Raw genomic sequence first — 115,343 nt, forward strand, 5'->3', positions numbered from 1 at the left:
ATCCACAGCCAATCAAACTCCCCGTCGTCACTAAATTCGACAGGAAAAACCTCTTCCACGACAAAATCTGCAGGCTGCGCTTTTAACACCCCACTAACCCGCGGGGCGCCCAAGGCGCGCGGCCAATCAGTTAACATCGTTATGCTCCAGCAATACCACCGCGTCCACTGCGATACCCTCACTGCGGCCGACAAAACCGAGTTTTTCCGTGGTAGTCGCTTTCACACTAATCTGGTTTACATCAACAGCGATGAGCTTCGCGATCGATTCACGCATCAAAAGAATATAATCGGCGAGGCGAGGAGTCTGCGCGGCGATTGTGATGTCTGCATTCGCCAGTTGATAGCCCGCAACGCGAATCAACTGATAGCAATGCGCAAGTAATTTGCCACTGTCAGCCCCTTTATAGCGAGGGTCTGTATCGGGAAAATGCTTACCAATATCGCCCAGTGCCAGCGCACCTAACAAGGCATCGCATAGCGCATGTAGCGCAACATCGCCATCAGAATGCGCTATTAAACAGTACGAGCAAGGTATCCAAACACCACAAAGGTGTATCCCCTCGCCCTCACCAAGGCAGTGAACATCGTAACCGTGGCCAATACGCATTTTAGACATTTACGCCTCCCGCCAAAAAAAACGCTGCCATCGTCAGGTCATCAGGGTAAGTAATCTTAATGTTACGATGACTGCCTTCGACTAATAGCGGTCGCCCGCCAATATACTCCATCGCTGACGCCTCATCAGTTACTGGCAAGCCGCGCTCCCGACAGTGAATTAAGGCATCCCGCAGCGCGCCATAGCGAAATAATTGCGGCGTTAATGCCCGCCAAAGGTCGTTGCGGTCTACAGTAGCCACCGCCTCGCCTTGGCTGCTAGCGCGCTTCACGGTATCGACCACCCGCGCGGCCAAAAGCCCACCCACAGGATGCTCTCGAGCACGGAGAAGTAATGCTTGAATATCTTGATCGCTTAGGCAGGGTCGAGCGGCATCGTGCACGAGTACCCAATCCTGGTCAGCAGCTGCAGACAAGCCAGCAAGAGCCAATTCAACAGACTCCGAACGTTCGGCGCCGCCGACAATTTGCATTACTTTGGCGTTATTCGCACACGGAAGGCCGCTAAAAATTTTGTCATCGACGTGTAATGCAACAACCACACCGCTAAGTTCGTCGCAGCGCAACAACGCAGCAATACTGTGTTCAATAACGGTTTTTCCGGCCAGAGACATATATTGTTTGGGAAGTTGAGCGCCGAAACGGCTGCCCAGTCCCGCTGCAGGCACAACTGCCCAAAGCCGCGAAGCAGCTGCCTTTTGCTCAACCATAGTGCCGCTGTCTTGTGAGTATCAAGTTATTATTATATTCCAGCTATTCTTCAACAATGAGATAAAACGTCTCATTGCTTTTAATAAGGCCCATATCGTTGCGGGCGCGTTCTTCTATGCTGTCGAGGTCATTCTTCAAACTGCGCACTTCACCGTAAAGTCGCTCATTGCGCAGGTTCAAATTCTCATTAACCTTTTTCTGCTGGACGATATCACGCCGTAGGCTGGTAATTTGCTCCCAGCTTCCCGTGCCGGTCCACAATCTAAATTGCAGACCAACCAAGATGACCAGCAGTAATAAAAGCAATCGCCGGCGCGTCATGGTGCTGCCTTCTCACTTATACCCATACCAATCCATATGTCCACGGCGTCAAATCGAAGGGCAACTTACGCTGCCCCGCGTAGATCAAGCACGAAATTCGTCGCGACCACGGTAAACCGCGCCCAATTCAGCTTCTATGCGCAACAAGCGATTGTATTTCGCGACACGGTCGGAACGACATAGCGAACCGGTTTTAATTTGACCGGCAGAAGTCGCCACGGCCAAATCGGCAATAGTGGTATCTTCAGTTTCACCTGAACGATGTGAAATAACGGCAGTATAGCCAGCGTCTTTAGCCATTTTAATCGCGTCTAAAGTTTCGCTCAGCGACCCAATCTGATTGAATTTAATCAGAATAGAGTTAGCAATCTTATTGTCGATACCACGCTTCAATATTTTAGTGTTGGTTACAAATAAATCGTCACCAACCAACTGAACACGATCGCCAACTTTACGTGTTAATGTCGCCCAACCATCCCAATCACTTTCGTCCATGCCATCTTCAATGGAGATAATCGGGTATTTCTGGCTCAGCTCGTCTAAGTAGCTCGCGAAGCCTTCGGCATCGAATTCTTTACCTTCGCCGCTCAATACATACTTGCCGTTTTTGTAAAACTCAGAAGACGCGCAATCCAGTGCCAAGGTAATATCTTTACCCAGTTCGTAACCGGCATTGGCAACAGCTTCAGCGATCGCCTCTAGAGCCGCTTCATTCGACGGTAGATTCGGAGCAAAACCGCCCTCGTCACCAACTGAAGTGCTTAAACCACGAGCGACTAGCACTTTTTTCAGAGAGTGGAAAATCTCTGCACCCTGACGCAGGGCTTCAGCAAAAGTTGGCGCACCAACAGGCTGAATCATGAATTCTTGAATATCGACATTATTGTCAGCGTGCTCGCCACCATTGATGATATTCATCATTGGTACCGGCATAGAGTACTGACCTTCCGTGCCATTTATTTGCGCAATTCGCTGATATAATGGAATGCCCTTCTCAATTGCCACTGCTTTGGCCGCAGCCAGCGATACTGCCAAAATAGCATTAGCGCCTAGGTTGGATTTAGTTTCAGTGCCGTCAGCGGCGATCATCGCATTGTCTATCGCGCGTTGGTCTTCAGCGTCCATACCTAATAGTAAATCGCGAATCGTGGTATTAATATTCGCAACAGCTTTCAAGACGCCCTTACCTAAATAACGGTTTGCGTCGCCATCACGTAATTCGAGGGCTTCACGAGATCCGGTCGATGCGCCAGAGGGCGCACAAGCGCTGCCGACTGCGCCTGATGCCAGTACTACATCCGCTTCAACGGTAGGGTTACCGCGAGAATCTAGGATTTCATACGCCTTAATGTCGACAATCTCTGTCATCTGAGTCTTCTCCATGTCAGTGTTGCTATAGTGAATAGATCTATTGAATATCGAGTACAGGCAGGGACTTCACAACGTCATCCACTGCCTTCATGTGTTCTAAAAAGCCCTTGAGAGCCGATAATGGCAAGGCACTCGGGCCATCGCATTTAGCTTGATCGGGGTTAGGATGTGCTTCAAGGAATAGTCCAGCGATCCCAAGTGCCATGCCTGAGCGCCCGAGCTCAGCAACTTGATTGCGACGTCCGCCAGATGCCGCGCCCATCGGATCACGACATTGCAGCGCGTGGGTGACATCAAAAATCAGCGGCGCACCGCCACTGACATCCCGCATAATTTTAAACCCAAGCATATCTACGACAAGATTGTCGTAGCCAAAGTTACTGCCACGCTCGCACAATATAATTTTATCGTTACCGCATTCCGCAAATTTTTCGACTATGTTTTTCATTTGCCCAGGGCTTAAAAACTGCGGCTTTTTAATATTAATAACCGCATCGGTTGCCGCCATTGCCGCGACCAAGTCTGTTTGTCTGGCCAAAAATGCCGGCAACTGAATAACATCACAGACTTCTGCCACTGGACCTGCCTGATGAATTTCATGAACATCAGTAATTACAGGAATATTAAATGTCTGCTTAATTTCCTGGAAAATCCGCAGCCCCTCTTCCATACCCGGACCGCGGTAGGAGTGAACAGAGGATCGATTGGCCTTATCGAACGACGCTTTAAAAACGTAGGGAATGCCCAGTTCAGCACAGACAGTCACGTATTTTTCAGCAACTGCCATGGCCATATCGCGAGATTCGAGAACATTCATGCCGCCGAATAGTACAAAGGGCTTATCGTTCGCGACATCAATGCCAGCGACGTTCACTACTTTATCTTTCATTTACGTTTCCCTAAATCCTAAGTCTGTCTAAGCCACACTGCAGCAGCGCAGTAGCTACTAAGCTTTACTGTGGGCATACGCCGCGTTAACAAAACCACTAAACAAAGGATGACCGTCGCGCGGTGTAGAAGTAAATTCGGGGTGGAATTGACAAGCGATAAACCAAGGGTGATCAGGTATCTCGACGACCTCTACTAAGCTCTTGTCGGCTGACCAGCCACCCACTTTCAGGCCATGCGCCTGCATGTTCTCCACGTATTTATTGTTTACTTCATAGCGATGACGGTGACGCTCAGTAATCAGCTCGCTACCGTAAACAGCATTTACCGCAGAACCTTCAACAAGGTGGCACTGTTGCGCGCCTAAACGCATGCTGCCGCCGAGGTCGGTATCTTCATTGCGCTGTTCAACGCCGCCTTCTGCCGTTACCCACTCAGTGATTAGACCAATTACGGGATCGCTGCATTTCTCATCGAATTCGGTGCTATTGGCGCCGCTAATACCCAGCACATTGCGGGCAAACTCAATAACGGCAACCTGCATACCTAGGCAGATGCCAAGGTAAGGAATTTTGTTTTCTCTTGCGTACTGTACGGTGAGAATTTTACCTTCCACCCCACGGTTACCGAAGCCACCAGGAACCAGAATACCGTCAACGCCATCGAGTACACCTAAGCCATCTTTCTCGATCGTTTCTGAATCTATATAGCGCACAGCAACCTTGGTGCGACTGTGAATGCCTGCATGTTTCAGCGCTTCGTTGAGCGACTTATAGGCATCAAGAAGCTCCATGTACTTACCAACCATGGCGATTGTCACGGTCTGGTCTTGATGCAAGTCGCCCTCAATAACGGTATCCCACTCTGTTAGGTCCGCTGGCGGGCAATCCAAACCAAAGCGTTCAACAACAAGCTCGTCTAGGCCTTCGGCCGCCAATAATGAGGGAATCCGGTAAATGGAATCAACATCGCGCAATGGAATAACCGCTCGGGATTCGACATTGGTAAACAAAGCGATTTTATGGCGGCTGCTTTGGTCTATCTCATGATCTGAGCGACAAAGCAGAATATCTGGCTGTAATCCGATAGAGCGCAGCTCTTTCACCGAGTGCTGAGTCGGCTTAGTCTTGGTTTCGCCAGCAGTCGCGATATACGGTACTAAAGTAAGGTGCATAAGCATTGACCGCTTGGCACCCAATTCAACCTTTAACTGCCGCGCAGCTTCAAAGAACGGCAGACCTTCAATGTCACCAACCGTGCCACCAATTTCGACAATCGCGATATCAGCATCACCAGCGCCGGCTAATACCCGGCGCTTAATTTCATCAGTAATATGGGGAATAACCTGGACCGTACCGCCGAGGTAGTCACCCCGACGCTCTTTGCGCAAAACTGTCTCATACACGCGCCCAGCGGTAAAATTATTACCTTTGGCCATTTTGGCGCGTACAAACCGCTCGTAATGACCTAGATCGAGGTCAGTTTCAGCGCCGTCTTCGGTAACAAATACCTCGCCATGCTGAAATGGACTCATGGTACCCGGATCCACATTAATATAGGGATCCAGTTTCAACATGGTCACTTTGAGGCCACGGGCCTCTAGAATAGCGCCCAGCGAAGCTGAAGCGATGCCTTTACCGAGAGACGAAACAACACCGCCGGTGACGAATATAAAACGCGCCATGTCATGCCTTTTTGATAGTGCGATAAGATATAGGGCTGGAAAAAGCGGTGCTTCTTTGCCCCTTGAGATGGGACGTCAGTCTAACAGGAAGGACATAACGAAACAATGAAATTAGGCCTCCGTAGGGCGCCGACTCTCTGTTATAATGCGCCTCCAATTGCTTGCACATTCAAGGCCTTAGTACTATGCAACCCATGCTGAATATCGCATTGCGCGCCGCCCGCAAGGCGGGAGACCTCATATCACGCGCCTCAGAACAACTCGATCGAGTCCAAATTGAGTCCAAGGGCGAAAACGATTTTGTCACCGAAATCGACCGCAAGGCTGAGCAGGAAATAATTTACCACCTGCAAAAAGCCTATCCCGAACACGGGTTTCTGGGCGAAGAGTCCGGCACCTCTGGCAATCCCGACAGCGATTACCAGTGGATTATCGACCCCATCGACGGCACGACCAACTTTGTGCGCGGTATCCCCCACTTCGCGATCTCTATTGCCTGTGTATTCCAAGGTCAAATTGAACACGCAGTGATTCTTGACCCTATTCGACGCGAAGAATTCACCGCTAGCCGTGGTCGTGGCGCCCAATTAAATGGCCGTCGCGTTCGGGTTACCATGAACCCAAGCTTGGAAGGCGCCCTGATCGGTACCGGCATTCCCTTCAAAGCCCACAACGCTCAGCATTTACCCGCTTATATGGCCAGCCTTGAAGGCGTAGCCGCTGAAACTGCGGGCATTCGCCGCGCCGGTGCAGCCTCCCTCGATCTTGCCTACGTCGCAGCCGGACGCCTCGACGGCTTCTGGGAAATCGGTTTAAGTAAATGGGATATTGCTGCAGGTATTCTGCTTGTACGCGAAGCCGGCGGCTTAGTCAGTGATTTTAGTGGCGGTGGTAATTACTTTGAAAGTGGCAATATTGTCGCTGCCAACCCTAAGTGCTTAAAAGGCTTGCTGCAGGCAGTGCGCCCGCATTTAGAGAAATTGCGATAGGGATTAGTCGGACGTCTGGACTCGGGTGTCTGACGTAAGATCAAAAGCATAGACACGATGTGTCTGTTGTAAAAAAAGCGCATCAAATGCGCTTTTTTTACGTCTGACCCCAGACGCCCGACTGCCTTCTCTTCCGACGTCAGACCCCAGACGTCGGGCTCAACTTAAGGCAAATCATCTACCTCTGCCCCTTCCTTCTCCTGCACAATCAAATCATCCTGACTGATATTCATACTTACCAACATACTCGCCACAATGTAAATTGACGAATAGGTGCCCACGCCTATACCGACGAGTAATGCGAGAGCGAAGCTGTGTATCATTTCGCCGCCAACTACCGCCAAGGCGATCAATACCAATAATGTTGTACCCGAAGTCACCAACGTACGATCGAGGGTTTCAGTAAGCGAGATGTTAATAACTTCAACGGCATCATGCTTGCGTAATTTACGCAGGTTTTCACGAATCCGGTCAGCAACAACGATAGAGTCATTCAAGGAGTAACCGATAACCGCAAGAACGGCCGCCAATACTGTGAGATCGAAATCCCAGCCGACCAACGCAAACACACCTAAGGTTATGATGACATCATGACCCAAAGCCGCTACCGCACCCAGTGAAAACTTAATTTGGAAGCGCATCGCAACATAGATCAGCACCACGACCAACGCCAACAATACGGCTAAGCCGCCCTGCTCCCGAAGCTCCTCACCCACTTGCGGGCCCACAAATTCAATGCGGCGCAAATCTATTTCACCGCTAGTTCCGGCTTTCAGCACTTTCAAAACCGCTTCGCCCAAGGTCGGACTCATACCTTGAGGAAGGCGTACTAACACATCCGTATCGGAGCCAAAATTCACCACCACCGCATTATCGTAGCCAGCAACTTTAAGCTGATCCCGCACTTTGGGTAAGGCGACGGGCTCTTCGTAAATCACCTCGATTAAGGTGCCGCCGGTAAAATCCAAGCCAAAATTCAGCCCTTTAAAGGCAAGTAAACCAACAGAAACCAAAACAAGGCCGATAGAAAGCATGGAGGCAAGCTTTCGCAAGCCCATAAAATCAATAATTTTCGTGTTCTCAGACATATGTTTCCCCTAGATCGCCAGCTTAGTGACGCGACGACCGCCGTAAAGCATATTCACAATAGCTCGTGTACCCATGATCGCAGTAAACATGGAGGTAATGATCCCCAGCGACAAGGTCACCGCGAAGCCACGCACTGGACCAGTACCGACCGCATATAAAATCACCGCCACCAACAAAGTGGTTATATTCGAGTCCATGATAGTGACGAAAGCGCGACCATAGCCCGCCTCAATCGCATGCTGCACCGACATACCCGCCTTTATCTCCTCTCTAATTCGGGAGAAAATCAGCACATTGGCATCAACAGCCATACCGACGGTTAAAACGATACCCGCAATACCGGGTAAGGTGAGCGTTGCACCGAGCATGGACATGCAAGCGGTAAGCAACACAATATTAAAGCCCAGCGCGGCGACGGCGATAATGCCAAATACCCGGTAGTAAACCACCATAAATACGGCGACCATCCCTAGGCCAATTTTCACTGCATTAAAACCTTGGGCAATATTTTCTGCACCCAAGGAGGGCCCAACCGTGCGCTCTTCAACAAAGTCGATCGGCGCCGCCAATGCGCCTGCGCGCAACAGCAAAGACAATTCTGCGGCCTCACCTGGCGCATCTAAACCGGTAATCCGGAATTGCACACCCAAGGCATCTTTGATGGTAGCTAGACTAATAATTTTCTTTTCATCATAAGGCACCTTGACGATCTGCTCCGTTCCGTCAGCCCCCATTTCATAGTGAGTCCGACTCTTCCGTTCAATAAACAAAACGCCTAAACGACGATTGATGTTGTGGCGAGTCATTCTATGCATCAATGTACCGCCCTCGCTATCAAGGGTAATACTCACCTGAGGCATACCATTTTGGTCAAAACTGGCTTGGGCATTCGCCACTCGCTCACCAGTAATAACAACATCACGCTCTAACCACGCGCTCGGTTCACCCTGCCCCGGATTACGAAATTCAAACTGCTCCCGGTCTGAGCTTGGCGCGTCGTAACGGGCTTCTAATCTGAAATCAAGATTCGCGGTTTTACCCAAAATACGCTTGGCTTCCGCAGTATCTTGGATACCAGGCAATTCAACCACAATGCGATTGCGCCCTTGGCGCTGCACCAACGGCTCAGACACACCGAGTTCATTCACGCGATTGCGCAGGGTCGTTAAGTTTTGGCCTACCGCGTAATCTTCAATTTCCTTACGCTTGGCTTCACTAATTAAGGCACTAACGTAAAACGCACTGTCACCCGCTGGTGAATCCACGCGCTGCCCCGTCAGCTCAGTAAATTCTTTTCGAATAATACTCAATGCGGAATCTCGCAATTCCTCAGAGGTAAATTTACCGGTAATTACACCATCATCGCCCAAGCTAACAAAACCACGCACGCCCTCTTCACGCAGCTTCTTCTTTATGCCCGAGTTGTAATGTTCAAGACGAGTAGCAATCGCAGAATCAGTATCGACTTCTAGCAAGAAATGCACGCCACCACTCAGGTCTAAACCAAGCTTCATGGCCTGCGCACCGAGGTTACTCAACCATTCAGGCGTATTTGACGCCAAATTCAGCGCAACAATAAAGCCATCACCCAAACTCCGCTGCACCACGCGCTGGGCGCGAAGCTGAACTTCTGTGTCATACAAACGGATCAATCCACTTTTGCCTGACTCATTGGCCTTTTCGCCAAAATGCTCGATACCACTGGCACTCAAGGCAGCTGACAAACGCTCCATCTGCGCCTGATCTATAACAACACCACTACTTTCCCCAGAAATCTGCAGTGCAGGATCTGCCCTATAAAGATTGGGGATCGCATAAAGCAACCCTAAGCCTAGAACCGCCACAATCAGCAGGTTTTTCCAGAGCGGATATTTATTCAACATTGTAATTCCACCAAAACCGCCTGTTACGACGGTGTCCGTTTAACACTGGGCGACACACCCCTAACATCCCAAACCAAAACACCTAGAAAAAAGCCGGTAAAAACCGGCCTTCTTGTCATTCAGCTTAACCAAGCCATACCCGAGCATTACGGAATAAGCGCATCCAGCCGCTGTCTTCCACCGAGTTATCTGCTATCCACGAGTTCTGCACCGTCCGGAAAACCCGCTCAGGGTGCGGCATCAGAATCGTTACCCGACCATCTGCACTGCAAGCCCCGGCAATCCCCGCCGGAGAACCATTCGGATTAGCCGGATATTGCTCGGTCACCGACAGATGATTATCGATATATTGCAGGGCAACTTTACCAGACTGCTGTAAATTACCAAGCTGCTCGGAATTCACAAACTCCGCCCGCCCTTCACCATGAGCAATCGCCACCGGCAAATGCGATCCCGCCATACCCGCCAGTAATATGGAGGGTGATTCTGGAATTTCAAGCTGTGCAACACGCGCCTCGAACTGTTCTGAGCGATTGCGCACAAAACGCGGCCAAAATTCAGCCCCGGGAATCAGCGAATGCAAATTCGACATCATCTGACAGCCGTTACACACACCTAGCGCAAAAGTATCACCGCGCTGAAAATACGCGGCAAATTCATCTCTAGCACGGGCATTAAACAATATTGTTTTTGCCCAACCTTCGCCGGCACCAAGTACATCACCGTAGGAGAACCCACCGCAGGCAGCTAAGCCTTTGAAATCAGCAAGACTAACGCGACCACTGAGAATATCGCTCATATGTACATCAACCGCGCTAAACCCGGCGCGGTCAAACGCTGCTGCCATTTCCATTTGGCCGTTCACACCCTGCTCACGCAAGATTGCAACACGTGGCCGCACACCCGTTTTAATAAATGGCGCAGCAATATCTTGCTGCGCATCAAAACTAAGCCTGCTACTTAAACCTGGATCAGCATCAACAAGAGAATCAAATTCCTGTTGCGCGCATTCCGAATTATCACGTAACGCTTGTATGCGGTAGCTAAGCTCCTGCCATTTACGATGCAGCTCTAAGCGCTGACCACGTATAACCTCGCTGCCAGAAAAGCGAATCTGCACGTCATTGCCGGCTACCGCATTACCGATATTTTGAACAAGATCACTCAGTCCATGCTCAGCAAATATCGCCATTACCTCGTTAAGATCACTCACCTTAACCTGCACTACCGCTCCGGCCTCCTCAGCAAACAGGGCGCCATTAACCGTACCGACGGATCCAAGATCAATATCTAAACCGCAGTGGCCAGCGAAAGCCATTTCCAACAAGGTAATAGCCGTACCGCCATCAGAACGATCGTGGTAAGCAATAATTTTTTCATCTTCTAGTAATTGCTGGATAGCGTTAAAAAACCCAGACAGTAGCTTCGGATCATCTATATCCGGCGCGGTATTGCCAATTTGCTGGTACACCTGTGCTAGACAAGAAGCGCCAAGGCGCTGCTTACCGGCGCCAAGATCAACAAGCAATAATGCGGTATCACCTAGGTCGGTACGCAATTGCGGAGTGACTGTTTTGCGCACATCGTTAACCGGACTAAACGCCGTAATGATTAAGGACATGGGCGCCGTAATTGATTTGTCGGCTTCGGCATCACGCCAAGTAGTGCGCATTGACATCGAATCTTTGCCAACCGGGATAGTGATACCCAGCGCTGGACAAAACTCCATGCCGACTGCCTTCACCGTATCAAATAACACTTCATCTTCACCGCCGTAACCGGCTGCACACATCCAGTTGGCCGAAAGTTTAATGTCTGAAAGTTTTTCAATCCGCGTGGCCGAGATATTGGTAATCGCCTCGGCTACCGCCATGCGCCCGGATGCCGGACCGTTTATTAATGCCAAAGGCGTACGCTCTCCCATGGCCATTGCTTCACCCGCGTAGGAGTCGTAACTCACGGTGGTTACTGCACAATCTGCCACGGGGACCTGCCAAGGGCCGACCATTTGGTCCCGATGCACTTGGCCCGTAATCGAGCGGTCACCAATCGTAATCAAAAAGCTTTTGCTCGCGATTGTCGGTAAGGCAAGCAAGCGATCTAAGGCCTCAGCAACGTTAATCGTTGCAGGATCAAAACTCGGCAAACTCAACTTTTGACGATTAAACTCCCGGCTCATCTTCGGCGGTTTGCCAAACAGAATCGACATTGGCAAATCAACGGGATTATTGTCGAAATGAGTATCACCTAGACGCAAGCGTTTATCGCTCGTTGACTCGCCAACAACCGCATAAGCTGCGCGCTCCCGCGCACAAATTTCTTCAAACACCGGCAGATCTTTTGGTGCAATCGCCATAACGTAACGTTCTTGCGACTCATTACACCAAATTTCCAGCGGCGACATGCCCGGCTCGTCGTTCGGCACTTTACGCAGTTCAAAGTCACCGCCGCAACCACCGTCCTTCACTAATTCAGGGAAGGCGTTCGACAAACCGCCAGCGCCAACATCGTGTATGAAGGCAATCGGATTGCTTTCGCCCATGGCCCAACAGCGGTCAATCACTTCCTGGCAACGACGTTCCATCTCTGGGTTCTGACGCTGCACCGAGGCAAAATCAAGATCTTCGGTCGACGCACCGCTGCTCATTGATGACGCCGCGCCACCGCCCAAGCCGATTAACATCGCTGGGCCGCCCAGCGCGATCAATTTGTAACCGGCTGGGAATTCAGTTTTCAGCACATGCTCTGCTTTAACATTGCCGTAACCGCCCGCAATCATTATTGGCTTGTGGTATCCGCGACGCTCTTCACCATTGGCACCGAGGGCGTTTTCTTCAAAACTGCGGAAGTAACCGCAGAGATTTGGACGACCAAATTCATTGTTAAAGGCCGCACCGCCAATTGGGCCTTCTAACATAATATCCAAGGCCGAAACGATCCGTCCCGGCTTGCCGTAGTCCGCTTCCCAAGGCTGCTCGTAACCAGGAACGCGCAAATTAGATACGCTGAAACCAGAAAGTCCAACCTTAGGCTTAGAGCCACGACCTACTGCACCCTCGTCACGAATCTCGCCACCAGAACCGGTACCCGCACCGGAAAATGGTGAAATCGCCGTTGGATGATTATGGGTTTCCACCTTCATTAGTAAGTGGATATCTTCCTCGTGGTATTTGTATTCCGCGCTGCCTGGCTCCGGGTAAAAACGGCCAGCACGATGCCCTTTCACTACCGCCGCATTGTCTGAGTAGGCACTCAACACGTCTTCGCCGCCGAGCTTGTAGGTGTTTTTAATCATGCCAAACAAAGAGTGGGATTGCGCTTCACCATCAATGGTCCAATCGGCATTGAAGATCTTATGGCGGCAATGTTCCGAGTTCGCCTGCGCGAACATCATTAATTCAACATCGCTAGGATTGCGCCCCAATTGCAGGAAGCTTTCAAGCAGGTAGTCGATCTCATCTTCAGCCAAGGCGAGACCCAACTCACTATTCGCGGCAACTAAAGCGTTGCGCCCGCCACTAAGTACGTCGACTGCCTCTAAAGGTTTGGGCGCCTGGCGACTAAACAAAACTTGCGCTTCGTCTGGGCCGCTCAAAACCGACTCAACCATTCGGTCGTGAATTGCTGCCAGCAAGATTTCGCGCTCTGCATCCTGAAGTGGTGCAGATAGGTCTACGCGATATAAGACACCCCGCTCAACACGACTAATCATATCAAGACCGCAGTTGCGGGCGATATCACTGGCCTTACTAGACCAAGGCGAAATAGTTCCGGGCCGCGGGACCACAAAGAAACTTAGGCCGTCCCCCTCTACAAATGCGGCGCGTGGCCCATACTGTAAGAGTTGGCTTAGTACCGCGGTGCGCTCGCTATCCAGCGCCACGGCGGTATCGACCAAGTGAATATATTGAGCACTAAGTCCGCGCAGGCTGGAAATTTCACCTGACAAACTGGCCACTAATTTAGCTATACGAAAATCTGAAAGCGCCGGAGCACCTGGAATAATGAGCATTCGGGGCGACAACCTTGATCGAATGGATTGAAGCCGGCCATTGTAAAGGAAATACGCGCAAAATTTTATCCCAAATACTCTTTATGGTGTGATCAATCGCTAAGCGATACAATTGCCCCCCAGTTTAACGGAGCAGCACACTTGCTAGATTGCCCCAAACCACGACAATTTCTGCTGCGCGCCCTGCTGTCGATGCTATTTGTCGGCCTTTTCACTCACTGCAGCGAGAGTAGTGACAAGCTCCAACAAATTCGTAAAGACGGTGTATTACGTGTATTAACTCGCAATGGCGCCACCACGTATTACGAAAGCCAAGGCGCACCCGCAGGCTTTGAATACCAATTAGCCCAAGCTTTTGCCGAACACCTAGGCGTCGAGCTAGAAATGATTCCCGTGGTCGGGCTGGACGAAGTATTTGATGGATTGGTGAATGGTAGCGCGGATATTGCCGCAGCCGGTCTCAGCATTACCACCGAACGCCAAGAATCACTTATTTTTGGCCCCAGCTACCTGAGTATCAAACAGTTTTTTATCTACAACCGCGATTTGAACGAGCCGATAAAAACACCAGAAGCCTTAGTCGGCAAACAAATTAGGGTTTTAGGCAACACTGCACACGTCAACTTACTTAATGAGTTAAAAGAGTCTCTTCCGGCGCTAAGCTGGGCTGAAAGCCGAGATTTAGAAACGATTGATCTCCTTGAGCAACTCGCCGACGGTCAAATCGATGCCACTATTATCAATTCAAATGAGTTTTATGCAAACCGCGCGTTTTACCCAAGTTTTCGCATCGGTTTTAGTGCCGGCAAACCTCGCAAGCTGGCTTGGGCGATCCAAGCCACACCCGGCAACGCAGGCCTAACCAAAGCCATTGCCGACTTTTTTAAAATCATAACGGACAACGGTAAACTCGCCCGGCTGATCGAACGCCACTTCACGTTTAATGAACGCCGCACTTTCGTCAACACTCACACTTTCTTACAACTCAAGGATGAGCGCCTCCCTGAAGTAAAAGGCATGATTGAACAAGTGGCGATTGAATACGATCTGGACTGGCGGCTGCTTGCCGCTATTAGCTACCAGGAGTCCCACTGGGATGCTCACGCCCGATCCCCAACCGGGGTTAGAGGCATGATGATGCTCACCCGAGCCACTGCCGAAGAACTGGGTGTGGATGATCGGCTCGATCCAATGCAAAGTCTAAGAGGCGGCGCGCGCTACTACAAAAAAATGCTAAGCCGACTACCCAGCGGGATAGAACCCGCTGACCGCAGCTGGTTCGCCTTGGCAGCATATAATATTGGTTTAGGTCACGTTGAAGATGGGCGCGTTATTACGGAGAAAAATGGCGGCAATCCGAATTTATGGAATGATGTCCGCGAAAACCTGCCCCTACTACGGCAACGAAAATGGTTTAAGCCAACTCGCTACGGCTACGCCAGAGGAGACGAAGCCGTGCGCTATGTTCGCAATATTCGCGACTATTATTCCCTACTCACCTGGGATGAATTAAACCGCTACCGAGTACCACCGCCGCGTATAGCGGCGGACTATCTGCCGGCGGAATTTAACCGCGGTTTCGACGCCATGTAGCGAACGGCCTACGCCGAACGCAACACCCTGCAATCAACTTATCGTTTAACCATAGGAATGAGCTGGGCTGCAGGTTTGTAGCCAGGAATCAAACTACCATTTTCAAGAACTATCGCTGGCGTACCGGTCACGCCCATTGCCGCGCCAAGTTCATATTGCGCCGCGATTGGATTGTCACACTTCTTCGGGGCAACCGTTGACCCAGTTTTCAGGGCATTCATTGCCGCCGTGCGGTCATCAGCGCACCAAGCAGAAACCATTTTATCGAAGGTAGGCGTTCCCAAACCCGCTCTTGGGTAGGCTAAATAGCGCACTTCAATGCCGGCTGCATTTAACTGTGGAACTTCTTGATGCAGTTTCTGGCAATAACCGCAATCGACATCGGTAAACACATAAATAGCCCCCTTAGTTTCGCCCTTGGGACTAAATATGATCATATCTTCGCGCCTTACTTCGCTTAACCATTCTTTACGCTGTGGCGCTAACTTCTTTTCAGCAACACTTTCAATCCCGGCTGCGCTTATTTCAAACATATCGCCGACTATAAAGTATTTACCATTGGCACTGGCATAAACGACCGGACCGTTTTGCATGGTTACCAAATAAAGCCCCGGTAACTCTTCGCTGGGCACTACTTTGCTAATGACGATATCAGGCCGCGTTGCCTTAAAAGACGCTTTGATCGCCGCTTCCGCCGCCTTATCAACCACAACACTGCCAGCCTGTGCAGACACCACTGGTAGCATTAACCCAGCAACTACAACTGCGAGCAAGGTTCGAGCAGTAATGTACTTCCTTAAGATATTCAAATAACTTCTCCAAATAATAATGCAATACTTTCCAGCTAATACCTAGGAAACCTCTTTAGGCAACAAGTTCAGCTATATTAGTTAATCGGTACTTCATTTAACCGCGCGGATGATGCGCACTGTGCAAGGTTTTCATCCGCTCCCTCGCCACATGAGTATAAATCTGCGTTGTACTCAAATCACTGTGACCTAGCAATAATTGCACCACGCGCAAGTCAGCGCCATGATTTATTAAATGCGTTGCAAACGCATGACGCAATGTATGCGGAGAAATCTCGCTACCAAGCCCAGCATTCAAGGCATGATATTTAACCCGATGCCAGAAGGTTTGCCTAGTCATCATTTGCCCGCGCCGACTGGGGAAAACAACGTCTGGCGCACTGCCAACTGCAAGTAAACTCGGGCGACCTGCGCTCATAAAGCGCTGAATCCAAAGGCTAGCCTCCTCCCCAATAGGCACCAGACGCTCCTTATCACCCTTACCAACAACCCTTACCAGCCCCTGAGACAAGCTGAGCTGAACAAACTTTAAGCCAACCAATTCCGTAATTCGTAGGCCAGATGCATAGAGCAATTCCAACATAGCCTTGTCTCGTAATTCTAGGGGATCGTCAATATTAGGCGCTGCCAGCAACGCCTCAACATCCTGCTCACTCAAGGATTTTGGCAGGGGTCGCCCTAATTTCGGCGAATCAATATCTAGGGTTGGATCTACTGCTAGCCGATGTTCTCGGCACTGCAGGCGATAAAAACCGCGCAGACAAGACAGCATTCGCGCCGCACTGCGCGCAGACAATTTTCCGGCCTGCTGGGCACCGAGATAAGATAAGACATCAGACTTAGCAACGGACAACAAGCATAAGCCGCGCGGCTCAAGCCAATCACTAAAGGCTTGCAGATCCTGCCGGTAGGCTGAAATAGTATTTGCACTCAGGCCTTTTTCAAGCCACAAACTGTCAGCATAGGCCTCGATAATGCGCGTATTTTGTCCTGCCGAATCCATGCCTCAGACAACCTCGTATTGACCGCAACAAAATCAGAAGCTCTCTACTATCCTAAAACAAAAAAGGCAGCCAATGGCTGCCTTTTTACATAACAAAAGAAAAAATTAAGCTTTAGCGCCCAACTTCTCTTTGATACGTGCTGCACGACCGCTCAATTCACGCAAGTAGTACAATTTTGCTTGACGTACATCACCACGACGCTTGACTTGTATGCTTTCAATCAGCGGGCTGTAAGTCTGGAAGGTACGCTCTACACCAACACCGTGGGAGATTTTACGTACAGTGAAAGCCGAGTTCAGGGCACGGTTACGGACGCCAATTACAACGCCTTCGAAAGCCTGAAGACGCTCACGAGCACCTTCCTTTACTTTCACTTGGACAACAACGGTGTCACCGGGGCTGAAGTCTGGCAGCTCTTTGGTTGACTGCTCTGCTTCCAGTGCGGCAATAATTTTGTTGGTGCTCATGGCATGCTCCTAAATTCAAAGGTTTGTAGCTTCGCAGCTAGATGTCAATTAATCGTCAAGCTCGCGGATAAATTCCGCCAGCAGTTTATTTTGTTCGTCGCTCAGCTCTACCTGTTCGAGTAAATCCCTGCGCCGCAACCATGTCCGACCCAGTGACTGCTTTAGCCGCCAGCGTCGTATCGCTTCATGATTACCACTTAACAACACCCCTGGCACTGCCATTCCTCGGAAGTGCTCAGGCCGCGTGTAGTGCGGACAATCCAGCAAACCTTCGGCAAAGGAATCTTGCTCTGCCGACAGATGATGCCCCAACACACCAGGTAATAAGCGGCTTAAACCATCAATCATTACCATGGCAGCCAGTTCACCACCGCTTAATACATAATCGCCAATCGACCACTCTTCGTCGATTTCACTGTCAATCAGGCGTTCATCGACACCCTCATAACGCCCCGCTAACAATACTAGCGAAGGCTTTGCCGCCAACTCAGCTAATCCAGCCTGCGTTAACTGCCGCCCCTGAGGTGACAAATAAATCACCGTCGCCCCTGGTGCCACCGACGCCTTTGCGACGGCAATTGCCTGCTGCAGCGGCTCGGTCTTCATCACCATACCAGGACCACCGCCATATGGCCGATCATCCACTGTTTGGTGACGATCAGTGGTGAAATCTCGAGGATTACAACACTGTATGCTCAACAAACCGTTTTGAACTGCTCGCCCAGTAACGCCGTAATCGCGCACTGCGGCAAACATCTCGGGAAACAGGCTAACCACCGATATTTCCACGACACTGTCCCCTATGGCCCAGCCCCGTTTGGCCCAGCACCTTTGCCCTGTTTAACTAGAACTCAGGATCCCAGTCCACCAACATCACCTTGGCATCAAGGTCGATATCCTTTACAAACTGCCCTGGCACATAAGGAATCAATCGCTCCTTATCGTCGATGCTACCCGCGCACTTTCTTACCACAAGCACATCATTGGCACCTGTTTCGAGGAGATGATCCACCTCACCCAATAAACAGCTACCGCCAGCGGGCAACAATGTATTGACCTTAAGGCCAATCAACTGGTGCCAATAATAATCATCACCTTCCAACACAGGTAAGGCGTCATCAGCTACAGCTAGCTCTAAACCGCAATACGCCGCAGCGGTATCGCGATCATCTACGCCAACCAAATGCCCAACGATGCCTTTGCCATGCGGCCGGCATTCATCAAACTCAGCGCGCTGCCACTTCCCAGACTTGCAAAAGTAAACATCACTGTAGCCAAAAAAATTACTTAACGGATCGGTGAAAGAATGTATCTTCACCCATCCTTTTACCCCGTAAACCGCCGTAATCTTAGCGATTATCACCCGGCCTTGCGGGGCAAGCGCTGACATTTAAGCTGCAGCAGGTGCGTCTTTCAGCAACTTTGCAACGCGGTCAGACAATTGCGCGCCTTTAGACACCCAATGTTCAACGCGCGCATTGTCAACACGTAAACGCTCTTCATTACCACGGGCAACCGGGTTGAAGAAGCCAACGCGTTCAATAAAGCGACCGTCGCGTGAAGTGCGGCTGTCAGTAACTGTCAGATGATAAAATGGGCGTTTTTTAGAACCACCACGTGCCAAACGAATAATGACCATTCTTGTTCCATTTCCTAGCATTTGGGCAGGCAAATAACGCCTGCTTATCGAAAAATTCGAAGCATTTACTGGCCGAAGCCATAAAGGCGCGGAATTATAAGGGAATTAAGTGATATATGAAACACTTAGCGCAGTTTTTCTTCTATACAGAGCGGGTCGCAAAACCTCAACACGAAGCAAGCAATGCCAAGCTTCCCACTCATTTAATAAAATTTATTTAAATCAGCATCTTGCATAAACTTCTTAATGCATTATAAATGCACGACGGTGCGTTACGCTGGCCGTACGTAGCGACCAAGAACAGCACTTACACTTTACATTCCAGGAAAACGACCGCCCCCGGGAGGCATCATTCCGCCCATACCACGCATCATATTGGTCATCCCGCCCTTCTGGCCCATCTTTTTCATCATTTTCGCCATCTGCTTGTGCTGCTTGAGCAAACGATTCAAATCCTGAATTTCAGTGCCAGACCCCATGGTGATACGGCGCTTACGAGAACCATTAAGCAAATCAGGGTTACGGCGTTCAGCCGGCGTCATCGAGTTGATAATGACTTCCATCTTGGTGAACATTTTAGTATCAATCTGACTCTGGGCCATTTGCGCCATATTACCCATTCCAGGCAACTTATCGAGCAAACCCTTCATGCCACCCATGTTTTGCATTTGTTGCAACTGGTCACGCAGATCTTCGAGATCGAACTTTTTACCCTTTTTAAGCTTTTTGGCCAGCTTTTCAGCTTTATCCTTATCAAGCTTTGATTCCGCCTCATCGATTAGCGACAGAATATCGCCCATGCCAAGGATCCGTGAGGCAATACGATCTGGGTAGAAAGGATCAAGGGCATCTGTTTTTTCACCAACACCCATAAACTTAATCGGTTTGCCGGTAATATGACGTACCGACAGTGCTGCACCACCGCGACTATCAGCGTCAGCCTTGGTCAAAATTACACCCGTTAGGGGCAATGCCTCACCAAAAGCTTTGGCGGTATTCGCCGCATCTTGACCAGTCATGGCGTCAACCACAAATAAGGTTTCAACCGGTTTGATCGCAGCATGCAAATCTTTGATTTCGGTCATCATATCCGTGTCGATATGAAGGCGACCGGCGGTATCCACAATCAGCACATCGTAAAAGCGTAATTTTGCTTCCGCAATTGCCGCTTGCGCAATCGCAACGGGCTTTTGCTCAATATTACTCGGGAAGAACCCCGCGCCAACGTCCGCAGCAAGGGTTTCCAACTGCTTAATTGCCGCCGGCCGGTAGATATCAGCACTAACCACCAACACTTTCTTTTTATGCTTTTCTTGCAAAAACTTAGCGAGCTTAGCGACCGAGGTGGTTTTACCCGCACCCTGCAGGCCAGCCATCAAAATTACCGCGGGCGGCTGCGTTGCCAAATTTAGGGCTTCATTTTTAAGCCCCATAATCTGCTCCAGCTCTTGCTGGACGATTTTAATGAACATCTGGCCGGGACTCAGGCTTTTACTTACCTCCTGCCCCACAGCGCGACTGCGCACCGCTTCTACAAAATCTTTTACTACCGGCAGAGCGACGTCGGCCTCCAGCAAAGCCATACGCACATCGCGCATGGCCTCACTGATGTTGTCTTCTGTCAAACGCGCCTGACCAGTAACATGACGTAAGGTCTGCGATAAACGTTCCGTTAAACTCTCAAACATGCTTGAACTCTCTTATATCTCTTTAATTCTGCAGAAGGTTTCAGGGAAAACGTGGTTCAAGTCGACAATCTTGCGTGAACCCGCTTACAATCCTACCCACATGTGCACTTCCTGCTTACACGATAGCGCAGCAGTATAACCGAGTCTCAAGATAGACCCAACGCTCCGTGCACACATCAACAACATATTGGCCATACTGAACCTATGAATGCATACAGTAGCATCGCAGCGATTACACTCTATTTTATTGCCGCGAGCACCCAGTACCGCTTAATTAACTCGCCGCTCAGCTATCGGAGCTTAGTGCCTGGCCTGCTGGCCACGCTATGCCATGCCGTCGCCGCATTTACGGCCATATCAACACCAGCGGGCATGGACCTCGGTGTTATCCAGGTATTATCGCTCATCACTTGGCTAATTTGCGTTATCACCCTCAGCGCCAGCTTGCGCAGACCGCTGCACAACTTACTCATTGCGCTGTACCCACTTGCAGCCATCAGCGTGGCAGCAGAATTGCTCATACCCGGTAAACAGCAATTTCTTCAGCACCAAAGCCCCGGCATGTTAAGCCACATTTTGCTGTCGATTCTTGCCTACAGCATGATTACCATTGCAGCGCTACAGGCCATTGTCCTTGCCCTGCAAAACAGCATGCTCAGAGATCACCGCGTTAAAGGCCTGCCCAGCATCTTGCCGCCGTTGCAAACAATGGAAGCCATGCTGTTTGAGCTTATTTGGGCCGGCTTTATCTTACTTACCCTAGCAATAGTAACGGGCGGCCTTTACGTAGGCGATATTCTTGCCCAGCACTTGCTACATAAAACCGTGTTTACAGTATTGTCGTGGATTATGTTGGCGATATTACTCTGGGGTCGTGCGGCACTGGGCTGGCGCGGAAAAATCGCTATACGCTGGACGCTTTGGGCCTTCGCCTTCCTGATATTGGCCTACCTAGGTACTAAGTTCGCACTCTCACTTGTTACTCATTAGCAGGTAAATCAATATTTGCCTTGTCGTGCCCAACATTTTTCTTCAAGATTGGCACTCATTTCATATTAAGGGGTTCAGGGCTTTTTGAACGAGGCACCGCTGGGTCTTCTCTTTGGCATATTAGCTGCTCTAATTATTCTCTCCGGGTTTTTCTCGGGCTCTGAAACCGGCATGATGTCCCTCAACAGATATCGCCTACGTCATCGCGCGAAATCTGGTCATCGCGGCGCTAGACGCGCATCGAAACTTCTTGAAGAGCCCGACAGCCTGATCAGTACTATTTTGATCGGCAACAATTTGGTCAACAACCTGGCCGCCGCTATTGCGACTATACTTGCCATTCGTATGTACGGCGACAACGCGGTGGTTCCCGCCTCTATTCTGCTGACCTTGGTATTTTTAATATTTGCCGAGATCATCCCCAAGACTATAGCAGCCTACAAATCTGAAACAGTGGCCTACACCGTCAGTCATGTTCTATTGCCGTTAAAGTCGCTGCTATTCCCAGTTATCTGGCTAGTCAGCCATGTAACCCATTTTGTACTTCGCCTAACCCGCATTGAAAAAAATGACGGTTCTGAGCATATCGGGCTAGAGGAATTGCGCACCATCGTCGGGGAAGCCGGACACCTGATTCCCAAGCACCACAAAGGGATGCTGATGAACATCCTCGACCTAGAACAGATCACGGTCGACGACATTATGATTCCGCGCAACGAGGTATTTGGCATTGACATAGATGCCAACACCGACACGATCATCCGTAAATTGCGCGACGCCGAATTCACCCGCATCCCGGTCTATCAGAATGATATCGACAATATCGTCGGCCTTCTCCACCAGCGGGATATCATCAACAGTGTTGACGAACAAGGCCGCGTGCAACGCGACGCGTTGTTGCAGGCGATACGCGACCCCTATTTCATCCCCGAAGGCACGCCGTTAAATACTCAGCTGTTTAATTTTCAGAAACAGAAACGCCGCCTCGGCATTGTTGTTGACGAATACGGCGTAATGCAGGGTATTGTGACCTTAGAAGACTTACTAGAAGAAATTGTCGGGGAGTTTACATCCAATCTCAGCACTGATACCGAAGACATTGTGCATCAGCCTGACGGCAGCTACTTAGTCGATGGTACAACGACCATCCGCGATATAAATAAGAGCATGAAATGGGAGTTGCCGACCGACGGCCCCAAAACCCTCAATGGGCTATTACTTGAACAGCTTGAATCATTCCCCGAGGCATCTGTTGGTGTATCGATCGGTCGCTACCGATTTGAAATAATCGAGATTAAAGGCAATCTTATTCAGTCGGTACGGGCCTACACCAAAACTAAGGCGCGCCGCTAGCGCGCCACCCCCTACAAGCCGTATTTGTCTTTGCAACGCCGACTGGCAAGGAAGATCACTTCGCGCTTAGCCATATTGCTTAATTCTGACCAATCGCCAATCTCTTGCAGGCTCCGATAGCACCCAGTACAAATATCATATTCATCCAATGCGCACACCGATATGCACGGCGACGCAACCGGCTTTTCTTTAATCTCCACACTCATTCTGTTGGCATCACCTGCGGACGCAAACCAGCAATAAACCGCTGACCGTTTTCCACATAATGCGCAGCAGAAAGCGCCAAAGCCGCCTGCTCTTCCGCACTAAGCATACGCTTAATCTTTGCTGGCGCGCCCATCACCAATGCACCGTCGGGAATATCCATGCCCTCGGTAACCAGCGAGTTAGCACCAATCAAACAGCCCTTGCCGATCTTGGCGCCGTTAAGCACCACAGAGTTAATACCAATCAAACTGCCATCACCAATAGTACAACCATGCAGCATGACTTTATGGCCAACAGTGACGTCTTTGCCGATACGCATTGGAATACCGACATCGGTATGCAATACAGAAGCGTCTTGAATATTGCTGCGCGCACCGATCACGATTTCGTCGCTATCGCCCCGAATGACGACATTGAACCAAACGCTGACTTGGTCACCCAAGGTCACAGCACCAATCACCGTGGCATTGTCGGCAACAAAGTGCTTGCTACCCTCAAGCGTGACGCGACGGCCACCCAGTTCATACAACATAAGAATTCCTCAAATATGGCCAACACAGAAACGAGCTGATGGGATTAAGCATGCCACAAATCCATTTCATATTTGCACTAACGGCACAAATTCAAAGGAGGGTTCTTCATAGGGGTGCGCCGCCAATAACGCTTCTTTTGCCGAAACCGCGCGATCAGTCGGGCAAAGCAACTCAACCCGGTATTCCGCAAGTAACTCAAGCTTGCCATGCTCCCCCACAAACGGTGAACTACCAGACAACGGCCGAAACTGCCCTTGGCCCAGCACCTGCCAGCAGCAATGCTCATAATCGCCCTGTCGCCCGCCCCCCGCGGCAAACACCGCACTCTTAACCGCATCAAGATGAGTAGCCGGCACAAAAAACACCAGCTTAAGAAACTGACTCGTCATCGGGTTTAGCCCCTCGCGTATTTGATACAGCCTGCTCCGCCGGATCGGGACGCACTTCTTGGCTGGCGTAGTAGTCCGCCGCAAATTGCGCCAAACGCCCCTCCTCAATCGCCAAACGAATCGCGGCCATATGATTTTGGTAATAACGTAAATTATGAATAGTATTTAACTGCGCGCCGAGTATCTCTTTACACTTGTCTAAATGGTGTAAATAGGCGCGACTGAAATTCTGACAGGTATAGCAATCGCAGTTAGCATCCAGTGGCGCTGTACTGGTTTTATGCGCTGCATTGCGAATTTTTATTACACCGGTTGAGGTAAACAAATGACCGTTGCGAGCGTTGCGCGTGGGCATAACGCAATCGAACATATCGACGCCACGCATCACCGCTTCAAGGATGTCAGAGGGCTTGCCAACACCCATTAAATAACGGGGTTTGTCGGTGGGCAAATGATCGGCAAGGGAATCCAATACTTTCAGCATTTCATCCTTGGGCTCACCAACCGACAGCCCACCGATGGCATAGCCGTCAAAACCGACCTCAGCCAAACCCGCCAATGATTCCCGGCGAAGCTCTGGATACATGCCCCCCTGAATGATACCGAACAAGGCCGCATCATTGCCTGAATGTGCCGCCTTACTGCGCGCCCCCCAACGCAGGGACAATTCCATGGAACTACGCGCCTCTGCCTCCGTCGCTGGATAGGGAGTACATTCATCAAAGATCATCACAATATCGGAACCCAGATCACGCTGAATCTGCATTGAGGTTTCCGGATCGAGGTAAACACTGCTGCCATCTACAGGCGATTTAAAGGATACCCCTGCCTCCGTGATTTTCCGCAGCTTACCCAAACTCCACACTTGAAAACCGCCGGAATCAGTAAGTATTGGCCCGCTCCAACCAATAAAGTCATGCAGACTACCGTGGGCTTTTACAACCTCAGTGCCGGGCCGCAAACTTAAATGAAAGGTATTGCCCAGAATAATTTCCGCGCCAATTTCATGGATATCCCGAGGCAACATACCTTTGACCGTGCCATAGGTACCGACCGGCATAAATGCTGGAGTTTCGACCTTGCCCCGAGGAAAATCTAAACTCCCGCGCCGCGCCATACCATTGGTGGTCTTAAGCGCAAACTTCATACGACATTCGCTCATACAGTATTCTCTGTTGTCTCAGTAGTTGCCTCGGCAACGTTCGCAGGAAACACCAACATGGCATCGCCGTAACTAAAAAAGCGGTATTGTTCCGCCACCGCTTCGCGATAAGCACTAAGCACTGCGGCCTGACCGGCAAATGCGCTAACCAACATAATTAAGGTCGATTCCGGTAAATGAAAATTGGTTACCATCATATCGACGCTTCGAAATTGATAGCCAGGGTAAATAAAAATGCGGCTATCACCGGCAAAGGCGGCAATTTCACCAGATTGCGACGCGGACTCAAGGCTGCGTACGCTCGTGGTCCCAACCGCCACCACGCGGCCGCCCCGCTTGCGCGTTGCGCGCACTTGGTCGACCACTGCTTCTGGCACCTCGATGTATTCCGCGTGCATTTGATGATCGCGAATATCATCAGCGCGCACTGGCTGAAACGTGCCCGCCCCCACATGCAGCGTCACAAAAGCCAGCTCCACACCTTTATCCACACACTGCTGAATTAGCTCATCGGTAAAATGTAGGCCCGCAGTTGGTGCTGCCACCGCGCCATCACGGCTGGCATAAACCGTTTGGTAGCGTTCCCGATCCTCTGCGGCGTCTTCTCTTTCTATATAGGGCGGGAGCGGCATATGCCCTATACGCGACAACACGGTCAGTACTGGCTCAACAAATTTCAATTCAAACAATGCATCGTGCCGGCCGAGCACAGTTACCGCCTCAGAACCTGGTGCATCGGTGTTGCTTGCCGCAAGCAGGAGCTTTGCACCCGGCTTTGGCGATTTACTCGAGCGCACATGCGCTAACACCCGATATTCATCGATAATACGCTCGACAAGAATCTCGATTCGACCGCCGCTTTCTTTACACGCAAATAGCCGCGCCGGAATCACCCGAGTGTTATTGAAAACCAATAAGTCGCCGGCGCGCAGATAATCAGGCAGCGCTTTAAACTGACGATGTTCGCAATCTTGCTGAGGATTCAAGACCAGCAAGCGACTAGCGTCGCGCTCTGGCATCGGATAATAGGCGATGAGGCTTTCGGGAAGCTCAAAATGGAAATCGCTGCGCCGCATAATGTCTGCTTTCGTTTGGAAGGGCGCAAGATTAGCGGAAATTGCCAAAAGACTCCACCGAGGCGTACAAATCTGCTCTTAGCAAACTTAATTTGCATATATATTAAGAAAACTGTCATGGTCGATTGACCCCAGAGAAAAGCTTGCTATAATCGCGCCCCAATCACATGCCAGTGTGGTGAAATTGGTAGACACGCTAGATTCAAAATCTGGTTCCCTCGGGAGTGGCGGTTCGAGTCCGCCCACTGGTACCAAAATACGCTGCTAAATCAATTGATTGCAGCTTGCCGAAAACGTCGATTTTCGGCACATAAAAAAACCGCCTACTTTGGGCGGTTTTTTTATTCCCCCACCCCAGCCATAGACCCCACATAATTCGCTAAACCAGCGGTCAATTGTGCTCTGTCAATTACGGACAAACCGAGCAGACAAACCCTTTTCAATTGCGCAGTATCCAACGCTGCCATTGGTCACCCCGCTCCGGTTCGGGTGCAGCCAATTATCGCAATCTACGTTACAGTGCTGTAACATCGGGCATTAGCGAAAATTGCTGTCTTAAACGGAGTCTTGCAATGCACCAATTACCTTACGCGCTGGTCGCGGCGATGATCATTAGCTCTCTTGCCGCCTGCGGTGGGAGCTCATCAAGCCGCAGCAACACTGTCACCCCACCTACACCATTGTGCAGCGATGGCCTAGACAACGATCACGACAATTTAATAGACAGCGCCGACCCTGGCTGTACTGATGAGCAAGATAATGACGAAACCGACCCACCCTTAGACCCCCGCCTAACTCGCTATCAAATGAGCAATGCCTGCTGGGTAATTAAAGCTGGAGGTAATGGGAAATACTTGGTAGCCGACGGTGGCAATTACAGCGCTACCGCGACAGATAGTGACACAGCGGAAGCCTTTTATCTCAAACCGACGGCGCTCGGCAGCTATATGTTCTACAACAGCAGCCGCCAATTGTTAGCAACCGGCACAGCCCCTTCGCTCAGTAATTTACCTAGCGCTAGCGCCAACGAAAGTGCAGAGTGGCGTGTGCTCGCTAGCGGGGACACCACTAGCTACCCCGAAACGCCCGCCTATCATGTTGAGCCAACTGCTGAGCAAGTTGCGAACTGGCATAGTTTTGTTGACCCCGCTATTAAAGCTGACACATTCACCATTAGTGCCGCTGCAGCGGAACTTAATTTAGCGATCGACGACAGTGGTAACTTACAAACCGTTACCCCGGGCAGTGCGGACAACAATGAAGCCTTTAGCTTTGAAGTCGGAGCCAATTGCGCGACCTTCCCAGAGGCTCAGAGCAATTTCAGTGGCCAGCCGTTTAAAGGTACCCAGCCCGACGGCACCGTGCTCGGCCATGCCGATGTCCACGTTCACATTAGCGCAACTGAATTTTTAGGCGGCGCTCATTGGGGCAAACCGTTCCACAAATTTGGCGTAGAGCAAGCCCTTGGCAATTGTGCGGCAGACCACGGTAGCGACGGCCGCCTCGACGTGGTTGGCGGTTTATTTAATATGGATCCAAGTGGGCACGCCACTGACGGCTGGCCTACGTTTACCGATTGGCCACAACGCGACAATTTGATCCACGAAGCGATTTATTGGAAATGGTTGGAGCGTGCATGGGCAGGCGGCTTGCGCGTTATTGTTAACGATTTAGTCGACAATGAAACCCTGTGTGAATTGCAGCGAAATATTTCTGGCGACCTCACTCAAGACTGTAATTCAATGAACAATGCCGGCCGCCAAGCCGGCACCATGTACGCCATGGAAAATTATATCGACGCGCAATACGGCGGACCCGGCAAAGGCTTCTTCCAAATTGTCCACGATTCTGACGAAGCCCGCGCGGTAATTGAAGACGGCAAAATCGCAGTGGTATTGGGGATAGAAATATCGAATCTATTCGACTGTAAAGTGAAATACAATCCGCTTCGCCAGCAACGCCCGTTTGAAGAAGACGGCAGCGGCTTTACCGAAAACAGCTATGATTGCACCACCGAAGAAGGCAAGCCGAACTCGATAGCAACGCAGATGGAGCGTGTTCACGACTGGGGCGTCCGCCAAATTATCTCGATTCACGAATTTGATAACGCCTTTGGCGGCAACGGTATTTTTGACGGCTTGATATTGAATGTCGGCAATCGCGAAAACAGCGGCGGCATTCCGTCTGGCGATATCGCCAGTATCACAAGCTTATTGAGCGGCCAGCCGAACGCCGAACAATTCACTGCGGTTCTTAGCAACCTGCCAACGACCGAGCTTCCCGTCGGCGAATGGTGGACGACTTACGACTGCCCTGAAGAAGACAAAAGCCCAGGCTTTAGTGGCTATCTTTGGGGTAGTACTGGCGGTAGCACGCAAAGCTTCCTCCCTCAGCCGGCGTGCATACCACTCGGTCAAGATGGCCGGTCAGGCGGTATCACGCCCTGCTACCCTGCTGAAACCCGGCAGTGTAATGCGCGCTGGATGACACCCGCGGGTTTGTATATGTACGGTAAGATGATGGAGATGGGCTTTATCTTTGATTGGGATCACATGGAAATGGGCATGAAAACCCAGGCCCTAGAACTCGCCGAAGCGCAAAACCCGGTTTATCCCTTTGTGTCTACCCACGGCACGTTTGGCGGCACCACCATCGACCAAGCAACACGCCTCATCGCCAACGGCGGCATACTTTACCCAAGCAATGGCTCCAGTACGGGCTTTCGCAACAACATGGACGAAACAGTAGGGATATATGCCAATGCAATGGCTAAACGCGCGACTGAAGGCAAAGCCTCGCTGTTGTTTGGCTTTGGCTACGGCACCGACACGAATGGTCTGTCAGCGCAGTCAGGCCCCCGCAATAACCCTGAAAACCCAATTCAATACCCCTTCACTTTATTCAGCGGCGCGCCCTTCAATACGATGACTGAATTCGAAAACATTCAAGCGATCAGTTTTGAGCAGCCAAACAGCACTGACGCCGATGGGAATGTGACGCGTACCTGGCATGAAGATCTCGACGGTAACGCCCACTACGGAATGCTCAGTGATTTCGTGAAAGAAATCGTTCTCGACAGCCCTAACGCTGCCAGCCAAGTGCGTCACCTGTTCAACTCCGCCGAAGTGTTTTTACAAACATGGAAGCGCACCGAACTGGCTAGTGCTGCGATTCAAGCTACCGGCCTAAAGAGCCCAGCAGCGACTGCGCCGGCAATATTGCGCCCTGCACCACCAATTGGTGACTTCGCGCCATAACGTCGGCGTTTTAAGCGTTGATAAAAAGCCCGCACTTGCTGCGGGCTTTTTTATGTCCCGCATTTCAGTTCACAGCTAGCTGCCTACCGGCTGCGACAATATCCATAAGCCACTCACCGTGAACATAAGCATTAGTAACAACAATGGCAGCTGACTCAACACCGCATTACGCTGCGTCGTCAACGTACGCAGCGCAACGACATGAGAAAAATAGACGCTGGCAATATGGCCAGCAATAATTAAACCGAGTTGAATATGCCAAGTGGAATTTGTATCGGGAATAAATACCCGATGCAACCAGTCGGCTGTGCCAAACCAATTACTGCCCCAGCCGAAGGGGTCCGACGCCAAGCTCACAATCTTAATGCCTTGGGTTTGAACCAAGGTGTAGTAATGAGCAATATGATAAACCAAAGCGATCGGCAACAAGGTATACGTAAACTTTAGCAAAATCTCTTTGAGCGTTAGCGCCGATTGCGTAAGCAATTTGCCAACAGCAATAAACCCCGCGAACACCAGAAAATACAAAAACGGTGACAAGATCAAACAAATACTTTGCCAGTAACCGTAATACCGCGACATCGACGCGTATGCGACGAAGGGATTGGGATCCGTCCAGTATTGTAAAAAACCATGATAAAAATCCAACCAAAATAATTTCTTCCAGACCACAGTCTCATGTAAACCGTCAAAGGCCGTTGACGACAACATAAATAACACAAAAACGAGTAGGCTTACTTGGCGCGGTGGCTCAGTCAGCACCCCGCTAAAAGGTACTCGTAAGCGTAAATGACCACCCTCCCCGCAAGATTCGCGAGGTTTGTAATCAATCGGCGCCATTATTGCGATCAATCTAAAGAACACGCTAAAAAACTCAACGTACTTAAACCAATATTTACGACCGAATAGCCCTACGCCTAAGACATTTATTGCCGTATATACAACTAATAGGTTCGCCAATCTACGCGGCCCACTCTGGGAAAATAATTCGAGCCAAATAAATGCTATATACAGTGCCAGTGCCGGCCAATAGGCCAAGATACGAGGGTAGCGAATACAGCCGTGAATATAGCGGGGAAATATTCGCGCAATGACATCGGCGATGAGCTTCCAGGGGTTAATAGCGGCAAAAAGATCTCCAAAGAAAAGGGTCCCGTAGCTAAAGCCTAATAGAAAAACAATCCAAAAAAAGGTCATGTTAAAGTTGCCGTAAGGGCTACTAGCGCCCCAAAACCCGGTGGCAATACATAATAGCAACGCGCCAAGACTTAGCGCCTTCAACAGACCCAGTAACTTAAAGCGCTTCGCCAGACGAACCAGGGCGATATGGTGTATCTCACGCCCAGTCGTCCCGGGCGACGCTAAGCGCACCTGGTCAACATAAATCAAGACCACAAAGGACGCGATCAAGGCTGCAACCGCAGCCCAAGCATAGAGCCAAAATGGCAGTGGTAAGGTATACACAATACCAAAGGAATGAGCACTACAGGGCGTCGCGGCCGCAATCAAAAACAAGCCTAGAACTGTGGCCACATATCGTGATTGCATTTTGCCAAATCCACTTAAAATACCATTAAAGATCATATAGATATGAAATACACTTAATTCATCGAGGAATGCTAAACCGTTATAGTCGGGTAAAGCTAGGCTCTATGCGGCTTAACCGTTATCGCCCAGCGAGAGAACGCCGATTATTACAAATTGCTAACCCCCTGAGCTTTCCAATCGCTTTAAGGACTATTACACTCAGCCGCTCAATAAATCACCTATGAGCCCATTCGTCGATGTCGGTAAGCGAACCCCAGCGCCAACAACTACAGCGAATCATTGAACAGCTCAGTGTTAGCTTAGAAGCCAGCCAATCCCTGGGCGGCAGCGACAGTGAGCTTGCCGATATCGAGTTAACACTGCGCCAGCTGAATGAAAAGATGGCTAAGCTCAGCAATCGTAAAATGTTACCCTTTTACGAACCGGACTATGGCAATGATTTTCGCAAAATTCTGCCCCGCAGCCCGCTGAGCGGCTATTTTAATCCGATCGCCCCTCAGCTTAAAATCTACAGCAAAGACAAAATAATGTATGCCGAGGGGGTATTTGGCCTTATCCATCAAGGGCCACCAAACTGTGTACATGGCGGCATAATAAGCGGCGTTTACGATCAAGTACTGGCCTACTGCGGCATTGCCAACGGCACCCCGGGTTTTACTGCAGAGTTACAGGTTAGCTATTTAAAACCGACTCCGTTATTCAAGACTCTTCGCTTTCGCTGCCAAATAAGTAAAGCCGAGGACCGGCAGATTCACATTATCGGCGAGTGCCATTGCGGCGAAGAACGCCTGAGCTCCGCAGAAGGTCTTTTTATTCATTATGAAAACGCCGCAAACACCAGTTTATTAAAAGGACAGCTACCCTAATGACAAACTATCATCTACGGCCACTAACACTGGCTCTCTGCCTAATCCCGGGCACAAGCTTTGCTGACGAAGCAAAAAGCGACGCTAAACCGGAAGTAGTCTCTGTTACCGCAAACCGCATTGAAAAACAGTTAAAGGAACAAAGTCTCGCCATTAGTATTATCGACAAAGAAGCGATTGATAATCTCGGCCACACGCACATTAGTGAACTTCTGAGCCAAACCCCGGGGGTATGGATCAGTCGCGGCAATGGCCAGGAACACCTCACCGCGATACGCTCAGCGGTTCTCACTGGCACAGGCAGTTGTGGCGCGTTCTACTTTGCTGAAGACGGTATTCCCTTGCGCGCCCCCGGTTTCTGTAATGTCAACGGTTTATTCGACGTCAATGCCGAACAGGCAGAGCGTATCGAGGTCATTCGCGGGCCAGGCACTGCCGTTCACGGTTCCAATGCCCTAAATGGGGTAATTAACGTGATCTCCGCAGCCCCCGCTTCTGAGCCCGAAACACACGTATCAGTGGAAGGTGGCCCAAATAATTACGGCCGAATTAAAGTTAGCCACAGCGACACAGTGGGCAAGCACGGCTACCGCCTAAGTGCCCAAGGCAACCACGACGGTGGTTACAAAGATGATTCCGGTTTTGACCAGCAAAAATTTAATTTCCGCCATGACTACCATGGCGATACCTGGAACATTCAATCACTGCTGTCTGCCAGTAACCTCAATCAGGAAACCGCCGGCTACTTAATCGGTAAAGATGCCTACAAAGACAGCGGCCGTAAACGCGAAAATCCCAACCCCGAGGCCTATCGCAACAGTAAAAGTCTACGTTACTACAGCCGCTTTGAACGCGAGGGCGACAAAGACTCCCGCTTTGTCGTGACCCCTTATGCGCGTTTTACTGAAATGGCGTTTCTCCAACACTTCTTGCCGGGCACCCCTCTTGAAGAGAACGGTGAACGCAGTGTGGGTGTGCAAACAGCGTTTTATCAAAATTACAGCGACAATGTCACTCTCTATAATGGCTTTGACATGGAGGCGACCAGCGCCTATTTAGAACAGTCTCAGTCAGCACCCAGCGTCGCCTCTTTTCCTACTGGTCAGCATTACAACTACGATGTCGACTCGCTCTATGCCGCATGGTTTGTTGGCGGCGATTGGCAAGCTGCAAAAAACACTAAGGTCAATTTTGGCGCACGCTACGACCTGCAATTTTATGATTACCAAAACAATATGATTAGCGGAAATACCGCTGCCGACGGCGGCCCGTGCCCGTCTGGCACTTGTCGCTACGCCCGCCCGGTAGACGACAAAGAACACTTTAAAAATAGTTCGCTCAATGCCGGGGTGATCCACGCTATCAGTGCGAACACCGACATTATTCTCAACGCCAGCCACGGTTTTCGCGCGCCACAAGCCGCCGAGTTATACCGCTTGCAGGCGCAACAACTCAACGCCAATCTTGACGAGGAATCACTGAACAGCATCGAGGCGGGCTTTCGCGGTAGTTGGCCAACACTAAATTACCGTATAGCCCTGTATTGGATGCAAAAAGATGATGTCATCATTCAAGACAGTGATCGTCGCAATATTAATGACGGTGAAACCTTAGACCGAGGAATCGAAGCAGATTTCACCTGGCAGCTGAGCCCCAGCCTTCAATGGCAACTTCAAGGCAGCTATAGTAAGCACCAGTACGGCAACGACGCACTCGCTGCTGAAGGAAACGAGCTAGACACAGCGCCACGCCAATTGGCCAGTACACGACTGCGCTGGCAACCGCTAAGCCACAGCACGTTTGAAGTTGACGTGCAGTACCAAGGCGAGTACTTCCTCGACGGCGATAATCTTCACCGCTACCCAGGCCACACCTTGGCAAATATACGGTGGCGCCAGCAGTTGACGACACAGCTTTATACCGTGCTGCGTATAAATAATGTGACCGATATAGACTACGCAGAACGTGCAGATTACGCTTTTGGCAATTACCGCTATTTTGTCGGTGAGCCCCGCGCAGCATATCTTGAGGTAGGTTTGGATTTTTAGTGCCGATTTAACTGCGGCCCTTTCGGGGCCGCAGTATTCAAACTGCTGAATTGCTTCTAGCAATAGTTCAACTATTTAAATTCACGAAAATGCAGCCAGACCAACCGCCTTACGAACTTTAGCCAACATTGGCGCAGCCTGTATACGCGCCTTCTCTGCGCCCTTCTGCAATTCGGACTCAAGCGTGGCACCGTCTAATAAAAGTGCATCATAACGCTCGCGCGCCGGCGCCACATGAGCATTAATCAATTCGAATAGATCCTTTTTTGCCTGCCCCCAGGCAATACCTTCGGCAAACTTTTTACGCATATCCGCCGTCTGCTCAGCAGTGGCAAATGCCTGCCAAATTTCGAATACTGTTGAGCTTTCAGGGTCTTTAGGCTCACCTGGCTCAAGCAAATTGGTTTTGATTTTATTAATATGTTTTTGCAATTTCTTTTCAGGTAAAAATAACGGAATAGTATTGCCGTAACTTTTACTCATCTTGCGCCCATCAAGGCCGCTGAGCACAGCGGCGTCTTCGCCAACCACCGCTTCGGGCAGCACAAAGGTTTCACCATAGAGGTGATTAAAGCGCTGAGCCATATCGCGCGCCATTTCTAAATGCTGTATTTGGTCTCGGCCAACCGGCACTTTGCTCGCATTAAATAGTAAAATATCGGCTGCCATTAAAACTGGATAGCTAAACAAGCCCATAGTGACGCCGAAATCAGGGTCTTCACCCTTCTGCTCATTCTCTTGCACTGCGGCTTTATAGGCGTGAGATCGGTTCATCAAACCTTTGGCGCAAACGCAGGTTAAGATCCAGCTTAACTCGGTGATTTCCGGCACGTCGGACTGACGATAAAAAGTCGTGGTATTGGTATCGAGGCCAAGCGCTAACCAGGTGGCTGCAATTTCGCGGCTGGACTGGTGAACCATTGCGGGATCGTGGCTTTTGATCAGGGCGTGGTAGTCGGCCAAAAAGAAAAACGCGTCATATTCGCCGCGCTGACTTTCTGCAATAGCAGGTTGAATTGCGCCCACGTAATTGCCTAAATGGGGTGTGCCGGTGGTGGTTATGCCGGTAAGAACCCGCTGCTTGCCCATAATATTATCCTGTATGCCTAAAATTAAAGCCGCCGCGGCGACCTTTGAATATAATTCGATGCTGAAAACCGCTTATGATACTGGCTCGCCGCAACGCTGTCACCGCAGACACCGAAGCTGAGCACCGCAAGGTTACTCATTTCCGCTTATGCCCACCCCTGACCATTTGTTCGAGTAACTCACGATATAACGGTGCGATTTTCGGCCACGTGAGTGCCGATACATCAGCCACGGGCAGCTTCGCACTGGTTTTGCTGTCTAAAAATTGCGCAAGCATACTCGCTGCCGAACTCGCTTCCTGAGTAATATCGTCGCTTTGGGTATAGCGGAATTTTTCAGAAAACCACTGCGGATAACACAGTCGATCGGGCACCAAGGGCACACAGCCTGCAGCGACCGCCTCCAATACCGCCAGGCCCTGAAAGTCGTGAATTGCCGTTGACAGCACCACGTCACAAATCAGCATTAGCGCTTGGTATTGCTCGGCAGATTCCACAAAGCCAAACTGTTTTAAGGCTAAGCATTCACTGTTGAATACAAGCGCTTCGATTTCGGTAAATTCTTTGGGTCTCTGACGAAACTGCTGCCCCGCGAGATAAATATCTAGCGCCAAGCCGCGTTCATCGCACTCTAGTAGCAATGCTAGTAACCGATCCGGCCCCTTATCGTATTCCCAGCGGTGATTCCAAAGCAGCTTGAGCCGATCGTTTTCTCGCTGAGTCTTTGGCGGCGCAGCAGTGTCAGCAACCCCTACTGGCAAGACGATAGACTGCGCTAATTGCAGCGCAACCTCGGCGCGCGGCGCATAATCTGGCAGTTTGGCGAGTAACTGATCACAGCCGGCTAACATGGTCTGGCGATTATAATTGCTATTAAAAATAACGCGGTCCGCCGCCAGCGCGGTATACATATTCAATATTTGCGGTTCGACATTTTTGCGCTGCTGCTGGCTCTGCGGGTAAGCGAATTGGTTTTCATGAAAATACACCGCCGTCGGCCAGCGGCAAAGTTTTGGCACAAGGCCTCGCAAGGCTGCTAAATCAGTCATTGATGTAGCGAGAACGACATCGTATTGGCGCTCGAGTATTTCGCGATTTAACATTGCCCAACTCAAGCTATTGCCGCGAATTCGCCAGCTAAAATACCGCGGCGGCAAACTCAGTATCGTCCAATCGATATCCGGTAAATGCTGTATTAGACCGTCTAACCAACTGCGATGACTGTCGGCATGGTACGCCGATAAAACCAAGACCCGCATATCCGCAAGCTACTCCTTCCTAACGGCATATTAATGTGAAGCAAATTGACCTAGACAATACGCTCCATTACCCTTCAGGCAACAATTTTTCCCTAGCATTGAGACATAACTATGCACGAATATAAAAACCTATTGTGGGAGCAAGCCGACGGCGTCGCCACTATTACTCTAAATCGTCCGGACGTAGCCAATAGCCTAAACGTTGAATTGGCGCGGGAGTTGATGCTCGCCGCCATCCGTTGCGATGAAGACAAAGATATACGTGCCGTAATTCTTACCGCCAGCGGCAAAATGTTCTGCGCCGGTGGAGATGTAATGAGTTTTCAAAATGCCGGCGACAAAGTCGGCATGTTGTTAAAAGAAATTACCACCTATTTACATGCTGCTAGCGCCCGCTTTGCTCGGATGTCTGCACCACTTATTGTTGCCGTTAACGGCACCGCCGCCGGCGCGGGCTTTAGCTTAGCGATTGCCGGTGACTTGGTACTGGCTGCGGAGCACGCCAAATTTACAATGGCGTACACCGGCATTGGGGCCAGCCCCGATGGTAGCTCAACCCATTACCTGCCCCGTCTAATTGGCTTGCGCCGCAGCCAAGAGCTCATGTTTACCAACCGCGTGCTTAGCGCTGCTGAGGCCTTAGATTGGGGAATGCTCACCAAAGTCGTTAGCGCCGACGCATTATTAACAGAAGCCCAAGCCCTCGCGCGTAAAATGGCCGACGGCCCCAGTCTTGCTCATGGTGAGATTAAATCTTTACTTCTCGCCAGCTATTCCAACACCTTGGAGACCCAGCTTGAGCTGGAAAGCCGCGGCATCGCTAAATGCGTTGGCAGCGAGCAAGGCACTGAAGGCCTTAAGGCCTTTAAAGAAAAGCGTAAACCCGACTTTAATCGCGCCTAAACCCCCATGACATTGCTGTCGCCGACGTTTAGTTGGCGACACCTAATGCTGCCAAACCATAAAAAGCCGACAGTACTTTTGCGAGATTGTAGGCATCTTGGCTTCCAGCCAATTCGCGTATCGAGTGCATGGCAAAGGTCGGCACCCCCACATCAAGCGTTTTAACCCCTATTGCTGCTGCCGTCAGTGGCCCTACCGTGCTTCCACAAGCCATATCGCTGCGCACCACAAAGCTTTGTACCGCCACCGATTGGCTGGCGCACAGCTGTCGAAATAACGAGCTGGTGTCGCTGTTGGTGGCATAGCGCTGATTCGCATTATTTTTAATAACCGGCCCTGCATTCAGCAGCGGGCCGTGATTGGCGTCGTGACGATCACTAAAATTAGGATGGATACCGTGGGCATTATCCGCTGAAATCATCATTGAATTTGCCATGGTGCGTTGCAGACTCACTTCGTCGCCGGCAATACGACGCAATACCGACTCTAGCATCGGCCCCTGCGCACCAACCGCCGACTGGCTACCCACTTCCTCATGATCATTGCAAACCAATATGGTATGTGACTCCTTATCACTCGCCAGCAATGCCTGAATGCCAATAAAGCACGACAATAGATTATCTAGCCTTGCACTGGCGATGAAGTCCGAATTCCAGCCGACTAGCGCTGCTTTTTGACAGTCATAAAAGCTCAATTCATAATCGAGTACAGACGCGACATCGCTTACGCCTTGCGCCGCCATCTCAGCGGCAAGTAAAACGCGGAAATCCTGCTTATCAGCACTTTGAAGTAAGACTACTGGCAAATCTTTCTGCGGATTTACCGAATGATTATTATTCGCTTCACGGTCTAAGTGGATCGCCAAACTCGGAATCAAGCCCACTGGGCGAGCAATATTAATGAGGGCACTGCTCAGTTCACCGTTGCTGTTCTCATAATTCACACGGCCAGCCAGACCTAAATCGCGATCAAACCAGGGATTTAGCAATGCCCCGCCATAGACCTCTACCCCAAGCTGAAAATAGTCGTGACGGTGTAATTCAGGGCTTGGCTTGACCTTTAGATTAGGGCTGTCGGTATGCGCGCCAACCATGCGCCAACCACGCTGCAGTAAATTATCACTACCACAGCAAAAAGCGATTAAAGACGAACCGTTTCGCACTAAGAAATAACGTCCGCCCGGCTTGAGCTGCCATTCATCACGCTCGTCTAAGCCTTCAAACCCCGCGGCTAGCAATATTTCTTGCATCGCCTCGACAGCGTGAAATGGTGTGGGGCTGGCATCCAAAAAACGCAGTAAATCGGTATTAAAACTCTGTGTTGCACTCATTCTATTTTACCCTTAACGAGGTTTCTCTGCGCCTTGCTGTAATGCTAATAATAAACTGGAGGTGTCTAAGCGACCGCCATCCAAATTTTGAACCTGAGCATAAAACTGATCGACCAAAGCCGTTACTGGCAAGCTTATTTTGCGCTGACGGGCTTCGTCCAGAACATAGCCGAGATCTTTACGCATCCAATCAACAGCAAAGCCAAAGTCGAAACTACCCGCCAACATTGTCTTTGCACGGTTATCCATTTGCCAAGACTGCGCCGCACCGCCGCCAATTACATCCAGTACAGCCTCCATGTCGAGGCCAGCTTCAGTACCAAAATGTAAACCTTCGGCCAGGCCTTGTACTAAGCCTGCAATACAAATTTGATTTACCATTTTTGCCATTTGCCCGGAACCTACTGGTCCAAGGCACTGGTAGCGCGCAGCATACGTAGCCAAGATCGGTTCAATTCGCGTAAAAACGTCTATATCGCCACCGGCCATAACCGTCAAGCGGCCGTTGATTGCCCCCGCCTCACCACCAGATACTGGCGCGTCAATAAAACCAATGTTCCGTGCACTGGCAAGGGCCGCCATTTCTCTCGCTAGCCCAGCCGAGGTCGTCGAGTGGTCAATAACAATACCGCCGGCGGGCATAGCCGAAAAAACGCCGCCTTCACCCGCTAAAACCTGACGCACGTCCTCATCTGCACCTAAGCACACAGCAACAACCTCAGCACTCGCCACCGCCTTAGCCACCGACGGCGATGCAGCCAAGCCAAATTGCGCCGACCACTGCTGAGCTTTTGTCACGCTCCGGTTATAAACCGATAAAGCGAAGCCTTTTTGTTGTAAATGCCCAGCCATGGGATAGCCCATAGCCCCTAAACCAATAAAACAGACCTTCATATCAAGCTCCCACGACTCAGCACTTAACTTGCCAATACAGCGAACAAGATGCCTGCTAAAGCAACCCGATAAATCGCAAATGGCATCATTCCCATCCGCTCGACCCAATTCATAAAGAGGTGGATACATGCATACGCTGTCACCGCCGAAACCGCAAAGCCAATGAACAATAAATCCCAAGGCACCGCAACACTGCTCTGAATTAACTCCAGCAGTTTATAAGATCCTGCTGCGGCAATAATCGGCATCGACAGTAGAAAGGAAAACCGCGCTGAATCGCTGCGATTCAAACCCAGCATAAGCGCTGCCGTAATGGTAATACCTGAACGCGATGTGCCAGGAATCAGGGCAATAGCCTGAGCAAAACCAACAATTAAGGCAATGCGCAAACCGATATCCGCAAGTTTTTTACTGTGCTGTGCGTAGCGATCTACCACGCCCAAAATTACGCCAAAAACTAATGTCGTGGTCGCCAACACATAGCCAGTGCGTAAATTTAACTCTATAAAATCATTAAAAATGAGACCCGCAACCACCGCAGGTATCGTCGCAATAATAACCATCCAGCCTAGACGGCTATTATCGTTGTGACCGCCGCCCGCTAAACTGGCAAACCAATCACGTAAAATACCTGTTACCTCAGAGCGGAAATACCAGAGTACCGCCAGCAAGGAGCCAACATGTACCGCCACATCAAATGCGAGTCCTTGATCCGCCCAGCCAAATAAGGTTTGGGGCAACACCAAATGTCCAGAACTCGACACCGGTAAAAATTCGGTAAGCCCCTGAATTGCGGCTAGTATCACTGCTTGAAACGCGTCCATTTTGCTATCTTTCCTCGGTCAATATTAAGATTTCTGCCAAGCGACACTGTCACGTAAATACACTGGTTGAGCGAGTTCGGCACTTGTATATTGACCCGCCAAGAACGCCCGCTGAGCCAATTGCAAAACTGCACTGGCTCGTGGATAAACATCTAAGTCAATTGAGTCTATTTCCCGATCTAGATTAAAGCGCGATTGGTATGCCCAGCCACTACCGATCCCCACAGCGCGTCCACTGCCAGATAAGATCGCGATGCTCTCTGGAGTCCGCAAGCTGTCTGGCGACATCGCCTCTGCAAAACCCGCCTCAAGCTGATACTCACCCCAGTACAATTCGTCCATGCGAGCATCTAGGCTAGGTAAGATGATATCGCCCTCATTGAGATCGTGCTTCGAAAGATGGTCTTGCGCCATTGCCTGCAAAGTAGACACCGCAACAACAGGGATATCGTGCGAAAAGGCGAGGCCCTGCACAACACCGGCGCAAACCCGCAAGCCGGTGAAGGACCCAGGGCCTGCAGCAAAGCCAATGGCATCGATTTGTGCCAAACTTAGCCCCGCATTAGCGAGTATCTCGGCTACCATTGGTAATAGAAATTGTGTGTGGGCGCGGGGCAACATGCGAAAATCTTCTATTTCCCGGCCCTGATGCAATAAGGCTACCGAACATGCTTCTGTTGAAGCCTCTATCGCGAGTAAACTGCTCATGAAAAATAAACCACTGAAAATACGAAAGTGTTGAGTGGCCAGAATCATACCATACTGGCATTAAGCACTTCATAAATTAGCAAGACATTGACTCACCATGACTTTAAACCGAGCTAAGGAATTACATTCCAAATCCGTCACTGCCCTAGTCTTGGCAGGCGGCGCTGGTCGTCGTATGAATGGTCAAGATAAAGGTTTGATCAAATGGCAGTCAAAACCACTTATCGCTCATATTATTGACCGGCTCCCAGAGAATATTGAGCAAATTTTAATTAGCTGCAATCGCAACATTAATCAATACCAGGCATATGCCAATACCGTGAGCGATGAACTGGCCAATTATCAAGGTCCCCTCGCGGGGATCTACGCCGCGCTGCAGTTAATAACTAGCGAACAAGTACTCGTCCTCCCCTGCGACAGCCCATACCCACCCAAAGATTTACTCTGTAAGCTGAGCAAACAGCTCTCTATCGACAATGCAGACGCTTGCTACGCCTATGACGGCGACCGAGGCCAGTATTTATTCGCTTTACTGAAGACCGAGCTAAAAACAAGTTTGGGAACGTATTTAAAGGAAGGAGGCCGAAGTGTAAATCAGTGGTATCAACAACTGAATTGCACACAAGCCAATTTCAGTGGCCAAGCCAACAACTTTATCAACTTCAATCAACTGAGTGATTTACCAGCTCAACAACAAGACTTTTAGGACAAAAAAAAGGGGCTAATTAAGCCCCCTTTTTTTGCTGAGTCTGACTAGAAATTAATTGCTAGTAGGTTCAGTTGACGTCGATGTCGCCGCAGGCGCTGCAACAGGTGCCGCGGCAGCTTTAGCTGGCGCACGTTTTACACGTGGCTTTTTAGCTGCTGGCGCTTTTTTCACTGCCGCTTTCTTGGCAGCTGGCGCTTTTTTCGCAGCAACTTTCTTAACTGCTGGTTTTTTAACGGCAGCTTTCTTAGCCGCTGGCGCTTTTTTAGCTACTGCCTTTTTAGCAACCACTTTCTTTGCCGCGACTTTCTTCGCTGGCGCTTTAGATGCAACTTTCTTAGCTGCTGGCGCCGCTTTGGCCCCAGTAGTCTTAGCAGGTGCTTTTTTAGCCACGGCTTTCTTCGCGCCACTAATTTTAGCGTTTAACTGTTTCACCGCTTGCTTGTGCTTGGCCAACAATTTTTTCTCAATCAAAGCTATCTTGGCTTTATTCGCTGCGGCGCGTTTCTTTTTAAAGCGCTGCTCAAATAATTTAACCGCTTTAGCAAGATCCGCATCGGCTTTTTTACTAAGGGCAGTTGAACGCTCGGTTACTTTTTGTGTAATCGCAGACTCAGACGCTTTAATTCTAGCAACCGCTTTAACATTGGCAAGATCAGTTTTGCTAGCAGCAACTTTAGCGCGCACTGCTTTCAGCTTGGCATTTACTTTTTCAGCAGCAGCTACCGCACGCTTAACCGCATTTTTATCAGCTGCACGGGCTGTTTTTTTCGCTTTAGCTCGAGCTGCATCAATCTTAGTTTTCGCAGCAGCAAGCGCCGCACGCTCTTTGGCAACTAAGGCCTCAACCTTTTTCAAACCCTCTTCAGCTTTCACTACGAGTGGGTTTGTTAATGCGGCGTTTTTACTTCTAGGTTTACGTTTAGCAGGGGCTGCTTTCGCACGTGCTTTTTTAGCTGCTGGCATCATTTATTCTCCTTGGCGTCGACGATGCTGATTTAATTGTGTTAAAAATAGCACATAAAATAACCAACGCAAAAAAAAGTCGTTGAATTACGTACATATTCTTACTTTTTTACGAAAATAAATGCGTTTTTTCTTCAATAAAGCTTCGCGAAAGTAAAAACATCAAATTTTGATGCACCTCGCTGTCATTTAGGCATGGGATATAACGAAATTCTTCACCGCCGTTTTCAGTGAAATATTCATGAACTTCCCCGTCAATTTCCTCAATGGTTTCCAAGCATTCAACTGCAAATGCTGGGCACAAAACATCGAGTTTTTTGACTCCAGAAGTTGCCAAGCCAATCACCGTTTTATCGGTATAAGGCTGTAACCATTCGGCCTTGCCTAAACGAGATTGATAACTGAGCTGCCATTCTTCGTCACCCAAGCCTAACTTTGTTGCAAGTGCTTGCGCGGTCTCTTCACAATGCCGCTGATAAGGGTCGCCTAAGTCCACATTACGTTTCGGTATTCCATGGAATGAGAGAAGTAATCGTTCGCCCCGACCGTTTTCATCCCAATACTGCTGAACACTCTCTGCCAAAGCTTCAATATAACCAGGATGATTATGATAATTACGCAACCATGACCACTGCGGAATATCCCTACGCCGAGAAAATACCCGGCTTATTTCGTCATGAACCGCTGCGGTTGTCGTCGCTGAATACTGCGGAAAAAGTGGTAAGAAAAATAGCCGCTCACACCCTGCCGCCAATAATTCATCAACCGTATCTGAAATAGAAACGCTCCCATAACTCATGGCTAGTCGAAGTTCAATTTCTTGATTGGGGTAACGCTCCGCGACTTGACTCGCGACACCATCGACGAGGCGCTGAGAGAAATACCGTAAAGGCGAGGTGTCGTTCATCCAAATTTGCTGATATGCCTTCGCAACTCGTGGCGAGCGAAATGGCAAAATAATGCCATAGAGAATGCACAACCAGAGCAAGCGTGGCACTTCGACCACTCTGCGATCGGATAGAAATTGCTTTAAAAACTGTCGAACCCCAGAAGTATTCGGGGCGGCTGGCGTACCCAAATTTACAAATATGATCCCAGACTTCATACGCGTACCTTTATTGACAATGGCGACAAGATGTTAAAAAAGTCGAAGAACTAATGATAATAAAAAAGGGCGCCCTAGGGCGCCCTTTTTTTGATCGAACTGCAGTTTTAAGCTTCTAACGCAGCCAAAACCTTGCGAGTGATCTCCTCTACCGCACCTACACCCTCAACACGAGAGTACTTGGGTGCATCACTACCTGTGAGCCCGCTATAAAAGGCTACCAAGGGCTTGGTTTGCTCGTGATAGATATTAAGGCGGTTACGAACAGTGTCTTCTTGATCGTCTTCGCGCTGAACAAGCTTTTCACCCGTAATATCGTCTAAACCTTCCTGCTTAGGCGGATTATAAACAAGGTGATACGTCCGTCCAGATCCCTCGTGACTACGACGACCACTCATACGCGTTACGATTTCCTCATCGGCAACCGCGATTTCGAGTACATTGTCGATTGTCACACCGGCCGTAATTAAGGCCTCAGCTTGCGGAATAGTCCGCGGAAAGCCATCAAACAGAAAGCCATTTTGGCAGTCCGCTTCAGTGATCCGTTCCTTTACCAGTGCGATGATAATTTCATCGGACACTAGACCACCGGATGCCATCACCTCTTTAACCTGCAAGCCCAGCGGGCTACCGGCTTTAACGGCCGAACGAAGCATGTCACCGGTAGAAATTTGCGGAATGGCAAATTTCTCGGAAATAAACTGTGCCTGAGTACCTTTACCAGCCCCTGGCGGGCCCAATAATATAACGCGCATAGCGGGAAACTCCCCAATAATTACAATTTATAGCCTGCGCCGTAGGGGCCGCCGCAGCAAAAGCGCACAACGATACACAGCAATCGGCCGTCACACAAGACTTATGGCGCCTCTACGACTAAAGGACGAGACTTTAAAACGCTAAAAACACTCGGCTTAAGCCTTGTAAGACACGCAAATTGCGACATGCCACAGTCAAGCTCTTTTGCGCCCAAACCAGCCGCTTTGGCAGGCAATTCGCAATAACGCAAGATGTCGGATGATATAGGACGCATTACGCGCTTGGGGCCAAAAAGAGTTCCCAAACGATAAGAGATAGTATTCACATTGATAATGTTAGCAAAAAAGCCATACTGATAGGTATTCTTTATTTATGGGCGGCCAGTCCCTGTTCCGCCCCAAGATGACAGGTATCGCATTATGAAAGTACGAGAATTGTTATCACTTTGGGAAGAAACCTCCAGCGGTGCACTCACGACCGACTGCTATGAAGTTCGCTTACCCATAAAAGACGCCGCTAGGTTAAATGCTCTGACTGAGCTTTTCCCGCGTCGCAATATAGAGGAGTTAATCACCGACTTATTGAGTGCATCGCTTGATGAGATGGAAAGCGTGATGCCCTATCGGCAAGGCACCAAAATAGTTGCTACAGATGAACAAGGCGACCCCTTGTACGAGGATGTAGGCCCGACCCCGCGCTACCTTTCACTGACAGAAAAGCATCTAAATCGCTATCGGCACCAAGAAAACCACTAACTGGCGACAAGCAGGTCTTGTGCACTTAAAGACCTGCAGCTTTAGCCTCATTCCAAAACAATTCCATTTGCGAATTCTGCTCGCCCTTCCCAGCCGACACACCAGTTTCACGGCAACGCTGTTCGACGAATCGGAATCGGCGCTCAAATTTCTCACAGGCGCCGCGTGTTACCGCTTCGGGGTCCAAGTTCAAGTGCCTAGCAACATTGACCACAGAAAATATCACATCCCCCATTTCATCTTCTATCGCGGCCGAATCAGCCAAAGCCATCGCATCTTCCAACTCTGCAATCTCAGCTTTAAATGCGCTAATAACCTGTTTCAACTCCGCCCAATCGAAGCCTTGTTGCGCAGCTCGCTTTTGCATTTTAGCCGCTCGCGTCAGTGCCGGCAGCGCCCGCGGCACGTCATCCATGGCACTAAGTTGAGATTTCTGGTCGCGCTCCTGCTGCTTTATTCCTTCCCAACGCGCCTTAATCGAAACTTCAGAAGGTGCGTCAAGTGCGCGCTCAGAGCGCAGCTCACCACTAGGAAATACATGCGGGTGGCGTCGCAGCAACTTTTCTACAATGTCATTTGCCACGTCAGCAAAGCTAAACTGCCCAGACTCAGCCGCGAGCTGACTGTAAAAAATAATCTGAAATAAAACATCGCCCAATTCTTGGCGTATTTGATCGCTATCGCCCTGCTCTATGGCGTCGACCAACTCATAGACCTCTTCTAAGGTATGCGGAACAACGCTCTTAAATGTCTGTTTTAGATCCCACGGGCAGCCCGTTTGAGGATCCCGTAAACGGCGCATTAAATACTGCAAGTCGCTAAGTGTGTATTGCACGTCTAATTCTCCCGTATACGACGAACTGCCACGACATTTGGCAGGCCATTCAGGCGATTAAACAGGTCCGACAAGGTCGCAAGATCGCGAATTTCCAAGCGAATATTCATGGTCGCCATGTGATTCGCAGTATCCGTTACCGTACTCATTGAAATCACATTGACTTTCTCGGTTGCGAGTTGCTGAGTGATATCACGTAGTAGGCCCTGACGATCATACGCTTCCAATTCAATATCAACCGGATAGGTTTCTATCTGATCGTCCGCCCAATCCACTGCGATAATGCGCTGAGGCTCAACACTTTGCAGCTGCAATAACTTATTACAATCTTGCAAATGGACGCTTACGCCGCGCCCTACCGTGATGTAACCCGCAATCGCCTCGCCTGGCAGGGGCTTACAACAGCGTGCAAAATACGTCATCAGATTACCAACGCCACTAATACGAATTTGATTTCCATCGCCGTTTTTGGCGCTTGGGGCTCGTAATCTAAGGACAGATTGCGCGGTACCGTCCTCGCGGCCAGTCAAATTATGCGCGGCTTTTATCAACTGAAAGGTGCTTATCTCTCCCGCGCCAACTGACGCGTACATATCGTCAACACTGGCGCAATGCATCTGATCAGCGAGGTATTTGTAGTCGATACTATTGAGGGCTAAGCGCTTGAATTCTTTATCAAGTAAGGCGCGACCGGCAATAATATTATCTTCCTTCGCCTGCAATCGAAACCAATGCTGGACCTTAGTTCTCGCCCGCGAAGTTTTGAGGTAGCCTAAATTGTTTTGTAACCAATCACGACGCGGTTCACTGTCCTTGCCCGTTAGTATCTCAACGCGCTCACCGGTTTTTAATGTATAAGTGAGCGGAACGATCCGCCCATTAACCTTCGCGCCACGACAGCAGTTCCCGACCTCAGTGTGAATATGGTAGGCAAAATCCAGTGGTGTCGCACCGTTCTGTAAATTGACCACGTGGCCGTCTGGGGTAAAGACGTAAACCCGATCTTGTGTATGGGTAAATTGCTCGGCGACATCGCTGCTACTGCCGCTCTCTTCATGCCAATCTAAGACCTGGCGCAGCCAAGCTATTTTTTCATCATAGCTATTACTGCTTTTCGCATTTTTGTCTGTGCCCTTATACATCCAGTGGGAGCACACGCCAAACTCAGCTTCTTCATGCATTGAGCGGGTGCGGATCTGTATCTCCAACACCTTCCCATCTGGACCAATGACGGCCGTATGCAGCGAGCGGTACCCATTTTCCTTGGGGTTGGCAATATAATCGTCAAACTCATTGGGTATATTGCGCCAAAGCCCGTGTACTACCCCTAATGCCGCGTAACAAGACTTGGTATCCGGAACAAGAACACGCACCGCCCGAATATCATATACCTGCGAAAAGCCAATACCTTTGCGCTGCATTTTCCGCCAAATGCTATAGATATGTTTCGCCCGGCCAGCAATATCCGCTTGAATATTGTCCGCTTTCAACGCTGTTTCTAGTGTACCTATCGCATGATCAATGAAGGTCTGCCGATCCAAACGTTTTTCATCAAGGAGCTTAGCAATTTTTTTATAGGCTAAGGGCTGTAAATACCGGAAAGACAGATCCTCCAGCTCCCACTTGATATGACCAATACCAAGGCGGTGAGCCAATGGCGCATAGATATCGGCCACCTCACGGGCAACCCGATAGCGCTTGTCGGGCCGATCTTTTACCGCGCGAATAGCCGATGTCCGCTCAGCAAGTTTAATTAATGCTACGCGCACATCGTCAACTAGTGCGACCAGCATTTTTCGAATCGTTTCACTTTGCGCTTCAGATTGCCCAAGAACCGGCGCATCCAACTCGGCATTGACGCGTGAAATTGCCGCCATGCCAAGCACGCCATCAACCAGTTTCGCAACTGAACTACCGAAGTCTCGCTCTATCGTTGTTAAGGTAAGGCGACTTTCACGTACTGCGCGAAACAACGTTGCCGCTATCAAACTATCTTGATCAAGATGCAAATCGGCAAGTATCTCGACCATTTCCAACGCCGTATAAAAACCGCTCATACCCTGTACTTGCGGTGTTTGCGTGAGCGCAGGTAGCGCCGCGCATTGTTCAGCCACGGCCAGTGCCCGCTGCAATCCCTTGCGATCAATCACCTGATCATTAATCGACAGTCGAGCTATCCAGCTCTCAACATCCACTCTGCCGTTATCTAGGAGCGGAAAATCTTCCCTTACTTTAACCATGGATTCCTACCAATTCAGTTCCGGCATACGAGGCACTTCTATTAACCGCCAAGGGCGGCATCAAAAACACCCGTTGATAAATAGCGGTCGCCACGATCGCAGATAATGGCAACAATGACCGCATTCTCAAGAGTTTCACTAATACGGAGGGCGCCAGCGACCGCACCTCCAGACGAAACGCCACAAAAAATACCCTCTTGAGCCGCAAGTGCACGCATTGTGGTTTCCGCTGCCGACTGATCCATATCTATCACGCGATCAACCCGCGCGGCATCATAAATACTGGGTAAGTAGGCCTCAGGCCAGCGGCGAATACCGGGAATACTTGAGCAGCCGTCGGGCTGTAATCCAATCACTTCAATATTTGGATTCTTCTCTTTTAAGTAGCGAGATACGCCCATTATCGTGCCCGTGGTGCCCATGGAGCTGACGAAATGACTAATACGGCCATCGGTTTGCTGCCAGATTTCCGGCCCCGTACTGTCATAGTGCGCCTGCGGGTTGTCGCTGTTAGAGAATTGGTCCAGCACCTTACCCTTGCCCGCAGCTTGCATTTCCAGCGCTAAATCCCTAGCACCTTCCATGCCGGAAGTCTGGGAGACCTCAACTAAACTAGCGCCATAGGCTGCCATAGCAAGTTTACGCTCCGCACTCATGTGACTGGGCATAATCAGAATCATCTTATAGCCCTTGATAGCGGCAGCCATTGCCAGCGCAATTCCAGTATTTCCGCTGGTCGCCTCGATCAAGGTGTCGCCAGGGGCAATATCACCCCGCTGCTCAGCATGCTCTATCATGCTGATAGCCGGGCGATCCTTAACAGAGCCCGCCGGATTGTTACCTTCGAGCTTTACCAAAATCGTATTGGTCGTATTACCCGGAAGACGCTGCAGGCGCACTAGCGGGGTATTACCAATGTACTGATCAATCGTTGGAAACTCTTTCATAACGGGGATTTAAACCTCTAAATACCATTGGCTACTACTTTAGTAAGCCAGCTTTAGCACACATTACCGATTAGGTCGTTGCAGCACGGGTTTCTCTGCACAATAATAGCAGCGGTCGTATTTTTCGGTCATGATAATACCACTCCAACCCCAGAAGGCTCCACCAAGCAATGCCTAGGCGCTTAGGAATCCGAAAACTTATCTTAATTATGGGCCTGCTGCCCATACTGACGCTATCGCTCGGCCTCAGTACCTACCTAATGTACAGTCAGATAAAAGAATTGCGCAGCATGATGACTGAACGCGCAAAAACCTCGATTGAACACCTAGCGATTATTGCCGAGCATATGCTGGAATCCGATCACGGCGACTCATTACAGCAAATTGCAACGGCTGCGCTAGAAGAGCCTGCAGTGCGCGCGGTGGGTATTTACAATGCCGAACTCCGCAGCATTGCCCAAGCGGGTCCACGATCAAACTTAATCAGCGAGAAAATCAACAAAGGTAGTGCAATAACGCAACTGGAGTTCAACACCGCCGGTGTATTTATACTGCAGCCAATTTACCACTTGGCCACCCGTAATTCCGCGCCACTTGGCTGGGTAGCGATGCAATTTAATTGGCAGGAGCTTGAAATCCAGCAATACCAGACCCTGCTAATCGGCACGGTGTTTTTAATTTGCTCAACGATCATTTGCGTTTTACTTTGCAGCCACATAAACCAACTCTTAACTCGAGATCTAAACACCCTGCGCCAAGCCGTGAGGCTTATGGCCACTGGCGCTAAAAACTTCCACGCCCACATCCCCGGTAACGACGAATTTGGCGAAATCGCCGAAGAGCTGAACCTCCTTAATCACGCACAGCAAAACGAACTTCAAGATTTGCGGCGCAATATTGAACAAAGTAATACTGACCTACGTGAGACACTGGAAACCGTCGAAGTTCAAAATATAGAGCTGGATCTCGCGCGCCGGGAAGCCCTAAATGCCAGCAGAATCAAATCCGAGTTCTTAGCCAACACCAGCCACGAAATCCGCACACCGCTCAACGGCATTATCGGCTTTAGCAATATATTACTGAAATCAGAGTTGGAACTTCGGCAACGCGAAGCCATTGAAACTATTAATAGTTCTGCCAATAGTCTGTTAACCATCATTAACGACATATTAGATTTCTCTAAGCTCGAAGCAGGCAAACTCGTTCTTGATAACGCCCCAGTCAATCTCCGCGAAATAATAGAAGACACCCTACAAATTCTCGCTCCCGGCGCCACCGAGAAATCACTGGAGTTAATTCTCACGATTCAGGAAGGCAGCCCCGAAACCGTCCTTTCGGACGCATTACGTTTAAAGCAAATTCTGACTAATCTTATTAATAACGCCATTAAATTCACCCAGGCTGGCCATATATTAGTCAATGTTCAAGGGAATGATTTCGACGAACACCGCACCGCTGTCACCGTCCAGATTAGCGATACCGGAATAGGTTTATCCAAAGAGCAACAAAAGAAAATATTCAAGGATTTTGGCCAAGCAGACGCCTCTATAACCAGACAGTATGGTGGTACCGGGTTAGGACTCGTTATTGTTAAAGGCTTAATTGAACAAATGGGTGGCGAAATCGGTGTAGAAAGCGAACCCGCCAGCGGCACCACATTTTGGTTTACCATTAATTTCACTCGCGTCAACAACGCTATCAAATTACGAGATTTCTCCGCAAGAAAAAACAAAACACTGGTCCTCTACGACCCCAGTCAGCTGCACGCAAACTCGCTTAAAATGCTATTCGATAGCTGGGGATTACAGGTTCACCATTATGCCGAGATTGATCAATTACAAACCGACGCCGATTACCTTGTTATTTGCGTAGACAAACACGATGAAGCGGCGTCAAATTTCATCACTCGCTTGAACCGACCTGCGATTATTCTTAGCCCGTACACCCACGACCAAGATGAAAGTGATCATCATTGTTATCTAAGCAAGCCCATCTCTCATATCAAATTATTCGACGCACTCAACAAGGAAACCAAGGCCATATCGCGCCAAAAGATACCAATGTATCACGATGTCCATATCTTAGCCGTCGATGACAACCCATCGAATCTACATATATTGAATAGCTTCTTAAGCGACCTCGGAGTCGCCACGACCTCTGCCAACGACGGCAGTGAAGCCCTCAGTTACTGCCAAGCGCAATGCTTTGATCTTATCTTTATGGATATTCAAATGCCGAAAATGGACGGTATAGAAACCAGTCGCCAAATACGCGCCCAGGGCCTAAATCGCGAAACACCAATAATTGCACTTTCAGCTTATTTGGCCCCAGAAAATCCCATACAACTGAGGGAGGCAGGCATTAATGATTACCTCAGCAAGCCCATTACTGAACATCAATTAAACGAATTACTGCTCAATTATCTTGCCGAGTCAAATATTACCCACGAACCCCGGCCCGTCGATATAGCCCAATGTTTGAAGCTAAGCAAAGGCCGCCCTGCTCTCGCTGCCGATATGCTCAGAATGCTTCTGGAAAATTTAGCTGAACACAAAAGAACCTTGCTTTCAGCAATGCCTAAGAATGATCTCGACGTTATTGCGGAAATCAATCACAGTCTCAAAGGGGCGTGTTGCTATACAGGCACGCCGATCTTACATCATCGCGTACTAGGGCTAGAAAAAGCCCTTAACGAGGGGCAGGATATTAAAAATCCGCTACAGAATTTAGTCGCCGCCATCGACGAGCTTTTAAACTGGCAAGACAAGCACGAACTCAGCGTGGTATTTGAGCGCTAGGCGCGAATAAGGCTCTACTACGCAGTGGTTTATTACCCAGCAGGCCACCCAGCGCCAATCTACTTAGTTGTTTAGCAACGAACAGAGCGCCTTCGCTAAAATCCCCGTTTGCCAATTGCAATAACATTTTTCCGCTAAAACACTGCCCGACGAACCCCTCATCGGCAAGCACGAGACCATCATCGGCGTGAAAAAAATAGTAACCCTCTGGATTTATCGCTAAACCCGAACGATTGCAGTAGGAGAAATTCAGACCGTAACCAAGCTGCTCGAGCAAGCCAAATTCAAAACGCCGCAAATTTTCTTCAAGCTGAGCGTTAGCGGCTAAGTTAGTTAAACATCGGGTGTACAAAACGAATATATCAGACTGCGGCTCATGCTGAAGCAATAACCGCTCAAGTAGTTCGTTAACATAAAGCCCGCAGAATAGCGCCCTACCCGCCAAGCTGTAATTCATTTGATGCTGCACATCGAGAAGGGATTTCAGCTCACCGCGGCCCTGCCAGCTCGCAGACACTAAATTAAACGCCTGCAGCGCTGCCCGCCAAGACTGCCTAGACTTGCCTGCACCCCGTAAACCTTTAGCAACACAGGTAAAGCGTCCGTAATTTGGACTGAACAAATCGATCAGCGCGCTGGTATCACGATACGGACGAGTATGCAGAACAAAACATGCTTCGCCATCGATGCGATTCATCTTTTATTTCAAATTTATATCGGTGTAACCTAGGCTGCGTAAGGCGCGTTCATCGTCGGACCAACCTGACTTAACTTTAACCCACAGCCGCAACATAACCTTGTTATCGAATGCGCGCTCCATATCCTTACGGGCCTCAGTTCCAATTTGACGTAAGCGACTCCCGCCCTCTCCAATGATGATTTTTTTCTGGCCATCACGCTCGACCAAAATCAAAGCACTGATCTCCAATAAACGCGGTGACTCGGTAAACTCCTCAATCTCCACGGTCATTGAGTAGGGGATCTCTTCCCCAAGCTGACGCATAATTTTCTCTCGTACCAGCTCCGCTGCCAAAAACCGTTCACTGCGATTCGTGATCTGATCTTCTGGGTACATATGAGGGTTTTCAGGCAAGAAACGCGCTATTACTTTTTCCAGCTCTTCGCGATTGTGTCCCTGTAAAGCAGACACGGGTACCACATCAGCAAATTTGTACTTGGCTTGCAACTCCGTAATTAACGGCAGCAATTGGCCTTTATCATCGAGCCGATCAACCTTATTAATAACCAGCACAACCGGACTACGGGCGTTCTCCAATATTCTCAACACCATTTCATCATCGTCAGTCCAACGATCGCGATCAACCAAGAATAAAATTAAATCAACATCTTTGATCGCCGCGCTCGCCGTTTTATTCATGTAGCGATTCAAGGCCTTCTCTTCTTTGAGATGCATCCCTGGAGTATCGACATAAATAGCTTGGACCTCATCTTCGGTCTTGATCCCTAAAACCTGGTGGCGCGTTGTTTGCGGCTTGCGCGAGGTTATACTCAGCTTTTGACCAAGAATATGATTCAGCAAGGTTGATTTGCCGACATTAGGACGCCCAATAATAGCTACAAAGCCACAGCGCTGCGCGCTCATTGGTGTATCTTCTCCGCTCGTGCTCGTGCTCATTCTATTTCCTTTAATGCCAACAACACCCGTTCGGCGGCGGCTTGTTCTGCTTTGCGACGACTACTACCAGAGGCAGACACAGCCGACGTTAATAAACTAATGGAGCAAGACACGACGAAGGTCTGCTGATGATCCGCACCAACGGTTTCTACTAGCTGGTAATCAGGTAAAGGCTGCTTGCGCCCCTGCAATAACTCTTGAAGGCGGGTTTTAGGGTCTTTGTGACTGGATTCTAAATCTAAGGTTTCTAATCTCGGGGCAAACCACGCTAATACGCGCTCGCGACAAACATCAAAACCCGATTCTAAATAAATTGCGCCAATGAGAGCCTCGACAACATCCGCCAGGGTTGATGCCCGGCGCTGACCGCCACTATTTTTTTCTCCCGCTCCAAGGCGTAAATAACGCCCTAACTCAAACTCCGCTGCAACCGCAGCCAGTGTTTTACCGCTAACGAGTAACGACCGAATTCGACTGAGATCACCCTCGTCAACATCTGGAAAGCGCAGATATAAAGCTTCCGCAATGATCATATTGAGCAACGAATCGCCTAAAAACTCGACGCGTTCATTGTTAACGGCACTATAGCTGCGATGGGTCATCGCCATCGTCAGCAGCGAGCTATCCTTAAAACTATAGCCAATTTTCTGGCAAACTTCGTCTAAACTAGCCAATATCAAATCCGGGGCACAAGAAACTGCGCGTCATCAAAATGCACCACTGCATCAACATTAAACATTATTGGCACTCGCTTCTCATGTCGTGCATCAATAATAATGCCTTTTTTATCGGTGCTAATTTTAATGTCCTTCAGGTTGACTGACTCGATCCGATTAGTAATAAATCGACTAGACAGCTCTTTTCTGACTGAACCCGGCGTCGCGTCAGTCGTGCGATCCTCTTCAGCGATATCGGTGATAATACGGCTAAGCGTCCAATAATCGAGATAAATAGGCGCCAAACGTACTGCCAGTGTGGCAAAAAACAAGATCACACCCAAGACACACAGGGCGGCGAGCATACTCATACCTTGCTGTTTTGATTTCATTGTTTTTTCCTGTAATTAACGGATACGACCCACGCGACTAAAACTCGGCAAATCGCTGAATGACTCCCAATGCATCCAAATAGCAAAGGCTTGCCCAACTATATTTTGCTCTGGGACTTGCCCCCACACCCGACTGTCGCTGCTATTGTCGCGATTATCGCCCATCATAAAATAATGACCGGGCTTAACAGTGGTTACAAAGTCGCCGCGATAAATTCGCTTATCGTGGTGCACTAAATGGTCAACATTACCCAATTGCTCTTTTATCACTTGAGTAATTGGCTGTAGCGGAGGCACTTCAGCCAATACGGTTTGCTGCACTAGTTCATCATTAATATAGAGCTGTTTGTTGATATAGCGAATTTCATCGCCGGGCAAGCCAATTACCCGCTTTATAAAGTAGCGTTTATCATTGGGCGGAAAAAACACCATAACATCGCCACGCTTTGGATCATCGACTTCAAAAATCTTGGTACCCAGCACCGGCAATCGCAATCCATAATTGAATTTATTAACTAGGATGTAATCGCCTACCTCCAAACTTGGCACCATCGACGCAGAAGGTATTTGAAAGGGCTCGATCACAAACGAGCGCAATACCAATACAACCAGTAGCACCGGAAAAAATGAACGGGCGTTTTCAGCAATCGGCAAGGCGCCGGCAAACTCGTTTTTCAGTGACTCTTGGTCTTGTTTAATAAAATAGGTGATGTAGACCGCAACGTTACCAGTACTAACAAATGCCTGACGGGCTTTTTCAAAGACAAAACGATCTAGCCCACCAATAATGCCGGCGATAATCGTCAGTACCACCAATGCCAAGGCAAAATCACCATCTTTAATTAATACTACACTAGCTATCCAAGCAAACCAGCCCAGCAGGACGATGCGATAGGTCCACTCCAGCCAGCCCGGCAGAGCTTGTTGACGCAAGCTCCCTGCATCGTTTGCAGTACGCTTTTCCGAGCACCACTGCAAAGCTTGTTGCATCTGGCGACGCCCTTTGACTTCTTGAAACAACCATACGACTAAAGATAGCGCCGCAACAGAGATTAGAATTAGATTTACCATGCGGCTATTTTCCTTTAACCATCAATATTGAGCACAGCTAAAAACGCCGACTGTGGGATTTCAACATTACCCACCTGCTTCATGCGTTTTTTACCCGCTTTTTGTTTTTCCAACAGCTTGCGTTTCCGTGACACATCGCCACCGTAACATTTAGCTGTCACGTTTTTACGCAGGGCTTTAACAGTTTGCCTAGCAATAACTTGACCGCCAATCGCAGCCTGAATTGCAACATCAAACATTTGCCGTGGAATCAATTCCTGCATTTTTTCAACGAGCGCTCGACCGCGACTCTGCGCAATATCACGATGCACAATCATGGCCAAGGCATCGACCCGATCGCCGTTAATCAAAACATCCAGCTTGACTAAGTTTGCAGCCTCAAAACGCTCAAAACTATAATCTAGCGATGCAAAACCACGACTAACCGATTTTAAACGGTCAAAAAAGTCGAGTACAACCTCACTCATTGGAATTTCCCAATTGAGTGATACCTGCTGCCCCAAAAACTGCATATCTTTCTGAACACCGCGTTTTGATGCGCAAAGGCTAATAACATTACCTAAATGCTCTTGCGGCACAAGAATATTCACTCGTGCAATCGGCTCGCGAGTCTCCTCGAGCTCACCCGGATCTGGCATAGATGAGGGGTTATCGACCATCACGATCTGGCCATTTTTCTTTAGCACTTCATAGATAACGGTCGGGGCAGTGGTAATCAGGTCTAAATCGTATTCCCGCTCAAGACGCTCTTGAATGATTTCCATATGCAAAGTGCCGAGGAAACCGCAGCGGAACCCAAAACCCAATGCATCTGAGCTCTCGGGCTCATAAAACAAAGACGCATCGTTTAGCGTTAATTTACTGAGCGCATCGCGAAAATCTTCGTAATCTTCGGTCGAAACCGTAAATAGACCAGCATAGACCTGCGGCTTTACTTTTTTGAAGCCCGGCAGTGCTGGTACGTTCGGCGTCGAAGCGTGGGTAAAGGTATCCCCCACTGGCGCGCCGTGAATATCTTTAATGCCAGCGATGATAAAACCAACTTCACCCGCCTTGAGAACACCTGTTGACGTCTGCTTTGGCGTAAAAATACCAACAACATCTACTATTTGTGGTTTGCCCAAGGTTTTGCTGATGATCTTATCGCCGCGCTTAAGCGTGCCATGCTTCACCCGAACGAGAGAAACAACCCCTTGATAGTTGTCGAACCAAGAATCAATGATCAAGGCCTGAAGAGGAGCATCGATATCGCCATCTGGCGGCGGAATTTTAGCAACGAGGTGCTCAAGCGCCTCATGAATACCCATACCGGACTTAGCCGACACCGCAACAGCCTCGGAGGCGTCGACACCGATAATTTCTTCTATTTCATGCTTTACCTTGTCTGGGTCAGCCTGTGGCAAGTCCATCTTATTCAGAATTGGTAGGACTTCTAGCCCCTGTTCAATCGCCGTGTAACAGTTGGCCACTGACTGCGCTTCCACGCCCTGCGCCGCATCAACAACCAACAGAGCACCTTCGCAAGCAGCGAGCGACCGCGATACTTCGTAGGAAAAATCGACGTGACCGGGCGTATCAATGAAGTTCAGCTGGTAGGTTTTACCGTCATCAGCCAAATAATTGAGGGTAACCGACTGGGCTTTAATCGTAATGCCCCGCTCCCGCTCAATATCCATAGAATCGAGGACCTGCGCGGACATCTCACGCGCAGTCAAACCGCCACAGGTCTGTATAAAACGATCCGCTAAGGTCGATTTACCGTGGTCAATATGGGCAATAATAGAAAAATTACGAATCAAATCGAGACTAGGCACGCTCGCTTTATACCTCAGGGCAACAAAAATGAAGGAAATTCAGGGGCGCGATTGTAGCGCAAAGCTGGGGGTCTAAGCTATGAATAGACTCAAACTGAATGGGGGGAATCAAATACAGAAACCGCTTGCGGTTGCGACGAGGCAGATTTCGCCAAGACCTTAGGCTGATATGCCGGATTATTACGATTTAATTGTGCATGTACCCGCAATACCGCCAAGCCTGCTATAAATCCAAATAAAGCGCCAGCGGCCGCCGCAATATCGCCAGTAAAAAACTGACTAACAGTTGCCATTGCGACCAACATAGTCACCAACGGTAGCAGATAGACTAACATCGCCCCGCCAACCAAAGCGCGCTCTGGAATTGCGATATCCACTTGATCGTCGAGCTGAAAATCCTCGGGGGACTGATTTTGCAACATCACCCGCAACTGATTGCGCCGTCCATCAAAGGCCTTGTTCATCAACCCTTGTCCACAACCCTTTTGGGCGCTGCAACTGCTGCACGTACTGCGTTGAATGGTTTCAACCCACAGGGCATCCGCATCGATGCCAACCACGCGACCAGTTTCCGTAATCACTGCGCGGCCCAGCTCAGGGATTTCGCGACCTGTTTGGCTGTTAACATCGGCACTTCACCGACTACCGTCGCAAAACTGCCGTGTTCTGGAAAGGCAACGGTGTAGCTCACTGAGGCACCGCGCCGCATCCCGCCCTCCACAATTGCCGAAGAACCGCCATTTTCGAGTGGAATTAAGGGCTCAACAAAGACGGACATCACCGCCAAGCCGTCAGTATAGGTCATACCAGCTTCATCATTGTTTTCAGATTGCGCCAAGGTGAATCCTGCGGGTATCCAATTTGGCCGCCAAGTACGTGACGTCGCCAGCGCTGCCTTATCACCCGACTTGGCAGCGCGATGCTGCACCTCCTTCGCGTCTTCAACCACTGCTTCGTCTGCAGAAATATCTAGATTTAACATGACGTACTGAAACCGCTCAAGAACCTTGCCCTGCTGATTCACAATATCCGACCGCAGTAGCAATCCGGTCTCTTTATCCAGTGACAGCTTATAACCTAAACGATAGACATCTCGAGGGCGTATCATCAATGTTATCGCGTCTCTACCAGCTACCCTGGCGGCACCTTTAACATCAATATCATAATAGCGGTAAAACCCCTGCTCCTCTTCACCGCCAAATAAACGGATTAACTGGGGACCGGGATGAACACATGTAACATCGTGGCCGTGGTAGACCAAATCTTGATGGCTACCGTCCAAAGACTCGAGGGACTCGAATTCTTTTCCGTCTCGAACTGTATGGGTAATCCTATAGCTACTAAGCTGATCACCCACTTGGTAACTAACTATTGCCCGGTAATTCAACTCGCGATGACTGTGCGTCATCTTGTTAAGTAAATCACTGCCTACGTCAACGCTGGGTTCAAGACTTTTCGCCTCGGACTCCGAGCTCAAGGTGTAGGCACTGCCAAACATTAAACTCATCGCAACAATGGCAAGCCGCAATCTCACGCTACTTGGACTCCTGAGACACAACCCGCGCATACGAAACCATGCCTTGACCATTATTAAACGCTGCACGGTCAGTATGTTTGCGCAAATAGGCTTCAAAACGCTTACGCGCTTCAGCATCGTCCTTAAGCAAAGGGCCCGCGGGAGAGCCTTGGGCCTGGGCGCTAACAGCAACACCACCAACTGCCGCACTTGCTTGAGCAGGATAAACTCGACCACTAAGCCCGTTATTATCGGCAAGCTTTGGCGTCGCGCCGCTGAACATGTTGCTGCCCATCGCCCCTACCACTACGACAGTAGCTACGCTCGCCGCAATCGCTAAACCAGAGAACACTTGTTTCCAGCTGGCTGTATTAGCCGCGGGCTGATCATCTGCAATCTCAGCCATCACTCGCGACGAAATATCCCACCCCGCAAAGCGCTGATCATTGCCTTTTAAAAGATCCTGGCTGCGATGTAATTCCGCCCACTCGGCGCGAATTTTATCGGGATCCGCACTAAGAATCCGCCGCAGTTCAAGTTCGTTGGTTTCACCATCCATCAATGCTGACAGTGACTCTCTAACGATATCGCTCATATTCCCACCTCTTCGCCACCAATCTGGGCCTTAATTCGCATGTCCAATGCCTCACGGGCACGAAATATTCGCGACCGAACCGTACCCACCGGGCAGTCCATGACCGATGCAATATCTTCATAACTCAGGCCGTCAAACTCACGTAAGCTCAAGGCAGAGCGTAAATCTTCAGGTAGTGCCTTAATCGCATCCTGCACCACCTTTTTCAGCTCTTCGCCAAAAAGATGATTTTCAGGTGTTTCAATATCTTTAAGGGCTGAGGGGCCATCAAAATATTCCGCATCCGCCGCATCGACATCCACGCCAGGCGGGCGGCGATTGCGCGCAACCAGATAGTTTTTCGCCGTGTTAATGGCAATCCGGTACAACCAAGTATAAAAAGCACTGTCTCCACGAAATTTTGGCAGCGCACGATACGCTTTCACAAAGGCTTCTTGGGCGACATCCTGTATCTCGTCGTTATCCTTCACATAGCGTGAGATCAAACCGAAAATCTTATGCTGGTATTTCAATACAAGTAGGTCAAAAGCGCGTTTATCGCCTTTTTGCACTCGTTCAACCAGCTGCTGATCCGTTTCTTTAGGCTGGGCCATATTTGCTCACCGTCAGCCCTTCGGCAGCATCTGTTGAGTAGACCGTGGTGGTCAAAAGAAGTTCTGTCATCGTATCCCTTTTTGGCAGTTAAGCCTTTTTATGCGGCCAAGCTGCAGGCAAATATTGGTAAGGCGGCGGTGTATCAGTATACTTTGCGCGAATTTACATCCCGAGCGGCATAATATAGCTGCACAGTGGCAGGAGCAAATACCGGGTATGAACCATTACCATTCACACGATGTTCTGGTGGTAGGCAGCGGCGCTGCGGGTCTCACTCTGGCCTTACACCTCGCCGCCAATGCCCGCATTGCAGTAATTTGCAAAGGCGAGCTCAACGGAGGATCAACCTATTGGGCGCAAGGCGGCATTGCCGCCGTACTCCACGATAGCGACACCGTTGAGGCGCATGTAAACGATACCCTCATCGCTGGAGCCCAACTCTGTCACGAAGACAGCGTGCGCTTTACCGTTCAAAATAGCAGCGACAGCATTAAATGGCTGCTGTCGCAGGGCGTGCAATTCAGTCGTTTTGAACAACACAGCGACACTTTCCACCTTACCCGAGAAGGCGGTCACAGTCAGCGCCGAATCATTCACGCCGCAGATGCCACGGGCCGCGCAGTCTCAGAAACCCTAACCCAGCGCGCCATCGAAAATCCAAACATTGAAATTTTCACTGGTCACGTCGCTGTCGACCTTGTGGTGCGCAATAATCGCTGCCACGGGGCCTATGTGCTCAATAGAGACAGCGGCCACGTCGGATTGTTCCACGCTAAAGTCGTGGTATTAGCCACTGGCGGCGCCAACAAGGCCTATCTCTATACCAGCAACCCAGACGGCGCCAGCGGCGACGGCATTGCAATGGCCTGGCGCGCGGGCTGCCGGGTCGCCAATATGGAGTTCAATCAGTTTCACCCAACCTGCCTTTACCACCCCAAGGCAAAATCATTTCTTATTACCGAGGCCATACGCGGAGAAGGCGGAAAATTACTTTCCGCCAATGGCGAGCGTTTTATGTTTCGTTACGACGAACGCGGTGAGCTAGCTCCCCGCGACGTAGTGGCGCGCGCTATAGACCACGAGATGAAACGCCTAGGTAGCGACTGCGTCTACCTCGACATTAGCCACAAGTCCTCAGAATTTTTACTAGAGCACTTCCCAACTATTAAAGCGCGCTGCTTAGAACTCGGGATTGATATTAGCCGCGAACCAATTCCAGTCGTTCCCGCCGCCCACTACACCTGCGGTGGCGTCATGGTTGATCAAACAGGACGCACCGATATTCCCGCGCTCTACGCCATCGGCGAGACGTCCTTCACCGGCCTGCACGGCGCAAATCGCCTAGCAAGTAACTCGCTGCTGGAGTGCTTTGTCTACGGCACCTCAGCGGCAAATGACATCCAAGGCCTACTCGACAACTTGCCCGAGCCTGAAATAGCAGCGCCCTGGGACGAATCACAAGTCACCGACTCAGACGAGGACGTTGTGATTTCACACAACTGGGATGAGTTGCGCCGCTTTATGTGGGACTACGTGGGAATCGTTCGCACCAACAAGCGCCTCCAGCGGGCATTAAACCGTGCGGCCCTCCTCCAGCAAGAAATCGACGAGTACTACTCCAATTATAAAGTGAGTAATGATTTGCTGGAGCTACGCAATTTAGCGGTTGTTGCCGAACTGATTATCCGCTCAGCCTTAGAGCGAAAAGAGAGTCGCGGTCTGCATTTCACCCAAGACTACCCAGAAACCTTAGAAAAAGCTGAAGACACCATCCTTATTCCAAAGAACTATCGGCAGGAAAGCTAAAATCAAGCGATCGAATAGCGAGCGTGGCGGGCAATGACCCGCAGGCGCCGAAAGGATTGAGAATCAATTTGGTCGGCAACCACCGCAATGTTCAGGCGCCGGCCCCGGGTATCACGAAACAGAAGTACAACGAAATACGGAAAAATAGTCGCGCCGCACCACTCCACATTTTCATAATTCTGGCTGCCACTGCGTAAGACCTGCCAACAATTATTCGCAAACTTTAATTCAGCTAGAGACTGCAAGCCTGAAAATGAAACAAAGCGCCGCCAGTAGTAGAGGCATGACGCCACAACTACAAACACACCAAGCACCGCAAATGACACCGGCAAAACCGCCAGCATAGCCCACACCACCAGCGCATGAACCAGCAGCAAATAGCCCGCCAGCCAGCGCGAAGGGGTTAAATCAAGCTGAAGCGGCTTTGGCGTGCGCATTGATAATGCGAACAATTTTGCACAATTCTGGATCTTCGGGCTCTACCCGGCCCAGGAACCAGCTAAACAGCTCGGTGTCTTCACACTCAAGAAGTTTGATAAAGCGCTGCTGATCCGCCTCATCAAGTTCACGAAAGCGCTTTTGAACAAAAGGCTCCATGACCAAATCTAATTCCAGCATGCCGCGACGGCAGGCCCAGCAAATTCGCTTGAACTCGTTTTCCGAAACCATTATTTTCCACTACGTCACTGCAGCGCTGAGATAACAGCGTGCAAAACGCGTATTATACCGTCAATCTGCGGCGAGCACACAGCGTGCGCGCAACAGTAAGGCATTTAATCTCGACCGTTTTATCATTGAGACACTATGAACGAATTTTGGCAGCACCTAAGCGACACCTATCCAGACAGCCGAATCAACCGTGGCTACTGGCAGCTGAACGAGCAAACTGCTAATGGCCAGCTCAGCACCGACAAGCTGCAAATTTGCCCGCTAAGCCAATACGGCTTTCTCGCAATCGAAGGACCTGACAGCAGTAAGTTTTTGCAAGGTCAGACCACCTGCGATTGGCGAGCAATAAGCACAGAGCAAGCTTCGCTGGGGAGTTACTGCAATATTAAAGGCCGCATGGTCATCAGCTTTCTGGCGGGCATGGCATCGCCTGAGTCTGCTTTACTAAGGCTTCATGCCGACACAGCCGACAGCGGCCGCGACACCCTTGGCAAATATATCGTGTTCTCCAAAGCAAAAATCCGTAACGCCGGCGCTGAGCGCGTTGCCATCGGCATCAACGGTAAAATGGCTCGTCAAAGCTTAATGACGATATTTGACACTTTACCAAGTCAAGCCATGGCGCAAGTCAGCAGCGACAATGGGATTATTGTGCAATTGGACGAGGCCGGCGAGCGTTTTGAATACTGGGGGTTGTGCGCACAGGCAATCGCACTCTGGCAGCAGCTAAGTTCAACGGCCGAAGTCTGCAGCGCAAATTATTGGGAGGCACTCAATATTTCCGCCGGCATCGGCGAAGTCTGCGCCAATAGCCAGGACATGTTTATTCCTCAAATGCTGAACTACCAGGTAATTGGCGGCGTGAGTTTTAGCAAAGGCTGCTATACGGGGCAGGAAGTCGTTGCCCGCATGCAATATCGTGGCAAGCTAAAACGTAGGCTCTACAAGGCTGAAGTAGCTGAGGCTGCCCGCAACTACCCCGCTGGGACCGAGCTATACAGTGGCGACAGTGGCGACAGTGGCCAAAGCATCGGCAATCTAGTGAGCATGGTAAACGGCGATACCAGCAGCACCCTGCTGGCGGTATTGACTGCAGAAGCGGTAACGGACGGCAACATTCATTTTGCCGACAGCTCCGCAGCACTTAGTATTGAAGAGCTTCCCTACCCGGTCCCGAGCAAAGACTGATTTTAAACCCGCTTGAGGGCCATTCGCGCGCCGACATTCATAATTGGCACCACTAAGCGGTCATAGCAAGCGGGAAATAAACGCTGAATCTTATCTAAAAACCATGCGTCGCTGCCGATTAAAACCCGTGTTTTTGACTTTCTCATGCCCCACATAATTTTCTTTGCCGCCTGCTGTGGAGTAGTGGCAGCAATACTATTAAATAGCGCTGCGGTTTTATCGACATCGGCCGCATTGCCCGTAATTGAGTGCAGGTGGCGGCCGTTATTTGCGATATTGGTTTGAATGCCGCCAGGATGAATCGTTACAACCTTTACAGCAGTGTCCCGCAGATCTTGCCGCAAAGACTCCGAGTAGCCTCGTACAGCAAACTTAGCTGCATTATAGGCTGACTGCGACGGCACCGACATTAACCCAAACAACGAGGAAATATTCACAATACACGCCTCAGGCCGGCGCAATAACTCAGGCAAAAACGCTTCGACGCCGTTAATCACGCCCCAGTAATTAATATTAAACAACCACTCCATTTGCGCCCGAGGCTGCTGCGCAGCATGACAGCTTAACGCGACGCCGGCGTTATTAATCACGCCGTCTACATCGCCAAAATGATTTTTAACCTCGGCCGCCCAGGCGTGGACCGCCGCTTCCTCACTCACGTCGACTTTTGAGAGTAATAAAAACTCGGCACCGGCAAATTCACGTAAGGACTGTAAATTAGCTTCATCCACATCAGACGCCGCAACCCTTGCCCCACTCGCCAGCAGACCTTCAACCAAAGCGCGACCGATGCCTGACGCGGCGCCACTTACGGCAATAACCTTATTCTTAAAACTCTTCACAACATCCCCTTCCCAATATTGTTTTTATTCCTAGTACTAACTCGCAGCGGCCATTTCATTTACCGGCGACCCATCGCTAACATCAGCATCGCCGACTTCAATAAAGCGGTATTCAGCGCTATTAAAATGTCGTGTACGCAGCCGATATTGCCACGAAAAGCTCGGCCACAAGGTGGTGTTTTTACCATCAGCGGTCAAATACCAACTATTACAACCAGAGGTCCACGTGGTCCCTTTGAAACGCCGCTGCACATCTTCATTAAATGCTTTTTGCACCTCAGGCTTAATATCAATATATTCATTCGGATTGCCACGCAAAGTGCGTAAATATTGCAATATGTAACGGATTTGCGACTCGATATAAAAAATAACAGAGGTGTTACCCGGCCCAGTGTTCGGCCCCATGATGTACAACAAATTGGGGTAGCCAGAAACCGCCATACCTTTGTATGCTTCAGAACCACTCGCCCAGTCTTCATTTAAATCCCGACCGCCCAGGCCACGCACAGGCATTGGCGCGCCAGAAACCGGCACTTTAAAACCCGTGGCTAAAATAATCGCATCCACTTCTAAACGCTGCCCATCGGCGCCGTATATGGCATTTTCGTCTAGATGGCTAACACCTGTTGTCACTAGATTCACGTTATCTTTAATAACGGCAGGATAATAATTATCTGATAGCAGCACCCGCTTGCAACCCATAGCATAGCCAGGTGTTAACTTCGCTCTAAGTACCGGGTCGGCGACCACTTTCTTGAGATAACGACGCCCCATGAACTCACCAAAGCGGGTCAAAAAGCTGTCCCACATAAACGCAGGTACCACACTCTCGCCAAGTAAGTACTGAGCATTGCGAAGCAGCTTTTGTAAAAATGGCCAGCGTCGAAAATGCGCTTGCCGAACAGGCCTTTGAGGACCATCGAATTTAGGCATAACCCATGGTGGCGTGCGCTGAAACAAAGCCAATGATGCCACTTTGGGTTGTATAGCGGGCACTACTTGAATTGCACTCGCACCGGTGCCAATTACCGCCACGCGCTTGCCTTCAAGCGTGTAGTCCGGATCCCACTCGGCGGTGTGCATTACTTTCCCAGCAAATTTTTCAATACCTTCAATTTTGGGGTATTGCGGAATATTCAAGGCGCCGATTGCTAGCACCACAGCGCGCGCTTTAGCCTGCCGACCGTCGCTAAAATCAATCGTCCACACGCCACTATTCTCATCAAACTCAAGCGCACTTACCGATGCGTTAAATGTAATGTGCCGCGATAATTGGTACTTCTTTGCACAGTGCTGAAGATAGCGATATATTTCTTCTTGCGGACCATAACTACGGCCCCAATCCGGATTCGGTTCAAAGGAAAAAGAATACAAATGGGACGGCACATCGCAGGCGGCGCCGGGGTAAATATTATCGCGCCACACACCGCCAACATCGCTGGCCTGCTCGTAAATTACAAAATCTCGAACACCCTGCTGCTGGAGCCGAATCGCCAAACCCATGCCACCGAAACCGGCACCGATGATCGCAACTTCAACAACCGCCGCAGCGTCATTATTATTCTTAGACATTGTCTTATCTCACTTCTTAATTGGCACGCCAAAAGTCATGCAATATGCGCGACGTTAAGCTGGGCACTTCAAGCATCGGCAAATGGCCCACCGAAGGTAAAACCATGGCCTTCGCATTCCCGATCTGCTCACAAAAGACGTCGGCGCAGTTAACATCGAGCACCTGATCGGAGTCGCCCCATAATACAAGCGTGGGCGCACCTATCGTCGCCAAACTGACATAGGTATCTGCTAAGGACTCAACCAACTTGCCAAACAAAAAATCGTTAAGGGCTTTGCGTTGACTCATCGCGCCACCCATCAATATACCGAGCAAAATACCAAACCATCGTTGCCGCGGGTGCATGGCGATCGCGAAAACCTGCCACGCATCACGGGCCTTTGTTGGCGCCAAATAATTGACCCCGGCAGCGATGCCACTTTCCAGTTGTGTGATGTGCTTGCCCGGTGCGCCAGCGGAATTCATTAAGCAAAGTTTATTGACTAAGCTCGGATGCCGCGCCGCTATTTGCGCCGCAATTGCACCACCCATCGAGCTACCAACAAAATGCGCCCGTTCCACCCCTATCTGTTTCAGCCACAGCGCCAAACGATCCGCCTGTGCGGCCAAGTGATACTCAGCCTCAAATATAAAATCACTCTGTCCAAAACCGGGTATATCTGGCACCACTAGATAGTAGGTTTTTCGTAATTTAGCCGTGAGGTAGGCCCAATTTTCTTTACTAGAACCAAAGCCATGGAGCAGCACCACAACCGGGCCAGATGGACAGCCACCGGCCCAGTACTGCAACCTATGACCGTCAACGTGGCAAAAATCACTTTTCAGGCCAGCCTGCCGTGCAAACAATGGCAGCAACCGCTGCCACAAATTGGGTTTACGATGCCATGACCTAAGGGCCTTGGCATCAATATTGGCAAGCGGCGTGTTCTGAAATTGCTCATGCAGCGCGGTAAATGACGCCAGTGCAGCGTCATTTACATCAGTGCGGCCACTTGTCATGCTGCAGCGCCCGCGGGAGCGCCGTAGCCATCAACCTCAGCCACAAGCTCATCTACGCCATCAAGGAAATGGGCGTTGTTGTGATCCCACGGATGAAAGCCTGGCTTGAAATAATCCAGCCAGTCTGGAATGGTGCGGCGTAGCACACCCGGTGAGCCCCAAAGGAAGTTCATCACTTTAAACCAGCCACGTATATTCAGCGCTTGGCCTTCTTTGCGGACCAAGCCAATATGAAACGGAATGACCAATAGCCAAAAGGTAAACGTCGCCGTTAACAAGGCGATACAACGATGGATATAACCCAAAACTCCGCCGCCCATCACTTGCTGAAAAACATCGTAGGCAACAGCTTTATGCTCAGTTTCTTCAAGCGCATGCCATTTCCACAATGCAGCAAATCGTGGCTCAGCATCTTTGAGAATACGCGGTTCACTCAATACCATGTTCGCGAGAATTGCGGTGAGATGCTCTAGCGCAATCGTTCCCGCCAATTGTGTAATCTTGGGTGAATAACGACCCAAAAATTTCAGCAATCCCAAAACAAAGCGACCATAACGATCGGCGGGCAAGCCTTTATCCACTAAGGCCTGATTGTATTCCTCATGCTCCCGGCCATGCATCGCTTCTTGACCAATAAAGCCACGCACAGACTCCTTAAGCTCAGGGTCTTGAATGCGACCCCGATAATGACGGACGCTATCGATGAAAAACCGCTCACCGTCAGGGAAGAAAATCGATAATGCATTAAAGAAATGCGTTATATGGGCGCCACCTGCATGCCAGTCACCGATACGATCCTTTGGCAGTTGGAACTCGAGATTGCGACGAACAGGTTGCACTATTTTGTTGTTGAGACCTTTCATAACACACTCCTTTATAAAACATTTTATTATGTAACATCGATGTGTGTAACGTTAATCTTGCCATCAATTGATGTCAAGTTAATTTCATTAAAAAATGTACAGCTTTCGATAACAAAAATTGCTAAGTCATTACAAAAAAATAACGGCCGAGATAAATATCTAGGCCGTCACAATCAAGCACAGAACATGCTTAAAACGGGTTGAAATTCGCGTACTGCGGCTTGGTAACGTGTTTGCGGAGCGCCTTAAGCGTTTCGAATGGATTATCAACGATTTGGGTGTTCACCAACGATGCAGGCAAGCCACCACCTGGATTCAGGTGTAACTGAAAAATCACTTTGGTCTGTCCATTGGCGAGCGGACTCAATTCAAAGAAACCTTGCACCCCCTCCATACGAACCACCCCGTCTGCTTTTGGCATCGCCGCTTGCGCTGTTTTCGGCAGCTCAGCGAGGGGCACAGAACTTAGCTTCACCAAAGTGATACGGGTTTGCGGGTCTTGGCTGATCTCATTGCGCAAAATCATATCCCGATCCTTTGCCGGCCACGGGAAATCATTCTGCAAATATTGATAGCGATCCAACAAACTGGCTTTATACAATAAGACCGGCGATTTACAGTTATACATCCAGTGCACAAAATTGGGCGTATCATCTAAAACAGCCATAAGCTGATTCAGCTCAGCGTCAACCACGCCCACACCACGAAAGGCCTTATAGTCACTACCCGAAATTTTTCCGGTGTAGACCTGTATATTATCGGCGTCTTTCGCCAGCTCCCACTCGGTCGCCGCAATAGTACCTGCAGAAAGAACTAAACCGAGAAACAAAAAAAACGGTTTTATTTTAAGCATTGAACCCAGCTCCAATCTTTGAATTGGGCGTGTCACCGCGCCGCTGCGCAGTACGGAGACACGCAGACATTACATGCGATAGGTGAATTGCATTGCGATCGAACGCGGCGGCTCTAAGAAACCGGTATGGCTTGTAGCGCCAAAAATAGTTTTCGACAGCGGCGTGTCTGCGGCATAAACAATAATCACTTCGTCAGTCAGGTTTTTGCCCACCAAGGCAAGCTCCCATTGCTTATCAATGGCGCTAATACCAATACGGCCATTCACTTTAACAAAGCCGTCTTGCTCAACGCGGGGGTCCAAATTAGACGACGGGTTGTATTTGTCAGTAAATACAAAATCCAAGCCCAGACCAATACCAAGTTTATCGGTAATAGGTGCCACAAAGCCCATCAGAAACGTACCCGACCAATCGGCAACGTATTGATTGGTCATGCCGGTATAGTCGCAATTTATGCCGTTGCTTGAGGTCGGCGCTTGATCCTGACGACACTGACCATTTTCAAAATCAGTAAATTCAAAATCCATTACCGAAAACGCACCACCAAGACTAAAATAATCCGTTAACTGCCAGCGCCCATCAACTTCAATACCCTGAGTCACTGCTTCCTTCGCGTTGCCCACGTTAAAACCAAGGGTACCGTCAAAAATACTGATCTGGAGATCTTCATAGAGCGTGTAAAAGACCGCAAGATTTATTTCGGCCGCCCCATCAAGCAAGCCCGTCTTCAAACCGAATTCTAAGCTACTCGCCTCTTCTTCCTCGTATTCAAAGGTACCAATTAACACACTTTGATTAGCAACAACTGCTCCAGGGTTACGTGGCGTAGGCTCAGCGCTCGGAGACATATTTGAACGCGCGTCAAAGCCCCCCGCTTTTACACCCTTGGTTGCTGTAAAATAGGCCATGCCCTCTTCAGAATAATCCCACTGAAAATTTAACAAAGGTGAGAATGATTGCTCAGTACGCTTACCTTGGAGGTCGTGACGTTCAGCGGAGAAGGTAATACCCGAAACGGTATCAACCTCGCCAATAGGCAATGAATTACCGTCTAGGTCTGCCAAATCTAATTTACGGCTACCGGTCTTTTTCTCAATTGTTCCCCGACCACCAAGGGTCATTCGCCAATCATCACCAAAGTGAAAGGTAGTTTGTAAAAACGCAGAAAAAATATCTGAGGTACTTAAAAAAATGCGCGGCGCGGTGATATTTTCAATCGCATTACCCGCATCACCAATACCTACAATTTCCGCGACCGAGCCGCCCAATGGATTGGGGTCGACATCACCCCGCGCGCCACCCTCTAAATAATCTGCTGCATTAAGCAACTGCACCACGACGTCAGAGTCTTGAATAAGCTTGTCGCGGAAATCAAGCTCGTTACGCTGTAAATAGATACCGCCAATATAATCTACATTCTCACCTGCTGGTGAAACCCAGCGTAATTCTTGACTGTACTGAGTGTAGTCTTCACCTAACTCAAGGGTAAATAGCTTCGCCGGTGTTACATCGCAATCGCAAAGATCACTGTATTCGTAATGCATGTAGCCGCTTATCGAGGTGAACTCATGGCCACCTTCTGTAATATTTGTAATATTCAGGGTTAAATTGGTGGTGTCGTTATTACTGTAGTTGCCATTGGAGGCGCCTTTATAATCCTGATAGTTATTGAGAACAGACTCATCGGTATCAACATTTACAATACCGGGGAATTGAGTGTTATCTAAAATTTCTGCCTCGGTCCTGCCGGTAAACAAAAATACATCCGAGGTCGACGGCTCATCATTTATGATTTCCGCCTGACGACCAAGGGAATCAAAACTACCTATCTCAGCTTTTAACGATACTTTGGTGGCATCGGTGGCTTGCCAATTAATTTTGAGACGGTAAGTTTCTTGGTCATATTGCGGGCCGTCGATTTTCTGGAACAAGTCCTCCATAAAACCGCCATACTCACGAATCCGCGCGGAGAACCGCAGACCGACAGTATCCGTCAAAGGGCCAGACAGCATTAAATCATAAACTTTTTCATCAAATTCCGGTTCGTAAAGTGTCGACAACAAACCTTCAAAATACTCAGTAGCATCAGCGGTAATCAAATTAACTGCGCCTGCAATACTATTTTTACCGTGCAAAATATTTTGCGGACCGCGCAGCACCTCGACCCTCGCGAGATCAAGAAACGGGGCGCGCGCTAATTGTGCGCGGCCATAATAAATACCGTCTACATACATGCCAACAGATTGCTCAAACCCCTGGTTCATCCCGGTACCAATACCGCGAATAAAGATGTCGGTACTGATCCCACTTTCGGTAACTGTTAGGTTTGGAACGTAAGCTTGGAGATCCTCCATGCGATTAATGCCCGCTTCCATCATTTTATCGCCACTAATAGCGCTTACTGATACGGGAACATCTTGTAAACTTTGACTGCGATGTTGAGCCGTCACAACAACTTCTTCGAGCTGCGCAGCACTGACTACTGGCGAAAAAGCAACAACAGTGATTGTCCAAAATGCAGGAACAATGGAACGTACACTCATACACAAACCTCTAATCAAATTATTTTTATAATTACAACAATCTATGAATCATTGATTGATGATAAGTTAATATTCAGCCATTCACATGTCAAGTTGTTTGTTTACAGTGACACCACTAAGGTAATGTAACATTGGCTGCCCCGACAAATTAATGCTGTCAATTACCCCACTAATTGCAATTGCCGCGAGCTTTAGTGAAAATCACGCATCGAGTGGCCACCACTGACCGCCACTTCGCACGGAGACGCCAAAAGCAACGACCATGAAATTCCCCGAAGAAACCATCATTAGCATGGCACAACTGCTGCCCCAGGCGGGCTCTATCGATGCCGACGCAGAACCGGAAGTCCAGCGCGACTACTCCGTAGAACAGCTGGCCATCGCCGCCAATACCACGGTGCGAAATATCCGCGCTTACCAAGACCGTGGTGTGCTCCCACCGCCAGCATTACAAGGCCGCAAAGGCGTATACAACAATCAGCATTTATCAAGATTGCGGCTGATTGCCAACTTACTTGATCGCGGCTACACCCTTTCCTCGATCCGTGAACTATTGGCCGCGCTAGAAGAAGGCGTGGGCCTGAGCGAAATACTCGGGATCGAAACGGCGGTTAACTCGCCATGGACAAATGAAGCGCCAACCACAATACCAATGACTGAACTGGTTCGCATGTTTGGTAGTAAGTTAACGCCCTCAGCCATAAAAACTGCCCACGACCTCGGCCTATTTAGCGTCGCCGGAAGCCAAATGCGCATATCTAGCATGCACACATTGAAAGTTGCAGAGGAGCTTTGCAGCACCGGCATTCCACTAGATGAACTACTGGATATTCTAAGAATGATGCGCGGCAATGTTCAGCGCGTCGCCGATGAGTTTGTAAAATTGGTTTCCCAACACGTTCTAGAACCCTATGCGGAACAAAAATTACCGCCACGGGAAGAGCTGCCAAAAATTGCCGAGTTGATCTGGCGACTGCGGCCACTCGCTGAAAAAGTCGTCGACGCCGAGCTAGGACGTGCCATGGAAATCGCGGCCAGCCGCTTCTTGGCCGACACTCTCGAGGCTATAATGGATGATATGCCTAAGGAGTAAGCTGAAACTCCGGCTCGTCCAGGGGCGGCAATTGCCAATCTATCCCCTGTTGACCTCGCGAAGCCAAATACGTATTGGCCTGAGAAAAATGCCCACAGCCTAAAAACCCGCGATGCGCCGACAACGGCGATGGGTGGGTCGTCCGCAACACCAAATGGCGATGGCCATCAATGTTTGCGCCTTTCTTTTGCGCGTGAGCCCCCCAGAGCATAAACACCAGTCCTTCGCGCTCAGCATTTAAGGCAGCTATAACGGCATCACTAAACCGCTCCCAACCGTGTCCCTGATGGGAACCTGCATTTGCCTCCTCAACCGTTAGTACCGCATTTAATAGCAGCACGCCCTGCTCCGCCCAGCCAGCTAAAAAGCCATGCTCGGGCACGGGCAGCGCAAGGTCGCGGTGTAGCTCTTTGTAGATATTTTTAAGCGACGGTGGAATTTTGACGCCCGGTAATACCGAAAAAGCCAGGCCGTGAGCCTGCCCCTCACCGTGGTATGGATCTTGGCCAAGAATAACGACTTTGACGTCAGAAAAAGGCGTATGGGTGAATGCCGAAAAGCGCGTCTCTTGGGGAGGAAAAATCTTTGCCCTCGCAGCATGTCGAACAGCCAAAAAGGCCGTTAGCTCTCGGTAATAAGCTTGCTCAAACTCCCCGCCTAATTGGCGTTGCCAAGACTTAGGGAGAGTGGGCGTGGTCACGTTTAAATCCTTCTGTTCTCGGCCTCTTTGCGACCTGCAATAAACTTAAAACCGGTATTCACTCGTTGGCAACACATCAATTTCATCAAAATCGATAAACTGCTGGCAACTGGCAATCATTTTTTGGCAATTTGCTTGATAGGTATCCGGATCACCTTTCGCAGCGTAAAACACTTCTGAATCAGTCATTGCTTCGGCAGGAAAACACTCCTCAACAATGGCGTGATAACAAGCAACATCACTGCCAGCCAACTCGGTCACCACATTTTGTACATAGCGAAAACTAGATTGGGTCGTAATAGCAACATCGGTGTGAACGTCTTGCCAATATGCGCGCCAGTCATCATAGCTCATTCGCTGTGGACAGCGCAGCAGCGCCACCTGACTAAAGCCAGGAGTACGCTGCCCTGCCGCCGTCAACTGCGAGGTATTCGCCAGCGGTTCAAACTCATCCACATGGTAGCGACTAAACTGAACACAGCAGGCTTGGATAAGTTCCTGGCAAGACTTAAGCTCTGCGTCATCCTCAATATACAAGGTACACATGGCATCAAAACCCTGCGCAGAGTTTTCCATTCGCAGCCCAACCGCCGGCGCCACGTCATCATCAACGAGGTTCAACTGAACACCAGTCACGCCGACTCGCTCACGCAATGACGGCGCCAAGTCCCGTAACAGGCGCGCGTTGTAATCCTGCCCCGGCGTATCAGTCCACATCAAATAGATGATTTTTCGCACTTTGTCCCCTTATTTTTATTGTGTGCTTATTATGAACCCGGTATGCCTTGCACTCAGCCTTACATACTAATTGGCGGCGTTGCAGTCGAAGCATTATCAATCAACATTTCTGCCGCATTCACAAATTTCGACTCGTCCGACGCCAAATATAGCACTAAAGAAGCAATATCTTCAGGCTCACACATTGGATGCTCAACCGTAGATAATGACTCAATCTCTTCTCTGGTAGCGGAATCTTGGCCAGTAGCCACTTTAAAGACCATCGGCGTTTTAACACCGTCTGGATGGATTGAATTACAACGAATACCATTACGTTTTTCGCGGCAATACAATGCCACCGACTTGGTTAGCGCCATCACCGCACCTTTACTCGCACTGTACGCCGCCACAAACGACATACCGTGCATTGCTGCAACCGACGACATGTTAATAATAGAACCGCCATTCCCAGAGGCTTCCATCGCAGGTATTGCCGTTTTACAGCCAAGAAACACCCCTTCGCTATTCACCGCATTCACTCGGCGATAATCTTCAAGACTGCAATCAACAACATTACCTAGGGTCATCATACCTGCGTTATTCACCAGCACATCAAGTCTGCCAAACTGCTCCACTGCAGTATTTACCACCCGCTGCCAATCTTCTTCACTGGTTACATTGTGCTTAACAAAAATAGCAGCATCACCAATTTGAGCCGCAACAGCTTGGCCATCTACCTCATTAAGATCGGTGAGCACCACCTTAGCGCCCTCTGCCGCCAGCATAATGGCGTCGGCTTTACCCATACCACTTGCCGCACCCGTTACAATACATACCTTGCCGCTAACTCGTCCCATACTCCAATCCTCACCTTATTATTTAGTAGTGCTACCAAGCATTTAGTTACAGTGCAATAACCGAAGTAAATCACGGCCAGCGCAAAAAAAACAGTACATCCCTATTACCCTTTGGTAAGATTGCGAAAAACAGCTCGGACCCTCTATGACCATCGCCGCATTAACGCTCAGCCTCGCCACTGCCTCACTATTATTATTACTTTTTGGCACTGCAGGTGCGCGTTTCGACGTATTTGGTTACCAAGTCGGCCTACTGATGTTCAGCCTAGCCGGCCTGCTGAGCTTTATTAGCATTAGCGCATCGGCGCTTTTTACCCGCAGGGCAAAGTCAGCACAGCAACGTCGTCAGTTAAGCAATGCCGCCATCATCGCCCTGCCTGCAATTGTGTTTTTTAGCTTCAGCATTTTCCAAGGTGCTGGCGCGCCCTTAATCCATGACGTAAGCACCGACACCCAAAACCCACCTATTTTTATCAAAGCCCCCACCCTACGCAAGCCAGGTGACAATTCACTGCTGTACAAAACTGCCAATATTCCGCTGCAACAGCAGGCCTATCCCACGTTAACAACACTCATTAGTCCACTCTCAGTAGCAGAATCACAAAGTAAAGCTTACAAAATTGCTAGCGAAATGGGATGGCTGGTCTATTATCAGCATGAGGGACACATAGAAGCGCAGGCAGGGAGTTTTTGGTTTGGTTTTATCGACGATATTTCTATCCGAATACAAGCGACTAGCAGCGGCTCAAAAATTGACCTTCGCTCGACGTCCCGCGTTGGCAAAGGGGATCTCGGCGCAAATGCAAAAAGATTAATGGCGTTTATTGATCACTTTAGCAATAACAAATAGATTGAGTTTTAAAACGCCCCATTTAGCGGTAACAGGTGGTAATAATAAAACGATGACAAGTTCTATAGCACCGCAGAAAAGTATTGTGACCAATCCAATACCAATAAGTCCCCATCAGGTTCGGAGGCCATGGTTAGCCTACGCTCTATGCCTCTCCCTCAGTCTATTTGCTAGTGGCAGTTACGCTGAAGTCATTCGCACCGCCCTCAACGACAGCGGCGTAGTCGTGCTTACCAATTCAGAAGTAGAAGCAGGTGACCTCAACTTAGCCAATCTGCGGGCAATATTTACGATTCGCAAGCGTAGCTGGGACGACAAAACGCCTATTAAGGTATTTGTATTGCCTGATCAAAATCCACTACATCAAAAATTTTGTAAATCGATCCTTAAAGTCTACCCCTATGTACTCCGCGAGCAATGGGACCGGCTAATATTCAGCGGGACCGGCATACCGCCAACCATCGTCAATAATGTACAAGAATTGCAAGCGATCATTAACGCCACGCCTGGCGCAATCGGTTACGCACCCATCAGCAGCACGAACGACGTAGCAACGGTAAGTGGGCCCGCCACAAAACTGTTCGTTCTTCGAACCAGCAGCGAGTACTAGACAATGACTTTATATTTCAAACAATTGATCCGAATTGCGGCCTTTACGGTAGTCTCGCTGGCTAACCCAATTCAAAGCTATGCCGAGATGTCCGACGACCTACAATTCCACGGTTTTGTCTCCCAGGCCTACCTGCTAAGTGATGGCAATAATTTTTACGGCGACAGTCAACGGGGCAGTACCGACTATATGGAAGCCGCTGTCAACAGCACTTGGCGCGTCACCCCGAACTTAAATTTCGCAGGTCAATTACTCACTCGAGACGCCGGTACTAGCGACAACGGCGACTTAAAAATCGACTTCCTATTTGCCGACCTAAAATCCGTGGAAACCGACACTTCTGGCCTCGGCTTTAGGCTCGGTCGCGTGCGCAATGCCTATGGCTTTTACAACGACACCCGCGACGTGCTATTTACCCGACCCAGCATACTCATGCCCCAAGCTATTTATTTTGAAGGGAATGGACTCCGTGAGCTCCTATTTGCCAGCGACGGCGTTCAGCTCTACAGCTACTGGGATGCAAGCAACCACACAACAACGTTTAATTTAACGTTGGGCCGCAATAAAAGCTTATCAAGTGACATTATTAGAAATTTTATAGGTCCATTAGCCCAGACTATCCATAAGGGTGGAGTGAAGGATCCGATCTACGCGCAACTGCTCCATTCGCGCAACGGCGGAGACAGTAAATTCGCACTTTCGATGCTGAATATCCATTTAGACCTAGAGTCAGCATTTCCAAACACCCCCGATTTCTCAGTTGACGCCAGCGGCTACGTGCTGTCCGCCCAAAAAAATCTGGCAAACTGGAGTTTCACTGGCGAATACAGCTTAATCAATATTGACTTCCAAACCGGACAAGGTTCACAAGCACAGACAATTGAGATGGCTTATCTGCAAGCTCAGTATCGGCTACAAGCGGGTGTTACGCTAGTTGGCCGCTATGAAATGAGCGTGTTAGACCGCGGCAACCGCAGTGAAACCGACAGCCACAACCTTATGTTCGGTGCGCGTTGGTCGCCGGGCTTAAATTGGATTATTGAAGCAGACGTTTATGGCATGAGAGGTACATCCGGCGTTCCCCTTAACGATAACGCTAGCGCTATGTTCATTAATGAACGCACCGAAATATTTGCCGTCATGATAGGATACCGATTCTGAATTCACCAAAAACTAAGCCCTTAATGCCCAATACCTCGTCGCCAAGCTCGGTTAACCTCGGCCTACAACGCAAACTGAGCGTTGTGCTCTTTCTCGCAGTGGCTATTGTCATGGGCGGTCGTGGTTATTTAAGTTATATCCAAACCATCCAATCTCAACATCAAGCGGTGCTTAGTAAACTTGACCTACTTGAGAACACCTTAACGGCACTTATTGAGCGCTCCAGCAAGGAGCTCTTTCGCCTCGCTGACCAACAGACCGTACCAAGCGAAGCCGAAATCATCGATAACAATATTCGGCCGCCCTCCCTGCTATCAGGTATTGAGTCCACCTATTACCTCAATAAAGATGGGACTATTTTGGCCAGTTCTGTGCAAGACAGTGCAAGTGTTCGCCCCAGTAGAAACCAATTAACCGCCGCGGCACAGTCACTCTCACGCAAGCAGCGCCCAATCGCGACGCTAAACTGCGTCCAGCAGTGTTTTCAAAGTGTCTATATTCCAATTATTACTGATGACGGGCGGGAGCTCATCATCAATATCAATCGCTCTGCGACATTGCTAATCCAAGATTTTTACGAAATTACTGGCGCGGATATCGCCCTGCTCGCCATGAATCAGCAAGGCGGTGCATTTTCGCCCGACCGAATTATAGCGGCCAGCCACGCTGAAAAAATGAGTATCGTCTTGGCTGATATTTTAAAATCCGTCGATTTCACAAAAGAGGATAAACACGACTTTTTTGAATTAACGAACCACGGCCTCTATAGCGCCCGTTTTTACCGTTTAAGCCAAAACGACGACGACGTCGTCTCCTACGCAGCAGTCATTGAAGACCAATCCCAAATTCAGGCGCAGCAAACACAGGCGCTAAAGGACGTAGTGTTCTCCACCTTGATTACACTTTTCCTGATCATTGTTCTGATAAGTTTTATTTTAAAGCCATCGCTAGACCGCCTTATGAAATTATCGAAAATTCTGCCATTGCTTCCTGAAGGGCATTTTCAAAAGGCACAAAGTCTTCTGCAAAAACAACTGTCCACGAAAAAATACACTGACGAAATTGATGTTCTGCAAAGCACCGTGGGCGATGTAATTTTGTCGTTGGAACGTATGAATAGCAGTGTTGATCAACACCGCAATGAGCTCAAAACCAAGATTGAAGCACTTACCGAAGCTAAGGTCTTTAATGAGTTAATACTCGATGCCTCTCCCTTGGTTGTCATCATTCACGACAGTGCTGGCGCCATTAGAAATATCAATAAAATGGGCAGGGAATTAACGGGCCTGGATATCAAAGCGCCCATCAATGCCAATATTAATACATGGGTCAGGAACGAAACACAAAGCAAGTCTCTCTCCGCTTCACTACAGAGTATTACTGACACCACAGGGAAAAAGTCCCAGGGGCAAATGCCCTTTTACACCGATGACGGTCGTAAATTGTATTTTCTGTGGACGCATACCTGCCTGCATGTCAATGAAGTAGCACACATCCTGTCAATGGGCATTGACATAACCGAACGCAAGGAAGCAGCGGAAAGTCTGCACTGGCTAGGGCAGCATGACCGCATAACCGGCCTATTAAACCGTAGCAGTTTTACTGAAAATGCCAATGAATTTATTACCAAACACCGTGACAAAGACCAAATCGAACTTGTGATGTTTGATATTGATGACTTTGCAATTTTTAATGACCGCTTTGGTTTTGACGCCGGCGACCGCCTGCTAAATGATCTCGCCGCACATTTAATGCGCGAGCTACCTGAAAGTAGCCTTTTGGCAAGAACAGGATCCGGCGAGTTTTGCGCGATAATCCACCATACCTTAAGTTCAAAGCAGGGTGTTAGGGATCTCGGCCTCGAGAAATTAACACGTTTCTCTTTTAGCAAAGGGGATATCAAAGAGGAGATTTGCCTCTCTATCGTAGTAGATAGCTACGACGACAGCCTAAGTGGCGTGGATGAATTAATATCCAATACCACATCAACAATGATCAAAGTAAAAAGTAAATCGCGAGGCAATTTATATTACGCTGCGGAATCTGACGACACCAGCCGCGTCACCCGCCACGAAAAATACCGCATGAAGGAGCAATTGCAATCAGCGTTAAGCGGCAATCGCCTAGTACTTTTTTACCAACCCATACTCGATTTAAACCTGAATAGCATCAGCCATTGCGAATGTTTGGTGCGTATGCTCGACGACGAAGGCCAATTTATTTCCCCTGCGCATTTCTTAGGAATCGCGGCGGAATCTGGGCTTATGCCGCGCCTCGATTTTTCTGTTATGGAAAAAGCCATGCGCCAACAACGGATGTGGCAAGATTCCGGCATACATACCGGGCTAAGCATCAATATCACCGCGCCAACGCTGGAGCAGCCTGACTTTGAAGAGCGTCTGAACGAAATATTGCAGCGCACCGGCGCCAATCCCGACCGTCTCATTTTTGAAGTTGTCGAAACCGACGCACTCGAAAACTTAAGTACGGCACGAAAATTATTGAATAATTTTAAGGCGGTTGGCGCCAAAGTCGCCTTTGACGATTTCGGCATTGGCTTTACATCATTTGAGTATGTTCGCGAATTGCCAGTAGATTATATAAAAATAGACCAATCATTCATCCGCTTCATTCACGAACGCGAAAGTGATCAGGTGCTGGTGAAATCAATGGTGGAAATGAGCCATAACCTCGGTAAAAAAGTCATTGTCGAAGGCGTTGAAAATAGAGCAGCATTAGAAATTGTGCGCGACATGGGCGTGGAGTATGTGCAGGGCTATTATGTATGCCGGCCAATGCCGATAAGCGCCCTTGACCTGTCTTTGCGAATTCACGACTTTTAAGGCGCCTTCATTGGCTTTACGCCGAGAATAGCGCCTTAAGGTTCGCCACCTAGCTTATGACGTACGCACGCGCGCCACGGCGTTTTTCCAGCCAGTATATCGCCTAGCGCGATCAAGCTCATTCATTGCGGGATCAAAGCCCGCCTCGCACTGCCAGAGGCCAGCAATTTCGTCGAGCGACGCATAAACCCCCAATTGCAAACCCGCTAAATACGCCGCGCCTAGCGCGGTCGTTTCACTGACCTGTGGCCGCTCACAGCGACAGTCCAGCATATCTGCAAGGCGCTGCACTACCCAATTATTGGCGACCATACCACCATCTACCCGCAGCGTAGCAAAGTCGGCGCCATCGCCACGCATCGCTTCAAGTAAATCCCGTGTTTGATAACAGACCGACTCCAGTGCCGCTCTCGCGATATGTGCGATACCGGTATCACGGGTTATACCAAAAATAGCGCCCCGTGCATCGGGATCCCAATACGGCGCCCCTAACCCCGTAAACGCCGGCACCATATAAACCCCATTGGAGCTAGCAACGCTCTCAGCCAGAGGCTGAGTTTCTGCGGCGGAGCCAATCAGCTTTAAGCCATCACGCAACCATTGCACCGCAGCCCCGGCCACGAAAATACTGCCTTCCAGGGCATAGGTAACCTCGCCATTTATACGATAGGCAACCGTCGTGAGCAGACGATGTTTTGAACTCAGGGCCTTACTACCGGTATTCAGCACCACAAAACAGCCTGTACCGTAGGTACTTTTCACCATACCGGGAGTGAAGCACGCCTGCCCGACTGTCGCCGCTTGCTGATCACCAATCAGGGCGCAGATGGGTATTGCTGCGCCAAATAAGTCGGGACTGCATTCGCCGTAGTTGTCACAACTGTCTTTCACTTCGGGGAGTAGCGAGCTCGGGATATTAAAAAGACTCAGTAATTCCGCGTCCCAGCTTTGATTATGGATATTAAAAAGTAAGGTCCGTGAAGCATTTGTGGCGTCGGTGGCATGTTGAGCGCCATCGGTTAGGCGCCACAACAAGAAGCTATCTATGGTGCCAAACGCCAATTCTCCGGCGTCGGCGCGCGCCCGAGCACCGTCGACGTTGTCTAATATCCACGCTACTTTGGTACCGGAAAAATAGGGGTCTAACAGCAGACCACTGCGGCGTGCGACTAATTCTTCAACACCTTGGGACTTTAATTCAGCACAGTGTTTAGCCGTGCGACGGTCTTGCCAGACTATTGCGGGGTAAATTGCTCGACCGGTCTGGCGATCCCAAATCACGGTCGTTTCGCGCTGATTTGTAATTCCGATACCAGCAATTTCTGCCGCGGTTAAGCCAGCATCTGCTATCGCTTTACGGCAGCTATTTAGGGTTGTCTGCCAAATTTCTTCAGGGTCATGTTCAACCCAAGCATCTTCAGGGTAGTGTTGGCTAAACTCTTCTTGGCCAATACCGCATACACCGCCCTGAGCATTAAAAATAATTGCTCGCGAACTGGTTGTACCCTGGTCTATGGCCAGTAAATAGCTTTCTTTCATATTCCGATACCCCTGCAAATTACCAAGCGTAATGATGGCAGAGTACTCGGCCGACGGCCATATAACCGCTTATTAATATCCGTAAATTCGGCTCAGGCTAGTATTCCGCCGTCAACGCGAATATGCTCTCCAGTAATATGACAGCCATCCTCCGACGCCAACATCGCAACAACACCGGCCACCACTTCCGGCCCTTTTGCGCCGCTTAGCGAGGTAATTCTGCTCAGCAAATCAAAATCCGCATCTTCCGGAAAACTCAAACCCTGCACCATATTGGTATTGATATCGCCAGGACAAACACAGTTGGCCCGAACCCCGCGTTTGGCGTACTCAACCGCAATACTGCGGGTTAAGGCCAGCACCCCACCCTTGCTCGCGCCATAAGCCGCACCCCAGGGTAAACCCTGTAACGACGCAGTAGATGCCGCGTTAACAATATTACCCTTGGTTTTAAGCAGCTCAGGCAATACCGCCTTGCACAGTAAAAATGTGCCGGTTAAGTTCACAGCAATGATCTGCGACCAAGTCTCTACCGAGGTTTCATGACAATTAGCAAAGCGTAGAATACCCGCCATATTAACAACCGCGTCAAGCTTGCCGAAATGCGCTACGCACGCTGCCACCGTTTTTTCCGCAGCGCCAATGGCGCTAACATCAAAACGCTCCGCAATGGCGCTACCACCCGATTCTTGAATCTCCTGTACTAAGCTATCTAAATCGGTCTGTTGAATGTCAGTGCAATATAGCTTACCACCCTCCGCGGCAAGCCTAAGTGCGCAGGCACGACCTATGCCGGAACCAGCCCCCGTCACGAGTACCACTTTATCTGTAAATCGTTTCATCGCATCCCCTGTTCTTATTGTTAACCTGTATCACCAAAGCTTATCGCCATCTTATAAACGCCGATATGACCCAATTGCAGTAGGGCCAAGGTTAACGACGTGGTAAAAGCGCCACGTGACCTCTTTTGCCAATGAGATGACGTAATTCGTTCTTGTCTTAATTCCCTTGTCGGCTAAGCTGGCCCACAACAATACGCTACTCCTGCAATACAATATTTTGAGAAAATCGACATGAGTGATCTCGACAACTTCCGCACCAGCGTACGCGCTTGGTTACAAGAAAACTGCCCCGAATCACAGCGCCAGCCAATTACCAAAGAAGAACAAGTTTGGGCTGGCCGCAATATTAGTTTCCCCAGTGCTGATGCCAAATTGTGGTTTGAGCGGATGCGCGATAAAGGCTGGACGGTTTCTGAATGGCCCTGTGAATTGGGCGGTGGCGGTCTGAGCGAGCGCGAAGCTAAAATACTCAAAGACGAGATGAAAGCCTTAGGCTGCCGCACCCCCTTGTTTGATCTTGGTATATGGATGCTTGGCCCCGCCGTACTGGAGTACGGCAGCGAGAACCAAAAGCGCCAGCACATTCCTAAAATTGCCCGTGGGGAGGTACGCTGGTGCCAAGGCTATTCAGAGCCTGGCGCTGGATCAGACCTGGCCAGCTTGCAAACCCGCGCAGAAGATTGCGGCGACCATTTTTTAGTCAATGGCAGCAAAATTTGGACGACTAATGCTGATAAAGCAGATTGGATATTTTGCCTTGTTCGCACCGATCCTCAAGCCAAGAAACAAGAGGGAATCAGCTTTCTTTTGATCGACATGGATCAAGCCGGTGTTACTGCGAAACCCATCCCCCTGATCAGCGGCGATTCCGAATTCTGTCAAACGTTTTTTGATGATGTGAAAGTCCCAAAGAGCAATCTCATCGGCGAATTAAACCAAGGTTGGTCGGTTGCTAAATCACTGCTTAAACATGAACGTAAACTCATGGCAGAAATTGGCGGCGACACCCCCGGCCCAAGCTTTACACCGGTACAAGCAGCGCTTAAATACGTGGGCCTCGGTGCAGACGGCAAACTCAAAGATCGTGGCCTTCGGGATCAGTTAGTCGCGCACGAAATGCGCTTTCGGGCTATTGGCCTCACCCACTTTCGCAGTTTTGAAGAGCGCATGAACGGCAACGCCGACAGCAGCATCCCCCTAATAATGAAGTACCTAGGCACGGAAGAAACAAAACGCAAAGAAGAAGTGCTAATGGCGCTTTTAGGCAATCGCGCGCTGGGTTGGCAAGATTCAGAATTTAGCGACGACGAACTGTTGAGCAATCAGGGCTGGCTGTTTTCAAAAGCCCTCTCGATTGCCGGTGGCACCTCCGAGGTGCAGCTAAATATTATCGCTAAACGCGTGCTAGGCCTGCCGGTATGAAGACTACCGGCAATGCAATAAACCCACTAGCCAACACGCCAACAACAAGCGCAAAGGAGTCCGGCAATGCCATTGGTATTAAATGAAGAGCAGCGTTTGCTGAAAGACACTGCGAAAGACTTTCTAACAAAATCCGTGCCTGTCGAGGCGCTGCGTCAACTGCGCGACAGCAAAGATGCCCTGGGTTACGACCCGGAACACTGGCAGAAAATGTCCGAACTAGGCTGGGCCAGCATGGTAATCCCAGAGGCCTATGATGGTCTGAACTTTAGCTTTTTGGGCTTGGGCGCCGTGTTGGAAGAGAGCGGCCGCACGTTGGCGGCGTCGCCACTCTTCGCCAGCGTCGTACTCGGCGCGTCAACGCTGATCCTCGGCGGCAGTGAAACACAAAAATCGGCATTATTGCCGCAGATCGCGGCAGGTGAATTGCGCCTCGCGCTCGCGCTTGAAGAAAGCCCTCACCACCGCCCTGACGGGATTCAACTTTCAGCAACTGCTTCAGCTAATGGCTTTACTTTAAATGGGCGCAAAACCTTTGTTTTAGACGGTCATAGCGCAGAGCAACTCGTCGTGGTTGCCCGCAGTCAAGCCGATAGCACTGGCTTCAATGGCCTCAGTTTGTTCCTTGTCGATGCCAATGCGCCGGGTATTCAACGCAGCCGCCACCACATGTTAGACAGTCGCAATGCTGCCAGCATCTACTTTGAAGACGTTAATATCAGCAGTGAGTCTTTAGTCGGCGAGCTTCACCAAGGGTGGCCCTTGCTCGATCAAGTATTGGATCGCGGACGTATCTGCTTAGCAGCAGAAATGTTCGGCGGAGCACTCGAATGCTTTGAGCGCACGGTAGCCTATTTAAAAGAACGTGACCAATTTGGCGTTAAAATCGGTACATTCCAAGCCTTGCAGCACCGCGCGGCCATTATGTTTACCGAATTAGAATTGGCAAAATCGGTTGTGCTCGACGCACTAACGGCAATCGATGAAAATCGAGCGGACTTGCCCCAACTTGCCAGTTTGGCGAAAGCACAATTGAATGATGTTTTTGAATTGGTAACCAACGAAGCCGTGCAAATGCATGGCGGCATTGGTGTGACTGATGAGTTAGATATTGGCTTATTTTTGAAGCGCTCGCGGGTAGCAAATCAAATATTTGGCAACAGTAGTTTTCATCGCGACCGCTATGCGAGCCTCTGCGGCTATTAAAGATGGTACCCCCTTGTGCTAATGCATTAAGGGGGCACTTTAGTCAGATAAAACTCGGTTTAAAACCGCATTACAAAATCAGTATTATTGCGCGGCGCACCTAAAAACAAGCCCAAGCTTTTAAACAAAGCACTGCCTTTTTCTGGCGACAGCATTATATTACCGCTGGGCCGCCCATTGTTCCTAAGTATCACCTGGCCACGTACTCGGCTAGGATTATTTTCATCGATCACCACGGTAAGCTGCCCGTTGGTACAGCTTAATTCAGCGGATACTGGCGCAATATCACCAATACCATCAATATCGCCAAGTAGAGAAGCCAAGGTAACTCCTCCAGCGATTGAGACGCACCCAGCTGGACTCACATCAGCTGCAACCAAGCCCAGCTCAACAACGCCATCAAATCCCATACTTGGCAACTGAGCAATTCCCATTAACTCAGCAATATTGCCTTCGGCCTCGACATCTCGCAACCGCAAGGTGTTTTCAGCAGCAACGCCGACGAGCGCGGTAACCTTAGCCGGGTTAGTAAAACTGATTGCCAGCGGTACGCCACGAAAAAGACCTGTTGGACTAAAATGCCATTGTAACTGCCTGAGCTTTATATCCTGGTACTGCAAGTAATCAACCTGGCCACGCCAAGCGCGACCACTCACCGTACCGAGCTTTAATTCCGGCAATTGTTTGACGACTAAATCACTTACCAGCCACGCCGGGCTGCTCATCACTAAACACAGTATAAGGAACGCCGCTCCACACCCTATCCATAACGAACGCTTCATCCTGCGCCCCCTACAGAAGCGCGCAAAGACACGTTCCCAGGCACATCTAATAAACTCATATTGACAGAGTAGACAGTCATCCCGGCTACTGACAAGGCTTCAACGAGTCGTACTGCACTTGTGTAATCTGTGCTGGCAACCCACAAGCTGTAACGACCTGCAGACTGCGGCTCAAGGCGGTTAACATTAACCCCCAATGCCGCTGCAGCTCCGGTAATTTGCTGTTGCGGCGAGCCAGATAGCGCTCCTGTGGGCTCATTACCATGAGCCGCCTGTAGTTGGGTTGCTGCCTGCTGCATCCACACATAGGAGCCGCGGCGCTGTTCCAAGCGAGTCTGCGCATTATCTCGGGCCGCGAGGAGTGGCTGCCACAACAACAGCCAAATAATTAACGGGACGGCCACCGCTGCACCAGCAATTAAAGTGAGTCGTTCTTGCTCAGTACGACCTTCCAATAGTTGATTCAGCCACTTCATCACTTTTCACCCCGTATGCTTATCTGACCGACAATGCCATTGTCTTGTTGGCCAAAAGCCCCGCGCTCGACATCTACGCCCTGCGCTTTCAAGGTCGCAAGCCACTGATCAACAACCTCATAGGACGCTGCATTCAGGATTAATTTCATTACTGCCGGATCATTTTCATAATTTAACTGCGCGAGAGTAATTCCCGGTTTGGCTTTACTCGTGGCCGCGATTTTCTCGAGCCAAGGCATCATTAAACCTTTGCCGCCGGATTCTTCGAGGGCGTTTATTTGACTGCGCATTTGACTGCGCGCATTAACGACCCGGCTGCCAGGAAAAGTCTGTTGATAGAGCGTCACCATTGCCTCGTCGAGCGCATCCGCCTCGCGATTATCCCGATAGGTTTGCAAGCCCAAGCCCAGCCAATGCGAACCCAGTAATACCAGCAGCAAAATAATTGGCCAACGCAAACGCCCAATCGCCTCGCCACTTTCATCTCTTAGTAAATAGCGCCCGCTAAGCAGCGACAACGGCAGTGCCTGAAAGCCGATAGCAAAAGCCTGCAATCTGTTTTTACATCGGCTGACGATATGTTCATCGTCGCCAAATTGGCTGTCATCGTATTCACCAATACAGTAAACCTGCATAGCTTCGGCGCTAAGCTCAGGGCCAATAATTTGCTGCCACACCGCAAAATTTTCGGTATGCATACCGACAGGCTGGGCGTGAATGTTTGCCGCGACCTGCTCGTTATCGATAACCACGGTATTTTTAGGTAAAACAGCATAATCTGGCAACAAGGCTTTAATACGCAAACCACTTTCGCGCAACACGTCTAAACAGGCCTGCATTAAACCGTGATCAGCAATTAGCACATCGGCGGGCTGCTTGGCCTGTATTGCCCCCACAGCAATATGCACATCTTCTAAATCTGTACAGAGCTTATCCTCTAACTGATAAGGCAAGGCGGCCAAACCAACTCGGCCACCCTTTGGCAATACAACCCGATGTGCGCTCACTGCAGTACCGGGCAGAAGTGCATAACACGGCACCGCCGCGAAGGAATCCGCTAAGCTCGCTAGTGCCGCGCTATTAGCGACTTCACCTTCGCTGAGCACCTTGTGCGAATCATTATCCCAATGCAACCATGGCACTGGCGCCTCGATGTCGAGGGGTAAATCAAGTAACAACATCGCGCTCAAAAAACTTCTCCATACTCTCGGGCGTAGACAATTGCCTTGCCGTTTCGTAACACTATTCTACTGTACATATGTAATTGGCGCTGTTCGTAAAAAACATCGCTCAACCCTCTAAAATAATGCGAATTGACCCCAAGACCTTGAATAAACACCGTTGCCAAAGGTTCTTCAGCCGACAAATTCAATTCACTAATAAAACTAGCCACATCTGGCCAGCCGTTTTCCGGGCGCGCTTCTATTAGGGCTACAAGCTCAGAAGCAGAGCGTACATTACCAATAGCCGCTGCCAGCAAGGGTGCCTGTGCAGCACTTACCGTATTAATATTTAATACGGTATTCGCTTCCGGTAACGCGCATATATAGGGCGCAAGCCTTGATTGTTCATCTTCTTCAAACTCAGCAAACAACGCTAATTCGCTAACCGAGTCTATCAAACTATTTGGCGGTAGATAGGGGAAATCTTTAGCGGTGTAAAGTAGGTCTTCTGCACCGTAAATGCCTTCGGGCGAAAAATCTTCATCAATCCAGTCTTGCGTGCGGCCAACAATAAATTCAGCACGCTGCGCCGAAAACTCCAGATTACTCAACAAGCCATTAAATACCTGCTCTGCCGTCGTTAGCTCTGTGGATTCACCACTACTGACCTCTGGCTTGTAAAGGGAATTAATATTAAAGCAAGCCTGCTCGTCACTAATCAAACCCGCGATTGAACCCCCATCAATGGGAAACACAATATCCTTACGCGCCCAATCTTGACCTAGATGCACAACGGTTTCACCGGCAATATCTTCTAGTGCAAATACCGCAATACGCTCACCGCCGAGGGAGTACCAATACGCTTGATCCATGAGCCGCTGATTGAGCAAGCGTTGACTGCTATACCGCACGCCATCTACAAGTCCCACCGCAAGAACCACCATCACCGCAACAATCAATAGCACCATCATTAAGGCTGCGCCGCGTTGACGTTGTGCTTGGACATTGAGGCGCGTCATTGGATCGCCTCCGGCAGTAAAACATTCAGTTTAATATCCTGCCAAACGCCAACCTCAGTCGTCAGCCGAAGCGCCTTGGGCTGGGTCGCATTGATTTGCGTGCTGGGTGGCCAAAAAGTGGACCAGCGTTCGCCATCGTATAATTCCACCTCGAACTGACTCACCTCAGTCAGCAACACTTGGCGCTGCCAATGAGTATTGCTAGCGGGATCAGCGACCCCGGCACTATAGCGAATAAGCTCTTTTTCTTCTTTTACGTAACGAACGCGCTCTAATTGGCTACCCAAACCCCGTCCCGGGATCACTCGCCGACCGGCATGCACAAACTCAAGTTCACTGTCGGCACCAACCTGCCCCGCAATAATATTTGCAGGCAATGCGTCGCCCTGTGAATCGCGAGGGCTGCGCGGCGTGAGTTGTTCAAGGTCGCGGCGAAAAATTGTCAGTGCCAGTGCGAGACGCTCTAAATTTTGCTGGCGCTGCTCAATAACCGCCTGATTTTCTAGTGAGCTATTAAGTAATAAAGACCCAGCTGTACCGATTAACGCCATGATCCCAACTGCGATTAGCAGCTCAACTAAGGTGAAGCCGCGCTGCCCAGCATCTGGCTTGCCGGTATTCATTTGTTTAGAAACGCCGAGCGTGTTGCGAGCACATCGGTGGAAGTCTGCAAACTCACAGAAATATCCACCCGGCGAATATCCGGGTGCGGTGTTTGCTCAACGCTACGCTGCCACACAAAGTCAAAGCCTGCCATCGACTCTCTGCCACTATTACTGTTGCCATAACCGTCACGCAGAATATCGATCAATACATTGTGAGCAATCAAATCAGCAAATTGCCGCTCTTCTAGGGCGCCAATACTGCGCGCACTTTCTGTGAGGCTTTTAGTTAAGGTCACTGCAGCGGTCGCAAAAATCATCAGTGCCACCATGATTTCTAGCAAGGTAAAACCTCGCTGTCTGCGCCGCAAAAACTGTGTCATGGCTGTTCAACCGTCAATTGCTCATCAAAAACGACAGATTCTGCGCCAGCCGCTGATAAACGCCATTCAAACGGCGAAATTTGTCCATCGGACATAAATAACAATTGGGGAGTCACCTCTTGCTCGGTCTCTTCATCGTCGAGCCGAGACTGCTCATGCAATGCCTCGCCGTCAACAAGGAGTTCAGTTTGCACATCCTCGGCAAGCCTAATGGCCTTGGCCAACACGCCTTTCTCAATCTTTTGCCAGCCATCAGCGGTGAGCACGTAAAACTCACCCCGCTGGCGCTGCCATTGCAGCCCCAAACTATGGCCACTGAAAACCGCTTCGGCGCGAGCACTGCGTAAACTGCCTATGAGTTTAAAACGCTCCTGATGCAATAAGGCGCCGCCATCTTTTGATGGCAGCGTTAGCGCGGCGACACCACTGAGTAAGCCGATAATAAAAACAACGACCATTAACTCTAATAGTGAAAACCCAGCTTCACTCCTGCCAGTTGACGATGTCACGGGCGAGATCTTCTCCACCTTCTTCCCCATCAGCACCGGTAGAATACAAATCGAAAGGCCCATGTTCACCCGGCTGGATATACACATAGGGCGTACCCCACGGATCGTCCGGTAGGCGTTTGATATAGCCATTACTGCGGTAGTTTTTCGGCTGAATACCCGTTTCAGGGCGTTGAATTAAAGCCTGCAAGCCCTGGTTTGTGGTGGGATATACGTGATTATCGAGTTTATACATATCGAGCGCCTGCTCAAGCACCGAGATATCTGCCCGTGCTTTTTCGATCATCGCACGGTCTTGGTTTTGCAATACATTAGGGGCAACCACCGCCACCAACAGCCCCATAATCACGATAACCACCATGATCTCAAGCAGGGTAAAACCCGACTGCCGACTCACCTTAGTAGTCAAAACTGCTAACTGGCGCTGCATTTTTGTCTCAAACATATACTCAAACTCCTAAAACTGAGTCAAATTATTCAACTGCAATATCGGCAGCATAATTGCTAATACAATGGATAAAACCACCCCACCCAATACCACAATCAATAAGGGCTCAAATAAGCTGACAAACATTTGTACCCGCTGCTGCAACTCGCGCTCAAGATTCGTTGCAGCACGCTGGGTCATTGCTTCCATTTCACCACTGGCCTCGCCACTGGCAATCATGTAAATCGCTAAGGGCGGCAGTTCAGCCTCTTCCTGAAGACAACGGCTAAAACTTTTGCCCTCTCGCACTTGCTCGCGAACCAAGGCCATACTTTTCTTTAAATGCGAGTTCCCCAAAGTGTCACAGGCCACTTTGAGAGTCTCTAAAAAAGGAACACCCGATGACATTAAAATAGCCAGTGTTCGCAGCATTCGTGCCGCGTCTAGCTCCAACATTAGTAGACCCCACAAAGGCAGCTTAAGAATTGCTTTATCGGCCTTTAGGCGATGTTCCGGTGACTTTAGCCACCACCGGGCACCGAGCACCACAGCAAGTACGCCGGCAATAATATATATCCAATAAGCAATTAGGCCGTCGCTTAAGGTGATAAGAATTCTCGTCAATGTCGGCAGGGCCTGATCATAATGCGCAAACTGCGCAGTAACCTTAGGCACAACAAAGGTCATCAAGGCGCCAACTACCGACAGTGCTACAAAGCACAACACCACCGGATATAAGGCGGCCTGAACGATGACGCCACGCAACTTCTGACTGTCTTCTGTGTAATCGGCCAACTGATCGAGAATTAAGCCCAAATCGCCGGACTTCTCGCCAGAACTTACCAAGGCCCGAAACACCGGATTGAAAACACGCGGGTGCTCGTTCAGACCATCGGCAAGCGAGTGCCCTTCTAGCACGCGCGCCCGTAAATCAAGAACCACTCGTTTCAAATAGGGCTTACGGGTATGCTTAGCCGTTGCTGCCAAGGCTTCTTCTAGCGGAATACCGGATTGAATCAGGGTTGCCAAATGCCGCACAAATAAGGCCAAATCGGCAATACCCACTCGGGCACCACCAAAACTGCGCCGCGCGTTATCCGCGCGAGTCTTATCACGCGTCTGTTTTAAATCGATGGGGAAAAGCTGCTGATCCCGCAACATCTGCCGCGCTTGGCGGCTAGAGTCTGCCTCGATCATGCCTTTTTTATTGGCGCCAGCACTGTCTAGGGCGCGGTACTCATAAGCCGGCATTACTGCCCTCGCGTACACTGCGCAATAGTTCGTCAAGGCTGGTCTGGCCATCCAATACTAGGCGGCGCCCCTCACCCATCAAAGAAGGCATATGATCGCCAACTTGGCGTAAAATATCCTGTTCGCCCGCGCGGTTGTGAATCAGCTCCGCGACCTCGCGATCAATAACCAACAGCTCGTACACACCCTGTCGACCGCGATAGCCTGTATGCTGGCATTCATCACAACCCGCGGCATCAAACGCGGCCTGGCCTTCGAGTGTGGGGTCGCCGAGTAGCCGAGCTTCAGTCTTATCCAAAACGATTGGGTGGCGGCATGTCTGGCACAATTTTCTGACCAAGCGCTGCGCCAGTACACCCTTCAAACTCGATGCAATTAAATACGGTTCAACACCAATATCAACCAAGCGCGTCACCGCGCCAACGGCGGTATTGGTATGCAGTGTCGACAGTACCAAATGCCCCGTTAGTGAGGCTTGCACGGCAATTTCGGCGGTTTCTTGATCGCGAATTTCACCTAACATCACCACATCGGGGTCTTGGCGTAAAATAGCGCGTAGACCACGCGCAAATGTCATCCCGACCTTCGCGTGAACCTGTGTTTGGCCAATACCTTCAATATCGTATTCCACCGGATCTTCAACAGTAAGAATATTGCGACGGCGATCATTTAGCGCCATTAAACCCGCATACAATGTTGTGGTCTTACCAGACCCGGTCGGGCCGGTGACTAGAATAATGCCGTTAGGCTGCTGCAGAAGGTCTTTTAGCGTATCGAGTGTACGCGGCGGCATCCCCAATTGCTCAAGATCGATTCGCGCAGCTTGCTTGTCGAGCAAGCGCATGACCACTCGTTCGCCGTAATTTGAGGGAATGGTTGATACCCGCACATCTACCGATCGGCCAGCAATCCGCAGGGATACTCGGCCGTCTTGAGGAACACGCTTTTCAGCAATATCTAACCGCGACATAACCTTAATTCGCGACACCAACAGCGGCGCTAAGCGACGACTCGGCGTTAATACTTCCTGCAAAATACCGTCGACGCGCAGGCGCACAGACATGGTTTTTTCATAGGTTTCGATGTGAATATCGGAGGCGTCACGTTTGAGTGCTTCACCGAACAAGGCATTGATTAAGCGAATGACCGGAGCGTCATCTTGGGCGTCAAGAAGGTCTTGGGACTCTGGAATTTCTTCGGCGAGACGGTCGAGGTCAACTTCACTTGAAATATCGCCCATTGCCGACATCGCATCGCCCTGCTGGCGCTGAAAGGTCTCGTTGATTTTATCTTGAAGGAGTTTTTCCTCACAAAGACTAAAAATTAAGCGCTGAGGTATCACCCGCTGCACTTCAGCGAGGGCAGACGGCGGTGTTTGCTTACAACACAGCAGCGTTAAGTCACCGTCTGCATTCTCTTCAAGAAGAACACGGTTGCTACGGGCAAAGACATAACTTAGGGCGTGCGACATATCAACGTGAAGCCTCGTTCACACTGACTAGGTCCGGCTTCACGCATTCAGCGCCTGCCTCGCACGCCACATCTGCTTGTACGTCGATCGCTTCGCTTGCATCGGGCTGCTCGCCCTGATTTTCACTGCGCTTATCTAATGGAATTGGCGGAAACTTGCGCATTTCGACCGCCTCTTCCGCTGGAGTTATTGGTGGCGGCACCGGCTTGCGGGGCAATACATTTGGTGGTGATGCGTCCATACCGGTCCATTCAGGTAATACGGCAAGATCGGTAAACGGGAATAAATTAATGCCGTCTTCCGCCTTAACTAGTTGCTCTGCACGAATAAAGTTGTATTTTCGCGCACTTAATTCCGACAGCGTCGCTTGATCGCGAACAATGGTTGGTCGAATAAACACCATCAAGTTTCGCTTTGATTTAGTCGTGCTATCAGAGCGGAATAAACGACCAAAGAAGGGAATATCACCAAGCAGTGGTACTTTGGCAGATTGTTCGATGACTTGGTCATCTATTAATCCACCAAGCACGATTGTTGCGCCATCATTGACTAAAACTGAGGTTGTGATCGTGCGTTTATTCGTAATGATGTCGGCTGCCGAGGTTGAAGGGCTTAAAGAGGACACCTCCTGTTCAATGGTTAATTGAACAGCATCACCTTCATTTATTTGCGGTGTAAATATTAATTTAATCCCGACTTCTTCACGACTAATCGTTTGGAAGGGGTTAGTATTCGTGGAGCTGGCTGTAGAACCAGTGATTACCGGAATCTCCTGGCCGACCAATATAGAAGCTTCTTCGTTATCGAGCGTCAGCAAGCTAGGTGTTGATAAAATATTCGATTCCGTATCGCTCGCCAAGGCGGTTAAGAAAGACGCAAAGCTGAAGCCACCTTCTGTGATTTTGCCCAAAGCCATTGCCGCGCCGCGCACACCACTGGCGGCAGTCGCTGCAGCAGCGTCTCCTGCGAGAAAACTAAGAATACCTGGTGTAGTGCTGGTGCCCGATGCACCGCCGCTGAAATTAATACCCCCAGCCGGCTGACTACCATCCTCATCACCCATAAATAGCCATTGAACGCCAAGCTCTTTAGCACGGTCATTCGACACTTCAATAATAATGGCTTCCACCAAAACTTGGGCACGACGAATATCTAAGTCGCGAATAACCGTGAGCAAATCAGTAATAATGTGCGGGCTGCCCGAGAGCACTATAGAGTTAGTTTGCTCATGGGCTTCAATATTTATCAAAGAAGACGCGCCACCACCGGTTGCAGGTCGTCCTGCGGCCTCATCGCCCTTTACGATGGTGTCACTGATGCTTTTAAGCACGGGTGCCAGATCGACGGCTTTCGCGTACTTCAAGTATTGCACACGAATATTCGACTGCGTGCTCACTTCACTGTCGAGATCAGCCACCAGACGTCGTAAATAACTCCGCGCTTCGTCGTCACCAAACAGGATCAAAGTATTCGTGCGTGGATCTGCCGCCACAACAGGTTTGGACGCGCCACGTTTGCGCGTTTGCTGCGACAGTACTTTAGTCAGCACGCGCTCAACTTCTTCCGCTGAGGAGTTCTTTAAAACCACGGTCTCCATCAACTGAGAATCAACGGAGTTGATCGCATTGATAATCGACATCAAACGTCGCACATTCGATTCGCGATCGGTAATCAGAATAATATTGGAGTCTGCGTAGCTGGTAATGACCCCAACTTTGTTGTCGACCAGTGGCCGCAATGACTTAACCAATTCGTCGGCGTCGGCATTTTGCAGCTGGGCAATACGGGTAATAATAGACTCACTGCGGCCCATATTATTGCGGCCCAGCTGAACTTCTATACCCTCAATCTTCGCAGCCTGATTGGGGATAACCTTCAGTATGCCGTCACCCACTTCAATTGCTGAATAACCTTCAACCCCGAGTTGCAGCAAAAATATTTGGTAGAGTTCCTCGGCATCAAGTTTACGATGGCTCTGCACCGTAATTTTGCCTTTAACACGGCTATCAACCACAATCGTTTTGCCCGTGAGCTTAGCGACCGTGTCGATAAACTCACCAATATCAACATTTTGCATATCCAATTCAAAGCGTTCGGCCATGGCGGCACCGGACACGGCAATGAATAGGCAAAAGGTGATGCTTAATTTTAGGAACAAGGATTTCATAGATCGAATCTTTTGGTGAGTATGGTATCTGCGCGTTTAATCAGCAGCTCGTAGGAACTGGTATTTTCCATCATTTTCATTAATTCCGGGGGAGACATATCAGATAGCGCCTGACCATTTACCGACAGCAAAATATCGCCAGCCTCTAGGGAAAGCTGCGAAAATAAACGCGTGTCCCTCCCCGGTTTCACTTCATAGCCAGTAAGTTTACCGCCATCCATAACGGGGTTTACCGAAAAAAACCTCACTAGCTGTAACGGGCTGTTCTGGACCGTATCACGCGGATCGCCAACTAATTCACGGATGCCCGGCGCACTTAAATCAACACTTTCAGTGCTACTCGGCCGGCTTGAGCTGGCGGTTGACGCGGATCGCAAGCCAGTTGCGCCCGCTTTTTGATCCAGCTCAATTTTTTCCTGCTTACGGTTGTTTTCAATAATAATATGGTCAGCCAATACCGCGAGTAAGGTCACCGTTCCAGGCACTTCAATTTTCTCGCCAATGCTATAGGCTTTCGTTTTATTGCCATGGCGCAGCACTGCCACACCAACGTCATCGTTACCGGAAACCAAACCAATTACGGTGATTTTAAGGGCACTGCGTCGAATGTCTTTTTGAATTTCGGTGGCCGCTATCGGTGTTGACGGACGTAAGCCAAACAAGGGGACTGCCAACAATTTTTGCACATCGTAGCTTTTTGCCTTGGCGTTACCGCTAGAAATCGCCGTATTCGGCCCTGCATTTGGCAGCTGTACACCACGAAACAGGCCCACAAATTGCCAACACAAGCCCGCCAACGCTGCTAGCACCAACGCGACTAGCACTATATTCAACCAAGTGGTTAATCGCGGCGAGAGCATTTTCACCCATGTCATAGACTGCTCCACGTCTCAGCGTTCCCCGTTAATGGGCACTAGGCGCCGAATAGTAGTCGAATCATATGACATTTTTCTTACATCATCCTTTGTAATTAGCAATTTGCTCAATAAGTGTTGAATTAGCCTGTCGGGAGCAAATACTTATTTAAAAAGGCAGTTCGTCGTGTAGTCCTTTGCCTCATTAGTAGACCAGTCACCCTTTGGCTTTTTATCCATGGCGGTGCACCATGCTTCAGTGCCGACTTCCGGTGCACAAGCGGTGATCAATCCCATAGACAAGAGAAGGCCCAGTGCTGTTATTGTTTTCTTCATGATAATTCCCTAGCGACACATATATTCACAGAGTGTAACAGAGGGCAGCGCCGACAGGCACGACCCTCAGCTGAATTCCCTAAATTTCATAGCTATATCAAACTTCGACCATGTCGAAATCAAACTTACTAATACCACAATCGGGGCATTCCCAATCTTCTGGCACATCGTCCCAAGCGGTTCCCGCAGCAATACCATCATCAGGCCAACCTTCTGCCTCATCGTACACAAAACCACAAATGACACATTCCCACTTCTTAAACTCGCTCACAAACATCTCCTAATTGGGCTTAAGCGCCAAACAACTTTAACTACCACTACCGAGTATACTATTGAAATGGCGATGTAAATATTACGTAAATTCAATACTGTATGCTGTTAATCACACCACACAACTGCGCCGCACTGAACAGGATTAGAACCGTAACAGTAACACCTGATACTGACCGTCACGCTCCAAGGTCAGAGCCAGTTGGCTTAGATCTGCGATGCCAGCATAAATATCCGTAAGCGCCTCACTACTTGCCAAGCTAAAGCCATTGACCGCAACTAAGCGGTCACCCGCCTGCATAGGTAAGGTCGAAAACAAGGCCTCGTCTTTACCCGGCGACAAATAATAGCGGCGCTCGCCCACCGAGTCGACCCGAACATCAACTTTTACTGCACTCCGCAGGGAAAGTGGCCGCGTATATAAGCGCTGACGATAGTCGCCGAGCAATTTTGTTACCTTCGCGCTTTCGCGCAAGTCCACAATCGTCGGCACTAAGGTGCTTATGCCGCCGTCTAAGCTAGCCTTTAGATCCAAACTGCTTGCTTTAACCGTCGATTCCTGACTTAACAGCGCATAACTGCCACAGCTATCAATCAATACGGCGTCGCTGAGTATCTCTACCACTTTTACGCAGGGCGCTATCATCGTCCCGACTCTCCGCTCCTGCGCTTGACCATCAATACCTATCTCCGCAAATCGCCCCTCGTCATCACCCCCCAATGCCAGCAGGTGCAAGCGTTTCTGCGGGAGCGGGTCTTCGCCAAAAGTACTGGCAAAATCGGCGTTAAAAATCTGCGCTTCTTCGTCACCCGCATTATTAGCGGGGGATTGCGCGTTAAACAGCATCAGAATTAACGCCGTCACAGCAGCAATACTTAGCGCTCGAACCCACCTAAATAACACTCAGCTCTCCTTAGTAACAACACGTTCAACACTTTGAGTTACACGACACCGCCAGCATTAGATAATTTTCGACCTGACCGCGCCTGAGTTACAATAGGCCTTTTACACAATGACATCTTGCTATGCAAATACATCTCGCCCCCATGGAGGGCGTTGTTAACGCTCGTATGCGCGCCCTGCTCACTGCGGTGGGAGGTATAGACCGCTGCATAACGGAGTTTGTTCGTATCAGCGACCAATTATTGCCAGCACGGGTGTTTTATCGCCTATGCCCCGAGCTTATGGCCGATGGTCGCACGCCAAGTGGCGTACCAGTGTACCTGCAATTACTCGGCGGCGAACCTGGGCCTATGGCTGAAAACGCAGCCAGAGCCGCGAGCCTCGGAGCGCTGGGCATAGACACCAATTTTGGCTGTCCGGCAAAATGCGTAAATCGCCATCGTGGCGGCTCAGTTCTATTAGACGAACCTGAACTACTCCACCGCATTATTAAGTCCATGCGCGAAGCGGTACCTACAGCCATACCGGTTACCGCAAAAATTCGCCTCGGCTTCAAAGACAGTGGCCGCCTTACAGAAATAGTCACCGCCATCAATGAGGCTGGCGCCGACGCAATCACTATTCACGCTCGCACCAAGGACGATGGCTACAAACCGCCCGCTCACTGGCAACAATTGGCGCAGGTACACGCCATTACCAATATTCCGATCATCGCCAATGGCGAAGTGTGGAGCCCAGCTGACTTCCACCGCTGCCGAGCACAGAGCGGCTGCCAAGATGTGATGCTTGGCAGGGGGCTTCTGGCCCGCCCTGATCTCGCCTTAGAAATCAAGTCGACGACCATGGGCCAGCTGTATCAAGCCAGCGCTTGGCCAGCAATACTCAAGCTAGTAGAGGCGCTATTCGAAGACAGTATTTTAAATTGCGCGCCGCGCCACGTGGGCGGACCGATTAAACAGTGGCTGGGGTATTTACGACGAGAATACGCAGAAGCGCAGTTATTATTTGAACGCATTAAACGTTTGAACAGCGCCGCTGATATTAGCGCGGCACTCGGCGAACATCGCAGCCACCTCCCAGTGGCTGCGTAAAAACTAGCTGGCTAGCTTTTCTTTCAGATAGTTCACTTCATCTAAGGCACCGCCGTCGGTCTGCGACAAGACAAATTTTTCTATCTTACCGCCAAGCAATGGGATCTTAGCTTTACAATGATGACTCACAATATACTCACAACCCGACGCGGTTGGCATTAAGGACATCGTCGCGCCCAACTGAACCGGCTGTTTTTTAATTTCGATGGTCATCTTTCCTTCCCAGCCCTCACCCTTTGGCTGCCAGGTCTCAGTGAACACCAAGCTTTGCTGTGGGTTAAACACCTTAGCTAAAACCGACGGCAACTCGCGCACTACCTCGCGGTTCATCTTAACTGTTACTTGCTCTCCGCTTTCTTCAATATCACATTCTGCGCTTAATTCACCGAGTGCAATACTGCGCTCAACGCGAAAATCAGGATCACACAAAAGCGCCCAAACCTCGTCAATACCGCAGTCAAACTGACATTTAACAGCCATAGTGCATCCTCACTTGTATATCGATTTTATTATCAACCCCAGCAGTTTAACCCAAGGTTTCTCTCCAGACACTATTTCTCAAGCAACTTCCGGTGCAGGAATATTCCGGAAAACATAGCGAGCGCAAACACCAAAAACGGAGTCGCCCCGGTTAATAACGCCACCAGTGCTGGCGCCGGGCACAAACCACTTAAACCCCAGCCTGCGCCAAACATCACAGCCCCAAGAATCAAATTGGAGTCGATGTCTTTTTTTGTCGGCAAAGCAAAGCGCTCAGCAAACTTTGGCTTTTGCCGTTTGAATACCAAGAAAAACCCTGGTGTCGCGACCATCAAAGCAGCGCCCATCACTAGCGCTAAACTCGGATCCCACTGCCCAGCAACATCCAGAAAATTCTGTACTTTAGCCGGGTTCGCCATACCCGACACCGTAATACCAGCGCCGAATAAGGCACCTGCTGCAACAATCACCAAGCGACTCATACCCCTTCTCCCATCAAGTGGCGGACAACAAAAACAGTAACAGCACCACTAGCCATAAACACAAGCGTTGCCACAATGGATCGCAGGGAAAATCGCGAGATACCGCACACGCCATGGCCTGAAGTACATCCGCCACCCATTCGAGTACCTACGCCAACGAGTAAGCCAGCAACGATCAATACCGGTGTAGATGCCACACTCTGCACACCCGCTAGGGCACCACTAAAATACGCGGCGAGAAATGCACCAAGAAAAAGGCCAAGTAAAAAACTAAGACGCCAGGTACGTTCCTCGCCCTGCTCGTTTAACGCACCGGCGACAATGCCTGATATCCCAGCAATTCGTCCCATGGACCACATTAGCAACACCGCGGCAGCACCAATCAAACTACCGCCAAATATCGCCTGCCATGGCGTGAATAACGTGCTCTCAACCATACTCTTAGCTCCTACCATTTAAGCAAATTCGTTATTACGTAATTTATCAAGAAGGACGTTACGCGCAAAACCCCTACTCTGTATATTTATTTATCAAGTAATCAAACCTACAATCCCCAGCGTAGCGAATTAGCATACGCTGCAAACAGAGGAAGGCACTTATACATAAGCCTAAAACAACAAACCCCAGTAAAAATACTGGGGTTTGTTGTAGCTGTACTGCAGTCTACTCTCGCCTAGCCCATCCACACATACAACTACGCGCGAACCTGACTACGCGTCATTTCCGCGCCAAGATGATGAGGCTTAGACTTAGCCAGTCGACTGAACTCCTCCGCCTCATAAACCTCAAGTATTTGGCTAAGTTTACGGCTTATCTTGGTACTTGCCCTAATCATTTCTAACTTCGGCCACGTTGCGCGCTCGCCCTCTAAAATAAAGAACTGCAATTCATCCGGCGTTAATTCCGTTAATAATTTGCGAGGATCAAAAAAACGGTAGCGAGGAATTATATTAATATCGCCGGTATATTCTTGATTAATAACCGAATAAACAATATTTGCAATCCGCCGTACCCGAGGCGAGTTCTTAAAGTACTTTCTCGCCACACTATTGCCGACCTTAGAGACTTCTTTCAGGCTGCGTCCGCCAAGTTGGCGCAGCGCAGGCATAATGCCGCTATCTTCCGCCTTCGCATCCCGAACAGCCCACAACACAATTGGGTTAGTTTGACTAACAATAAAATGGTTGACGCCATAGAGGCGGGCTAAGCGCTTGGCGGGAAGATCATCACTTACCGAACCATCAATCCAGCGGCGCGTGGCAAGATACGGCTGCGGGTGCCCATGAACATTCTTAGCTTCTAACATCACCGGAGGATAAATCCCTGGCACCGCACACGACGCCAGAACCGCTTTGCGAATATATACATTAGGGGAGGCAATCGCATTCAGAAGGCGCGAAGTCTGATGCACATCCGATGGAGAAATAGAGATATTTATGTGACGCCCAGTTTTTTCAAACGCCTCTTGAAAGGTGATATCGGGAATCAATTTAGCAATTTTTTCTTTCAATAACTGGTGGTTAATTCGTGGCGAAGACTCGGAAAGACCACCATTGACCAATGCGACTTCCGTAAGCAGTACCTTACCCAAGTTATCCGCATCAAGGAAATGCTGTAATTCCTCATCCGTGCGTGTACCCAAAACCGCCGCAATCATAGAACCCGCACTCGCCCCAGAAATTACTTCTGGCAATAAATCTTGCTCTACGAGTGCTTTAACTACTCCAACATGAAAGTTCCCCAAGACTGCGCCGCCACTTAGCATTAATGCTGATTTACCATAGCACTTGCTGGCGCGCCTAAAAAAGTCGAGTCGCTCAAGGAAATTGGGGTGTTCAGAGTCAAGTTGCGCCAAATGATCAAGAGAATCGCTTATCCCATCAACATAATCATGAACCAATTGCTTGGTACCAAATTTAGCCCGCGCGTACAAAACAGGCTTACCCATACCGCCCATATTGCCGTGAATGCCTTCATTCAAGGAAAAAAGCAGGCCTATATTGTCATTATTCTCTCGAAAATAGCGCAGCCGCTCCAAACGCGAGCGAATTGATGCGTAGTCATAAAGACTCGTTTTATCAATTTTTTTCCAATGCTCTCTTCCAGAGCACCGATCATGCTCTTTCGCGAGCGCTTTCCACTCTTCATAGCTAGTCGAAAGCCGCAATTTATTTTCAAGTTTCTTCACAATTTGCCCTATTCGTCTATATCACAACAGAGTACATCAACAACTCTGGACAACAGTAATCAATCCCAACGCCGCTGGCTATAGGTGTTTCTAAGTAATCCATGAAATAAATTCAGCAACCAGTATATTCTGAATATTCGAAGAAGATAGACGCAAAAGCGTATTTTTTCGACGAAATTTCGCCCAACAAGGCAATATATACTTGCCACTAATTTGTTCATCGCACAGATTAAGCGGGAAAACACCTCTGTTTTCAGCAGTTTAATACTAGAATCTTATAACATGTGAACGAGAATTCCTCTATGGCCCAAACCGACGATGTATTGTCGGTAAAAGCGACAAGAAACCTCAATGAACGGCGCTATTGCGCATACGACGGCAGTTATGCGAGCGTAGAAAAAAGCTCGCACCAAGATAGAAGATACCGTTAGGCAACGTGTGATAAATCTTTCAAGGGCTGAGGTTTGCCGTGTAAATGGCCCTGCGCATAATCAACACCCAGAGCCGTTAACTCATCCATTATTTCCTGACGCTCAACAAACTCCGCAATGGTCTTCTTGCCCAACACATGACTAATGTCATTAATCGACCTCACCATCGCTTTATGGACGGGGTTTTTGTCCATATCGTGAACAAAAAGGCCGTCAATTTTAACAAAATCAACTGGCAGCTCCTGCAGGTAACCAAAAGACGACATTCCAGTGCCAAAATCATCAAGCGCAAACTTACCACCCAGCTCGTGAACGTGATGAATAAAGCGCGTCACGACCGAGAAATTGGTAATCGCCACTGTTTCTGTAATTTCAAAACAGATAATTTCTGGATTAACGGTCCCGCGTCGCAAGTAGCGGTAAACAAACTCTAAGAAGGATTCTTGGCAAAGTGACTGGCCTGAAATGTTAATGGAAAACATCACATCTTCGGTATTTAATTGGGGGTTACGTTGCAAGTAATTAAAGAAGGTTTTTATAACCCAGCGATCAATTTGCGGCATTAAACCAAAGCGTTCTGCCGCCGGCATAAACTGCCCAGGGCTAAGAATGTCGCCGTTGAAGCGCATCCTCACCAGCAGCTCATTAAACATAATGTTACGGTTACCGCCCTCAACTAGCGGTAAAATCCGTTCAGTAACAAGACAAAAATCGTCAGCCGCTAAGGCCTTATTAACCCGATGCACCCAATCCATATCATCGTGAAGGCGGCTTAACTTTTTATCTTTCGTGTCATAGACATGCACTCGACCGCGACCGTCTTCTTTCGCCGAATACATGGCCACATCAGCTTGGCTCATTACGGTCTCGCGATCCAATGAGTATTCGTCAACCAAAACCACACCAATACTAATTGACACTTTGTGGGAAATACCTGACCACATAAAGGTCATGCGCTTTACCGCCTTAACCAAACGAGTGGCCACGGCACGCGCCTCGAAGGTATCAACATTACTGAGCAAAACGCCAAACTCATCACCGCCCAAACGGCACAACATATCACCAACAAAAAGCTCAGTTTGCAGAGTCTGAGCGATACTCTTTATTAAGTTATCACCGGAGACATGACCACTAGTGTCATTAATTAATTTAAACTGATCAATATCAATATAAAGTAAGGAGTGAGTGCGCGAGCTCGTTGCAGCATCGTTCACCAAATTAGCCAAGCGCCGCTCAAACTCGCGCCGCCCCATTAACTCAGTGAGTGGGTCGAGGCCGTTTTCACCGTCACCAAACAATTCTTCTTGGCTGTTGGTATCCGCAATAGCAATACTATGGCCAATTAATATTTTCTCATCGTCAAAAACTTCCGACAATGACGCCAAGAAACGACTATCACTTTTCGAAGATAATGAAACCAATATTGGCTTGCTATTCTGCCGGCAGTTTACCACTAGTTCGCTTAAAGGCCTGCCATTAAGCACGCAGGTCAGAGGCAAAACATCAGCGAAGCTTTTACCGATCAAATCAATCAAAGGGCCATTAGTTAAGCACTTTGTTGCGCCATTCACATAAGTGACACGCCCTTCTAGATCCACACATACAAGGCTATGAACCAGACTATTAAGTACCCAATCTGCTCGCATGATTGTTCCCTATTCCGCCAAGGGGATAGTGAAGTAAAAAGTGGAGCCTTTACCCAGCTCTGACTCAAGCCATATCTTACCTCCGTGCCATCGCACTATTTTTTCACAAATCGCCAAGCCAACGCCCGACTCTTTGGCTACGCCCTCTGTACTGTCGCGGTGAAACAAATTAAACAATCCACTATGGTGCTCAGGTGCAATACCGACGCCAGTATCGCTTACCGAAAAAACCCAATTACGTTCGTGGGTCGTGGCGTTAATATATATTTCCGGCGGTGCTCCTTCTGAATAACGAATAGAATTACTGATCAAATTTTGGAAAATCTGAATTAATTGGCGCCGGCAGGCAAAGACTGTGGGTAGCGTTTCACAATGCAAATTGGCGTGACTATCCTGAAACTCGCTATCTAAATTCAGCAGCACGTCACTAACAACCGAATTACAATCAACCATTTCCCTGTTTTCATTAAATCTACCCACCGACGTTAATGCCACCAGTTTATTTAACGCAGATTGCATGGCATATACGTTTTCTCGGATGTCTAAAAATTCTTCAGCCAGACCGCCTGTTGGCGGTAATTCATTTACCCGCCCACCAATTTTACGCATAGCCCCAACCACTTCATTAAGTGGCATTTGCAAATCTCTCGCAGCTAGGTGAGACAGTTGCTCGATTTCGTTAACCAAACCGATCAATTGGTGACGACTGCGGGCTAGCGCGATTAAATCTCGGTAAGATGACAGCGCGGTATAAATCACTGAAAACAATCGGTCTTGTGTTAACTCAGTTTTAGCTCGGTAATCGTTAATATCATATACTTTTAACACTCGGCGCTCTGGTGCTAATCCAGGCTGCCCCGTGCGTAAAATAATACGCACAAAATGATTGCCGATATCTTGGCGTATAAACCTTGCCACATCCAAACCAGCACTATCAGTTTCCATCACTACATCGAGTAATATAATCGCGGTATCAGGGTGATCCTGAATCATTTGCCGAGCTTGCTCACCAGAATAAGCGCTGACAAACTCGAGATGACGACCACCAAAACTAAAATCATGCAAAGCCAAACGGGTCACTACATGAATTTCTTCCTCATCATCAACAATGAGAACCTTCCATGTGTTTTTCGCTGTTGTCACTGAGTCCTGAGTCACCATAGTGGATTGCTCGCTTGCCAGAATAAGCTCATCATTCCCTGCCATTTTATTCGGTATCTTTTTACTATTAGTGTTGATCATGAGTACGAGACTCCAGCAAGGAAATGGTTTCGTGGGCGATCGCTACATTTTTGACAAATAGCTCAATCATCGCGATATCCGGTACCGAGAATACATCCTTGGCAGACACGTACAGTAATTGTTCTAAGCCAGATTCAGTAACATAGTAACTTACCCAATAGTTATCGCCATAATTACTCGATCGATTTTCTATCGCTTTGATAATTCGAGCTGAAACATCTCCATTGAGCTTTGATATTTCAACGGTACCTTCAAACTCGGCATAACAACCGGTACCGGCCAACACATTTAAAGCATTACTCGCCGGCCTAGCCAGCATCCCGCAGGGTTGAACAAGCATAGCATCTCGATTCAGATACAGCAGTGCTGTTAATTGTTGCAAAACACCTTCTGCAAAGGCTTCCATGCTACGCCGCTCAAAAATATGAGCCGATGCAGCTATGACTTTAAGCAAACCAAGGCGATTATTTTCCAATGCAAGTAAATCTCGGTATGAGCATAAGCTTGTATACACAGTTGAAAATAATTTTTGCCGAGTTAATTCAGTCTTCTCTTTGTAATCATTTATATCGTACTGAGTGATTACTTCTAACTCAGGCGCCTGCCCAGGCTGACCGGTGCGCAACACAATTCGCACGAATTTATTATGTAACTCACGACGAATATAATGAACTAGATCAAGCCCGGCGTGATCGGTTTCCATCACCACATCAAGCAAAATCAAGGCAATATTATTGTGCAGTGCAAGTATCTCACGCGCCTCTTTCGCAGAATAGGCGCTGATAAACTCCAAACCACGACCCGCCAGCTCAAAGCCTTCTAGCGCTAGGCGCGTCACAGAATGAACAACCTTTTCGTCGTCGACCAATAGGATTTTCCAGGGCTCTAAACCATGAACAATACCTGTTACCTCCGGTTCCTCGGCGAATTGTAGCTTATCGTCACCGGCGCTCGACTCAAACTCACTCATAAAAACCTACCTTGCCGACGTCCTGGGGGAAAAAGAGGCTAACGCTGCTACCCATCCCTAATTCACTGTCAATTTTAATGCGACCACAAAGCTGCTGTGTCGCTAAGTTATACACAATATGCAGACCAAGGCCACTGCCACCACTGCCACGCTTTGTTGTAAAGAATGGATCAAATACTCGCGCCAAATGTTCTGCAGGTATTCCAATACCGTCATCAGTAAACTTCAGTGCAACTTCCCCTGCGGCTGACGCCCGAACTTTTAAACTCAAATTACCATTCTCGCCATTTGGATAAGCATGGCTTATCGCGTTCATCACCAAATTTGTCACTATTTGCGACAATGCACCGGGATAGGAGCGAATCAGCAATTCATCCTCACACTCTAACTGGTAGCTTAGACCAGCCTTTCCTACTTGTGGAGACAAGCTTTGCATTACCTCTGCTAAATATTCACCAAGATTAAACCGCCTAATCTCATTATTACTCTGATCTACCGCCACTCGTTTAAAGCTTTGAATTAAGCTTGCGGCCCGATCTAAATTCCCTAAAATCATCTTGCTTGCAGAGAGACTTTGCTCCCAATACAGCGTCAATGCCGACTGTGTTAGGGAGCCTTCTTTGTATCGCCGCATGGCACTTTCGGTCGTGCCCACTAGGGTTGACGCAGCGGTCACACCCACACCAATCGGAGTATTAATTTCATGCGCCACACCAGCAACCAAAGCGCCAAGCGAGGCCATTTTTTCAGTGTTAATCAGCTGTTCCTGCGTTTGTTTCAATCGCTGCAGCGTACCGCTTAACTCCCGGTTGCTAACATCGACCTCGCAAACCCGCAATTCCAACTCTCGCCGTGCGGCGAGCACCTCCTTTTCTCGGCGCTCTACCCCAGCAATCATGTCGTTAAAATCATCACAAAGCTGGCCAAATTCGTCATCGGCAAATTTTGGTGCACGCAGTTGATACTCTTTGTTTAAGCGAACTGAACTAATCACCTCGAGTAAACTCACTATTGGCATTAACAATCGCTTCCCCAACCAAGACGCGAAGCCAAAAGCACAGACTATACTTGTCGCCATCACCAGCATCGCCGACCACCAGATCGATTTGATGAAATCGCTAAGGACCTGATTACGGGCATGCAATACCACATTCAACGAACCATACTTCTCACTTGATACGACAGCAAGAAAGTCATCTTTAGACAACTCTGCTAACGTCGGCCCGCAGGCCTTGCCTTGAGCGTCGGACTGATAGGTATACAGTAGCCTTGTCGCCTCACCGCCAGAATACGCACAAACCGCAACAATACTGCGATCTACGCCCAGTTCTTCCATAGCAGACTCAATAGTAGTATCAGTTCCGTGCACAACTATCTGCCCTAACAGCCCTGCTACAACCGCGTACTTTTCCTGCCGACTGGTCTCGGATGCACCTGTGGCTAAAAACAGACACATACCAAGAACCACACCGCTAACCGTCATAGTGAAGGCAATAAACGACCACGCCAGCTTGCGATCAAAGCGCATACCCGATAAAAAACAGCGCAATTCAGTCATCATCCGGATAACAGAACATAAATTTTCCCCATCCCGACGGTGGATTCATTCATCCAATCAATAGCAACTCTATTAAGTCACAATAGAATTGAGCATAGACTAACTGTACCGTCTAAATCGCTAGAGATTAAATAGTGTCATCTACTTACAAAAAAGACCTTGGCATTTCACCGAAGTTATTGATTTCATAGGGGCGTGTAGTGGCATTTACACGAAGAAAATACCACCGCAGATCACAATGGGAGGGGTTAATGCAGGTAAAAATCGACTCGGTCATCTTGAAATATGTCCGCGCCGGGCGCCAATAGCTCCATGTAACGGTCAAAATACAGAAACTGCTTTAACAGCATGGTAAATGCCCGAGGGAAACGAATACCGTAGTTTCTCGCAATATCGCCTAATTCGCTCAGGAGCGAAGTAATACCATCGCCCTGCTGGTTCTCGAGCACCTGTTGGGGGTCCAGAGCATTCAAACCTTCGAACAGATTGCGAATATCCTTCTTCAGGGCACTTTCGTCTACGGTATCGCGAGTAATCCCCACGCTGATCATAGACTGAGCCATCAACTCGTAGTTTTGCTCACTGATCGCCATAAAAAGGCTAAATATAGCCTGCCATGCCTCCGGCTGGATACGACCCACCATGCCAAAATCAATAAAGCCTACGCGGCCATCCTCTAACAACAGTAAATTACCGCTGTGTAAATCAGCATGAAAAAACGCGCACTGAGTCAAACTCGCAAACCAAGTATTTAGCGCATTAAAAAGGCTATTCGCCGGGTCAAACCCACTCCCAGCCTTCGTCATATCATTTGTTAGCGCACTGCCGTAGAGTCGTTCCATGGTCAGCACCCGTGCAGCGGAAGCCTTAGGGTAAGGCTTTGGCGCAATAACATAGTTATTGCCAGAGCGCGCTAAAAACTCCCGAAACTGATTAAGGTTTTCAGCCTCTTTATAAAAATCGCACTCGTCGATCATGGACTGGTACATTTCTTCTACCAAGCCCGCGACGGCGTCTTTATCGGTATTAGGCAAAATCAGCTCAAATAAGCGAATGAACAAATATACCGCGTTCATATCGGTGGTCAGTATTGCCTGAACGCCTGGCTTTTGTACTTTGACCACCACATCTTCACCGGTTACCAGCCGTGCGGCATGTACCTGCGCGATAGACGCTGACGCCAGCGCTTTTTCGTCGATATGCGCAAAAACCTTATCAAGGGGCTGGGCAAGATCGTCTTCGATAATTTGCTTTATCTTACTGAAGGGTAGTGACGGCGTTTGATCCAGACAGAGCTGAAACTCATCAACATACGCTTTTGGAAAAATTGAGGGTGAGCTCGCGATAAACTGACCAAATTTAATATAGGTTGCCCCTAAGTCCTCAAAGAGCTCCCGTAACTCCTTAGGGCTAGGCTTGCGCCGCTGAAGAAGACATTTCAGTGCCCGTGGCGACACTGCAGACGCCGTTTGCAGCACCCGCCACGACCCCCTAAGCCCAAATTCCGCCAGACTTATGCGTCGACCAGAAGTATCTGCTGCCGCACTCAAAAACTTAGTTTTTGACACCGCTTGCATCACCTTTTCCCTGACACTAGTTGCCTGCTTTATAGCCATTATTCCGTAACCCTCGGCGAGTGATCGCCCCAAAAACCATAATCTAGAGTAAAGTAATCACATTGTAATCTGATCACGCCACGCTGTAAGTTACACTTCTATTACTTATATTTTAAATGCTACGCCAATCCGCAAATAACATCATAATAAATGAGGAGCCAACACCTATGCAGGATACCCGCATTTTATACACAGAACTGCCGGTGAGCAGCGACAAGCACGACCAAGTAACTGATACCCTTTGCCATAAAATCGATTCGCAGCAATATTCGATAAACCAAGAAACCATTAGCCTACCAGTAACGGTTGGCAATGCCGCGATGCTGATGAATGTATTTACGGTTGATGCCGGTAAAGCCCAAGCGCTCATCGCCGACAGCGGCTTTAAGGTTGTTGAAATTTTCCCGGGCAAAGCGCTTATGCAGTTACTCGCCGTTGATTACCGAGAAAACGACCTGGGTGACTACAATGAAGCCGCGATTGTATTTCCCGTTACCACCCCAGGTGAGCGAAAGCCTTTCCCTATTCTAGGTGCAATTAGCCGAATGATGCGCGGCCAACTCGCGAATTTCGTCTATCGCATGCCAGTCAACCAAGGCTTTACCACCCACGCTGGCCGTTTCATTTGGGGTTTCCCTAAATGGGTATGCCACGTTGACATCGATTTCGGCCCGAAAACCGCCTATGCACAATTCCGCGATGATGGCGAAGCAGTGTTCAGTATCAGCGCCTCAACCGGCGGAAAAGCACGCGCCAAGCCACAGGTAGCGCCGTCCTTAGCCATACGCAATAAGCAAGCGTGGAAAACCCTAGGCACCACTGAGGGCGAAGGCGTGACGTTTAAGCTGGGTGGTCAACTGCCGGAAATCGGTGAAAAACACCCACTGGCCATGATTCTAAGAGATCTCGGCCTACCCAAAAAGCCGCTACTCACCGTATCAATCAGTAAAGCCAAAATGGTCTTTGATGGGCCGGAAGTCGTCGCCGTCGGAACGACATTTAAAAACTAACAGTCTGCATAAACGCAATCTTTTAGCTGGCGGCCAGTCCCGCCAGCAAACCGCTTTGCGCGATGCCATCAAACAGAAATTGCATCGCCAAGGCGCACAGTAATACACCGAACACCCGGCTAATCATATGCATACCAGTTACGCCAAGCCAGTTTTGCAAACGGCTAGCGAGCAACAGTGCGCCCAGGGTTAAGGCCATCACCAACACCAGGGCAACCACTACCGCGCCCTGCTCCAAGAAGTTACCTTCGGCGTGAGCCATTAATAAAATGACCGCTCCGATAGCGCCGGGCCCAGCAATCAATGGCGTCGCCAAAGGAAATACCGCAATGTCTGCCTTTTCTTCGGCCTCTAGGTCTTCATCTGTTGTCGTCGTGGTTGCTCCGCTACCTTTAACGGTGACCAAGTCGATACCAATCAACAACAGTAAAACCCCACCCGCCGCACGTAAGGCCGCCAAAGATATACCCAATGCGTTCAGTATCATCTCACCCAATACGGCAAACGCGAGAAGAATACCACTGGCAATCAACACCCCGCGCAAGGCGGTTCGAGCGCGCTTTTTTGCAGACTGATTAGCGGTTAACGCCGCGAACATTGCCGCCACATCAATCGGACCAATTGTTGCAAAAAACGTGGTCACGGAAACACTAAAAGCCTCGATAACTGCGCTACTCAAAACCATTAGACCGTCTCAACTACTGCGATCGCCGCGGCTGCCTCAGCGATTAGTGCTGGGCCGCGATATATAAAACCAGTGTACACTTGCACTAAGGACGCACCTGCCGCTATTTTTTCTGCGGCCGAGGCCCCATCACTAATACCACCCACGCCGATAATCGGCAAACGACCATGCAAGGCGTCGGCAAGGATACGAATAACCTGAGTCGAGCTATCGCGCACTGGCGCGCCACTCAAGCCGCCTACCTCGGCACCATGTGGTAATCCGGCAACTGCATCACGCGCAATAGTCGTATTTGTGGCGATAACACCGTCAATCCCCTGCTCTACAAAGACCTCAGCCACATTACGGATGTCATCTTCAGCCATATCAGGCGCAATTTTAACGGCCATAGGCACATATTTCCCATGGCTCTCAGCCAAAAGCAATTGCTCTTTTTTCAAGGCCGCTAGTAAATCGATTAACGGTTGGCCAAATTGTAAATCACGCAGGCCCGGTGTATTCGGCGAGGACAAATTAACGGTGATATAGCTCGCATGGGGATATACGCCCCGCAAACCAATAAGATAGTCATCAACTGCGCGCTCGGGCGGGGTGTCTTTGTTTTTGCCGATATTAATTCCCAAAATACCGTTAAAGCCGCTGGCTTTAACCTGCTCTAGCAAATGCGCCAAGCCGAGGTTATTAAAGCCCATACGGTTAATAATGGCCTCGGCCTCTGGGAGCCGGAACAAGCGCGGCTGCGGATTACCAGGCTGAGCCAGTGGCGTCACGGTACCAACTTCAATAAAGCCAAAACCCAAGGCAGCAAGGCCGTTAATATGCTTAGCATCCTTATCCAATCCCGCAGCAAGCCCCACCGGATTAGGAAATTCAATGCCCATCACCACTCGCGACTGTCTAGGTATAGAGCCCGCCAATAAGCGACTTAAACCGCAGGCTTCGATAAGGGAAATTAATGCTAAAGAGAAATGGTGAGCGCGCTCAGGGGACAGACAAAATAACAGCCGACGTAGAACAGAATACATATGCAAAACCTTGTAGAAAAAACGGCATAAGCCCACCAGCAACGAAGGGCTAGCCCATCGACCAACGCAGGCTAATTAGGCCGAGGTGTGCAAACCGCATTCCCGGTTTTCCGCGACCTTAGTGGGATCAAAATAATGTTTACAGCTCGGGAGCTTGTGCTCACTCATATAGGCGAGCACGTCTGCTTCTGACCAGTAAAAAATAGGAGCGACTTTGAGAATGCCACGACCATCCCAAGACAGTATATCGAGGTTTTGCCGAAACGCGGTCTCTTCTTTACGAATACCCGTCACCCATATTTTCGGCGCTAATTCTGTAAAAGCGCGATCAAAGGGCTCAAGCTTTACCTGCCGAGTAAACTCGCGATGCAAATCAGGATTATCATCTGGATGTGGAATTCCACCCATAATCGCATTGCGGTGTTCAGCGGTAATCAACGGGACATAAGGTTTGATATTTGGCTTAAGTAATTTAATTAATTGCTCGGCAACCCGGTAAGCGTCTGGCACATTATAGCCGCTGTCAGCCCAGACCACGGGCATTTCGGGGGCGACGTCAGTAACCAGCTTCAACATTACGCCGGCATTGGGCGAAAAGCTGGTCGAAGCCATTACGGGCTCATTTAATGACACCGCCCAGCGAATTATCTCTTCAGCAGAGCTATTACGCAGCGTGGCATTTAAGGTGTCGAGGTCAAGATCCATAATTTTGTCTATAAACACGTGAACAGGCTGGCGACTTTAGCACACACAGCCCACAAACATAAATAAAAATCTTTAAAATCATGCACTTATAACAAATGCGAATATGGTTATAACAAAATCGATATTTATTCCACACTGTAATCCTGCAGACTTTTCGAGACAACCTCATACACGTCGCTGGATAAATCTGGCTGAGCCAAAATCCGCTTTAGCTCGGCGCACATTAATTGCTGCGCAGCCGGCAAGTATTTCCGCCATTTGGTGAGCGGCACCAGCAAGCGAGAGGCGATTTGCGGATTACTGCGATTCAAGACAATGACTTGATCGGCAAGGAAGCGATACCCCGCCCCATCTTCACGATGGAAGTTCACGCTATTCTGCCCACAGAAAGCACCAATCAACGCCCTTACCTTATTGGGGTTCCTAATATCAAAGGCCGGATGGGCCATTAACGCCTGCACTCGATCAATACTACCCGGCAAACGACACATAGCCTGCACCTGAAACCACTGATTAATCACTAGCGGCTCATGCTGCCAATTTTGGTAGAAGCGCTGTAGTGCGTCTGCCTTATAGGGGGCAGCACTATTTACCAGCGAGTTAAGCGCCGCCAAGCGATCCGTCATATTCTCGCTGTTTTCAAATTGGCTGATCGCTAAATTTCGGGCGCTGTCATCGTCCACTAACATCAGATATGCCAGCGCAGTATTTTTAAGGCTACGCTGCGCAATTTGCGCTGCATCAGCAGCATAAGCGGCATCACTCGAACAGCGTTCATAACAGGCCTGTAGCTCTGCCTGCAGGGCAATCGCAATTGCAAGACGCAAGGCCTCGCGCGCGCGATGCAGAGCGATCACATCGACGGGGTGGAATATCTCAGCCAAATACGCTTCGGAAGGTAACTGCAACATCATCGCTACCATCGCGCCATCAAGCGTCTCGTCAGCGAGCAAATCGCGACAAGCATCAAGATACGCCGAGTCCGGCGCAACCTCACGACCTGCGGCCAAATCGGCAAGGGCTTGGTTGATTTCCGCCAAACCCAATTGTTGGCTAGCGTCCCAGCGACAGAAACCGTCACTATCGCTTCGCATTAAGCACAGAAGCTGTTCGCGGCTATAAGCAAAATCAAGCTTCACTGGTGCCGAGAAACCGCGCAACAAGCTCGGTACTGGCTCTTCATGGATCCCGGTAAACGTAAAGCTTTGCTCAGGCTCGGTAACGCTTAACACCATTTCGGTGTTATCTGCGGTTTCAGTGTTGGGTTCACCGTCTTGTAATTGCAGCGCTAGCTGGCCAGCCTCCCCCAATAGCGCAACAGCCAAAGGAATATGAAAAGGTGCTTTGCTAGTTTGCCCCGGCGTTGCCGGACAAGATTGTTTTACGGTTAAGGTATAATGTTGCTCATCAGCATCATACTGCGCGCTTACCGCCAGTTTCGGCGTACCCGCTTGCGAGTACCAATGCCGGAATTGACCAAGGTCTACCCCGCTGGCATCCTCCATTGCCAAGACAAAATCCTCGCAGGTCACCGCTTGACCGTCGTGGCGGTCAAAATAGAGATCGCTGCCTTTACGGAAAAGTTCGGGGCCAAGCAAGGTGTGGATCATGCGCACTACTTCCGCGCCTTTCTCATACACCGTAACAGTATAAAAATTAGAAATTTCGATAAACGAATCTGGGCGAATCGGGTGCGCCATTGGCCCAGCATCTTCGGCAAATTGCGCAGTGCGCAACAGCGTAACATCCTCTACACGTTTTACCGTGGGCGAACCCATATCTGCAGAGAACTCGGCATCTCTGAATACCGTAAACCCTTCTTTTAAACTGAGCTGGAACCA

General features: G+C 49.5%; 108 protein-coding genes and 1 tRNA gene (2 of these 109 cut by a window edge). 23 read left to right on the forward strand and 86 right to left on the reverse strand.

Annotation, left to right across the window (positions count from 1 at the left end; translation table 11 throughout):
* The 7 genes from truD to pyrG form a co-directional block, all read right to left on the reverse strand.
* Positions 1-137: the 5' portion of a tRNA pseudouridine(13) synthase TruD gene (gene truD / locus ABD836_RS04630; protein WP_344932804.1), read on the reverse strand. 886 nt of this gene lie to the left of the window's left edge; the window shows 137 of its 1,023 coding nt (coding positions 1-137); its start codon is at positions 135-137; its stop codon lies beyond the left edge, outside the window.
* Positions 127-609: a 2-C-methyl-D-erythritol 2,4-cyclodiphosphate synthase gene (gene ispF / locus ABD836_RS04635; RefSeq protein ID WP_344933574.1), complete on the reverse strand. Its 483-nt coding sequence runs from the start codon at positions 607-609 to the stop codon at positions 127-129. The genes truD and ispF overlap by 11 nt, the downstream gene beginning before the upstream one ends.
* A 1-nt stretch (position 610) precedes the next feature.
* Positions 611-1,327, reverse strand: coding sequence for a 2-C-methyl-D-erythritol 4-phosphate cytidylyltransferase (ispD, locus tag ABD836_RS04640; protein ID WP_344932806.1), 717 nt, complete (start codon positions 1,325-1,327; stop codon positions 611-613).
* Positions 1,328-1,370: 43 nt separating this feature from the next.
* Positions 1,371-1,649 carry a cell division protein FtsB gene (ftsB, locus tag ABD836_RS04645; RefSeq protein ID WP_344932808.1) on the reverse strand — a complete coding sequence of 93 codons (279 nt, stop codon included), beginning with the start codon at positions 1,647-1,649 and terminating at the stop codon, positions 1,371-1,373.
* Between the two features lie 84 nt (positions 1,650-1,733).
* Positions 1,734-3,017, reverse strand: a complete 1,284-nt coding sequence (gene eno, locus ABD836_RS04650) for a phosphopyruvate hydratase (RefSeq protein ID WP_344932810.1) — start codon at positions 3,015-3,017, stop codon at positions 1,734-1,736.
* A gap of 40 nt (positions 3,018-3,057) precedes the next feature.
* A complete protein-coding gene (kdsA, locus tag ABD836_RS04655; RefSeq protein ID WP_344932812.1) occupies positions 3,058-3,909 on the reverse strand; it encodes a 3-deoxy-8-phosphooctulonate synthase in 852 nt (283 codons plus the stop codon).
* A gap of 57 nt (positions 3,910-3,966) precedes the next feature.
* Complete coding sequence (gene pyrG, locus ABD836_RS04660) at positions 3,967-5,592, reverse strand: CTP synthase (protein ID WP_344932814.1); 1,626 nt, start codon at positions 5,590-5,592, stop codon at positions 3,967-3,969.
* Positions 5,593-5,777: 185 nt separating this feature from the next.
* On the opposite strand from pyrG, the gene ABD836_RS04665 reads away from it, so the two are divergent.
* Positions 5,778-6,581 carry an inositol monophosphatase family protein gene (locus ABD836_RS04665; RefSeq protein WP_344932817.1) on the forward strand — a complete coding sequence of 268 codons (804 nt, stop codon included), beginning with the start codon at positions 5,778-5,780 and terminating at the stop codon, positions 6,579-6,581.
* Positions 6,582-6,745: 164 nt separating this feature from the next.
* On the opposite strand, the gene secF is transcribed toward ABD836_RS04665, so the two are convergent.
* The 3 genes from secF to purL form a co-directional block, all read right to left on the reverse strand.
* Complete coding sequence (gene secF / locus ABD836_RS04670) at positions 6,746-7,669, reverse strand: protein translocase subunit SecF (protein WP_344932819.1); 924 nt, start codon at positions 7,667-7,669, stop codon at positions 6,746-6,748.
* A 9-nt stretch (positions 7,670-7,678) separates the two neighbouring features.
* A complete protein-coding gene (secD, locus tag ABD836_RS04675) occupies positions 7,679-9,553 on the reverse strand; it encodes a protein translocase subunit SecD (RefSeq protein WP_344932822.1) in 1,875 nt (624 codons plus the stop codon).
* 124 nt (positions 9,554-9,677) lie between these two features.
* Positions 9,678-13,565, reverse strand: coding sequence for a phosphoribosylformylglycinamidine synthase (purL, locus tag ABD836_RS04680; protein WP_344932825.1), 3,888 nt, complete (start codon positions 13,563-13,565; stop codon positions 9,678-9,680).
* A gap of 141 nt (positions 13,566-13,706) precedes the next feature.
* On the opposite strand from purL, the gene mltF reads away from it, so the two are divergent.
* Positions 13,707-15,158, forward strand: coding sequence for a membrane-bound lytic murein transglycosylase MltF (gene mltF, locus ABD836_RS04685; protein ID WP_344932827.1), 1,452 nt, complete (start codon positions 13,707-13,709; stop codon positions 15,156-15,158).
* Between the two features lie 38 nt (positions 15,159-15,196).
* On the opposite strand, the gene ABD836_RS04690 is transcribed toward mltF, so the two are convergent.
* The 7 genes from ABD836_RS04690 to ffh all read right to left on the reverse strand — a co-directional run bounded on the left by ABD836_RS04690 (position 15,197) and on the right by ffh (position 20,765).
* Positions 15,197-15,967 carry a DsbC family protein gene (locus tag ABD836_RS04690; RefSeq protein WP_344932829.1) on the reverse strand — a complete coding sequence of 257 codons (771 nt, stop codon included), beginning with the start codon at positions 15,965-15,967 and terminating at the stop codon, positions 15,197-15,199.
* A 97-nt stretch (positions 15,968-16,064) separates the two neighbouring features.
* Complete coding sequence (gene xerD, locus ABD836_RS04695) at positions 16,065-16,970, reverse strand: site-specific tyrosine recombinase XerD (RefSeq protein ID WP_344932831.1); 906 nt, start codon at positions 16,968-16,970, stop codon at positions 16,065-16,067.
* A 105-nt stretch (positions 16,971-17,075) separates the two neighbouring features.
* Entirely contained in the window at positions 17,076-17,438 is a 363-nt protein-coding gene (rplS, locus tag ABD836_RS04700) for a 50S ribosomal protein L19 (protein WP_344932833.1), read from the reverse strand.
* Positions 17,439-17,486: 48 nt separating this feature from the next.
* On the reverse strand, positions 17,487-18,227 hold the full coding sequence (gene trmD / locus ABD836_RS04705; RefSeq protein ID WP_425583008.1) for a tRNA (guanosine(37)-N1)-methyltransferase TrmD: 741 nt from the start codon (positions 18,225-18,227) through the stop codon (positions 17,487-17,489).
* 55 nt (positions 18,228-18,282) lie between these two features.
* The gene (rimM, locus tag ABD836_RS04710; RefSeq protein ID WP_344932835.1) at positions 18,283-18,828 is read right to left on the reverse strand and encodes a ribosome maturation factor RimM; all 546 of its coding nucleotides are present in this window, start codon (positions 18,826-18,828) and stop codon (positions 18,283-18,285) included.
* The gene (gene rpsP / locus ABD836_RS04715; RefSeq protein ID WP_301026731.1) at positions 18,829-19,077 is read right to left on the reverse strand and encodes a 30S ribosomal protein S16; all 249 of its coding nucleotides are present in this window, start codon (positions 19,075-19,077) and stop codon (positions 18,829-18,831) included.
* Positions 19,078-19,391: 314 nt separating this feature from the next.
* Entirely contained in the window at positions 19,392-20,765 is a 1,374-nt protein-coding gene (gene ffh / locus ABD836_RS04720; protein ID WP_344932839.1) for a signal recognition particle protein, read from the reverse strand.
* A 204-nt stretch (positions 20,766-20,969) separates the two neighbouring features.
* Here ffh and ABD836_RS04725 point away from each other — a divergent pair, with 204 nt between their 5' ends.
* The gene (locus tag ABD836_RS04725) at positions 20,970-21,755 is read left to right on the forward strand and encodes a cytochrome C assembly family protein (protein WP_344932842.1); all 786 of its coding nucleotides are present in this window, start codon (positions 20,970-20,972) and stop codon (positions 21,753-21,755) included.
* An 84-nt stretch (positions 21,756-21,839) separates the two neighbouring features.
* Complete coding sequence (locus ABD836_RS04730) at positions 21,840-23,108, forward strand: HlyC/CorC family transporter (protein WP_344932845.1); 1,269 nt, start codon at positions 21,840-21,842, stop codon at positions 23,106-23,108.
* A gap of 11 nt (positions 23,109-23,119) precedes the next feature.
* Here ABD836_RS04730 and ABD836_RS04735 read toward each other — a convergent pair whose 3' ends face one another.
* From ABD836_RS04735 to queA, 5 genes are all read right to left on the reverse strand, one after another.
* Positions 23,120-23,314 carry a DUF1289 domain-containing protein gene (locus tag ABD836_RS04735; protein WP_344932848.1) on the reverse strand — a complete coding sequence of 65 codons (195 nt, stop codon included), beginning with the start codon at positions 23,312-23,314 and terminating at the stop codon, positions 23,120-23,122.
* Positions 23,311-23,847, reverse strand: a complete 537-nt coding sequence (locus ABD836_RS04740; protein WP_344932850.1) for a gamma carbonic anhydrase family protein — start codon at positions 23,845-23,847, stop codon at positions 23,311-23,313. The genes ABD836_RS04735 and ABD836_RS04740 overlap by 4 nt, the downstream gene beginning before the upstream one ends.
* Positions 23,848-23,913: 66 nt before the next feature.
* Positions 23,914-24,237: a YqfO family protein gene (locus ABD836_RS04745; RefSeq protein WP_344932853.1), complete on the reverse strand. Its 324-nt coding sequence runs from the start codon at positions 24,235-24,237 to the stop codon at positions 23,914-23,916.
* Positions 24,218-25,384, reverse strand: a complete 1,167-nt coding sequence (tgt, locus tag ABD836_RS04750; protein WP_425583018.1) for a tRNA guanosine(34) transglycosylase Tgt — start codon at positions 25,382-25,384, stop codon at positions 24,218-24,220. Before tgt ends, ABD836_RS04745 begins: the two co-directional genes overlap by 20 nt.
* Positions 25,385-25,395: 11 nt before the next feature.
* Positions 25,396-26,475: a tRNA preQ1(34) S-adenosylmethionine ribosyltransferase-isomerase QueA gene (gene queA, locus ABD836_RS04755; protein ID WP_344933576.1), complete on the reverse strand. Its 1,080-nt coding sequence runs from the start codon at positions 26,473-26,475 to the stop codon at positions 25,396-25,398.
* Positions 26,476-26,644: 169 nt separating this feature from the next.
* On the opposite strand from queA, the gene ABD836_RS04760 reads away from it, so the two are divergent.
* Together ABD836_RS04760 and ABD836_RS04765 are read left to right on the forward strand one after the other, a co-directional pair.
* Positions 26,645-26,729, forward strand: a tRNA-Leu gene (locus ABD836_RS04760).
* Between the two features lie 318 nt (positions 26,730-27,047).
* Positions 27,048-29,732, forward strand: coding sequence for a hypothetical protein (locus tag ABD836_RS04765; RefSeq protein WP_344932857.1), 2,685 nt, complete (start codon positions 27,048-27,050; stop codon positions 29,730-29,732).
* A 75-nt stretch (positions 29,733-29,807) separates the two neighbouring features.
* Here ABD836_RS04765 and ABD836_RS04770 read toward each other — a convergent pair whose 3' ends face one another.
* Positions 29,808-31,280 (reverse strand): hypothetical protein, encoded by a 1,473-nt coding sequence (locus tag ABD836_RS04770; RefSeq protein WP_344932860.1) that lies wholly within the window; start codon positions 31,278-31,280, stop codon positions 29,808-29,810.
* A 236-nt stretch (positions 31,281-31,516) separates the two neighbouring features.
* Here ABD836_RS04770 and ABD836_RS04775 point away from each other — a divergent pair, with 236 nt between their 5' ends.
* Entirely contained in the window at positions 31,517-32,146 is a 630-nt protein-coding gene (locus ABD836_RS04775; RefSeq protein ID WP_344932862.1) for a PaaI family thioesterase, read from the forward strand.
* Entirely contained in the window at positions 32,146-34,194 is a 2,049-nt protein-coding gene (locus tag ABD836_RS04780) for a TonB-dependent receptor (protein WP_344932863.1), read from the forward strand. Before ABD836_RS04775 ends, ABD836_RS04780 begins: the two co-directional genes overlap by 1 nt.
* Positions 34,195-34,275: 81 nt before the next feature.
* On the opposite strand, the gene ABD836_RS04785 is transcribed toward ABD836_RS04780, so the two are convergent.
* Entirely contained in the window at positions 34,276-35,283 is a 1,008-nt protein-coding gene (locus tag ABD836_RS04785) for a tryptophan--tRNA ligase (RefSeq protein ID WP_344932865.1), read from the reverse strand.
* A gap of 136 nt (positions 35,284-35,419) precedes the next feature.
* Complete coding sequence (locus ABD836_RS04790; RefSeq protein WP_344932867.1) at positions 35,420-36,541, reverse strand: tRNA-queuosine alpha-mannosyltransferase domain-containing protein; 1,122 nt, start codon at positions 36,539-36,541, stop codon at positions 35,420-35,422.
* 111 nt (positions 36,542-36,652) lie between these two features.
* Here ABD836_RS04790 and ABD836_RS04795 point away from each other — a divergent pair, with 111 nt between their 5' ends.
* Positions 36,653-37,444 carry an enoyl-CoA hydratase/isomerase family protein gene (locus ABD836_RS04795; protein WP_344932870.1) on the forward strand — a complete coding sequence of 264 codons (792 nt, stop codon included), beginning with the start codon at positions 36,653-36,655 and terminating at the stop codon, positions 37,442-37,444.
* A gap of 28 nt (positions 37,445-37,472) precedes the next feature.
* Here the strand turns inward: ABD836_RS04795 and ABD836_RS04800 are convergent, their stop codons facing one another.
* From ABD836_RS04800 to tsaB, 4 genes are read right to left on the reverse strand one after another with little or no spacing between them, the layout of a single operon-like run.
* Positions 37,473-38,774: a M18 family aminopeptidase gene (locus ABD836_RS04800; protein ID WP_344932873.1), complete on the reverse strand. Its 1,302-nt coding sequence runs from the start codon at positions 38,772-38,774 to the stop codon at positions 37,473-37,475.
* 12 nt (positions 38,775-38,786) lie between these two features.
* Complete coding sequence (locus tag ABD836_RS04805; RefSeq protein WP_344932876.1) at positions 38,787-39,668, reverse strand: NAD(P)-dependent oxidoreductase; 882 nt, start codon at positions 39,666-39,668, stop codon at positions 38,787-38,789.
* A 23-nt stretch (positions 39,669-39,691) separates the two neighbouring features.
* Entirely contained in the window at positions 39,692-40,492 is an 801-nt protein-coding gene (locus ABD836_RS04810) for an undecaprenyl-diphosphate phosphatase (RefSeq protein ID WP_344932879.1), read from the reverse strand.
* Between the two features lie 24 nt (positions 40,493-40,516).
* Positions 40,517-41,200 (reverse strand): tRNA (adenosine(37)-N6)-threonylcarbamoyltransferase complex dimerization subunit type 1 TsaB, encoded by a 684-nt coding sequence (gene tsaB, locus ABD836_RS04815; RefSeq protein WP_344932881.1) that lies wholly within the window; start codon positions 41,198-41,200, stop codon positions 40,517-40,519.
* A 97-nt stretch (positions 41,201-41,297) separates the two neighbouring features.
* On the opposite strand from tsaB, the gene mobA reads away from it, so the two are divergent.
* Positions 41,298-41,906: a molybdenum cofactor guanylyltransferase MobA gene (gene mobA / locus ABD836_RS04820; RefSeq protein WP_344932883.1), complete on the forward strand. Its 609-nt coding sequence runs from the start codon at positions 41,298-41,300 to the stop codon at positions 41,904-41,906.
* 54 nt (positions 41,907-41,960) lie between these two features.
* On the opposite strand, the gene ABD836_RS04825 is transcribed toward mobA, so the two are convergent.
* The 3 genes from ABD836_RS04825 to adk all read right to left on the reverse strand — a co-directional run bounded on the left by ABD836_RS04825 (position 41,961) and on the right by adk (position 44,732).
* Complete coding sequence (locus tag ABD836_RS04825; RefSeq protein ID WP_344932885.1) at positions 41,961-42,875, reverse strand: hypothetical protein; 915 nt, start codon at positions 42,873-42,875, stop codon at positions 41,961-41,963.
* Positions 42,876-42,981: 106 nt separating this feature from the next.
* Positions 42,982-43,977, reverse strand: a complete 996-nt coding sequence (gene hemH, locus ABD836_RS04830) for a ferrochelatase (protein WP_344932886.1) — start codon at positions 43,975-43,977, stop codon at positions 42,982-42,984.
* A 107-nt stretch (positions 43,978-44,084) separates the two neighbouring features.
* Positions 44,085-44,732, reverse strand: coding sequence for an adenylate kinase (gene adk / locus ABD836_RS04835; protein WP_344932889.1), 648 nt, complete (start codon positions 44,730-44,732; stop codon positions 44,085-44,087).
* A gap of 420 nt (positions 44,733-45,152) precedes the next feature.
* Here adk and ABD836_RS04840 point away from each other — a divergent pair, with 420 nt between their 5' ends.
* Positions 45,153-45,488, forward strand: a complete 336-nt coding sequence (locus tag ABD836_RS04840) for a type 1 pili tip component (RefSeq protein ID WP_344932891.1) — start codon at positions 45,153-45,155, stop codon at positions 45,486-45,488.
* Between the two features lie 25 nt (positions 45,489-45,513).
* Here the strand turns inward: ABD836_RS04840 and mazG are convergent, their stop codons facing one another.
* The 3 genes from mazG to cysM are packed head-to-tail and all read right to left on the reverse strand — an operon-like array spanning position 45,514 to position 49,510.
* Positions 45,514-46,323, reverse strand: coding sequence for a nucleoside triphosphate pyrophosphohydrolase (gene mazG / locus ABD836_RS04845; RefSeq protein ID WP_344932894.1), 810 nt, complete (start codon positions 46,321-46,323; stop codon positions 45,514-45,516).
* A gap of 2 nt (positions 46,324-46,325) precedes the next feature.
* Positions 46,326-48,563: a GTP diphosphokinase gene (gene relA / locus ABD836_RS04850; protein WP_344932897.1), complete on the reverse strand. Its 2,238-nt coding sequence runs from the start codon at positions 48,561-48,563 to the stop codon at positions 46,326-46,328.
* Positions 48,564-48,604: 41 nt separating this feature from the next.
* Positions 48,605-49,510: a cysteine synthase CysM gene (gene cysM / locus ABD836_RS04855; protein ID WP_344932899.1), complete on the reverse strand. Its 906-nt coding sequence runs from the start codon at positions 49,508-49,510 to the stop codon at positions 48,605-48,607.
* 170 nt (positions 49,511-49,680) lie between these two features.
* Between cysM and ABD836_RS04860 the strand changes: the two genes are divergently transcribed.
* Positions 49,681-52,308 carry an ATP-binding protein gene (locus tag ABD836_RS04860; protein ID WP_344932902.1) on the forward strand — a complete coding sequence of 876 codons (2,628 nt, stop codon included), beginning with the start codon at positions 49,681-49,683 and terminating at the stop codon, positions 52,306-52,308.
* On the opposite strand, the gene recO is transcribed toward ABD836_RS04860, so the two are convergent.
* The 10 genes from recO to rpoE all read right to left on the reverse strand — a co-directional run bounded on the left by recO (position 52,286) and on the right by rpoE (position 60,581).
* Positions 52,286-53,005 carry a DNA repair protein RecO gene (gene recO, locus ABD836_RS04865; protein ID WP_344932904.1) on the reverse strand — a complete coding sequence of 240 codons (720 nt, stop codon included), beginning with the start codon at positions 53,003-53,005 and terminating at the stop codon, positions 52,286-52,288. The genes ABD836_RS04860 and recO overlap by 23 nt on opposite strands.
* Positions 53,006-53,008: 3 nt before the next feature.
* On the reverse strand, positions 53,009-53,911 hold the full coding sequence (gene era, locus ABD836_RS04870) for a GTPase Era (protein ID WP_425583019.1): 903 nt from the start codon (positions 53,909-53,911) through the stop codon (positions 53,009-53,011).
* A 29-nt stretch (positions 53,912-53,940) separates the two neighbouring features.
* The gene (gene rnc, locus ABD836_RS04875) at positions 53,941-54,618 is read right to left on the reverse strand and encodes a ribonuclease III (protein ID WP_344932910.1); all 678 of its coding nucleotides are present in this window, start codon (positions 54,616-54,618) and stop codon (positions 53,941-53,943) included.
* 2 nt (positions 54,619-54,620) lie between these two features.
* Positions 54,621-54,992 (reverse strand): DUF4845 domain-containing protein, encoded by a 372-nt coding sequence (locus ABD836_RS04880; RefSeq protein ID WP_344932913.1) that lies wholly within the window; start codon positions 54,990-54,992, stop codon positions 54,621-54,623.
* 15 nt (positions 54,993-55,007) lie between these two features.
* Positions 55,008-56,063, reverse strand: a complete 1,056-nt coding sequence (lepB, locus tag ABD836_RS04885; RefSeq protein ID WP_344932915.1) for a signal peptidase I — start codon at positions 56,061-56,063, stop codon at positions 55,008-55,010.
* Between the two features lie 14 nt (positions 56,064-56,077).
* Entirely contained in the window at positions 56,078-57,877 is a 1,800-nt protein-coding gene (gene lepA, locus ABD836_RS04890; RefSeq protein WP_344932917.1) for a translation elongation factor 4, read from the reverse strand.
* An 89-nt stretch (positions 57,878-57,966) separates the two neighbouring features.
* Entirely contained in the window at positions 57,967-58,458 is a 492-nt protein-coding gene (locus ABD836_RS04895) for a SoxR reducing system RseC family protein (RefSeq protein WP_344932919.1), read from the reverse strand.
* Positions 58,455-59,411, reverse strand: a complete 957-nt coding sequence (locus tag ABD836_RS04900; RefSeq protein WP_344932922.1) for a MucB/RseB C-terminal domain-containing protein — start codon at positions 59,409-59,411, stop codon at positions 58,455-58,457. Before ABD836_RS04900 ends, ABD836_RS04895 begins: the two co-directional genes overlap by 4 nt.
* 1 nt (position 59,412) lies before the next feature.
* A complete protein-coding gene (locus tag ABD836_RS04905) occupies positions 59,413-59,988 on the reverse strand; it encodes a sigma-E factor negative regulatory protein (protein WP_344932924.1) in 576 nt (191 codons plus the stop codon).
* Positions 59,985-60,581, reverse strand: coding sequence for an RNA polymerase sigma factor RpoE (rpoE, locus tag ABD836_RS04910; RefSeq protein ID WP_344932926.1), 597 nt, complete (start codon positions 60,579-60,581; stop codon positions 59,985-59,987). The genes ABD836_RS04905 and rpoE overlap by 4 nt, the downstream gene beginning before the upstream one ends.
* Positions 60,582-60,798: 217 nt before the next feature.
* Between rpoE and nadB the strand changes: the two genes are divergently transcribed.
* Positions 60,799-62,388: an L-aspartate oxidase gene (gene nadB, locus ABD836_RS04915; RefSeq protein WP_344932928.1), complete on the forward strand. Its 1,590-nt coding sequence runs from the start codon at positions 60,799-60,801 to the stop codon at positions 62,386-62,388.
* Between the two features lie 2 nt (positions 62,389-62,390).
* Here nadB and ABD836_RS04920 read toward each other — a convergent pair whose 3' ends face one another.
* Both ABD836_RS04920 and ABD836_RS04925 read right to left on the reverse strand, forming a co-directional pair.
* A complete protein-coding gene (locus ABD836_RS04920) occupies positions 62,391-62,825 on the reverse strand; it encodes a protein YgfX (RefSeq protein WP_344932930.1) in 435 nt (144 codons plus the stop codon).
* Complete coding sequence (locus ABD836_RS04925) at positions 62,797-63,057, reverse strand: FAD assembly factor SdhE (protein WP_344932932.1); 261 nt, start codon at positions 63,055-63,057, stop codon at positions 62,797-62,799. Before ABD836_RS04925 ends, ABD836_RS04920 begins: the two co-directional genes overlap by 29 nt.
* Before the next feature lie 135 nt (positions 63,058-63,192).
* Here ABD836_RS04925 and ygfZ point away from each other — a divergent pair, with 135 nt between their 5' ends.
* On the forward strand, positions 63,193-64,245 hold the full coding sequence (gene ygfZ / locus ABD836_RS04930) for a CAF17-like 4Fe-4S cluster assembly/insertion protein YgfZ (RefSeq protein ID WP_344932934.1): 1,053 nt from the start codon (positions 63,193-63,195) through the stop codon (positions 64,243-64,245).
* Between the two features lie 2 nt (positions 64,246-64,247).
* Here ygfZ and ABD836_RS04935 read toward each other — a convergent pair whose 3' ends face one another.
* From ABD836_RS04935 to ABD836_RS04960, 6 genes are all read right to left on the reverse strand, one after another.
* Positions 64,248-65,087: an SDR family NAD(P)-dependent oxidoreductase gene (locus tag ABD836_RS04935; RefSeq protein WP_344932937.1), complete on the reverse strand. Its 840-nt coding sequence runs from the start codon at positions 65,085-65,087 to the stop codon at positions 64,248-64,250.
* Between the two features lie 36 nt (positions 65,088-65,123).
* Positions 65,124-66,659, reverse strand: coding sequence for a flavin-containing monooxygenase (locus ABD836_RS04940; protein ID WP_344932939.1), 1,536 nt, complete (start codon positions 66,657-66,659; stop codon positions 65,124-65,126).
* A gap of 16 nt (positions 66,660-66,675) precedes the next feature.
* Positions 66,676-67,659, reverse strand: coding sequence for an alpha/beta fold hydrolase (locus tag ABD836_RS04945; protein ID WP_344932941.1), 984 nt, complete (start codon positions 67,657-67,659; stop codon positions 66,676-66,678).
* Positions 67,656-68,522 (reverse strand): metal-dependent hydrolase, encoded by an 867-nt coding sequence (locus ABD836_RS04950; RefSeq protein ID WP_344932943.1) that lies wholly within the window; start codon positions 68,520-68,522, stop codon positions 67,656-67,658. Before ABD836_RS04950 ends, ABD836_RS04945 begins: the two co-directional genes overlap by 4 nt.
* A 190-nt stretch (positions 68,523-68,712) precedes the next feature.
* Positions 68,713-69,375, reverse strand: coding sequence for an START domain-containing protein (locus tag ABD836_RS04955; RefSeq protein ID WP_344932946.1), 663 nt, complete (start codon positions 69,373-69,375; stop codon positions 68,713-68,715).
* 69 nt (positions 69,376-69,444) lie between these two features.
* Complete coding sequence (locus tag ABD836_RS04960) at positions 69,445-71,919, reverse strand: TonB-dependent receptor (RefSeq protein ID WP_344932949.1); 2,475 nt, start codon at positions 71,917-71,919, stop codon at positions 69,445-69,447.
* 262 nt (positions 71,920-72,181) lie between these two features.
* On the opposite strand from ABD836_RS04960, the gene ABD836_RS04965 reads away from it, so the two are divergent.
* The gene (locus tag ABD836_RS04965; protein ID WP_344932951.1) at positions 72,182-73,012 is read left to right on the forward strand and encodes a MerR family transcriptional regulator; all 831 of its coding nucleotides are present in this window, start codon (positions 72,182-72,184) and stop codon (positions 73,010-73,012) included.
* On the opposite strand, the gene ung is transcribed toward ABD836_RS04965, so the two are convergent.
* From ung to ABD836_RS04980, 3 genes are read right to left on the reverse strand one after another with little or no spacing between them, the layout of a single operon-like run.
* On the reverse strand, positions 73,002-73,712 hold the full coding sequence (ung, locus tag ABD836_RS04970) for a uracil-DNA glycosylase (protein WP_344932953.1): 711 nt from the start codon (positions 73,710-73,712) through the stop codon (positions 73,002-73,004). The two genes, ABD836_RS04965 and ung, sit on opposite strands and share 11 nt — an antisense overlap.
* Positions 73,713-73,757: 45 nt before the next feature.
* Positions 73,758-74,450, reverse strand: a complete 693-nt coding sequence (locus tag ABD836_RS04975; protein ID WP_344932955.1) for an EthD domain-containing protein — start codon at positions 74,448-74,450, stop codon at positions 73,758-73,760.
* 59 nt (positions 74,451-74,509) lie between these two features.
* Positions 74,510-75,286: a glucose 1-dehydrogenase gene (locus ABD836_RS04980; RefSeq protein WP_344932956.1), complete on the reverse strand. Its 777-nt coding sequence runs from the start codon at positions 75,284-75,286 to the stop codon at positions 74,510-74,512.
* A gap of 145 nt (positions 75,287-75,431) precedes the next feature.
* On the opposite strand from ABD836_RS04980, the gene ABD836_RS04985 reads away from it, so the two are divergent.
* From ABD836_RS04985 to ABD836_RS05000, 4 genes are read left to right on the forward strand one after another with little or no spacing between them, the layout of a single operon-like run.
* On the forward strand, positions 75,432-76,136 hold the full coding sequence (locus tag ABD836_RS04985) for a DUF1499 domain-containing protein (protein ID WP_344932958.1): 705 nt from the start codon (positions 75,432-75,434) through the stop codon (positions 76,134-76,136).
* Positions 76,137-76,188: 52 nt separating this feature from the next.
* The gene (locus ABD836_RS04990; RefSeq protein ID WP_344932960.1) at positions 76,189-76,746 is read left to right on the forward strand and encodes a hypothetical protein; all 558 of its coding nucleotides are present in this window, start codon (positions 76,189-76,191) and stop codon (positions 76,744-76,746) included.
* A 3-nt stretch (positions 76,747-76,749) separates the two neighbouring features.
* Positions 76,750-77,907: a hypothetical protein gene (locus tag ABD836_RS04995; protein WP_344932962.1), complete on the forward strand. Its 1,158-nt coding sequence runs from the start codon at positions 76,750-76,752 to the stop codon at positions 77,905-77,907.
* Between the two features lie 23 nt (positions 77,908-77,930).
* Positions 77,931-80,750 (forward strand): EAL domain-containing protein, encoded by a 2,820-nt coding sequence (locus ABD836_RS05000; RefSeq protein WP_344932964.1) that lies wholly within the window; start codon positions 77,931-77,933, stop codon positions 80,748-80,750.
* Between the two features lie 54 nt (positions 80,751-80,804).
* On the opposite strand, the gene glpK is transcribed toward ABD836_RS05000, so the two are convergent.
* Together glpK and ABD836_RS05010 are read right to left on the reverse strand one after the other, a co-directional pair.
* On the reverse strand, positions 80,805-82,289 hold the full coding sequence (glpK, locus tag ABD836_RS05005) for a glycerol kinase GlpK (RefSeq protein WP_425583009.1): 1,485 nt from the start codon (positions 82,287-82,289) through the stop codon (positions 80,805-80,807).
* 92 nt (positions 82,290-82,381) lie between these two features.
* Entirely contained in the window at positions 82,382-83,131 is a 750-nt protein-coding gene (locus ABD836_RS05010) for an SDR family NAD(P)-dependent oxidoreductase (RefSeq protein ID WP_344932967.1), read from the reverse strand.
* Between the two features lie 231 nt (positions 83,132-83,362).
* On the opposite strand from ABD836_RS05010, the gene ABD836_RS05015 reads away from it, so the two are divergent.
* Positions 83,363-84,553: an acyl-CoA dehydrogenase family protein gene (locus tag ABD836_RS05015; RefSeq protein WP_344932970.1), complete on the forward strand. Its 1,191-nt coding sequence runs from the start codon at positions 83,363-83,365 to the stop codon at positions 84,551-84,553.
* Between the two features lie 66 nt (positions 84,554-84,619).
* Entirely contained in the window at positions 84,620-85,759 is a 1,140-nt protein-coding gene (locus ABD836_RS05020) for an acyl-CoA dehydrogenase family protein (RefSeq protein WP_344932973.1), read from the forward strand.
* A 59-nt stretch (positions 85,760-85,818) separates the two neighbouring features.
* On the opposite strand, the gene gspN is transcribed toward ABD836_RS05020, so the two are convergent.
* The 15 genes from gspN to ABD836_RS05095 all read right to left on the reverse strand — a co-directional run bounded on the left by gspN (position 85,819) and on the right by ABD836_RS05095 (position 98,373).
* Complete coding sequence (gene gspN, locus ABD836_RS05025; protein WP_344932976.1) at positions 85,819-86,541, reverse strand: type II secretion system protein N; 723 nt, start codon at positions 86,539-86,541, stop codon at positions 85,819-85,821.
* Positions 86,538-87,017, reverse strand: a complete 480-nt coding sequence (gene gspM, locus ABD836_RS05030; RefSeq protein WP_344932979.1) for a type II secretion system protein GspM — start codon at positions 87,015-87,017, stop codon at positions 86,538-86,540. The genes gspN and gspM overlap by 4 nt, the downstream gene beginning before the upstream one ends.
* Positions 87,017-88,198 carry a type II secretion system protein GspL gene (gene gspL / locus ABD836_RS05035; protein WP_344933577.1) on the reverse strand — a complete coding sequence of 394 codons (1,182 nt, stop codon included), beginning with the start codon at positions 88,196-88,198 and terminating at the stop codon, positions 87,017-87,019. The genes gspM and gspL overlap by 1 nt, the downstream gene beginning before the upstream one ends.
* Before the next feature lie 5 nt (positions 88,199-88,203).
* Complete coding sequence (gspK, locus tag ABD836_RS05040; protein ID WP_344932982.1) at positions 88,204-89,199, reverse strand: type II secretion system minor pseudopilin GspK; 996 nt, start codon at positions 89,197-89,199, stop codon at positions 88,204-88,206.
* Entirely contained in the window at positions 89,196-89,822 is a 627-nt protein-coding gene (gene gspJ, locus ABD836_RS05045; RefSeq protein WP_344932985.1) for a type II secretion system minor pseudopilin GspJ, read from the reverse strand. Before gspJ ends, gspK begins: the two co-directional genes overlap by 4 nt.
* Entirely contained in the window at positions 89,819-90,184 is a 366-nt protein-coding gene (gene gspI / locus ABD836_RS05050; RefSeq protein ID WP_344932987.1) for a type II secretion system minor pseudopilin GspI, read from the reverse strand. Before gspI ends, gspJ begins: the two co-directional genes overlap by 4 nt.
* A complete protein-coding gene (gene gspH, locus ABD836_RS05055) occupies positions 90,181-90,693 on the reverse strand; it encodes a type II secretion system minor pseudopilin GspH (RefSeq protein WP_344932990.1) in 513 nt (170 codons plus the stop codon). The genes gspI and gspH overlap by 4 nt, the downstream gene beginning before the upstream one ends.
* Positions 90,668-91,138, reverse strand: coding sequence for a type II secretion system major pseudopilin GspG (gene gspG / locus ABD836_RS05060; protein WP_344932993.1), 471 nt, complete (start codon positions 91,136-91,138; stop codon positions 90,668-90,670). Before gspG ends, gspH begins: the two co-directional genes overlap by 26 nt.
* A gap of 12 nt (positions 91,139-91,150) precedes the next feature.
* Positions 91,151-92,371: a type II secretion system inner membrane protein GspF gene (gene gspF, locus ABD836_RS05065; RefSeq protein WP_344932996.1), complete on the reverse strand. Its 1,221-nt coding sequence runs from the start codon at positions 92,369-92,371 to the stop codon at positions 91,151-91,153.
* Positions 92,358-93,842, reverse strand: a complete 1,485-nt coding sequence (gene gspE, locus ABD836_RS05070) for a type II secretion system ATPase GspE (protein ID WP_344932999.1) — start codon at positions 93,840-93,842, stop codon at positions 92,358-92,360. The genes gspF and gspE overlap by 14 nt, the downstream gene beginning before the upstream one ends.
* A 1-nt stretch (position 93,843) precedes the next feature.
* Positions 93,844-96,009, reverse strand: a complete 2,166-nt coding sequence (gspD, locus tag ABD836_RS05075) for a type II secretion system secretin GspD (protein ID WP_344933002.1) — start codon at positions 96,007-96,009, stop codon at positions 93,844-93,846.
* On the reverse strand, positions 96,006-96,884 hold the full coding sequence (locus ABD836_RS05080; RefSeq protein WP_344933005.1) for a type II secretion system protein N: 879 nt from the start codon (positions 96,882-96,884) through the stop codon (positions 96,006-96,008). Before ABD836_RS05080 ends, gspD begins: the two co-directional genes overlap by 4 nt.
* A gap of 144 nt (positions 96,885-97,028) precedes the next feature.
* Entirely contained in the window at positions 97,029-97,199 is a 171-nt protein-coding gene (locus ABD836_RS05085; protein ID WP_344933007.1) for a DUF3012 domain-containing protein, read from the reverse strand.
* A 97-nt stretch (positions 97,200-97,296) separates the two neighbouring features.
* A complete protein-coding gene (locus tag ABD836_RS05090) occupies positions 97,297-97,470 on the reverse strand; it encodes a rubredoxin (RefSeq protein ID WP_425583010.1) in 174 nt (57 codons plus the stop codon).
* Between the two features lie 144 nt (positions 97,471-97,614).
* On the reverse strand, positions 97,615-98,373 hold the full coding sequence (locus ABD836_RS05095; RefSeq protein ID WP_344933012.1) for a hypothetical protein: 759 nt from the start codon (positions 98,371-98,373) through the stop codon (positions 97,615-97,617).
* Between the two features lie 122 nt (positions 98,374-98,495).
* Here ABD836_RS05095 and ABD836_RS05100 point away from each other — a divergent pair, with 122 nt between their 5' ends.
* The gene (locus tag ABD836_RS05100) at positions 98,496-99,464 is read left to right on the forward strand and encodes a tRNA-dihydrouridine synthase (RefSeq protein ID WP_344933014.1); all 969 of its coding nucleotides are present in this window, start codon (positions 98,496-98,498) and stop codon (positions 99,462-99,464) included.
* Positions 99,465-99,467: 3 nt separating this feature from the next.
* Here ABD836_RS05100 and ABD836_RS05105 read toward each other — a convergent pair whose 3' ends face one another.
* The 9 genes from ABD836_RS05105 to ABD836_RS05145 form a co-directional block, all read right to left on the reverse strand.
* Complete coding sequence (locus tag ABD836_RS05105) at positions 99,468-99,944, reverse strand: DUF2505 domain-containing protein (protein WP_344933016.1); 477 nt, start codon at positions 99,942-99,944, stop codon at positions 99,468-99,470.
* A gap of 71 nt (positions 99,945-100,015) precedes the next feature.
* Positions 100,016-100,426: a DUF6691 family protein gene (locus ABD836_RS05110; RefSeq protein WP_344933018.1), complete on the reverse strand. Its 411-nt coding sequence runs from the start codon at positions 100,424-100,426 to the stop codon at positions 100,016-100,018.
* The gene (locus ABD836_RS05115) at positions 100,423-100,863 is read right to left on the reverse strand and encodes a YeeE/YedE family protein (protein WP_344933020.1); all 441 of its coding nucleotides are present in this window, start codon (positions 100,861-100,863) and stop codon (positions 100,423-100,425) included. Before ABD836_RS05115 ends, ABD836_RS05110 begins: the two co-directional genes overlap by 4 nt.
* A 257-nt stretch (positions 100,864-101,120) precedes the next feature.
* Complete coding sequence (locus ABD836_RS05120; RefSeq protein WP_344933021.1) at positions 101,121-102,614, reverse strand: DUF3336 domain-containing protein; 1,494 nt, start codon at positions 102,612-102,614, stop codon at positions 101,121-101,123.
* A gap of 427 nt (positions 102,615-103,041) precedes the next feature.
* A complete protein-coding gene (locus ABD836_RS05125; protein WP_344933023.1) occupies positions 103,042-104,691 on the reverse strand; it encodes an EAL domain-containing protein in 1,650 nt (549 codons plus the stop codon).
* 9 nt (positions 104,692-104,700) lie between these two features.
* The gene (locus ABD836_RS05130) at positions 104,701-105,933 is read right to left on the reverse strand and encodes a sensor histidine kinase (protein ID WP_344933025.1); all 1,233 of its coding nucleotides are present in this window, start codon (positions 105,931-105,933) and stop codon (positions 104,701-104,703) included.
* Complete coding sequence (locus ABD836_RS05135) at positions 105,920-106,903, reverse strand: DUF3369 domain-containing protein (RefSeq protein WP_344933028.1); 984 nt, start codon at positions 106,901-106,903, stop codon at positions 105,920-105,922. The genes ABD836_RS05130 and ABD836_RS05135 overlap by 14 nt, the downstream gene beginning before the upstream one ends.
* The gene (locus ABD836_RS05140; RefSeq protein ID WP_344933030.1) at positions 106,896-108,464 is read right to left on the reverse strand and encodes an ATP-binding protein; all 1,569 of its coding nucleotides are present in this window, start codon (positions 108,462-108,464) and stop codon (positions 106,896-106,898) included. The genes ABD836_RS05135 and ABD836_RS05140 overlap by 8 nt, the downstream gene beginning before the upstream one ends.
* 245 nt (positions 108,465-108,709) lie before the next feature.
* Positions 108,710-110,038 (reverse strand): ABC1 kinase family protein, encoded by a 1,329-nt coding sequence (locus ABD836_RS05145; RefSeq protein WP_344933032.1) that lies wholly within the window; start codon positions 110,036-110,038, stop codon positions 108,710-108,712.
* Positions 110,039-110,244: 206 nt separating this feature from the next.
* Between ABD836_RS05145 and ABD836_RS05150 the strand changes: the two genes are divergently transcribed.
* Positions 110,245-111,087 (forward strand): acetoacetate decarboxylase family protein, encoded by an 843-nt coding sequence (locus tag ABD836_RS05150; RefSeq protein WP_344933034.1) that lies wholly within the window; start codon positions 110,245-110,247, stop codon positions 111,085-111,087.
* Positions 111,088-111,109: 22 nt separating this feature from the next.
* Here the strand turns inward: ABD836_RS05150 and ABD836_RS05155 are convergent, their stop codons facing one another.
* From ABD836_RS05155 to pepN, 4 genes are all read right to left on the reverse strand, one after another.
* A complete protein-coding gene (locus tag ABD836_RS05155; RefSeq protein ID WP_344933036.1) occupies positions 111,110-111,772 on the reverse strand; it encodes a MarC family protein in 663 nt (220 codons plus the stop codon).
* On the reverse strand, positions 111,772-112,797 hold the full coding sequence (locus ABD836_RS05160) for a quinone-dependent dihydroorotate dehydrogenase (RefSeq protein WP_344933038.1): 1,026 nt from the start codon (positions 112,795-112,797) through the stop codon (positions 111,772-111,774). The genes ABD836_RS05155 and ABD836_RS05160 overlap by 1 nt, the downstream gene beginning before the upstream one ends.
* Before the next feature lie 75 nt (positions 112,798-112,872).
* Entirely contained in the window at positions 112,873-113,502 is a 630-nt protein-coding gene (locus ABD836_RS05165) for a phosphoadenosine phosphosulfate reductase domain-containing protein (RefSeq protein ID WP_344933040.1), read from the reverse strand.
* Between the two features lie 125 nt (positions 113,503-113,627).
* A protein-coding gene (pepN, locus tag ABD836_RS05170) for an aminopeptidase N (RefSeq protein ID WP_344933042.1) crosses the window boundary here: on the reverse strand, positions 113,628-115,343 show its 3' portion. 954 nt of this gene lie beyond the right edge of the window; the window shows 1,716 of its 2,670 coding nt (coding positions 955-2,670); its start codon lies beyond the right edge, outside the window; it ends in the stop codon at positions 113,628-113,630.

Source organism: Zhongshania borealis (assembly GCF_039539625.1).
Lineage (GTDB): Bacteria > Pseudomonadota > Gammaproteobacteria > Pseudomonadales > Spongiibacteraceae > Spongiibacter > Spongiibacter borealis.

Coding starts and splice junctions, on each gene's coding strand:
- ispF (WP_344933574.1), bottom strand. CDS start 609: ATGCGTATTGGCCACGGTTACGATGTTCACTGCCTTGGTGAGGGCGAG.
- ispD (WP_344932806.1), bottom strand. CDS start 1,327: ATGGTTGAGCAAAAGGCAGCTGCTTCGCGGCTTTGGGCAGTTGTGCCT.
- ftsB (WP_344932808.1), bottom strand. CDS start 1,649: ATGACGCGCCGGCGATTGCTTTTATTACTGCTGGTCATCTTGGTTGGT.
- eno (WP_344932810.1), bottom strand. CDS start 3,017: ATGACAGAGATTGTCGACATTAAGGCGTATGAAATCCTAGATTCTCGC.
- kdsA (WP_344932812.1), bottom strand. CDS start 3,909: ATGAAAGATAAAGTAGTGAACGTCGCTGGCATTGATGTCGCGAACGAT.
- pyrG (WP_344932814.1), bottom strand. CDS start 5,592: ATGGCGCGTTTTATATTCGTCACCGGCGGTGTTGTTTCGTCTCTCGGT.
- ABD836_RS04665 (WP_344932817.1), top strand. CDS start 5,778: ATGCAACCCATGCTGAATATCGCATTGCGCGCCGCCCGCAAGGCGGGA.
- secF (WP_344932819.1), bottom strand. CDS start 7,669: ATGTCTGAGAACACGAAAATTATTGATTTTATGGGCTTGCGAAAGCTT.
- secD (WP_344932822.1), bottom strand. CDS start 9,553: ATGTTGAATAAATATCCGCTCTGGAAAAACCTGCTGATTGTGGCGGTT.
- purL (WP_344932825.1), bottom strand. CDS start 13,565: ATGCTCATTATTCCAGGTGCTCCGGCGCTTTCAGATTTTCGTATAGCT.
- xerD (WP_344932831.1), bottom strand. CDS start 16,970: ATGGATTCGGCAGGACAAAATACGCGCATTATCGAGGCCTATGCTGAC.
- rplS (WP_344932833.1), bottom strand. CDS start 17,438: ATGAGCACCAACAAAATTATTGCCGCACTGGAAGCAGAGCAGTCAACC.
- rimM (WP_344932835.1), bottom strand. CDS start 18,828: ATGTCAGCGCTTGCCCCGCAAGGCCGGGTGATAATCGCTAAGATTACG.
- rpsP (WP_301026731.1), bottom strand. CDS start 19,077: ATGGTCATTATTCGTTTGGCACGTGGTGGTTCTAAAAAACGCCCATTT.
- ffh (WP_344932839.1), bottom strand. CDS start 20,765: ATGTTTGAGAGTTTAACGGAACGTTTATCGCAGACCTTACGTCATGTT.
- ABD836_RS04725 (WP_344932842.1), top strand. CDS start 20,970: ATGAATGCATACAGTAGCATCGCAGCGATTACACTCTATTTTATTGCC.
- ABD836_RS04735 (WP_344932848.1), bottom strand. CDS start 23,314: ATGAGTGTGGAGATTAAAGAAAAGCCGGTTGCGTCGCCGTGCATATCG.
- ABD836_RS04740 (WP_344932850.1), bottom strand. CDS start 23,847: ATGTTGTATGAACTGGGTGGCCGTCGCGTCACGCTTGAGGGTAGCAAG.
- ABD836_RS04745 (WP_344932853.1), bottom strand. CDS start 24,237: ATGACGAGTCAGTTTCTTAAGCTGGTGTTTTTTGTGCCGGCTACTCAT.
- tgt (WP_425583018.1), bottom strand. CDS start 25,384: ATGAAGTTTGCGCTTAAGACCACCAATGGTATGGCGCGGCGCGGGAGT.
- queA (WP_344933576.1), bottom strand. CDS start 26,475: ATGCGGCGCAGCGATTTCCATTTTGAGCTTCCCGAAAGCCTCATCGCC.
- ABD836_RS04765 (WP_344932857.1), top strand. CDS start 27,048: ATGCACCAATTACCTTACGCGCTGGTCGCGGCGATGATCATTAGCTCT.
- ABD836_RS04770 (WP_344932860.1), bottom strand. CDS start 31,280: ATGCAATCACGATATGTGGCCACAGTTCTAGGCTTGTTTTTGATTGCG.
- ABD836_RS04775 (WP_344932862.1), top strand. CDS start 31,517: ATGTCGGTAAGCGAACCCCAGCGCCAACAACTACAGCGAATCATTGAA.
- ABD836_RS04780 (WP_344932863.1), top strand. CDS start 32,146: ATGACAAACTATCATCTACGGCCACTAACACTGGCTCTCTGCCTAATC.
- ABD836_RS04785 (WP_344932865.1), bottom strand. CDS start 35,283: ATGGGCAAGCAGCGGGTTCTTACCGGCATAACCACCACCGGCACACCC.
- ABD836_RS04790 (WP_344932867.1), bottom strand. CDS start 36,541: ATGCGGGTCTTGGTTTTATCGGCGTACCATGCCGACAGTCATCGCAGT.
- ABD836_RS04795 (WP_344932870.1), top strand. CDS start 36,653: ATGCACGAATATAAAAACCTATTGTGGGAGCAAGCCGACGGCGTCGCC.
- ABD836_RS04800 (WP_344932873.1), bottom strand. CDS start 38,774: ATGAGTGCAACACAGAGTTTTAATACCGATTTACTGCGTTTTTTGGAT.
- ABD836_RS04805 (WP_344932876.1), bottom strand. CDS start 39,668: ATGAAGGTCTGTTTTATTGGTTTAGGGGCTATGGGCTATCCCATGGCT.
- ABD836_RS04810 (WP_344932879.1), bottom strand. CDS start 40,492: ATGGACGCGTTTCAAGCAGTGATACTAGCCGCAATTCAGGGGCTTACC.
- tsaB (WP_344932881.1), bottom strand. CDS start 41,200: ATGAGCAGTTTACTCGCGATAGAGGCTTCAACAGAAGCATGTTCGGTA.
- mobA (WP_344932883.1), top strand. CDS start 41,298: ATGACTTTAAACCGAGCTAAGGAATTACATTCCAAATCCGTCACTGCC.
- ABD836_RS04825 (WP_344932885.1), bottom strand. CDS start 42,875: ATGATGCCAGCAGCTAAAAAAGCACGTGCGAAAGCAGCCCCTGCTAAA.
- hemH (WP_344932886.1), bottom strand. CDS start 43,977: ATGAAGTCTGGGATCATATTTGTAAATTTGGGTACGCCAGCCGCCCCG.
- adk (WP_344932889.1), bottom strand. CDS start 44,732: ATGCGCGTTATATTATTGGGCCCGCCAGGGGCTGGTAAAGGTACTCAG.
- ABD836_RS04840 (WP_344932891.1), top strand. CDS start 45,153: ATGAAAGTACGAGAATTGTTATCACTTTGGGAAGAAACCTCCAGCGGT.
- relA (WP_344932897.1), bottom strand. CDS start 48,563: ATGGTTAAAGTAAGGGAAGATTTTCCGCTCCTAGATAACGGCAGAGTG.
- cysM (WP_344932899.1), bottom strand. CDS start 49,510: ATGAAAGAGTTTCCAACGATTGATCAGTACATTGGTAATACCCCGCTA.
- ABD836_RS04860 (WP_344932902.1), top strand. CDS start 49,681: ATGCCTAGGCGCTTAGGAATCCGAAAACTTATCTTAATTATGGGCCTG.
- recO (WP_344932904.1), bottom strand. CDS start 53,005: ATGAATCGCATCGATGGCGAAGCATGTTTTGTTCTGCATACTCGTCCG.
- era (WP_425583019.1), bottom strand. CDS start 53,911: ATGAGCGCGCAGCGCTGTGGCTTTGTAGCTATTATTGGGCGTCCTAAT.
- ABD836_RS04880 (WP_344932913.1), bottom strand. CDS start 54,992: ATGAAATCAAAACAGCAAGGTATGAGTATGCTCGCCGCCCTGTGTGTC.
- lepB (WP_344932915.1), bottom strand. CDS start 56,063: ATGGTAAATCTAATTCTAATCTCTGTTGCGGCGCTATCTTTAGTCGTA.
- ABD836_RS04905 (WP_344932924.1), bottom strand. CDS start 59,988: ATGAGCGATATCGTTAGAGAGTCACTGTCAGCATTGATGGATGGTGAA.
- rpoE (WP_344932926.1), bottom strand. CDS start 60,581: ATGGCCCAGCCTAAAGAAACGGATCAGCAGCTGGTTGAACGAGTGCAA.
- nadB (WP_344932928.1), top strand. CDS start 60,799: ATGAACCATTACCATTCACACGATGTTCTGGTGGTAGGCAGCGGCGCT.
- ABD836_RS04920 (WP_344932930.1), bottom strand. CDS start 62,825: ATGCGCACGCCAAAGCCGCTTCAGCTTGATTTAACCCCTTCGCGCTGG.
- ABD836_RS04925 (WP_344932932.1), bottom strand. CDS start 63,057: ATGGTTTCGGAAAACGAGTTCAAGCGAATTTGCTGGGCCTGCCGTCGC.
- ygfZ (WP_344932934.1), top strand. CDS start 63,193: ATGAACGAATTTTGGCAGCACCTAAGCGACACCTATCCAGACAGCCGA.
- ABD836_RS04940 (WP_344932939.1), bottom strand. CDS start 66,659: ATGTCTAAGAATAATAATGACGCTGCGGCGGTTGTTGAAGTTGCGATC.
- ABD836_RS04945 (WP_344932941.1), bottom strand. CDS start 67,659: ATGACAAGTGGCCGCACTGATGTAAATGACGCTGCACTGGCGTCATTT.
- ABD836_RS04950 (WP_344932943.1), bottom strand. CDS start 68,522: ATGAAAGGTCTCAACAACAAAATAGTGCAACCTGTTCGTCGCAATCTC.
- ABD836_RS04955 (WP_344932946.1), bottom strand. CDS start 69,375: ATGCTTAAAATAAAACCGTTTTTTTTGTTTCTCGGTTTAGTTCTTTCT.
- ABD836_RS04960 (WP_344932949.1), bottom strand. CDS start 71,919: ATGAGTGTACGTTCCATTGTTCCTGCATTTTGGACAATCACTGTTGTT.
- ABD836_RS04965 (WP_344932951.1), top strand. CDS start 72,182: ATGAAATTCCCCGAAGAAACCATCATTAGCATGGCACAACTGCTGCCC.
- ABD836_RS04980 (WP_344932956.1), bottom strand. CDS start 75,286: ATGGGACGAGTTAGCGGCAAGGTATGTATTGTAACGGGTGCGGCAAGT.
- ABD836_RS04985 (WP_344932958.1), top strand. CDS start 75,432: ATGACCATCGCCGCATTAACGCTCAGCCTCGCCACTGCCTCACTATTA.
- ABD836_RS04990 (WP_344932960.1), top strand. CDS start 76,189: ATGACAAGTTCTATAGCACCGCAGAAAAGTATTGTGACCAATCCAATA.
- ABD836_RS04995 (WP_344932962.1), top strand. CDS start 76,750: ATGACTTTATATTTCAAACAATTGATCCGAATTGCGGCCTTTACGGTA.
- ABD836_RS05000 (WP_344932964.1), top strand. CDS start 77,931: ATGCCCAATACCTCGTCGCCAAGCTCGGTTAACCTCGGCCTACAACGC.
- glpK (WP_425583009.1), bottom strand. CDS start 82,289: ATGAAAGAAAGCTATTTACTGGCCATAGACCAGGGTACAACCAGTTCG.
- ABD836_RS05010 (WP_344932967.1), bottom strand. CDS start 83,131: ATGAAACGATTTACAGATAAAGTGGTACTCGTGACGGGGGCTGGTTCC.
- ABD836_RS05015 (WP_344932970.1), top strand. CDS start 83,363: ATGAGTGATCTCGACAACTTCCGCACCAGCGTACGCGCTTGGTTACAA.
- ABD836_RS05020 (WP_344932973.1), top strand. CDS start 84,620: ATGCCATTGGTATTAAATGAAGAGCAGCGTTTGCTGAAAGACACTGCG.
- gspN (WP_344932976.1), bottom strand. CDS start 86,541: ATGAAGCGTTCGTTATGGATAGGGTGTGGAGCGGCGTTCCTTATACTG.
- gspM (WP_344932979.1), bottom strand. CDS start 87,017: ATGAAGTGGCTGAATCAACTATTGGAAGGTCGTACTGAGCAAGAACGA.
- gspL (WP_344933577.1), bottom strand. CDS start 88,198: ATGTTGTTACTTGATTTACCCCTCGACATCGAGGCGCCAGTGCCATGG.
- gspK (WP_344932982.1), bottom strand. CDS start 89,199: ATGACGCGCCTCAATGTCCAAGCACAACGTCAACGCGGCGCAGCCTTA.
- gspJ (WP_344932985.1), bottom strand. CDS start 89,822: ATGAATACCGGCAAGCCAGATGCTGGGCAGCGCGGCTTCACCTTAGTT.
- gspI (WP_344932987.1), bottom strand. CDS start 90,184: ATGACACAGTTTTTGCGGCGCAGACAGCGAGGTTTTACCTTGCTAGAA.
- gspG (WP_344932993.1), bottom strand. CDS start 91,138: ATGTTTGAGACAAAAATGCAGCGCCAGTTAGCAGTTTTGACTACTAAG.
- gspF (WP_344932996.1), bottom strand. CDS start 92,371: ATGCCGGCTTATGAGTACCGCGCCCTAGACAGTGCTGGCGCCAATAAA.
- gspE (WP_344932999.1), bottom strand. CDS start 93,842: ATGTCGCACGCCCTAAGTTATGTCTTTGCCCGTAGCAACCGTGTTCTT.
- gspD (WP_344933002.1), bottom strand. CDS start 96,009: ATGAAATCCTTGTTCCTAAAATTAAGCATCACCTTTTGCCTATTCATT.
- ABD836_RS05080 (WP_344933005.1), bottom strand. CDS start 96,884: ATGACATGGGTGAAAATGCTCTCGCCGCGATTAACCACTTGGTTGAAT.
- ABD836_RS05085 (WP_344933007.1), bottom strand. CDS start 97,199: ATGAAGAAAACAATAACAGCACTGGGCCTTCTCTTGTCTATGGGATTG.
- ABD836_RS05100 (WP_344933014.1), top strand. CDS start 98,496: ATGCAAATACATCTCGCCCCCATGGAGGGCGTTGTTAACGCTCGTATG.
- ABD836_RS05105 (WP_344933016.1), bottom strand. CDS start 99,944: ATGGCTGTTAAATGTCAGTTTGACTGCGGTATTGACGAGGTTTGGGCG.
- ABD836_RS05110 (WP_344933018.1), bottom strand. CDS start 100,426: ATGAGTCGCTTGGTGATTGTTGCAGCAGGTGCCTTATTCGGCGCTGGT.
- ABD836_RS05115 (WP_344933020.1), bottom strand. CDS start 100,863: ATGGTTGAGAGCACGTTATTCACGCCATGGCAGGCGATATTTGGCGGT.
- ABD836_RS05125 (WP_344933023.1), bottom strand. CDS start 104,691: ATGCGAGCAGATTGGGTACTTAATAGTCTGGTTCATAGCCTTGTATGT.
- ABD836_RS05130 (WP_344933025.1), bottom strand. CDS start 105,933: ATGATCAACACTAATAGTAAAAAGATACCGAATAAAATGGCAGGGAAT.
- ABD836_RS05135 (WP_344933028.1), bottom strand. CDS start 106,903: ATGAGTGAGTTTGAGTCGAGCGCCGGTGACGATAAGCTACAATTCGCC.
- ABD836_RS05140 (WP_344933030.1), bottom strand. CDS start 108,464: ATGATGACTGAATTGCGCTGTTTTTTATCGGGTATGCGCTTTGATCGC.
- ABD836_RS05145 (WP_344933032.1), bottom strand. CDS start 110,038: ATGCAAGCGGTGTCAAAAACTAAGTTTTTGAGTGCGGCAGCAGATACT.
- ABD836_RS05150 (WP_344933034.1), top strand. CDS start 110,245: ATGCAGGATACCCGCATTTTATACACAGAACTGCCGGTGAGCAGCGAC.
- ABD836_RS05155 (WP_344933036.1), bottom strand. CDS start 111,772: ATGGTTTTGAGTAGCGCAGTTATCGAGGCTTTTAGTGTTTCCGTGACC.
- ABD836_RS05160 (WP_344933038.1), bottom strand. CDS start 112,797: ATGTATTCTGTTCTACGTCGGCTGTTATTTTGTCTGTCCCCTGAGCGC.
- ABD836_RS05165 (WP_344933040.1), bottom strand. CDS start 113,502: ATGGATCTTGACCTCGACACCTTAAATGCCACGCTGCGTAATAGCTCT.